This window comes from Natronorubrum amylolyticum, assembly GCF_052040145.1.
In the GTDB taxonomy this organism is placed as follows: Archaea; Halobacteriota; Halobacteria; order Halobacteriales; family Natrialbaceae; genus Natronorubrum.
In genome coordinates this window covers 333876-447261 of record NZ_JBPPFW010000004.1, presented here as the reverse complement: position 1 = coordinate 447261, position 113386 = coordinate 333876, and the positions used below count along the sequence as shown (strand labels likewise).

Sequence of the window (113386 nt, the reverse complement as noted above, 5' to 3'; positions counted from 1 at the left end):
TAATCGGAGAGGTACGCCCACCAGCCGCTGGCCGAACGGATCGCCTCCGGTCCGTATCTGGCTCCGGGGCGGTTCGAGACCGCGCCGTCGTAGGGGATCCCGAGCGCGGCCGCGTCGACGTCGCCGACGTTCTCGACCTCGCGGGGGTCGCCCTTGAGGAACGTCTTGTGGCCGGCGTACGCGAGTTCGACCGACGAGCCCCGAACGGACTCTCGGAATGCTGTCGCGCGTGATTCGTCAGACATCGGTTCCACCTGCGGCCTCGGCTTCGAGTGCGTCGCCGATGGCCCCGTTGTCGTGACCGACGTTCACGATGGCGGTGCCGGAGAAGCGATCGAGAGACCCGTTACCGTCGAAGTCCTCCAGTGTGCAATCGTCAACCCGCTCGATTGGTGCGTCCAGACGCTTCCGGATCGGCAGCAGGCAGTCGTCGCAGCGCTCCTCTACGGTCCGGTCGTTCGTTGCTGATCGTTCGAATGTCATTCATTTACACACTGGCAACAGTATGCCACCCTACTCTTTTTTCAGCGGGGTTAAAAGGTTATCTCGACCCGCTCGGACCGGTCGGCCCGCAAAACCAAACCTTGGTGATGACCCCCCGCTACTAGGGTAGATAGATGGCGCCGGAACTCGAGCGACGCACGTACGATCTCCTTCGCCTCGTGGATCGGCACGGACCGATCGGCAGCATCCAACTCTTCGAACTGATGCAGCTCCACGGCTACGATATCAAGGATCGAACGATCAGACTGCGACTCTCCGAACTCGACGACCTCGGCCTGACCGAGAAAGTGCCGGGACAGGGGCGTCAGCTGACGACGAAAGGCCGGGCCGAACTCGAGAAGGGTGACGTCAACACCCGTCTCGAACAGCTCCGGGCCCGGATCGCCACGCTCACCAGCCGCGTGAGCTACGATCCGATCGATGACAGCGGCGCACTGGTCGCCTCGACGGCCTACCTCCCCGAAGCGAACGTCGACGAAGCGCTCGAACTGATCGAACGCCTCGGGGACCTCCCGCTCGGCCCGATTCTGGTGTCGCTCGAGGAGAGCAGGGACGACGACGACCCCGGAGACGTTCGACTCACCACCGCCTCGAGTATCACGCTGGACGGCGTCTTGCTCGCTCACGGCGTCGACGCCAACATCTCGAACGCGGATCTCCTCGAGTACGAACCCCGCGAGACGGCGTCGACGAACGACGTCGTCCCCCAACAGGGCGGTCACATTCGACGGCATATTGACGTAATCAACGGCGAGGGGTCCTCGATCGACGTCGTCTCGCTGCTCATCGAAGCCGGGCGCACCGACGCGGCGACGATCCTCGAGGAAGGCGAGGCGGGCCTGCTCGTCGGCGACAGCCGCGAGTTCCCGATCAACCGCTTCGAGGAGGCCAGGGATCTCGCGGTCGCGACGCGGCGGTCCCTCGGTGGCGCCCTCGAGTTCCGACGACCGCGCGAACAGAGCCACCTCCCGAGCGGGACCTCGACGTGGGCCTTCGGCTCGATCACGTACATCGGCCCCGGAGAACTCCTGTTGACCGTCCTCAGCGAGTACGGATTGGCCGAAGACTGGGAGACGCTGTCCGGAACGATCGAACGAAGCGAACTCGAGTCGGTGCAATCGATTCGGTCGGCGCGGCCGGAACCGATGCTGGACGATTAGTCGATATCGTCGTCGTGCGCTACTCGAGGGCTGATCGATACTGAAGTCGCGTGCTACTCTAGATCGTACACGTCCGGCCGACGATCCGCGAGCGCGTCATCGCGGGGGGTCAACGCCTTGGTTCGAGCCCGCTCGAGGTCACAGTCGGCCGTGAGGACGTGTTCGCCCGTCGTCGGTGCCGGTCCGGCGAGCGGGACCCCATCCGGATCGACGATCACGCTCTGTCCTTCGAACGATGTTCCGCGTTCGGTTCCGGCGCGGTCCGCACACGCGACGAACACTCGGTTCTCGTTCGCGTGGGCGACCGCCTGATGGACGCCCATCGTCCACCCCGCGGGCCGTTCGCCCTCGCTCGGGCTCGGAACCCAGTTCGTCGGCACGGCGACGAGGTCGACGCCCGCGCGGGCCTGAGCCACCGTCGTCTCGCTAAACCAGAGGTCGTTACAGATCTGCACCCCGAGCCGACCGAACGGCGTCTCAAACGTGGGGAGTTCGTCCCCGGGTTCGAACCACCGCTTCTCCTCGTTCCAGAGGTGGGCTTTCCGATAACCGCCCTCGACGCCGTCGGGAGAGACGACGAGCGAACTGTTGTAGTACGAGTCGCCGTCGACTTCGGCGAGGCCGCCGACGATCCACGTATCGGTTTCGCTGGCGACTGTAGCCCACGTTTCGGCCGTTTTTCCGTCACGTGGCTCCGCCAGCGTCTCGAGTTCGGCTCGAGATTCGAAGACGTAGCCCGTTGTCGCCAGTTCGGGGAGGACGACGAGATCGGCGTCGGCGTGCTCGCGGACGAGTTCGACCGTTCTCGAGCGGTTTCGGTCGACGGCACCGAACGCGGGGACCGTCTGGGCGGCGACGATCGTGACATCCGTGGCCCCGGTCACTCCCAGATCCCTCCGGAGAGCCGATCGATCGCGACCATCACGACGACGGTGAGCGCAATGAAGACCACGCTCGCGGCCGCGATGGTCGGCGAGTAGCCGTACCGCAGGGAGTTGAAGATCTGGATCGGGATCGTGTCGACGAGGAATAGCGACAGCAGCCAGGCGATGATGTACTCGTTCAACGAGAGGATGAACGCGAACAGCGCGCCGGAGATCACGTTCGCCCGCAGGAGCGGATACGTGATCGTCCGAATCGTCTCGATCGGGGACGCGCCGAGGTTCATCGCGGCCTCCTCGTAGGTCCGATCGAGTTCGTCGAGCCCCTGGGAGATGAGGATGAACGGGAACGGGGCGTAGAAGATCCCGTGGGCGACGACGATGCCCGCTCGAGTCCCCGCGAAGCCGAGTTCGAGGAAGAAGACGAGAAACGCCACGCCGATGATGACCGGCGGAACCAGAATCGGGAGCACACCGAAGGTGCCGAGAATCGCGCTCCACCGGTAACCGTACCGGTCGAGGGCAAACGCGAGCGAACCGCCGATCGTCGTGCTCAAGAGCGCGGCGGCCCCGGCGATGCCGAGACTGTTAATCAGCGCGACGAGCCACGAGGGGTCGGTGAAGAACTCGACGTACCACTGCATCGAGAAGCCGCCCGGCGGGAACGTAAGGAACTGTTCCGGCGTGACCGAGACGGCGATAATGATCCCCAGCGGTGCCGCGATAAACGTCATCGCTGCGATGACGTAGAGCCGACTCGCCGTCCAGATCACTCGCTCGCGGGTCCGGGCGTCGACGGTCGTAATGACGCTGTCGAGCCCCGTTCCCGCGCTGGCGGCCAGCCGGGTCAGCCCGACGGCCGACGCTGCGGCGGCGAGGCTGGAACGGAACCGCGTCGACCCTGCGGACGACTCGTAGGCGGCCGAATCGGGCTTTCCACCGTCGGGTTCGGCCACCTCGTTGCCGCCGAGACTGGCGGCCGTCACGTTGGTGAACCGGACCATCGCCCAGAGGAACGCGAGCACGACCACGATCAGTCCGATGCTCATTGCAGCGGCGAACGGGTAGTTCTGCTCGCCCATGATCTGGGCCTCGATCAACACCGGCAGCGTTCGCTCGGCGGAACTGCCGAGCAGTCGGGGCAAGACGTAGGCGCCGAGCGCGAGGATGAACACCAACGCCATTCCGCTGGTGACGCCGTTTTTCGACAGTGGGAGCGTCACCCGTCGGAACGTCGTTACCGGCCCCGCTCCGAGGTTCTTCGAGGCCTCGATGAGTTCGCCGTCGATGTTGCGAATGCTGCTGTAGAGCGTGAGGATCATGAACGGGAGGAAGACGTACACCATGCCGACGACGAGTCCCCAGTAGCCCGGATAGAACGACTGCGGTTCGGCGAGCAGACCGACTCTGACGCCGATCGAGCTCAGGACGCCTCCGGAGGCCAGAATGACCTGCCAGGCGTAGGCGCGGATCACGTACGTCACCCACAGCGAGGAGATGATCGTGATCAACAGCAGGCTTCGCAGCCACGGTCGGTCCATCCGCGCGAGGTAGTACGCGATGGGATAGCCGAGCAGCAACGAGCCGACGGCCGTGACCAGCGACAGTTCGATCGTCAGCCAGAGCTGTCTGAGATAGAGGTTCGTCTCGATCGGCGGCCAGCCGAGCGTGACACTCACGTCGAGGAATCGCGCGTAGTTCTCGAGGGTAAAGCCCGGCCGGTAGGAGCCGCCGGAGATGTTCACGTAGAAGCTAAAGACGACGAGCATCGCGAGCGGCACCAGAAAGACGGCGACGAGCCAGAACAACGGGTAGCCGAGCGCGTACCACTTGGTGTTCGACTTCAATCCCGCACGTGCCGGTTCGTCGGCGTCGGTCGATGATTCTGTTCCCATCTACGCCTCCACGATTCGGCAGTCGTCGGCCCCGATCCGGACCGATACCCGGTCGCCCGGCGACCGTTCGTCCGTTCCGCTTCGTCGGGCGACGACGAGTTCGCGGCCGTCGTCGGTCTCGAGTTGGTACTCGACGCTGCTCCCGAGGTGTCGCTTGAACCGGACCGTTGCGTTGAACGCGTTCTCGGCGGTTCCGCCATCGGCGTCCAGTGCGTCGATCGCGAGCCGTTCCGGTCGAGCGACGACCGAGACCGTCTCACCCACCTCGACGCTGTTTCCGAGGGCGCGGATCGTCGCGTCCTGACAGTCGACGGTCGCGTAGCCGTCCTCGACGCTCGTCACGGAGCCGTCGAAGAGGTTCGCCGTGCCGAGGAAGTCGGCGACGAACCGCGTCTTGGGGTTGTTGTACACTTCCTCCGGCGGACCGACCTGTTCGAATCGACCGTCGTTCATCACGGCGAGGCGGTCGGACATCGTCAACGCCTCCTCCTGATTGTGGGTGACGAAGACGGTCGTGATGCCGACTTCCTGCTGGATTCGACGTAATTCGACCTGCATCTGCTCGCGGAGCTTCTTGTCGAGGCTCGCGAGCGGTTCGTCCAGCAACAGCGCGTCCGGTCGCGGGGCGAGCGCGCGAGCGAGCGCGATCCGCTGTTGTTGCCCGCCCGAGAGCTGGTCCGGCGTCCGGTCGCCGACGCCGGGGAGTTCGACGAGTTCGAGCATCTCCGCGACTCTCGCGTCGATCTCTTCGTCGGTGTAGTCGCCGCTGACCTCCATTCCGTAGGCGACGTTCTCGTGAATGGTTAGGTGGGGAAACAGCGCGAAGTCCTGGAACACCATTCCCGTGTTGCGCTCGTAGGGCGGCGCGTCGGTGACGTCGGTTCCGTCGATCGAAATCGTTCCGTCAGTCGGCCGCTCGAAGCCGGCGATGGTCCGCAGCGTCGTCGTCTTCCCGCAGCCGGAGGGACCGACGAGCGTGACGAACTCGCCGCTCTCGATGTCGATATCGACTCCCTTGACCGCGAGCACACCACCCGGATATCGCTTCGTGACGCCCGACAGTGAGATTCCGCTCATCGGAGCTTAGCCGATAATGAACTCTTCCCACTGTTGGTTGACCCACTCCTCCTCTTCGAGATAGAGGTCGTAGTAGGGGCTGATCGCCGCCTCGGGACCGGGTCCGGCGACCTCCTCGTAGGTTTCGTCGTCGAGGTCGGAGTGTTCCCGGTCGATCACCGGCGCGGTAAAGAGGTCCTCCGCGAGCCGGTCTTGTACCTCCGGGCGGCTCGCGTAGTCGATGAACTGCTGGGCCTCCTCGACCATTCCTGATGGCTCGAGGACGACCCACGAGCCGGAGTCGATCACGGAGCCCTCCTCGACGAAGTTCGACCGGACGGGCGCGCCGTCTTCCTGCATGACCTTCGTGATGTCGCTGTAGAGCATGCCCGCCGGCACCTCCGCATCCCGGAGTCGCTGCTGGAACTCGGCCTCGTTTTCGTACCAGAAGTTCGCCTGGTCGGTGACGCCCTCGAGCTCTTCGAAGACCTCCTCGACGCCGTCTCGGTCCTCGAGGATCTCCTGGCCGCCGAACTGGACTTCCGCGGTGATGTCGAGCAAGAAGGAGTTGGAGGCGAGTCCGAGCAGCCCCATCTGGTCTTCGTACTCGTCGTCCCAGAGCGCTTCCCAGCTGTCGATGGGGTCCTCGAACACCTCGGTATTCTGCACGAGGTTGATGTACCACGAGAGCGCGCCGATACTGGCGATACCCCCTTCGCGCTCCTCGACGAGGTCGTCGCTGATGTACTGGAGATTCTCGAACGCGTCCTCGTCGTCCCAGATGTGCCAGAGGTCGGAGTTCAGTCCGCGGAGGACGCCGACCGTCGACATGATCGCGACGTCGACCGGCGCTTCGCCCGCGCCCACGGCGCTATCGTACTGCGAGAGCGCCTCCTCGGCCGTCGGCTGCTCCTGGGATTCGGCCTCGAAGTCGACTTCCTCGTTGAACGGCTCGAACAGGACGTCGTCCATAACGTCCTGAAAGACGCCGCCGTACACTGCGACGGTCAGCGTCTCGTCGTCGTCGAGAAACCCCGTACACCCTGCGAGCCCACCGATCGCAGCGGCGCTTCCGGTCGCCGCCGTCGTTCGAAGGAACGTCCGTCGTCCGTAGCTGTCTGATGCCGGCATTATGTTGCCACCTTGCTCAGTGAGTTGCTGATAGCTACACATAAAGCTTCCCACGGTAGAATAGGGCATCCACGGTTTCACTCGCGCCGTTCGTGCGTGATGTTTGGTTTCGACGCACTGTGGTTGGACCAAACTGTGAAACGGATTCGATTCGGCGCCGGTCCCGATTACGGCGAGCTCACGGGCGACAGTTCGGACCGCCGTTGGACTCCGGCGAGAGTCTCCCACTCGAGAGCGAGGTCGGCTTCGACGACGGCCGAAATAACGAGCTCTGCGGTTCCGATGCAGGTCAGCGAGGCGAACGACCAGCCCGGCTGACCCCACGGGAACGGTCCCGATTCGCGCGGTCTGCGGAGGTCGACGACGCCGCCGAGTTCGTCGCGGGTTTCGACGGCGAGATCGCGCGCCGTCTCGTACCTCGAGAGCGGTATCTCCCGGTTGTCCGCGACCACCAGTCCGGTCTGCCCCTCGAGCACGCGCCCGACCGTCGTCCGCCGGGCCTCGATCAACAGCGATACCATGTCGAGAGTCGCTCGTTCGCCCCCGATGACGTCGGTGAATCGCCTAATCGAGCCGCCGCGAACGACGCCGTCGGTATCCTCGTCTCCGGCCGACTCGGCGTCGGGCCGGTACTCGACGATCCCGGTCGTCTCGAGATCCGACTCGATGCCGTTGGCCAGCAGGACGCCGTCGATCGTCACGCTCGAGGTCGCGGCGAGTTCGAGCACCGTTCCGTCGTCTCCGTCGACGGGGTCGATCGAGACCGGCGCCGGGCCGAGCGGGGAGCGATCGATCGATCGGAGGAGCTCCTCGACCGTCGATCGCTCGGCTTCGGGGACGGTCACCCGACCGACGACGACGTCGCCGTCGTCGGCCGTCGGATCGTAGGTGACCCGTCCGATCAGCTCCGCCAGCCGTTCGCGGACCTGTTCGATCCGGCCGCGAACACCGCCGCGCTCGAGTTCGTCACGCCCCGCGGCCGTCAGCCGACGCCCCTTTCCGCCGACCTTCTCGGTCAATCCGTCCTCGTCGAGATCCGCGAGGGTAAACCGGACCGATCGCTCGGTGATCGAGTAGCCTCGCTCGCGAAGCAGGTCCGTGAGCCGGACGCTGCCGACCGGCTCGTGGGTCGCGAGCAGCCTGAGCGTGTCGTAGGTTCGTTGGTCCGTCTCGGATGTCATAGTCGACTACTGTTGGACGCCGGATAAATCGCTGGCGAGATCGGCGAACGCCGTCACGTGGGCGTCGACGTCCGCGGCCGTGTGCTGGACGCTCACCGTCCACTGCTGGGACGCGTCGTGGGGATGCGGGAGGACGTTCCTGTTGACCATCCCCAGCCAGTAGGCTTCGTGAAACTCCTCGTCGATAGCCGCCCAGTCCCGGAACGTTCGGATCCGTTCGTCGGTAAAGTAGACCATCCCCTGCGAGCCCGCGGTGACGACGTGGCCCTCGAGCCCGACGTCGTCGATCACGTCGCGGTAGCCGTCCGCGAGTCGCTCGGCCAGGGCGGTCACGTGGTCGTAGGCCTCGGTCGTGAGGATTTCCTCGAGAGTGACGCCGACCGCACGCAGCGCCAGCGGGTTCCCGTTGTACGTCCCGTAGTGGGCCGCCCCGCTGGCCGTCTCGTCCTCGAGGTCGTCGGCGATCAGGGACATGAGTTCGCGACGACCGCCGAACGCGCCCACCGGATAGCCGCCGCCGATCGCCTTGGCGAGCGCGACGAGATCGGGCTGGACGCCGTAGTACTCCGCACCGCCGCCCGGAGCGAGTTTGACGCCGGTTTTGACCTCGTCGAAGATCAACACGACGTCGTACTCGTCCGCGAGTTCTCGGACCCGAAACAGGAAGTTACCTTCCGGTTCCACCAGCCCGAGGTTGAGACAGGCCGGTTCGACGAGAATTCCGGCGACCTCGGAGCCGTGCTCGCGCAGGAGCCGTTCGACGCTCTCGGCGTCGTTGTACTGCGCGAGCAGAATATTCTCCGGGACGGCGTCGGGAACACCCTGCGACTCTCTGACCGGTCGCGGGTCGTCTGCTGGCCCCGCCCGGTCGACCGGCGGCATCTTGCTCACTAACCCCGGATCGTGGGCGCCGTGATAGGCACCTTCCATCTGAACGATCTTCTCACGGCCCGTGTACGCCCGCGCGAGGCGGGTCGCGTGCATCACCGACTCCGTCCCGCTGTTCGTAAACCGGACCCGTTCGATCGCCTCCCAGCGGTCGATCAGCGGTCGGGCTGCGAACTCGAGGAGTTCGCTGGGGCGGGTGTACAGCGTTCCTCGGTCGATCTGTGCTTTCGCCGCCTCCGACAGCCGCGGATGGGCGTGTCCGACGAGTTGGGTTCCGTTGTTGAGTGCGAAATCGAGGTACGATTCGCCGTCGACGTCGTAGAGCGTCGCGCCTTCGGCTCGGTCCGCGTGGATCGGGTAGGGCTCGTACGCCCGGTACGTGCTACAGACGCCAGCCGGCACGATCGACTGAAGATCGTCGGCCAGTCGTTTCGAGTTCGGCGTCCGATCTCGGTAGCGTTCGCGTTCGGCCGCGAGCAGGGCGGTCACCGATTGCGGGCGTGGATTCGTCGAAGTCATCTCGTAATGCGGAAGTCTATTTCCGGTTATCTCGGCTTCGATAGCGGGTCGTATATAGCTGTTGCCCGCTCCGGCTACAGTCGCGCGAACGGGACTGACGGGGTCGCTGGCCCAGGTACAGGTCGGCACACACTTGTAGGGCTAGCTGGTAAGCCGGGATAGATGGTCGAGATCGTGACGATCGCGACGTTCCTGGTCGCTGCACTTGCCAGTCTCTTCATGGCCTGGGCGATCGGTGCTGGCTCGAGCGGGTCGACGCCGTTCGCCCCGGCGGTCGGCGCGAACGCGATCTCGGTGATGCGAGCGGGCTTTCTCGTCGGTATTCTCGGTTTCGCCGGCGCCGTTTTGCAGGGCGCGAACGTCTCCGAGGCGGTCGGTGCCGACCTGATCGGCGGCGTGACGCTGTCGCCGATGGCGGCGACCGTCGCCCTGATTATCGCGGCCGGGCTGGTCGCGATCGGCGTCTTCGCGGGGTATCCGATAGCGACCGCGTTTACGGTGACCGGCGCAGTCGTCGGCGTCGGGCTCGCGATGGGCGGTGATCCCGCGTGGGCGAAGTACACCGAAATCGCTACGCTGTGGATTCTGACGCCCTTCGTCGGCGGTGGCCTCGCCTACGCGATCGCTCGAGTCCTCCGGAGCGAACCGATCGCCGAGGAGTATCTGATAACCGGCCTGTCGGCGCTGGTCGGCGTCATCGTCGCGAACATCGAGTTTGCGATCCTCGGCTCGGACGGTGCCGGCGGCGAATCGATCGCACAGGCCTCGAGCGGCTGGATTCCGGGGCCGGAGCTCGTCGGTATCGTCGCCGCGACGGCCGTGATGGCGGCGCTTTGGGCGGGTGCGATCGCGATCGATCTTCGGAGCGACATCGAACAGGGCGAGCGCCATTTCCTGTTGATCCTCGGCGGACTGGTCGCGTTCTCCGCCGGCGGCAGTCAGGTTGGACTGGCGGTCGGGCCGCTGATTCCGCTGTCGGGTGACGTCGGCCTGCCACTGATCGCCCTGCTCGTCGGCGGCGGCTTCGGACTCCTGCTCGGCTCGTGGACCGGCGCGCCGCGGATGATCAAGGCGATCTCGCAGGACTACTCCTCGCTCGGTCCGCGCCGGTCGATCGCCGCGCTCATCCCGTCGTTCATCATCGCCCAGGTCGCCGTTCTCTACGGCATTCCCGTCTCGTTCAACGAGATCATCGTCAGCGCGATCATCGGGAGCGGCTACGCCGCGGCCGGCGCCGGCGGGGGCGTCAGCGCGCGCAAGATGGGGTACACCGTCCTCGCGTGGATCGGCTCGCTGGCCGGCTCGATTATCATCTCCTACGTCGGCTTCGTCGTGATCGACGCGCTGCTGTTCTGATACTCGCCTATACGGGCTGACCGACATCGAACAGGCTTTACACGACGGGTCGCGAGTGCTGGTATGGACGAGGACGCTGCGGATCCGAACGATACCGAGACGATTCAGTGGCGACGCGACGCCTCGACGTCTCGAACCGTTCGCCTGCTGTGGTCGCTCGGCGTCGGGACGTTCTTCGCTGCGATCACTATCATCGTCTTCTGGCGACTGTACGATCTCGCCGCCCAGGCCGGCGCCGGCGCGATTATCATCGCGATGTTCGCCGCAGTCGTCGTGACGATTCTCGCGTTCGCGGTCACCAGTCACACCGAACGCCGGCTCGAGGCCCTTGCCAGCCGGCTTCCAATTGCGACGCCGTCCGGGACGGCTCTCGAGCGAGCGATGGACGCCGCGCTCGGAACGATCGCGATGATGGGCGTCATGGGCTCGCTGATGGTCGTCGGGCGGTACGTCTCCCGGCGAGAGCTGCTGGAGGTCGGTGCCGGCCCGTTTACCGGGATGGCCGCGCTGTTGCTCCCCCTTGCGCTCATCGCGCTCGTACTCGCGTCGTTTCTGCGGTCGGTCGGTACACTCGACCGCGAGAAGCGAACGATCTACCTCTACGATCCCGATCAGGCGATCGATCTCGAGGTCATTCAGGGCGTCTCGACGCGCCGACTCGGCGACGCGACGATCCTGAAACTCGAGTACGCCGAGCCCGACGGCCAGTACGTCGCGGGGCCGCGCCGGATCGTCGTCCCGCCGGAGGTCGCGACCGAACTGCAGGGACTCGTCGACGGACGGGCGGCATAGTACGGGTCTCGAGCGTGCGGCAGCTACTGACAGTTGAGTGTTGGCGCGCTGGATCGCACCTCGGAACGTGAACGGTGACCGAAGGGAACCGTGAACTGGACGAACCGCGAGACGATTCGCGAGGGATGAGCGAGCGACCGAAGGGAAAGCGAATCGGCTGGGAGGTCGTTGAATCCCTAGCCGCCACGGTAGCAGCGTATTCGTATCCGTAGTTCCATTCGACTTTGAACGGCTCTCTCGCGATTATCGTCGCTCGAGAATCAGCACGTACCGGGTCAACGACCGATGAACGCGGCGTTCGAACGCGGCCTCGAGTTCCCAGCCCGCCGCTCGCGCCTCGCCGGCCCAGGATCGATCCGCGACCACGACGGCCCGCGGGGCGACCCGGCAGGCCTCCGCTAACGCGCCCGAGACGAGGTCCTCGAGTCGGTGCGTCTCGATTTTCGACTGCCGGCCGTAGGGGGCGTCGAACACCACGCCGTCGACGGCGTCGTCGGCCAGCGGCAGACGGGTGCCGTCGCCGCGGCCGACGTGCCACTCGCCTCGCTCGACACCCACAGGAGAGGGGTCGTCAGAATCGAGAAAGTAACCCAGATTCTCCTGTGCACCCGCGACCATCTTCGCCTGGGCGTCCGTCCCGACGACGTCGGCACCCACCAGTCCGGCCTCGACGAGCACGCCGCCGGTGCCACACATCGGGTCCAGCACCGTCGCCCCGGGCCGGGCCCCCGCGACGTTCGCGACGGCGCGGGCGAGCAGCGGGTCCATGCTCCCGGGCTGGAAGAACGGTTTGTCCGTGGGCGCGCGCGAGCCGAAATCGCGCACGCTCTCGGCGGCGAGCCAACCGAGCGCGCAGACCGAGACCGGCTCGTCGAGCGCTCCGTCGCCCGGTTCGGACGCGAACAGGTCGCCAGTCGCGTTGTCAGCCTCGAGCCCGCCGCCGGCCTCGAGTCGCCCCTCCGAAAACGTCGCCCGGAGCACGTGGTCGGGATCGTCGAGATCCACCGCGAAGCCACGATCGACCAGGATTTGGCCGAGTTCACGCTCGATCCGCCCGCTGTCGACGCCGCTCGAGCCGTGGACGTCGGTCGCACGAACTGCAACTGTCCCGTCGCGGTCGATCGACGCGGCCTCGAGCAGCGTGCGGGCGCTCGCCGGGTCGGCGTCGGTCCGGCCGAGCAGTTCGCTCGCACGGTGGGTGTACGCCAACCCGCGGATTCGCTCGGGAGCGACGGCGTTCGCGACGGCGAGTCCGGGGGCGATCCGACGGATGTCGGCGGCCCCGCTGGCTGCCTCGCGGGCCGCAAAGGCGTCGTCCTCGCCGCCGAGCTCGAGTAGATACACGCGTAGTCGTCGCCGCGGGGACGCCATCAGCCTACCGTTTTACCTGACGCTTCAGACGAGATTCGATCGGGCCAGGACCGTTTGTCAGACACTAATCGCCGTGAAATCGAGCGGTATTCGATCGACGCGGCCGCCCTATATACCGGATATATCAGGTGGCGGTACTAACCTTTATAAACCTTAAATACGTCTTTTTAAGCGACTTATGACGGATCCCAAGGACACCATCAACATCGAAAACGTGGTGGCGTCGACCGGTATCGGACAGGAGCTCGACCTGCAGAGCGTGGCCATGGACCTCGAGGGGGCCGACTACGACCCCGAACAGTTCCCCGGCCTCGTCTACCGCACGCAGAACCCCAAGTCCGCCGCCCTGATCTTCCGCTCGGGGAAGATCGTCTGTACCGGCGCGAAATCGACCGACGACGTCCACGAGAGCCTGCGTATCGTCTTCGATAAGCTCCGTGAACTGCAGATTCAGGTCAACGAAGACCCCGAAATCGTCGTCCAGAACATCGTCACCAGCGCCGACCTGGGCCGCAACCTCAACCTGAACGCGATCGCGATCGGTCTCGGCCTCGAGAACATCGAGTACGAACCCGAACAGTTCCCCGGCCTCGTCTACCGTCTCGACGACCCCGAAGTGGTGGCCCTGCTCTTTGGCTCCGGGAAACTCGTCATCACCGGCGGAAAGAAGCCTGTCGACGCCGAACACGCCGTCGACAAGATCGTCTCCCGGCTCGAGGACCTCGGCCTGCTCGAGTAACGCCGCTCGGTTTCGGTCCTCGCGGTGAACGCTAACTCCCAGCGACGCTTGCGTCGAACTGGCTCACGGAAACCGACAGTATCGGTCGGTCGCGGTTCTCGATTCACTCTCGACGACGACCTCTCCCGCTCTACCCTCGCTTTTCTAGAACCGTTCATCAGGACCGATCAGTCTCTTCGGCCGAATTATCGACTGTTTACCACCCATGAACGATCCGGAATGGCGTGAATCGTGTCTCATCGAGTGGAACGACCAACCGCGTTTATTCGATCTTCCGCTGAGTTTCAGCTATCGATGACGATCCATCCAGACCGACTGGCAACCGCGCAGGATAGCCCCGCTCCCGGCAGTGTCGAGCGATTTCAGGGAGCCCTCCCGCGTGCGGCAGTCCGTCGCGTGCTGGGCAACGACCGTCGACGCGAGGTGCTCCGCAGTCTCCTCGCCGAGGACGGCTCTCTCTCGGTGTCCACGCTCGTCGCACGGATCGCGGACGCCGAACACGACGCGACGGCCGTCACGTCGCTCCTCGAACTCCGCCAGCGCGTCCACGTCTCGCTCTGCCGGACCCACCTCCCGCTGCTCGAGGACCATCGCGCCCTCGCGTACGATCAAGTACAGGGGCTCGTCTCCCCCGGAGCGACGCTCCCGGCGTTCGAGCCGTTGCTCGACGAGGAGTCGCTCGAGGGGTCGATCGATCCCCGACTGGAGCGGCGATCGGAGTAGACGGTAGCAAGCCCGGTGATTCGTCGACGAGTCGTCGGTTATTCGATCAACCGTTCGATTTCGGTGACCAAAATATCGCTCGCGCCGGCCTTTTTGACCTCGGTGATCGTCTCGAACACGTCCTGCTCGTCGACGACGACGTGGACGGCCACCTTTCCGTCGCCGTTCTCGTCCGCTCCGGCGATATCCATCACCGTCGGCCCGCCCATCCCGGGAATGACGTCCCGGACGTCGTCCAGTTTCGTCGTCGGGACGTTCATCATCAGGTAGCGCTTGCCCTCGGCCTGCTTGACCGAGGAGAGCGCCGTCCGAACCTCCTCGACTTTCGGCTCGGAGAGGACGTCCTCGCGGCCGAACAGCCGGACCGAACTCGAGAGCACGTCGTCGACCACCGCGAGTCGGTTCATCTTGAGCGTCGTCCCCGTGCTCGTGATGTCGACGATGGCGTCGGCCATCTCGACGTGGGGTGTCAGCTCCGTCGCGCCCGTGACTTCGACGATATCGGGTTCGACGCCGGTGTCTTCGAAAAAGTCACGGGTGATGTTGGGGAACTCCGTCGCGACGGTCTTGCCCGCCAGATCATCGACGGTCTCGATGTCGCCGTCCTCGGGGGCCGCCAGCACGAGCCGGCAGCGGCCGAACTCGAGGTCGAGCAGCTCCGAGACGTCGTCGACGCGGGCCTCGTGGACCTGATCGAGCCCCGTAATGCCGAGGTCCGCCGCGCCGTCGGAGACGTACTCCGGGATGTCCGCCGCGCGGGCGAAAAGGACGGAGACGTCGGGGTCGACCGTGTCGGCGTACAGTTTCCGATCGGCACCGTTCTCGAGATGGAGTCCCGCCCGCTCGAGAAGGTCGATCGTCGGCTCGTGCAGGCGGCCCTTGTTGGGAACGGCGATTCGCATTAGCTCCGTATTGGCGGCCGTGGGGGAATTGTCTTTTCATCCGGGCGAATCACGGTGTCCGTTCCCGGTATGCCACATGGTGTTCACCGTGTGGACTGCTCACGGGCGCTGTGCGACCGTTCACGGTTCATGTTCGTTCCCCGTTCGCTTCGCCGCGGTTCTCGCTCACTTCGTTCGCTCACGGGTCGTCCCTCCCCGTTCGCTTTGCCGCGGTTCTCGCTCACTTCGTTCGCTCACGGTTCCCTTCGGTCACCGTTCGCTTTGCCGCGGTTCTCGCTCACTTCGTTCGCTCACGGTTCCCTTCGGTCACCGTTCGCTTTGCCGCGGTTCTCGCTCACTTCGTTCGCTCCGAACCGCGTACGCTCCGAACCGCGTACGCTCCGAACCGCGTCCGCTCCGAACCGCGTTTCCCTCCTGCGATCGGGTGTGCAATGATGTTCAGTGGCTACGATAGAGGTGGAGCTTTGTTCACTAACATGGAAACTATTACTTACATGTTAGTGTCGTATCTAATATGGATACCACACATCTCTACTACGCGTCGACGATCCTCTGTGGCGTCGTCGTCGGAGCGATGGGGCTCTCGAGTGTCGCCGCGGGAAACACCGGTATCGCAGCCCTACTGATGGCGATCGGCGGCGTCGGAACGGTCTGCAGTGCGGTTTACGTACTGGGGTTTTCGGAGAACCCGTCTGCGTCCGTGCCAGCGGATCGGTGGGTCTGGGCGATGACTCTCGGGGCGGTCCTTGTGCTTATCGGAGGGGTAGGGCAGCTACTCCTGTAGAACAGTTCTTGGGCACCCCCTCACACCGATAGATCCGCCCGCCGAAGCAACTGCGCGTTGACCGCCACGATCACGGTGCTCGCGGACATGAGCACCGCGCCGACGGCCGGCGAGAGCAGGATCCCGATCGGTGCGAGAATCCCGGCCGCCAGCGGCAGGGCGAACACGTTGTAGCCGGCCGCCCAGACGATGTTCTCCTGCATCTTTCGGTAGCTCTTCGCGCTCAGGCGGACGAGGCTGGCGACGTCACGCGGGTCGTTCTCGACGAGCACCACGTCGGCGGACTCGACGGCCACGTCGGTCCCCGAGCCGATGGCGATTCCCACGTCGGCTCGAGTGAGCGCGGGCGCGTCGTTGACCCCGTCGCCGACCATCGCGACGAGGTGGCCCCGATCCTGTAGCTCGAGGATCTTCTCGTCCTTATCCTCGGGTAACACCTCGGCGAAGACGGTGTCGATGCCGAGTTCGTCGGCCACGCTGTGGGCCACGTCCGCGTCGTCGCCGGTCAGCATCGCCACCTCGATGCCCATCTCGTGGAGCGCGTCGATCGCCTCGAAACTCTCCTCGCGGATCACGTCCGCGAGCGCGACCGCGCCGACGATTTCCTCGTCGTGTAACACGTAGACGACGCCCTCGCCCCGAGTGCCGGCCTCGTCCGCGAAGCGCTCGAGATCGGCGGACGGTTCGACCTCGAGGTATCGGAGCAGGTTGGGACCGCCGACGGAGACGGTGTGGCCGTCTCGGCCGCCGGAATCGGCTCTCTCCTCGGAACGACCTGCATTCCCGGGTGTAACGGCCGGCATCGCATCGCGTTCGATCGTCGCGCGAACGCCCCGTCCCTCGAGCGCCTCGAACCCGCGGACGTCGGGCACCGAGAGACCGCGATCCGACGCTTCGTCGCGGATGGCTTGAGCGATCATGTGCTCCGAATCGCCCTCGGCGGCGGCCGCGAACGTCAGCACGTCGTCCTCGTTCCGGCCGCCCACGGTGGCGATTTCGACGATGCCCTGCTCGCCCGCCGTGAGCGTCCCGGTCTTGTCGAAGACGACGGTATCGAGGTTTCGCGCTTGCTCCATGGCGATCCGGTCGCGGACGAGCATCCCGTGGCGGGCGGCCATCGAGGTGTTAATCGCGACCACGAGCGGGACGGCCAGTCCGAGTGCGTGCGGACAGGCGATGACGAGCACCGTCACGACGCGCTCGACGACCGGAAGCCCGAAGCCGACGGCGGCGGTCCAGGCGACGGCGGTGATCGCCGCGACGCCGAGCGCCGCATAGAAGAGCCAGCCCGCGGCCCGGTCGGCGAGAACCTGGGTCCGAGACCGGCTCTCCTGGGCCTCTTCCACCAGCCGCATGATTCCCGACAGCGTCGTCTCCTCCCCCGTCGCGTCGACGCGAACGCGCAGGCTGCCGTCGCGGTTTGTCGTGCCGCCGATGACCTCGTCGCCGGGTTCTTTCTTCACCGGCTTCGACTCGCCGGTGATCATCGCTTCGGTGACGTTGGACTCGCCCTCCTCGACGACGCCGTCTGCCGGCACGTTCGAGCCGGGCCGGACGAGCACGAGGTCGTCCTGCTCGAGGTCGTCGATCGGAACCGCTTCGGTCTCGCCATCCGCCCCGATCCGTTCGGCCGTATCCGGCAGCAGCTCGGCGAGTTCGTCGAGCGCGCCCGAGGCGCGCCTGACGCTTCGCATCTCGATCCAGTGGCCCAGCAGGAAGATGACGATCAGCGTGACGAGTTCCCAGAAGAACGGCTCCCCGATGTCGAAGGCGGCCGCCGCGACGCTGTAGACGAAGGCGACGGTGATCGCGAGCGAGATCAGGAGCATCATCCCGGGCTCGCGGTTGCGCGCCTCGACCGCGCCCATCCGGAGGAACGGGATGCCGCCGTAGGCGAAGACCGCGACCCCGAGAACGGGGCCGACGAACTCGCTGCCGGGGAACGTCACCGCAGTGAAACCGAACCAGTCCTGCAGCATCGGGCTGTAGTACAGTACCGGCAGGGAGAGCACGAGAGAGACGAAAAATCGCTTTCGGAACATGTCCTCGTGGTCCGAGTGGTCGACGTGCGCACCGTGATCGTGACCGTCGTGTCCGTCTTCACCGTGCTCGTGACGGTCGGGTCTGTCTTCACCGTGCTCGTGACGATCGGGTCTGTCATCACCGCGTTCGTCGCGTTTGCCTTCTCCGTCGGGTTCGTCGTACTTGGCGCGTCGCTCCCCCGGCTTCTCGTCGGCACCTAGCGCGTCGCGGTAGCAATCACAGATCCGGCAGCACGAGCAGTAGCTGTCCGTCGGCTTCTCGCCTCGAGCGGACGGATTCGTCGCTTCGTGGCTCGAGTCGCCGTGGTCGTGGCTCGAATCGGCCATCAGCGCCGCTCACCTCGCTCGAGTCGTTCGCGTCGCTCTTCGAACTCTTCGCTCGAGAGGTCGCCGCGAGCGTAGGCGGTTCGGAGTTCCTCGAGCGCCGGGTCGGTTCGTCGACCCGTCGACCCACGGAGCGCTCTGTACAGCACGTAGCCGATCGCGAGAACCAGGCCGAGGTGGACCGCCCAGGCCACCAGCCACGGCCACGCCGATCCCATCGTCCCGTTCCAGGTCCCCGCGTGACCGAACCCGAGTCCCATCATCGGCATCGCGAGAACCATCACGAGCAGCGGGAGGAGTACCGCGACGAGAAGCACCGCGGCTCCGACGAGCAGGATCGTCCGTCCGAGGGAATCGTCTGCGGACATCGCGTGCTAGTTATCGACGCATCGACATAGTTCTTGAATGCGCTTCTTACGGCTGTAGAATAACCGCAATACGTAGACGACCGCCCGGCTACGTTCGATGCAAGAGCCGTGATCCGAACGAGGGCGGCTCCGTATCGCTCGGATTCGATCGTTCGTCCGGTGGCTCGCCCGAATTTAGTTTCGAAACTCGAGGCGGGAGATATTCCCACTTTCCAAGGCACAATCCGCTTGAACGTCTATCCCGTACAGCTATACATGAACACCAGACGAGCGCACCTCGAGATCACCGGCATGTCCTGTTCGACGTGCTCGGGGACCGTCGAGGACGCGGTTTCGGACCTCGAGGGCGTCGAGTCGGCGAGTGCGAACTACGCGACCGACGAGGGGACGGTCGCCTACGATTCCGAGGTCGTCTCGCTAGCCGACGTCTACGACGCGATCGATGACGCGGGCTACGAGGCCGCCTCGGAGACGGAGACGATCACGGTGATGGGGATGTCGTGTTCGACCTGTTCCGGAACCGTCGAGGACGCGGTCACGGATCTTCCGGGCGTGATCCGAGCGGACGTGAACTTCGCTTCGGACGAGGCCCGCGTCGAGTACAACCCGAACGACGTCTCGCTGGGCGAGATTCACGCGGCCGTCGAGGAGGCCGGCTACGAACCCGTCCGCGACGATAGCGACGGCACCGAGGGGGCACAGGGCTCGAGCCAGCGCGAGCGCGCCGTCGAAAAGGAGCTGCGGCGACAGCGTCGACTGGTGATCGGCGGGGGGATCCTCACGCTTCCGTTCGTGCCGGTCATGCTTGCGATGCTCGGGCTCGTCGAGTTGCCCCACCTGGGCGAGATCGGACTCGGCGTCGCGACCGTCTCCGTCATGGGGCTTCTCGAGTTCGCCCTCGCAACCGCGCTGATGGCCACGCTCGGGATGGAGTTCCTCCGCGGCGCCTGGCGTGCGTTCTCGCACAACCGGCGGGCCAATATGGACACGCTGGTCGCGATGGGCACGTCCGCGGGCTACGTGTACAGTACGGTCGCCCTCTTCGGACTCATCACGAGTGAGGGGCTCTACTTCGAGGCCGTCGCGTTCATCCTCTGGTTCATCACGCTGGGCAACTGGCTCGAGGTCCGATCGAAGGCCCGGGCCGGCAACGCGCTGCGCGAACTCCTGCGGATGGAGGCGGAGGAGGCGACGATTATCGAAGACGGCGAAGAGAACCAGGTCCCGCTCGAGAACGTCGTCGTCGGCGACGTGATGAAGGTCCGACCGGGCGAGCGGATCCCGACCGACGGCGTGGTCGTCGACGGCCAGAGTGCGGTCGACGAGTCGATGCTCACCGGCGAGTCCGTCCCGGTCGAGAAGAGCGAGGGCGACGAGGTCGTCGGCTCGACGATCAACGAGAACGGCGTCCTCCTCGTGGAGGCCACCAAGGTCGGCTCCGAGACGGCGATCCAGCAGATCGTCGACCGGGTGAAGGAGGCCCAGTCGCGCCAGCCCGAGATCCAGCGGCTGGTCGACAAAGTAAGCGCCTACTTCGTCCCCGCGGTGATCGTCAACGCCGTCCTCTGGGCGACGCTCTGGTTCCTCTTCCCCGACGCGCTGTACGGCGTTTCGTCGGCGCTCGGGAGCTGGATTCCGATCCTCGAGCCCGTCGGCGGCGGTCCCGTCGTCGGCGGCGTGCCGATCTTCGAGTTCTCCGTCGTCGTCCTCGCCTCGGCCCTGCTGATCGCCTGTCCATGCGCGCTCGGGCTGGCGACGCCGGCCGCGACGATGGTCGGCTCCACCCTCTCCGCGACGAACGGCGTGCTGTTCAAGGGCGGCGACGTGCTTGAACAGGTCCGCGGTATCGATACCATCGTCTTCGACAAGACCGGGACGCTGACCCACGGCGAGATGGTGCTGACGGACGTCGAACTCGTGGGCGAGCGAGCCGCCACCGACGGCGGCGATACTGCGACAGACGGTGGGCTCCTGACCGACCGCGAGGAGGACCTCGAGTCGCTCGTCCTCGGTGCTGCAGCCACCGCCGAGTCCGGCTCCGAACACCCGATCGCCCGCGCGATCGTCGAGGGTTGTGAGGAACGAGGAATCGACGTCGGCGAGGTCAGCGAGTTCGAGAACGTTCCCGGCCACGGCATCCGCGCCGAGACCGACCGCGGTTCCGTGTTGATCGGCCGTCGGAAGCTCCTCGAGGACGCGGGAATCGACACCGAACCCGCCGAAGAGGCGCTGACGCGGCTCGAGCGCGAGGGGAAGACGGCGATGCCGGTCGCCGTGGACGGCCAGTTGCTGGGCGTGCTCGCCGTCGCGGACGAGGTCCGCGAGAGCGCCACAGAGACCGTCGCAGCGCTTCACAAGCGCGGGACCGAGGTCGTGATGCTCACCGGCGACAACGAGCGGACGGCCCGCGCGGTGGCTGAACAGGTCGGCATCGACCCCGACAATGTGCGCGCGGAAGTGTTGCCGGAGGACAAGGCGGACCACATCGAGGACCTGCAGTCGGAGGGGGCTCGAGTCATGATGGTCGGCGACGGCGTCAACGACGCGCCCGCGCTCACGACCGCACAGGTCGGCGTCGCCATCGGTTCGGGCACCGACGTCGCCATCGAGTCGGCTGACGTGACCCTGATGCGGGACGATCCGGCGGACGTGCTGAAGGCCGTCAGAATTTCGGAGGCGACCATCTCGAAGGTACGCCAGAACCTGTTCTGGGCCTTCGCCTACAACACGACGCTGATCCCCATCGCCTCGCTGGGGCTGCTGAATCCGGCGCTGGCCGGACTGGCGATGGCCGCCTCGAGCGTGAGCGTGATGGCGAACAGCCTCTCGTTCGCGAAGTACGATCCCCACGAGGACTACCGACTGGCGGTGTTGAAGCCGCTCGAGTGGCTCCGGCGGTAGCTACCCTCCCGGCTTCCGGCAACGTACGGACACGCTTAAGTAAGGGATGAGGCCTTATTTGAGATCCTAGAGGTGCGATATACAATGGATGAGGGGTTTGGGAACGTTCTGAGTGAATTAGCTGATCACCGTGGACAACATCTTGTTTGGCAGCGTGACAGTCTTCAGCGCGCTCTCCAGATATTCTTTCGACACACGGATTCTTTCGTTGTATTTCTCGACGAGATTCGCCAACAGCTCCCGGCTGGGGAAGGAGAATCACTACGCGAAGAATATAACGACGAGTTCCTCGTCAAATCGCACGACTATTTCTCGGCCGCCTATGGATTATTTTCCAAAGCGCAGAGTTTTCAGTCGAGGTGGTACTGCGACTGTGATAACGAGAGATGTAAGCCTGGGAGATATGAATCGTTTGAGCCGTACCTCGATACGCTCCGTGAAAGCGGCCTCGCAGAGCGAGGGAATTATATTAACTCGATTCGCGTCATGACTCAGAAAATCCAGACACCCTGTTTGCTTACACAGACGAAATACAACTTCTTCGGTCTCGAGCCAGAGACAGGTGTCGTGATTCACAGACAAGAACTTCTAGACTGGGTCGAGCATGATAATCGCAAACCTGCCGTGGAGTATCTTCAAGAGAGAGAGATGGCCAGTACCTAGATCTCCGAAAGGAAGTAAGGCAGTATAACGAGTGTGTTGAAGAGTTTTATGGGTGGCTCTTTGCTGATGTTGAAGAAAAGTATGCTCACTTACTTCGAGATCGCCGCCAGATCATCAGTGAGTACGCCTAGATCCGATCCAAATCCTAAAACATCATCATTTCGACTGATACGAGTGACCATCAATTATTTATCTACCGTTCCCGTTGTGATTCGTATGAACCCGGATAACGCCCGTGTCCTCCAGTCGCTGGAACAGGGCACTGAGGGGTTCAACTCTGTACTTGACCGCCTTGATGGTGTCTCTCAAGAGAACGATTTCGTTCGATACAATCGCGACGAAATTCGGTCAATGATAGGGGAAGATCCTCAGTATCGCGAGCGACTTTCTGCTAGCGATTAGCTGTTTCTAGCTCTTTCGTCTGCTATCTCCTCCGAATCGTTATTTCGTCGGTTAGCATCTCTGAGCGGTCTTGGTCGTCCATGCTGAGATGCGAGTTGTACGCAGCGCGACGCTGTGATCACCGTTTGTAACTGATCGGGGTTTAGTAGTCGGTTCGAACCTGTAGTGGTTCAGAGACGAACATACCGTTTTCAAGTGTCTCAGCCCATTTGTCCCGGGAACAGCGCGTCCGCGACAAGAAACGTCACGTAGGCTTCGACGAACGCGGCGAGGACGAGGATCAGCCACGCGAAGACGACCAGCGCGGCGGTCCGGAGGAGATAGCCCCTGGTGAACAGCGCGTCTCGAGTGCCGGCGATTCGTTGGCCGACCCGATGGACGAATCGAAAGCCCACGCCGGCGGCGATGAACAGCGCCGGCAGTTCGAAGATGCCGTGGGGGACGAGCAGTGCGAGAATGACGCCGAATCCGGTTTCCGACCCGGCAAAGACGGCGATATTCCCGACGAGCACGCCGTTGAAGACCATGATGAAGAGCGTCAGGACTCCGAGCGTGAGCGCACCGAAGATGGCCGCCAGAAACGGCGGCGTGTTGTTCGCGATGAAAAACGAGGCCGTGAGCTCGAGCCCGGCTTCCTCGCCGAGTTCGCCGTCCGTTCCGCCGGGAAGTTCGTCCTCGCCGAACTCCTCCATGACCATCTCGAGGAAGAAGTCGATCAGGTTCACGCCGGCGAAGTAGAGCAGCGCGCCGAGGAGGGCGCCGACGGCGAACAGTCCGGTCGAGAACCAGACGTACAGCCGGTGTTCGGCCCAGGCGTCGTCGAGGTGGCCGAAAACGGCGGGCGATGCCGTCCGACCGACGAGCGCGATGGCACCGAACCCCGCACCGAGGACGACGGCCCCGGCGGCGGCCGTCGGCGCGTCGTAGGCGACGAAAATCGCCGCGGCGCTCGCGAGGGAGACCAGCGCGAGCGCGACCGTGAGCGCGGTCCAGTTGCGGACCGTCTCGGGATCCGGGGGCTCCGAGGGGTCCGAACCTCGTTCTCGAGGGGGGTCCGCGCCCGGTGTCGGACTCGAGGACGATCGGTCGTCGCCGGATTTGGCGGTCGGCCGCTCCTCGACTCGAGACTCCTCCCGGTTGCGCTCCCAGTCGCGGTTCACGCCGTACCCCTCGCGGCCCTCGGCGTCCGTCTCGGTCCGACCGTCGCGGTCGTCCCCGCTTCCGTTCATAGTCGACGTGTCGACAAACGAGGGGATAAACCCGCCGACTGTCCGGGGCGGGCTCGGCTCTACCCCGCCGCGGCGGTCTCGAGGCGAACGCACGACCCGTTTCGGGTGCGACTCACTCGAGCAGCCGCCGTACCTGCGTCCGGAGCTGTCGTCGGCCGCGGGGCTCGCGAGCGATTCGCAGGTAGTTCGCCCCCGACTGGGCGACCCACAGCAGTTTGTAGATCGGCGCGCGCCGATCGAACCCGGTCTCGAGCGGTGCGCCGTTCGCGTACGCCCGTCGAAACAGCCCTCGGAGCCGCCCCCGTTCGGCCCGCGGGAGCCGACCCGCATAGACGTCGACGAACCGGGCTTCCGCTCGAGCGAGGGCGTACTCGGCGTGCGTGACGTGGGCGTTCCCCCAGTCGAGGACGGCCGTCACGGCACCCTCGTCGTCGACGAGGAGGTTGCTCGGCTGGTAGTCGCCGTGGGTCAACACCGGGCGGAAGTCCTTGTCGCCGGCCAAGGGGACCGGCAATTCCGCCAGCAGCCACCCTGGGTCGACTGCGTGCCAGCCATCGGGCTCTCGAAGGGAGAGCGACCCGTCGTCCGTGTCGCGTGCCAGTCCGGCGACGCGGTCGAACGCGAGCGCCGACGTCCCGTGGAGCCGTCCCAGCAGTTCGCCGGCATCGGCGACGAGCCGTCGGCGAACGGTCGGCTCGAGGTCGACGTACGAGGGTCCGGGATTCGTCCCCTCCCGAAACTCGTAGATCGCCCAGCGCTCGAGGTGACCGTTCGAGTCGTCCGCAAGCGAGCCGGTTGCGAGCACGCGAGGAATTGGCAGATCGGTCGCCTCGGCGACGCGCTCGAGGACGAGCGGTTCGGTCACGTCACCCGTCCAGACGCTCGCCCCGCCGCGTTTGCAGACGACTCGAGAGGGCCGGTCCTCCCCACCACCGTCACCCGTCTCGAGCCGGCAGACGACGGTCTCTGCAACTGACCCCGCCTGCGGCCGATACCGCGACCGGACCTCGGCCTCGAGCGCGTCGGAAACGAGTCGATCGACCGTCTCCCCCTCCATATTCGAGGAATACACCGGACCTCGACGTAGTCGTTTGGCCGAACTCCGCCACCTGCGTCGGCGTAGGGACCGCATATACAATCGGATCCGTCTCGAGACTACCGAGTGGATGGCGCTGCCGGAACTGGTGTCTCTCGCGAACCGGACGCTCCGTACCGCTCGCAGCGTCGGCTACCGGGGGTACTACCGCCTCGCCGCCGCGAACTACGACCGCGAACTCCTCGCGCGGCGAAATCGGACGCCGGCGGGGACGTTTCGCTGTTACGAACCGCTCAACCGCCACGGGAGCGACGCGATGCTCGCGGAACTGGCTGCTTGCTGTGGCCCCTCGGACGTCGTCTACGATATCGGTGCGAACGTCGGGATCTACGCGCTCGCGCTGACGAGCGGCGCACTCGGCCGCCGGGTCGTCGCGTTCGAGCCGTCGCCGGCCACTGTTGAGCGACTGCGACGGAACGTTCGCGCGAACGGCCTCGAGGGCCGGATCGACGTCCTGGCCTGCGGCGTCGGTGACGACTCCGGCGAGCGTCCGTTCTACGTCTCGACGTCTCCCGAGCTGTCGGCGTTCGACCGCGCGAGCACGATCCGCTGGGCGGCTACCGTCGCTGACGTTCGGTCGGTTCCGATCCGTCGGCTGGACGATATCGTGCTCGAGGACGATCTCCCACCGCCAGATCACCTGAAACTCGATGTCGAGGGCGCGGCCCCCGCCGTCCTCCGGGGTGCTCGAGCGACGCTCGAGCGTCACCGACCGACCGTTTTCGTCGAGATTCACGACGAGGGGCTCGCGGGTGACGTTCCCGGCGACACGAGGGCGGCACTCGAAGGTCTCGACTACGAAATTTACGAGCGCGAGAACCACTGGCGGTGTGAACCGTGCTGACTCCGCCGGGATCGTCTGCCGGCGACTTGTTGCGCGCGTGAATCGCTGTGGACGTGCTATCGGCGGACGGCCGACTCCCTTTCGACAGTATAAGGCCCTCGCGGGAGAAACCCAGAGCCATGACGACACTGGCGATCACCGGCGGGCAGGTGCTGTTGCCCGACATCACGGTCACGCGCGCGGACGTACTGGTCGATCAGGACGGCGGCGAGATTCTCGAGATCGGCGACGACCTCGCGGGCGAGGCCGACGAAACGCTCGACGCCACCGACTCGCTGGTCACGCCCGGCTTCGTCAACGGCCACTGCCACGTCGCGATGACGCTCATGCGCGGCTACGCCGACGACAAGTCACTCGACGCCTGGCTCCAGGAGGATATCTGGCCGACCGAAGCCGAACTGACGCCCGACGACGTCTACCACGGCACGCGACTCGGCGCGCTCGAGATGATCAAATCCGGGACGACCGCCTTTGCGGACATGTACTTCATGGTCCCGAACATCGCTGACGCGGTCGAGGAGGCCGGCCTCCGCGCCCGACTGGGTCACGGGATCGTCACCGTCGCATCCGACGACGAGGAGGCCCGCGAGGACGCCCGGGAGGGACTCGAGGTGGCCGCGGAACTCGACGGCCGCGCGGACGGCCGGATCTCCACGGCCTTTATGCCCCACTCGCTGACGACGATCGGGAGCGAGTATCTCGAGGAGTTCGTCCCGCAGGCGCGCGACCTCGGCGTGCCGATTCACTACCACGCCAACGAGACGACGAACGAGGTGACGCCGATCGTCGAGGAACACGGGGTTCGACCGATGGCCTACGCCGCAGAGCGCGGGATGGTCCAGGAAGGCGACTTTATCGCCCACGGCGTCCACCTCGACGAGAGCGAGATCGGTCTGCTCGCGGAGGCCGGAACGAGCGTGATTCACTGCCCGGCCTCGAACATGAAACTGGCCAGCGGGATGGCTCCCGTTCAGCGCATGCTCGACGCCGGCGTGACGGTGGGTATCGGCACCGACGGCGCAGCTTCGAACAACGATCTCTCGATGCTTGACGAGGCCCGCGACGCCGCCATGATCGGCAAACTCGAGACCGGCGACGCGAGCGCGGTGCCCGCCGAATCGGTGGTCGAGATGATGACCCAGGGCAGCGCGGACGCCATCGGTCTGGATACCGGCCGTCTCGAGGCAGGTGCAGCCGCCGATCTGGCCGTGATCGACCTCGAGTCCGCCCACCTGACCCCGCGTCACGACCTCGTGAGCCACCTCGCGTACGCGGCGGCGGCGTCCGACGTCCGCCACACGATCTGTGACGGGCAGGTGCTCATGCGCGACCGCGACGTGTCGACCCTCGACGAGGAGGCGGTTCGAACGCAGGCGAGCGAGGCCGCCGAAGCGCTGGTCGATCGCGCCGAAAACTGACCGTTGTCTCGACCGGCGTGAACGGAAACTAAACCTTCACAACACATTATAAACGCTCGAAACGATTCTACAACCGTTTTGCCGAACCGGAACCGTCGAGAACTGCCGACGGGGTTTATTCACGACGTACTGAATGTCTCGAGCGGATGAGCAGAGGAAAACTATTCGCGGTGGTGCTGGCCACCGTTATGGTGCTGTCAGTGTTCGCCCTGCCGGGCGTCGCAGCCGCGAGCGCGACCGCAGAGGAACCGACCGCCTCGATTACGGACGAAGATGTCGAGAAGTCCCAGGAAACTGAGGGCGATTCTACTGAAGAATCGGACGACGAGGAGCCCGAGGAATCCGACGAGGAGGAATCTGAGGACGAGTCCGACGACGCTGACGACTCTACCGACGAGGAGTCCGACGATGCGGAGGCTGACGGCAACGCCTCGATCGGCGTCACGCAGGACGGTGCCGACGTGACCGCGACGCTCACTGCAGACGGTGACGGCGTTGCGAACACCAGCGTCACGGTCTCGACCGTCGACGAGGATGCCTCCTACGCGGATACGGGGACGCACACGACCGACGAGAACGGAACGTTCGCCCTCGAGGCTCCGACGGGTAACGAGAGCGTCGACATCTCGCTCGAGGCGACCGTCGACGACGAGTCAGTCGAGACGGAGACGACCCTCGAGCCGGTCGAGGAGGGGCCGGAGAACTTCGGGCAACTCCTCAACGACTTCAAGACTAACAACGTGACCGACGACGAGCCGCGGGGACTCCAGATCGCTTCCTTCGTGGTCGAGAACAACCCCGGTAACGCACCGGATCACGCGGGCCCGCCGAGCCACGCCGGCCCGCCGAGTGAGGACGACGAGGACCGACAGGGACCACCAGCCCACGCCGGTGGTCCGTCGGATGATACCGGCGATGACGAGTCCGACGGTGACAACGGCCAGGGCGGCGGGCCGCCCGAGCATGCTGGCGGCTCGTCTGATTGATAACTGTTGAGGAGTTTGACGACTTCTGGCTCTTCAGGTGGCTGACGGGCCAAAAACGGATGTCAGAGGACGGCTTTCCGATCGGGTTGTCAGAGGCACGATCCCGTCACTGACGTTCGAATTATTACTTATATGGATGAGGTATAAATACGGCTGCATAATAAGTAGTAACATGTCGATAATACAACGCTCAAGTCGCCATATCCTACCGATGATGGCTGTAAGATCTGTACCAAATGTACTCACAACGAGGTCATTAGTTGGCTAATGAATGTCTCCATGAGGGTTCGTTCTTTTTCGAGTCCGTTGATCCGAGACCTCGCACTCGGACTGTTTCTCCTGGGAGGAACTCACCTGTTTGTCGTTGATGTCCGATCGTTCGTATCAATCGGCGTGGTGCCGTCGATCGTGGGAGGTGTCGTCGCTGGAGCGGTCGGTTCAGCCGCGCTCGCCCATATCGAACGTTCGAAGGCTGCAACGGTAGTTGTCGTTCTCGTTGCGGGTCTTGGATTTGTGATCAGCTGGAGTACCGCGGCCGTAGTTGTTGGATCGGATTCTGCGTCCGCTCGGATTCCAGCGTTCGCGCTTGCACTGCTCTGTGGGCATATCGGCATCCGACTCGCCGATAGCCTCGATCGACCGTAACTGGGATGAGCCTTCCGTGACTTCGGTAGCGTTTTCCCCGCCGTTCCCTTCGATTGAGGTATGACCGACACTGCGTATCCGCCGATCAGCGAGCAACTGGCGGATCTCGAGGCCGCACAGGAGGAAGGCCGCCGAAAGATGGACTGGGCGACCCAGCACATGCCCATCCTCGAGCACGTTCGCAAGGAGTTCGTCGCCAACCAGCCCTTCGAGGGCGAGCGAATCGCGATGGCGATGCACGTCGAGGCGAAGACGGCGATCCTCGTCGAGACGCTCGCGGAGGGCGGCGCGGAAGTCGCCGTCACGGGCTGCAACCCGCTGTCGACCCACGACGACGTTTCCGCTGCGCTCGACACGCACGAGAACATCACGAGCTACGCCAAACGCGGCGTCGACGACGAGGAGTACTACGCGGCCATCGAGGCCGTCATCGCCCACGAACCGACCGTCACCGTCGACGACGGGATGGACCTCGTCGCCGCGATCCACGAGGACTACCCCGAACTGATCGACGGCATCGTCGGCGGGGCCGAGGAGACCACGACGGGTGTCCACCGCCTGCGCGCGATGGACGCGGACGGGGCCCTCGAGTATCCCGTCTTCGCGGTCAACGACACCCCGATGAAACGCCTCTTCGACAACGTCCACGGCACCGGCGAGTCTTCCCTCGCGTCGATCGCCATGACCACGAACCTCTCGTGGGCCGGCAAGAACGTCGTCGTCGCCGGCTTCGGCTACTGCGGCAAGGGCGTCGCCCGGAAGGCGTCGGGCCAGAACGCGAACGTGATCGTCACCGAAGTCGAGCCGCGCCGTGCGCTCGAGGCCCACATGGAGGGCTACGACGTCATGCCGATGGCCGACGCGGCAGAGGTCGGTGACGTTTTCCTGACGACGACGGGCAACCGAGACGTCATCGTCGAGGAGCATTTCGAGTCGATGCAGGACGGCGTCCTGCTCGCCAACGCGGGTCACTTCGACATCGAGATCGACCTCGAGGCGCTCGACGATCTCGCGGTCGACCGCTACGAGGCCCGCGACGGCGTCGAAGCGTACGAACTCGCGGACGGCCGCCGACTCAACGTCATCGCCGAGGGGCGACTCGTCAACCTCGCGGCGCCCATCTCGCTGGGCCACCCCGTCGAAGTGATGGATCAGTCGTTCGGTATTCAGGCCGTCTGTGTGCGTGAACTGCTCGAGAACAGCGACGAGTACGAGGCCGGCGTCCACGACGTTCCCGACGAACTCGACAAGGAGATCGCCGAGATCAAACTCGCGGCCGAAGGCGTCGACTTCGACTCGCTGACGGACACCCAGCGCGACTACATGGGGTCGTGGGACCACGGAACATAGGGATTTCACCCGGAGCACCTCAGACGTAGCGGTTACGAACGTCTCGACCCTGCTGGTGCTATCTTTAAACAGCGAGAGAATCCCGCCGTTCACGGCGGGCGTGAATCGCGTCACTCGACTACGCAACCTACAGTCTACAGCAGCCCGAATACCGAACGGAAGTTATTAGTGACAAAATAACGAACAAAAAATCGTACGAACTGAAATCGATATGGAGCGAGGTAGCGGCCTCCATGAACGGGTGAAAGACTACGCCCGCGACAATGGCATCCAACATCCTCGTGCCTACGCTGAACTAATCGAGAAAGGATTAGACGCCAGTGACGACGGTAACTAAGACGCTTCAAGCGACGTTAGCCCCACCGACAGCCCACAAGCAGTCGAAACTCGACGACCTACTCAAAACGTACCGTGACGGTCTGCAAGAGGCGTTCGACGCCGGGGCAAGTACCATGTCGGCGGTCAGCGGCATCGTGACGCCCTACGACCTTCCGTATCAGGCGAAAGCTGCTCTGTGCAACTACGTTCCGAAACTCCGCAAGACGTACGACGCGAAGGAGTTGGACGACGAACACCCGATACGGCTCACGAATCAAGCTGCGAAGTTCGACTACTCCGACGAGCGTGACTACGAGTTCACATGGTGGGTTCCCCGTCCCGGTCGGGGGACGAACTTCTGGATACCGCTCCGCATTAACCCCGAACAGGAAGACCTCTGGCACGACCTCGTAGCCGAGGACGCAAAGGCGGGCGAAATACGGCTTCAGAAGCACCGGAAGAACTGGGTACTGCACGTCACCGTTGAGTACCCAGTCGAAGAACCAACGAAGGATGGTGACGCCACACACATCGGCTTAGACATCGGAGAAACCGCCCTCATCACGGGCTGTGCCCTCAAGGACGGTTCTCCGACTGACCCGTTCGTGTGTGACGGAAGCAGAGCGAAGCATCTCCGCAAAGAGATGCACACAACCCTGAAACGCCTCCAAGAGCGTGATGCGTCCGAGTGGCGGATTGACGACCGCTTCTCGCGCTACCAGAACGCGCTCACCGATATCGTGGAGAAAGCGTCTCGACAAGCCGTCGAGTACGCCAAACAGTACGAGAATCCGGTGTTGGTGATGGAGGATTTGACGTACATCCGAGAACGACTCGACTACGGGAAGTATATGAACCGTCGGCTTCACTCGTGGGCGTTCGCCCGACTCCAAGGTCGCATCGAGGACAAGGCGACGGAGGCAGGCATCCCGGTCGAGTACGTGAACGCAGCGTACACCTCGCAGACGTGTCACTCGTGCCACCGTATCGGTCGGCGGGACTCCCAAGCTGAGTTCCGGTGTCCCCACGACGACTGCCACGTTTCGACGTTTCAGGCCGACATCAACGCTTCCGCGAATATCGCACGACGGGTTGACCCGTGGGGAGAGAGCGTCTCGCTTGACAAGGCGGAACGCGATGACTCGCCTCGGGATGGGAGCGGTTGTGACACCGCCACGACTCCGACCGAGACGGCTCCGCCGTCTCGTGGTCACGAGAGACGATCCCGGTCTCTCGAACGACAACGTGAGAAGAGCGCACCAGCGCAGATGACGCTCACGGCGTTTCGAGAGTCAAAACCCTCTGCCAGCGTTCACGAGACCATGTCTCGTGAGCCAACCAGAACCTCTGGTTCTGGTGACGAGGACTAACTGGTATTCTCCATGCGTGGGAAGCTTCGCCGTTTACGGCGAGGAGGATGTCACTTTGCTGCGGTGGCGCGCACCGGCGACGCGTTCTCACGATGTTCGAGCGCGTCGTCGATAATGCGCGAGAGATGAGCGAGTGAGTTTACGAACGAGCGTTTGCGCGGGACCTCCGGTCCCGCGAACTGGTCGCGCGGTAAAACCGCGCGACACGAAGTGAGCGCCTCAAGGGTGTGAACGGGGAACGAAGTGAACCGTGAGCGACGTGGAAATAGTTGCCGCCAGCATGAACAGACCGCTTGTCCGTACCAGCGTCGCTACGAGACTAACCCCGGGATCTCCCCATACTAACTTCACAACTCGAGCACCGCGTCCGGTTACGCCGCTTCGTCCGTTCCACCGTCGCTGGCCGGCGTGTCCACGCCGAACACGAGGCTTCCGTCGTCGAGTCCCCCGAGCCGAACCCGGACGTCGAACGGCTCGCCCGAGCCCCGCCGTCCGGTACAGCTCCCGGTCCAGCGCCAGCCGTCCGCGACTGTCGGGATCGCGGTGGTTTCGAGGCGTTCGACACAGTCGTCGGTGAACAGTGCTTGCCAGGCGGTCCCGCAGAGCGCGTCGCGATCGGCGCCGAACTGCATCGCGAACGATCGGTTGGCGAACTCGAGATCGCCGTCGGGTGCGGCGATGGCGACCGCGTCCTGGGCGAGTTCGACGCTCGCGAGCGATCGGCGGGAGAGGGCGGCGAGCCGGCGGTGCTCGACGAGCGTCTCGACGCGGTGGCGCAGTCGGTCGGGAAGCGTCGTCGTGTCGGGGTGGGCGACGCAGTCGGCCCATCGGTTGCTATGGATCGCGTCGAGAGCGACCGACGAGTCGTGGGTGTCGTCCACGAGGAAGACGATCGGCAGCGCGGGCGTTCGGTCAGTCACCCGATCGAGCAGGTCGAGACCGTCGCCGTCCGCCAGGGTGTACTCGCTGACGAGACAGTCGACGTCCTCGAGCCGCGCCATCGCGTCCGTGATCGACTCGGCCGTCCGGATCGTGAACCCGTCTCCGGTGGTCGCCTCGAGGTGGTCTCCGTACCGGTGATCGTTCGCGACGACGAGCGCGGTGATCGAGTTGGAAACCGGCGAACAGTCGCCGTCGTTCGTCGCGATCGACGGAATCATCGTCAGTTGGCCTCCGCTCGAGTCGGTCGCTCGAGCCGCGTGCTGTCGACCATCGGTAGCGGGCACGTCACTCGAGTCGGCAGTAGCCACCGCTTACGCACGAACATGGACCGTTCCGTCGATCAGGATGGTCCCGTCGCTTCGGACTTCGACGGCGTGATCGCCGTACGAGAACTGGACCCGGCCGTTGACCGTTGCGTTTCCCGAAAATAGCTGGTCGAGCGCTTCGGGATCGACGACGTGGTAGAGGGGCTCGAGTTCGGTCGGATCAGTCTCGGTCGCGTCGGCGAGGGCGTCGATAACGGTGAGGCTGATCGAATCGTTGTGGTAGTCGAGCGTCGCTTCGGGCATTATGTTCGTCCGAACGCGAACGACGGCTATTCTCCTGTCCATTATACACGTAATCTCGTCGCGATCGAGACACTACGTGTATAGAAGCCCGGTCGAAACTGCACGACTCCGTCCGGGTACTCGTCTCCAACCCGTTGCGCTCTGCGCTGCCTGCCCCCTCGCTCCTCGCTCACTACATTTTATGTATCTTTGAAGATATTAAATACGCCAGGTCTGAGAGGGAACGAAACCACGAACGTCATTTGCGGGCGTTGCATACCCGCTGTATGGCTATCCCTTCGTCTTGCAGGGGATCGTTCGCGTGTCCCACCGGTCGAGAGACACGAGTGCTCGCTCTCGGCCTCCTCTCGCTTGCGTTCGCCGCGTTGATCGGACTACTAATTGTTGCGTCGAATTCCGTAGGATCGGCCGCATCGATCGCCCCGAGTTCGATAGCGGAACCGACGCCGGGCGTTCCGGTCGTCCTGCCGCTGCTGTTCGGACTCGCCGCGTCCGGTGATCCGGACCGGGATACCGCCCTCGAGCGACTCGCGACCGACCTCGAGTCGTTCGTCGCCGAGTTCACGGCCGACAGTTCGCTACCGGCGCCGGGCCGGGACGGAGCCGGCCGGAACGGGAGGCCAGGAGACGGAACGAATCGGGACGGAGCCGCTGTGGACGCGACGGAACGGGACGAGACGGACTCAGGTACACCAGCTCCGAACGAACAAGCTGCGGACGCATCGGCACGGGTCGGCGCGGGGGAGATCCGAGCGGCGAAGCCGACGTTCGACCTCGAGCGCGACGACGAACTGGGTCGACTGTCGGCGGCCATCGAAACGCTCGCGACGACGGCTCGAGAACGGGACCGACAGTTCGAGGCGGTCTTCGACGATCCGAAAACGCTCGTCGCCCTGCTCGACCCGGACGGGACGGTGCGACGGATCAACGAGACGGCCCTCGAGTATCTCGACAGTGGTCGGGAGGAAGCGATCGGCGAGCCGTTCCCAGCGATGCCTTGGTGGGCTGACACGCCGACGGCGGACGTACAAGCGTGGATCGACCGCGCCGAATCCGGGGTGTACGTCGAGTACGAAGCGCAGCTGAACGACCCGGACGGGAATCGACGGTGGGTGAGCGGCACGTTTCGGCCGGTGACGAACGAGGCAGGGGAAGTCGTTTCGATCGTCGTCTCCGGTCGGGATGACACCGCGCGGAAGGAACGCGAACAACGGCTGGAAGCGACGAACGCGCGACTCGAGACGCTGTTCGAGAGCGCCCCCGACATGATCGACGTTCTCGACGCCGACGGGCGGATCGTCGACGCGAACCGACGGCTCCGTACCGAACTGGGGTACGAGGAGGACGAACTGCTCGGGACGGGAATCTGGACGTACGATCAATTGGTCGACGAAGCGGACGTCAAATCGGTGCTCGAAAGGGTATCAGTCGGTGACCGACGGACGTTCGAGGGGCGCTATCTGCGCCGTGACGGCTCGGAATTTCCCGTCGAGATACAGCTGCTACACCTCGATCTCCCGGACGCGAATCGGTTCGTGGCTATCAGTCGCGACATCACCGAGCAGAAGGCCCGCGAACGGGAGTTACAACGGTACACGGCGTACACCGACGAGTTGCTCGACGCCGTCGACGATATCTTCTACGTCATCGACGAGGACGGCGACGTCCAGCGGTGGAACGAGACGCTCTCGTCGGTGACCGGTTTCTCGAAGGCGGAGATCGAATCGATGAACGCCGCCGAGTTCTTTTCGCCCGCGAATCAGCAACTGGTCACCGAGGCGATCGAGGAGGCGCTCGAGACGGGCTCTGCGCGCGTGGAGGTGTCGCTGCTCACCGCCGACGGCGAGTCGATTCCCTACGAATTCGTCGGCTCCAAACTCGAGGATCTCGACGGGAACGCCGTCGTCACGGGGATCGGTCGCGACATCTCCGAACGCAAAGAGCGCGAACGCCAGCTCTCGACGTTGATGAGCAACGTTCCCGGAATGGTCTACCGGTGTCGAAACGAACCGGACTGGCCGTTCGACTTCGTTAGCGAGGGCTGTTTCGAACTCACGGGTTACGACCCCGAAACGCTAGAGAACGGTGACGTGAGCTGGGCCTCGGATATCATCCTCGAGCGACACGACGAGCTGTGGGAGACGGTCCAGCAGGCCGTCGCGAACCGGGAGCCGTTTCAGGTAACCTTCCCGATCGAGACGGCCGACGGCGACCGCCGCTGGGTCCGCGAACGCGGACGAGGCGTCTTCGACGAGAACGGCGAACTCGAGTCGCTGGAGGGTGTCATCACCGATGTCACGCAGCAGATCGAGAACGAACGTCGACTCGAGCGAACCACGCGGCTCCTCGAGCAGTCCCAGCGGCTGGCTAACATCGGGGCCTGGGAGCTCGACGTGACCGAGGAGCCGTACGATCTCGAGTGGACCGATCAGGTGTCCCGGATTCACGGGCTTCCGCCCAGCGAAGCGGTCGACGTCGAGCGAGCGCTCGAGTTTTACCACCCAGCGGATCGGCCGACCGTCAGGGCGGCGCTCGAGCGCGCCGTCGAGGACGGCGACCCGTACGACCTCCAGGTCCGGCTCCGGTCGGATGACGGCGATCACCGATGGGTACGCACGATCGGCGATCCCGTCGAAGCGGACGGCGCCGTCGTCAAAGTTCGGGGAGCGTTTCAGGAGATTACCGACCGCAAACGACGCGAACGCGAACTCGAGCGCTACGAGACGATCATTCAGGCGGTCGGTGACCCGGTCTATACGCTCGACGAATCGGGCGAGTTCCAGTTTGTAAACGACGCGATGGAGTCGCTTACGGGCTACGAGCCCGAGCAGATGCTCGACTGGGACGTTACGGACGTCATGACGAGCGTGGATCTCGAGGCGGCGAGGGAGTTGGTTCGCGACCTGCTCCGCGAGGGCGAACCGTACGGAACCTTCGAAATGGACCTTGGGACCGCTGACGGCGACGTGATCGAGGCGGAGAACCACGTCGCGCTGTTACCGATGGACGACGGCGAGTTCGCCGGCACCGCGGGCGTCGTCCGCGATATCACCGAGCGCAAGGAGCGCGAACGCGAACTCGAGCGCACGACCGATCTGTTAGAGCGCGTCCAGCGAATCGCGAAGGTCGGCGGCTGGGAACTGGACGTCGACGCCGAGCCGCCGGAAGCGACCTGGACCGAAGAGTGCTACCGCTTGCTCGGCCTGCCCCACGACGTCACGCCGACGCTCGAGACGACCCTCGAGTGCTACCACCCGGAGGATCGTCCGTCCGTTCGCACCCGTCTCAGAAACGCGATGGACGCCGAGCGGGGCTACGATTTCGAAGCCCGACTCCAACCCGACGGGGACGAGAGCAGGTGGGTCCGGGCGACCGGCGAGCCGATCTTCGACGCGGCGGGCGACCTCAGGGCGTACCGCGGCTCGGTCAAAGATATCTCCGAGCAGAAGGGACGCGAACTCGCGCTCGAGTCGCTCCACGAGACCGCACGCGACCTGCTCAACGCCGAGACGGAGACGGCGGTCGCGGAGCTGGTCGTCGAGACGGCCGCGGACATCCTCGAATCTGGGAGCGCGGGAGTCTACCTGTTGAATTCGGGAACGAACCGGTTCGAGCCGACCGCGCTCACGGACGGTTTCACCGATCGGACCGGCGGTGCGCCGCCGATCGCGGTCGGCGACGGCGACTCCGTGCTCTGGAACACGTACCTGGCCGGCTCGCAGACGGTCGTCGACGACGCCGTCACCGGCGACCGTTCGCCGCTGTTCGGCGGCGACGTGCCGGGCGGCTTGCTGGTCCCGATCGGCGACCACGGGGTGTTCGTCCTGGTCGCTCCGCCCGCCACCATCGACGACGAGACGCGACGACTGGTCGAGACCCTCGTTGCGACGACCGAAGCTGCGTTCGACCGCCTCGAGAGCGAGGCGAGCCTCCGGGAGCGCGACGCGGAGCTCGAAGCCCAGAATCGCCGGCTCCGCCGGCAGATCCAGATCACCGAGATCATCAGGGGTATCGACCGCTCGCTCATCGGTACTAACAGCCGCGAGGAGATCGAGCGAACCGTCCCCGAACGGCTCGTCGAGGGCGACACCGTCGCGTTCGCCTGGATCGGCGACGTCGACGCCGCCGGAACGACACTCGAGCCGCGGACCTGGGCCGGCGACGAGCCGGAGTATCTGGACGCCGTCTCGTTCGATCTCGAAGCCGGTGTGGACGAGCCGTCAGTTCGGACCGTCCGATCGGGGACGCCCTCGGTCGTCGAGAACGTCGTCGAGGGACTCAAAGACGAGCCGTGGCGGAGCAGCGCGCTCGATGCGGGCTTCCAGTCGGTGCTCTCCGTACCGCTGTCGTTCGAGGAGTACAGCTACGGCGTGCTCACGGTGTACGCCGACGAGCCGGATGCGTTCACCGACCTCGAGCGGACGGTGTTCGCGGAGCTCGGCGAGGGGATCGCGAACGCGACGAACGCGACGAAGACTCAGGAAGCGCTCCACGCGGAGACGCTCGTCGAACTCACGCTCGCACTCGAGGGCAGCGACGACGTGCTGTCCCAAATCGCGAGGAAGACCGGTGCGACCGTCGAGTACGAGGGACTCGGCGTCGACTCCGGCTCGGAAACGGTGCTGTTCTTCGAGACGGCCGGCGTCGCGCCGGCCGACGTCCGTACTGTCCTCGACGAGCTCGTCTCCGTAACGGACGCTCGACTCGTCACCGAGTCGGACGAGCAGTGTCTGTTCGAGGCGGCCGTCACGGGCGACGTCGTCGCCTCTCGACTGGTTCGTCACGGCGCCAGCCCGCGGTCGATCACCGCCGACGGCGACCGGACGACGATCACCGTCGATGTTCCCACGACCACCGACGTCAGGGAGTTCGTCGAGATGGTCGCCGAGCGGTACGCCGGCGTCGAACTTCAGTCGCGTCGCCACGTCAGGCGAGCGTCCAACACGAGACAGCTGACGTCGTTGTTCGACGACCTGACCGATCGCCAGCTCGAGGTGCTCCGGACGGCGTACCTGGCCGGCTTCTTCGAGTGGCCCCGCGAGAGCACCGGCGAGGAGATCGCCGAGATGCTCGAAGTGACCCAGCCGACGATCAACCGGCACCTCCGGATCGGTCAGCAGCGACTGTTGGCTCAGCTGTTCGAGAACGGGGCGCTCTCGTTTGCCGATGGGACGTAAGCCGGCCGTTCGGTCGGTCGTTCTCGGTGCTGTTTCGAGAAAGGAACACCCAAGGAGGGCGACGCCGTAGCCCTCCGCATGGAAACGCCCTCGCATTCGGAACAGCGTGACGGTGCGCCGCTCCGATCGACGTTCGTCGCGATCGGATTGACGGTCTTCGGCCTCCTCATGGCGGAGTTCGCAACGCTTCCCGCCTTCCTGGTCGATCCCTCCCTGCTCGATGCCGTCATGGGCGGCTCGCTGGGCGACGCCTCGATGGGCGGGCGGACGCTCCTCTTGATGTTGAACTTCGTCGGGATGGCGCTGGCCGGCGTGATCTACCTGCTCGCCACCGATCGCGGACTGTCGTGGATCGATCTCCGCGTCCCGACCCGAAACGACTGGAAGTACCTGATCGGCGGCAGCGTCGGCATCATCGTGTTCCTCTACGCCGTGAGTATCCTCTTTATGCTGCTCGACGTGCCCGCCGCGGAGAGTCAGGTGATGGATATCGTCGGCGAGAACCAGACGATGATCCTGATCATGATCTTCATCGTCTTCTTCTTCAACGCCCCAGCCGAGGAGTTCCTCTTCCGGAACGTCATCCAAAAACGGCTCTACGAGGGCTTTTCGCGGACGAACGCGATTTTGGTCACGAGTCTGATCTTCGCGGCCGTTCACCTGCCGATGTACCTCCTCGCCGAGACGTTCGTCGCGACGCTCGCGTCGCTCACGATCATGTTCGGCGGCTCGGTGATCTTCGGCTACCTCTACGCGAAAACCGACAACCTCCTCGTGCCGACCATCGCCCACGCCGTGCTCAACGCCTTCCAGTTCACCATGCTCTATCTCGCGATCGAGTTCGGACTGGACGACGCCGAGACCGCGCCCTCGATCATCCTCGAGGCGATCGCACTGATCCCGCTGTAGACGGCCGATCAGTGTCGCCGCGTTCTCCCTCCCTTTATTAGGGCAGGCGGGTGAGAGCGTGTATGTCTCAGGCGAAGGGTGACAGACGCGAACGGGAACTCGTCAACGCGCTCGACGAGGCCGGGTTCGCGGTCATGCGTGCACCCGCGAGCGGTTCCGCGACGGAACGCGAACTGCCGGACGTCCTCGCGGGCGACGGCGAGCAGTTCTACGCGATCGAAGCGAAGTCGAGTTCGGGCGACCCTATCTATCTCACCGGCGAAGAGGTGGAGGCGTTGATCTACTTCTCCCGAAACTTCGGCGCGAAACCGCGCATCGGTGTTCGATTCGACCGCGAGGACTGGTACTTCTTCCACCCCGGCGACCTCTACGTGACCGACGGCGGCAACTACCGCGTCAAGAAGGAGACGGCCATCGCCGACGGCACCGACTTCGCCGAGTTCGTCGGCGAGAGCGAGAAGGTGACGCTCGCGGAGGTCGGCGACGACGCCGACGACGGGCCGGACGAAGACGTCCTCCGCGTGCTCAACGCCGTCGAACAGGGCGTGATGGACGTCGAAGAGGCCGCCGAGATGCTCGAGTGAGGAACAGCCCGAACTGTCTCGACGCGGTCAACTGATCGCTCCGACGCGACCGACTGATCGCTCCGACGCGACCGACTGTGGTGGGGCGAACCTATTTGCCCGTGTGCAACGTTCACACACTCGTCTCGACGACGTGCGTACGTCGCCGACCGGGAACCACCTCGAGACGCGGCGGAGAGGTGTTCGAGACGTGAGGCGTGTACCATGACACTCCCACCAGCCGAGCCGATGTTGGCGTTCGCAGCGGGGGCCTCGGTTCTCTACCTGGCGTTCTGGTGGGTGTGGTGGAACGTGCTCGTCGACAACGGGGTCGAACTACAGTACTCGGAGGACGGCTCCGAACTCGACTGACGGCCCTCGATTGCCTGAAGGGACGCTCAATCGTCCGCCGCCATCGGCTCCGAGAGCGTCTCGGGGTCGACCGACGCGTTTCTGACGATCGGTTCGAACGCCTCGAGCGCGAACCGATCGCCGCTCGAAATCCCCCTCGCGTCGGGAGTCTCGAGTTCGTTCGCGACGAACCGCTGAGCCACGAGCGCCATCCTGCCGTTTCCGTCGTCGAGTTTCGTTTGGGCCTCCTCGAGGAGGAGTGCGCCGGTGAAGACGTCGAAGACGTAGTGGGCGAGGCGTTTGGCCGAAAGCTGTGCGTACTCGCCGTCCGCGCCGGCCAACGTCGCGAGCGCGCCCGCGAGGTCGTGGTACTCCGCTTCGACCGTCTCGGCGGCGTCCGCGAGCGCCGGATGCGAGACGGTCTCGAGTCGGTCCTCGATCGCCTCGAACAGCGGTTCGTGGGCGTCCTCGCGCTCGAGCGCCCGCAGCACGTCCAGCGAGAGGATGTTCTCGGTGCCCTCCCAGATCGGCAGCACCTGTGCGTCCCGGAGCAGCCGGTTGGTGACGAAGTCGTTCACGTAGCCGTTGCCGCCGTGGATCTCCATCCCGTAGGAGGCGGTGTCGACCGCCATTCGCGCCGTTCGCGCCTTGGCGATCGGCACCAGGAGTCGCATCAGGCGGTAGGTGTCCTCGGCGTCGGTGGCGCTCTCCGTCGAATCCGCGCCGCGTTCGGCCCGCTCGCGCTCGGACAACAGCCGCGCCGCCTCGAAGGTGTACGCCATCGCGGCCTCGTGGTCGACGGCCATGTCGACCAGATCCGCGCGCATCAGCGGATACTGGTCGATCGTCTCGCCGAAGGCCTCGCGGTTCGCGGCATAGATCTTGCTCTCGAGCAGCACGCGACCGATGATCCCGCAGGAAGCGGCGGCGTTCGAGAGTCGCTCGAGGTTGAGCATCTCGGTCATCTGTTTGAAGCCGTTCTCTTCTTCGCCGACGAGGTGGGCTTTCGCGCCGGTGAACTCGACCTCGCCCGTCGGGACGGCGATCGTGCCGAGTTTGTCCTTCAGCCGCCGGTAGAGCTGGTCGTTCACCCCGTCGGGCGATAGCCGGCCGTCCTCGAGTCGGTCGCCCTTCGTGTAGGGGCCGTCACCGGCCTCGTCCGGGTCGGCGTGAGGGACCAGAAACATCGAGAGTCCCTGCGTGCCCTCGGGGGCGTCCTCGGTTCGGGCGAGCGCGAGGGTTCCCTCGGCGTCGATGTTCGAGCAGAACCACTTCTCGCCGTAGAGGCGCCAGCACTCCGCCTCGTTATCGTACTCGGCGCGCGTCTCGTTCGCCCCGACGTCGCTGCCGCCCTGTTTCTCGGTGAGGAACATCGCGCCCTCGATCAGGTCCTCGTAGGTCCGGCTGGTCAGGGCCTCGTAGTAGGCCTCGAGGTCGCCGTCGTCGAACTTCTCGAGGACGAGCGCCGCGCCGGCGGTCATCGCCACCGGACAGTCGAAGCCGGGGTCGGCGTAACACAGCAGGTACTGCATCGCGAGGTTGTGCGACAGCGGCATCGGCTCCTCGCGGTCGGGCGGGGCTTCGAACGAGTCGGCGACGATCCCCATCTCGTAGGCTAACCGTTCGTTCTCGAGCTGTTCGGTGGGGTAGCGAACGCGGTTCTGGACCTCGCCGTGTTTGTCGTAGGGCTCGAGTTCCGGGCCGTGATCGTCGATATAATCGGCGTTGTCCGCGATCGTGTGGCCGACGATCTCGCCGAACTCGGAGAGCCGGGACTCGGCCCACTCGAACTCCGCGTCGGTGTAGATCCGGCGCAGTTCGCGCTCGAGGGCGTGATCGAGCTTCCAGTAGTTGACGTGACGTCCCTCCGCGAACTGGCCGTAGTCGATCCCGTCGCTCATAGCCTGGTAGTTGTTGGCGCGTCTCAATAAAACGGCGGTGAGTCAACGGGTAATTCGTTTTCGATGGTTTAGGGACTCGAGTGGCGCGTGTCGCCGACCGAAAGTTACTCGGGGCGGGCCGGAAGCGAAAACCGAATTTTCGGACGAACCGCTACGCCGCTTTCTCGAGTCGCGTCCGCGGGAAGACGTAGACCTTCAGCGAGCCCGGGATGACGCCGTTCGTGGCGACGGTCGCGTGGGGGTAGACGGCCCCGACGACGGGGGCGTCGGGCTCGTAGTTCTCGTTCGTCGCGTACTCTGCGACGGAACAGTCGGCCGCGCCGATCTGAACCGCGTCGGCCCGCAGATCGGAGACGTCGACGACGGTGAGTCGATCGCCCGTCTCGCGGTCGCGGACCGCGCTGCCCGGCCAGATCGCGTGTTCGTCGCAGTAGGCGGGCGCGTCCGCCGCGTCCTCGTCGACGAAGACGGCGGTTCCGCAGTCGTGGCAGGCGACCGCGACCTCGCCCGGCGGGGGCGTTCGGCCGTCGGTGATCTCGATGGCGACCCGGCGGATGTGCTTGCAGCGGGCCTCCCGGAAGATGTGGTCCGGACAGGTGCAGCGACCGCCCTCGAGGTCGACGAGGTAGGTGTGATCGCTGGCGGATTCGACCTCGTAGAGGCCGTCGCCAAGCGAGAGGACGGACATCGCTTCGGTGCGAGCGCGGCGCGCCCGCGCCTCGAGGCGGTTGCTCGGCGGTACTGGCAGTGGTGTTTTCGGTGACGCTGTTGTGTTCATAGGTGCGTCGGAGCGATGCGATCAGGACGTGCTGATCGGCTTTGTTGTAGTCGGCTGGCTATTCGACGTTTCTAGGCGTTCGATCGATATAACACGTCTGCCGGCAGTTGCAGGCAGCTGCTTTATAATGGGTACGACTGGCAACCCCTTCAGTTCGAGTGGAGATATTCCAGTGTTGTCGAGGACGATCGTCGGCCGAGTTGGTCCCGGTCGTCGCGGCGCGCCCTTCGAAGCGCTTTTGCCCGGCCCGCCGAAATCGATCCAGTAATGCTCGAGCGTGAGCGAATCATCGAAATCGTCGTCGCCGTCGCCGCCGTTCTCCTGATGCTCGGCGTCATGATCGGTATCGGCTCCGAATACGGTGGCAACGGACAAGCCATGTCGACCGACGGCGGGGAGATGCTCGTCATCGCGATCGTCGGCTTCATCCTCCTGTTGACCGCCGTCGGCATCGCCCTCGCGTTCGTCCTGAACGATCCCGAGGACGGACTCGAGGCGGACGACGACACGGACGCCCAGAGCGCGGCCTGAGTTCGGCCGTCCACGCTGGCCGGTGAGCCGAACTGGCGAATCTGCGACATCTTTTTCACGCCCCGTAGATGACAGTAGATATGGACAATATCGACGCCAGTTCGGAGTCGCGAGCGGAATCGGGGCGTCGTCTTCGACGGCTCGCCGCCGTCGCCGTCTTCGTGCTCCTCGGCACCTCGCTGCTCGTACGGACGACCTCCGTCGTCGATCCGGTGCTGGCCGGCGGTGCACTGGCTGTTCTGGCCGTGCTCGGCGTCGTTCTGTTGCTGTCGTCGTCCGGGTCAACGTCGGAAACGGGCGGCGATGACGAGGGCGGGACGACCGACGGCGAGTCCGACGTCTGGGACGCGATCCCGTCGTGGCAGTACGAGGGCCGACACGTCGAATCGGGCGGTCTCGCTCGTGGCGAACAGGAACAGGCGTTACAGGACATTCAGCGACAGGCCGACGAACTGTCCGAGGAGCCCGAAAAATAGTCGCGCGCTCGGTAGCGCCGGTCCGTCCCGATCAATCGCCGCTCGCTTCCTGACCCTCGTCGCCCTCCTCCCGCCAGTCCTCGACCTCGTCGTCGTCGGCGTCGTCGATCCGCTCCTCGTAGTAGGCCATCGGATGCGGAATGCGCTCGCAGAGGTCGTCCTTGTTCACGCAGTCGCCGTAGGACTGCATCGTCGCACAGGAGGGCGCGGAGTACTCCGTCGGCGAGGAGTCGCCGCGGATGTGATCGGTCTGGTAGCGAGTCATCTCCTCGCCGAACGACGAGTTGACGCGGTAGAGATCGACAATCTCGTCGGTCGTCATCCCGATGTTCGCCAGGAAGGCGGTGATCGCAAACCGTGAGTGGTGTGGGAGGTGTTCGCCCTTCTGAATCTGATCGAGCAGGGCCTTCATACACGGCGGGAACAGGTCCGGAACGACGGTGTCGATCTCCCGCGTGAGTTCGAGGTCGGCAAGCACCTCCCGAATCTTGGCTTCCTCGTCCTCGAGCGCCGTCGCGATGACGTCGGGAACGTCGAACGGAAGCCCCTCCTCGATCCGGCTTCGGATAGCCTCCTGGAGCAAGACGAGGAGTTCGGCCTCCGAGACCGGCACTTCGCCGTCGGCCAGCGCGCGGTTGACGAGTCGCCACTCGTCGTCCCAGCAGTCTTCGGCCAGCGGCAGGTAGGTTCCGACGTCGATCCGGTAGCCGTCGGGGGTCTCCCGAACGTCGCCGTGGAGGTCGAACTCCGAGAGGAGCGTCTCGAGGTCGAGCCCCGTCGACTCGACGCTTTTGAGTTCGGTCGTCTCCTCGAGGTCGGCCGTAAAGCGGTCGTAGGCCGTCGCGGCTTCGGCGCGGGCGTACTTGCGTACGAGGATGTTTTCCTCGACCATCGAGACGAGCACGCGCGCCACGGGATAGGAGAGCAACTCGACGCGGGCCTCCCGCCGCGGTTCGCCGGTTTCGCCGTCCTCGAGGGCCGCCACGACGCGCTCTCGAGCGCGGTCGACGACCGCCTCGTCCTGCTCGACGACGGTGGCCAGATCGACGGCCTCCGTCGCCACCGCGTCGCGGGCGGCCTCGAGGAACGGGTACCGGGCGTGCAGTCGCTGCATCGGTAATGGGATGTTACTGCGCGGGGTTAAACCCGCTGATTGTTCGTCGGATCGCGGAGGGTGGTAACCGTTGATTGGATCGCTCGATCGTCGGCCACTCCCGGTGCTGACGGCGCAAACGAGGGTCGATTTCAAGGGGATCCGATACGTCACTCCGAGTATGCCACGGGCGCTACGCGACGGTGTGTCGATCTACTACGAGCGCGAGGAGAGCGAGGACGGCGGGACGCCCGTCGTCTTCGTGCAGGGACTGGGCTACGGCCGGTGGATGTGGCGGTGGCAGCGCGAGGCCGTCCGCGACAGCTACGACATGGTCGCGCCGGACAACCGCGGGACGGGACAGTCCGACACCGGGCTCCCCCCGATCCTCCCGCGACTGCCCCGCAAACTCCGCGCGCCGCTCATCTTCAAACTGGCCGGCTACTCCATCGGCGGGCTCGCAGCCGACCTCGAGGCCGTCCTCGAGGACGCGGGCATCCGGGAGGCCCACATCGTCGGCGCGAGCATGGGCGGGATGATCGCCCAGCGCTACGCGATCGAGTACACTCGCGCGAAGACGCTCACGCTCTGTTGTACGAGCCACGGCGGTCCGGACGCGGTCCCGGTACCGGAGGAGACCCAGGAGTTCATCTTCGACGTGCCCAAGGGGGCCACCGAGCGCGAAAAATTGCGGCATCGAATGCGTCCCGCGTTCAACGAACGGTTCACGAATCGGAACCCGCACCTGATGGACCGGATCCTCGAGTGGCGACTCGAGCAGGACGCCGCGGACCCGGCCCGCGAGGCCCAGGCCACCGCCGTCCTGAACTTCGACGTCAGTGACCGTCTCGACAGCATTCGGGTGCCGACGCTGGTTCTCCACGGCACTGACGATCAGGTCGTCCCCGCGGCGAACGGGACGCTGCTCGAGGAGGCGATTCCGAACGCCCGACTCGAGCGGTTCGAGGGCGGTTCGCACCTGTTTTTCATCGAGGATGCGGCGGACGTGAACGAAGAACTGCTGGCGTTTCTCGACGAACACGAGTGACAGCGCACTCGGCGGGAGTTCTGTTCGGCTACTCGAGGGTCGGCTACCCGTGACCCATCGGCTCGAGGTCGGTGACTCGAGTTACGGCTCGGCCGCGACGGGACCCCGTCGAATTCGAATCTCGCCGTTGCTCTGTACGCCGATGTCGAACCCCTCGTAGGTGAACCACAGCTGGTGGACGCCAGCGTCGTCGCTTCGGCGGGCGTGCCGGACGAGCGAGTCGAGCGAGTCGGGTTCGACGGCCTCGTAGAGCGGGCTGAGCTCTACTGTCGCGTCGCCGGTGAGCGCGGCGACGGCCGTCACGACGGCTTCGCTCGCCCGCTCGCCGGCGTCGGGATCGAACGTCGCGACGTATCGGAGTTCGGTTGCCTCTGAGGCGTCCGTCGGATCGTCTGCGGAGGGCATACGACGTCTACTCCGGAGAGACTGGTAGGTCGTATCCTTACTATGTAGTATCATTAAATAACGGCGTGTACACGTCAGTTCGATACGATAGTTACCACTGGAGTATTTTCCACACCGTTTGCGGTTCTCGCTCACTCCGTTCGCTCACGGGTCGCTCGTGCTCCCATCCCGCGTTCGGGCGTTCATCGACGTCCAGGACTCCTATCAGAGTCTGGGAGCGCGGTGACTACTCGGCCGAAAACGACGTTGCGCGTCGAGCCACCTGTTCGTCGATTCCGAACAGGCGGGCGAGCAGGTTCCGGTGCCCGCGACGGAGCCGTCCCGCGAGCGACTGTCGGGTGATTCCCAGCTCGGTCGCGAGATCGTCGAGCGTCGCCCGTCTGGGATCGTCGAAGTAGCCCCGTTCGAACGCCAACTCGAGCGCCTCGAGCTGGGCCAGCGTCAGCTCGGTGTTCGTCTCGCGGGACTCGAGCGGCTGGAGTCGGCGAACGGAGAGCCGAACGTCGTTCGTCCGACACCGGGTCTGGAACCGTTTGATCGCGTCGTGGTCGTCCGCTCGGAGTCTGAACCGCCACTGGTTCCGTTTGCCGACCGCCGAAAGGAGCGTGACGTTCGAGTCGACGATCGCGCTGACGATGCCGTTGGCCGTCGGATCCCACTCCGCTCGAAAGAGGACGGTGCCGTCGTCGAGCTCGTCGACCAACGTGAACGTCTCCGCGGGCGGCGACGCCTCGAGTGCGGCCGTGACGTCGTGTCGGTCCGCGCCGCCGATCCAGAGATAGGGAAACACCGCCCCGTTCGTCGGAACGATCCGCTCGAGTTCGACGGTCGCCTCCGGAACCGCCGAGAACAGCGAGCCGAGCGGAAACTCGTCGGCGGCGACGGCGAACTCGACGAGGAGTGCCATTGACCCACGCTGACGGGACGGTGCTCAATAAATCCAGTGATACGAGTAACGAATAGAAACACTCCCGCAGTAAGAACGGTTTTACTTCGGGGCGGCGCGATCAGTCGCTCTGAATGCGCGGTGCGAGCATGTACGTGACCTGTCCCTGCCCCTCCGCAAAGCCGAAGTAGATCTTAACGGGGAACTCCTCGCCGAGGTGGAGCGTGACCTCGGTGTCGGACGGAATCGCCTTGTTCATGTCCTTGAGATAGTCGAGCGAGAACAGCGAGTGGGCCGGCCCGACCTGCAGATCGATCAGGTCCTCCTGGGTGAGTTCGAGGTGGACGTCGTCGGTGTCGCCCTCCGCGTCGACGTAGAAGTACTCGTCCGCCTCCTTGACGCCGAGTGCGATGTGATCGCTCACCATGTCGGCCGCTTTGACCGACCGGTTGACGTCTTTCCCTTCGAGGATGACCTCTGCGGGAAGGTCGAGATCCGGAATGTCCGGCTCCTGTCGGATGGAGTCGGGATCGATGAGCGCGAGGGTGTACTCGAGTCCGTCGATCTGGATGTGGAGTTTGCGCGTCTCTTCGTCGAGTTCGAGCTGGACGAGCTGGCCGGATTCGGCCATGCCCGCGATATCCTCGAGTCGCGAGAGGTCGACACCGATTAGCCCGCCGTCGGCTTCGTAGGATTCGAACGCCGCCGCATCGAGCGAGAGGTCGACCATCCCGACGTTAGCGGGGTCGACGGCTCGAATTTCGAGACCGTCTTCCTCGAGGTGGATCTTACACTCGTCGACCAGCACGCTCACCGAATCGAGCGCGCTGGTGAGCGTTGCCGCGCTCACGATGGCCTTGAACATATAGCTCGGGGTACGGACGGTTGCCATAAAAAGCCACCCTTTACGCGCGAGCGCGACACGGGCGAAGCGACGGCTACGGTCGACTCGAAACCTTGGGTTTGTCGTCGAAACGATTTGTTGGGGTGGATGTTGTACCACTGTTACGGTCTCCTCGGCTCGGGTGTGTCGATCGTTATCGTGAAGTAAGGTAACACAAACGAAATACCGGGAAGCCGCCCGTTCGGTAATGAGTTTCCCTTCTGCGGTCGTCCTCGCGGCAGGCGAGGGGACCCGTCTCAGGCCGCTGACTCGGAATCGACCCAAGCCGATGCTTCCGGCGGGAACCAGACCTATCCTCGAGCACGTCTTCGATCAGTTGATCGAGGCCGGGATCGACTCGATCACCGTCGTCGTCGGCTACCGCGGCGACCGAATTCGGTCCTACTTCGGCTCGAGCTATCGGGAGGCTGACCTCACGTACGTTCGGCAGGATCGACAGCTCGGAACCGGCCACGCCCTCCGTGCCGCGTCGTCGGTCGTCGACGGAACGAGCCTCGTCGTCAACGGCGATCAGCTCGTGGAGAGCCGACTCATCGACGACGTTATTGCCACACACGACGCCGACGCCGCCGCGACGATCGGCCTCGTCAGGCGACAGGATATCGGCGAGTACGGCGGCGTGATCCTCGATGACGACGGCACCGTCTCGGAGCTGGTCGAAAAGCCACGGGACGATCGTCCGTACAGACTCAACGCCGGCGTCTACGCGGTCGAACCGTCGATCTTCGACGCGATTCGCCGAACGGAGCCGACCGACGGCGAGTCCTCGCTGGTCGACGCGGTCACGACGCTGATCGAGAGCGGCGAGACGGTTCGCGGGACCGTTTCGGACAGCTACTGGCTCGACGCGACGTACCCGTGGGATCTGCTGGATCTCTCCGACACGCTGTTCGATACCGGCGTGATCGGCGACGAGGTCGCCCCCTCCGCGACCGTCCACGGCTCGGCGACGATCCGATCGCCGGTGGTGATCGACCGCGACTGCGAGGTCGGTCCCGGGGCGGTCGTCGGACCGCACACCTGCCTCGGCGAGAACGCGACCGTCGGCTCGAACGCAGTCGTCGAGCGGAGCGTGATCGACGCCGACAGCCGTCTCGGTGCCAACGCGACGGTCGTCGACTGCGTGACCGGCATCGGTGTCAACGTCGGCCACGGGTCCGTTGTTCCGGGCGGACCTGGGGACGTTCGCGTCGGCGACCGGTTCTTCGAGAACGAGCCGATTGGGGCCCTGCTCGCCGATCGGGTCACCGACCGCGGCGGCGTGACGTACGCGCCGGGGACGATCGTCGGGGCCACCGCGACGATCGCCGCTGGCGCGACGATCCGCGGCAAGATCGAAGACGACACCGAGGTGCGTTCCTGATGTGCGGCATCATCGGCTACGCCGGCGGCGAGTCGGACGACACCGTCCTCGAGCGACTCCTCAACGGGCTGTCGAACCTCGAGTACCGCGGCTACGACTCGGCCGGAATCGCGGTGGCGAACGCGCCGCTGGCGGTCGAAAAGCGTGAGGGAGAACTGGTGGAACTCGAGCGTGCACTCGCCGCCGACGGCGCAGCGTTCAACGGGAGCAGGGGTTCGGACGACTGGATCGGGAGCGATGCCGCCGACAGCTTCGACGGCCCGACGGGGATCGGCCACACGCGCTGGAGTACGCACGGCCCGCCGTCGGACGTCAACGCCCACCCGCACACGAGTCCGAACGGTTCGGTCGCCGTCGTCCACAACGGGATCATCGAGAACTACCGCGAACTCCGCGAGGAGCTGTCGGCGGACGGCTACGAGTTCCGGAGCGACACCGATACCGAGGTCGTTCCCCACCTCATCGACCGGGAGCGCTCTGGAGGCGCGGACCGCTTTGCGGCGTTTCGTGCGGCGATCGACCGACTCGAGGGAAGCTACGCGATCGCGGCGGTGTTTCCCGGGCACGAAACGATCTACGTCGCTCGACACGAGTCGCCGCTCGTCCTCGGTCTCGGCGAAAACGGAAACTTCCTCGCGAGCGACGTCCCCGCGTTCATCGAGTACACGAACCAGGTCGTTTACCTCGACGACGGGGAGTTCGCCGCGGTCTCGCCCTCGTCGGTGACCGTCTCCGACGAGTCCGGCGCCGTCGTCGAGAAATCGGTCGAGACGATCGATTGGGATCCGGAAGACGCTGGCAAGAGCGGCTACGACCACTACATGCGAAAGGAGATCACCGAACAGCCCCGGGCCATTCGGGACTGCCTGCGCGGTCGCATCGAAGAGCTGGGTGGCACCGTCTCGCTCCCCGAACTCGAGGGACTCGAGGAGCCCTCTGCGGTTCAGTTCGTCGCCTGCGGAACGTCCTATCACGCGGGACTGTTCGGCGAGCGCCTGCTCCAGCGCCAGGGGATCCCCGCCCAGACGTTCGTCGCGAGCGAGTACGACGCCGACCAACTGCCCGTCGACGAGGAGACGCTCGTCGTCGGCGTCACCCAGAGCGGTGAGACGGCCGACACGATGCGCGCGCTTCGCGGCGCGAACCGCGCCGGTGCCACGACGCTCGCGCTGACCAACGTCGTCGCCAGCTCCGCCGCGCGGGAGTGCGATCACGTGCTCTACATCCGCGCCGGCCCGGAGATCAGCGTCGCCGCGACGAAGTCGTTCGCCTCCCAGCAGGTCACCCTCTCGCTGCTCGCGACCGCGCTGGCCGACACCGCCGACCCCTCCTCTTCCGCGTCGCGCGAACACCTTCGCGAACTTCGTCGGCTCCCGGACCACATCCAGTCGGTACTGGACGATTCCAACGCCCGATCCGTCGTCGAGGCGTTCCTCGAGGCCGACGCCTACTTCTTCATCGGCCGGGGGTACAGCGCGCCGGTCGCGCTCGAGGGGGCGTTGAAGCTCAAGGAGATCACGTACCGACACGCGGAGGGGTTCCCGGCCGGCGAGTTGAAACACGGGCCGCTGGCGCTGGTCACGGAGGCGACGCCGGTGTTCGCGATCGTCTCGGGTCGGGAGAAGACGTCGGCGACGATCGGGAACGTGACGGAGGTACAGGCTCGCGGGGCGCCGGTCGTCGCGGTGACCGATTCGCCGGCGACGGTCGGCAGCCACGTCGACTACGTCCTCGAGGTTCCCGAGACGCATCCGGCGGTGATGCCGATCGTCGCGAACGTTCAGCTCCAACTGGTCGCCTACTGGTTGGCCGACGCGCTCGATCGACCGATCGACAAACCGCGAAACCTGGCAAAGAGCGTCACCGTCCTCTGATCGTACCGGTCGTGATCCGCGGCGATACCGATCGGACGGAGCGCTGTTCGTCAGTTCCGGCCCAATCGGAGGGCGGTCACGTTGTACCGGTACATCGGTACAGCAGACCGTCTCAGCCGGACTCGACGCCGGTGATCTCGAACCGGGCACCGCCCGTCGATCCCTCGACGATCGAGACGTCCCAGCCGTGGGCGTCGACGATGTCCCTGACGATTCGCAGACCGAGACCGGTCCCCTCGCCGGTCGTATACCCCGACTCGAAGATCACGTCCCGGTCCGCCGCCGGAACGCCGGGACCGTCGTCCTCGACGAAGAACCCGTCCTCGAGCGTCCCGACGGTCACGGTTACCGTCGGTTTCTCACCGTCGTGTCCCTCGGTCGTTCCGTGAACGTGCGAGTTCCCGAAGAGGTTCTCGAGCAACTGGACGAGACGGGATTCGTCGGCGAAGAGTGTCGTCCGCCCGTCGACCTCGATCTCGAGGGTCGACTCGACGTGCGGACTCGTATTCCAGGCGGCGTCGGCGGCCGCGGCCAGCGAGACGGGTGCAGTTTCGGTTGCGACGGTCCCTGCCCGGGCCAGCGACAGCATGTCGTCGATCAACGTCTCCATTCGCTCGTGGGCCGCCTCGACCTCGTCGAGATACGGGACGTCGTCGTCGATCTGTTCCCGTGCTAGTTTGAGGTACCCGCTCGCGGCGGTGAGCGGTCCGCGGAGGTCGTGAGAGACGGTGCTCGCGAACTCCTCGAGTCGTTCTCGTTGTCGATTGAGCCGTTCTTCGGCGAGCTTTCGACGGGTTATGTCCGTCTGGAAACCGACGAAGTGCAGGTCCGACTCCCCGTCGCCGCCGATCGGGGCGATCGTCACCCCGTTCCAGAACATCGTCCCGTCGCGCCGGTAGTTCCGGATATCGACGGAAACCGGTTCCCTGGCGTCGATCGCCGCCCGCATTTCGTCGACGGGCTCCTGCCGTGTCCGCTCTCCCTGCAGAAACCGACAGTTGTGGCCGATAATGTCTGACTGCGTGTATCCGGTCAACTCGGTGAACGTTCGGTTCGCGTAGATGATCGGATTGTCCGTCGCCGAGGGATCGGTGATCGTGATTCCGACTGGCGCTTCTTCCATCGCCGCGGTCTTGCACTCGAGCTCCTGGTGGTTCCGATACGCCGAGACGGCGTTCGTGATCTGGTTCGCGAGGAGTTCGTACTGGTTCGTTCCGGCCCCCTTTCTGAGATAGTTCGTTACGCCCGCCGAAATCGCCTCGCTCGCGACCGCCTCGGAGCCGGAGCCGGTAAACAGAATCACCGGGAGGTTTTCGTCGAATTCGCGGACGGCCTCGAGCAGTTCGATGCCGTTCATCGTCGGCATCTCGTAGTCCGTCACGATACAGTCGTACCGCTGATCGTGAATCCGCTCGAGGGCGGTTTCGGGCTCCTCCTCGGTGTCGACGACGAGTGAATCGGTCGTCTTCTCGAGAATCACGGCCGTAAGCCCGAGTAAGGCGGCGTCGTCGTCCACGCAGAGGACGCGGATCGGGTGGCCGGTCGGTACTACCATACAATTCGTACGACGCCGGGACTCTTGAACGTACGGCGCAAGAGCCGACTCGAACGAATTGAGTGCCGCCAACCCACGACGACCGATCGAGCGTACAGTCGTCTCTGAGACGGAGAATACGCGTGACCGTCCCCGAATTCGGGGCGTTGATTTATACGACCGGACAGCGTTGATACGGACATCTGTGACTTCCGAACCGACCGACGCCGAGGCGGCGTTTCAGTACGAACTCCGTCGCAGACTGGCTGTGGTTCACGCGACCGCTGAAACCATGCTCGAAGACCACGACGGCTCGCTGACGGCCGACCAGCGCGAGTCAGTCGAGACGATCCTCGCCGCGTCGAACGAACTCTCGTCGCTCATCGCTCACGACCCAGAGACGGTCGATCCGGCGCTGGAGTCCGACGCGGACGGGGACGTGGCCGCACCCACGCCGAGCGTCGACGATCCCGACCGAGCGGCGTCGATCGATCTCGTTCTCGAGTCGGGCCCGTTCGCCGACGTCCTCGTCGACCAACTCGAGCAGTCAGGATACGAGCCGACGGTCGTCTCGAGCGTCGACGACGTTCGACCGTCGGCCGACGGGGCCGACGCTGCCCGACACGTCGCCCTCGACTGGCACGCCTTCCCGGAGCCGTCGATCGAGAGCCTTGCGGCCCTGTTCGATCGACTCGAGGCGGAGACGTCGATCGCGTTGCTCTCGGTCATCGACGACGAGTCGCTTCCGGCGCCGGCTCTCGGCGTTTCGGGGTTGCTCTCGCCGCGGGCGTCGACGGAGACGGTCGCCGACGTCCTCGCGTCGATCCACTTCGATCCGGCCGACGAGCCTCGAGTAGTTGTCGCGACGGTGGACGACGACGCGGCCGAGGGCCGTTCGATGGCGGAGACGCTCGAGGCGGTCGGCTGTGCGGTCGACACCGTGTCGGTCGCAGAACTCCGGTCGCACGCGGATCGGGATGAGATCGATTGCGTCTTCCTCTCTGCAGACGGCGTCGACACGGTCGACGACGCGACGCTCCGTTCGTTGCGGACGCCGGAGACGTCGCTTCCGGTCCCCGTCGTCGTCGTCGGTCCCACGCCGAAGGCCGACGACTGGCTGCCGGTCTGTGGCTCCCAACGCTTCGTTCGTCGGCCGATCACGGCTCTCGAACTGGCCGGCGAGCTCCTTCTCGCGATCGATCCGGAGGCCGAATCATGAGCGGACGCGTACTCGTCGTCGAGGACGACGAACAGATCTCGGAAATTCTCTCCTACCGGCTCGAAATCGCGGACTACGAGGTCACCGTGATCGACGACGGCGACGACTGCTGGGCGTATCTCGAGGAGACCGACGAGCTGCCGGACGCAATGTTGCTCGACGTCATGCTCCCCGGCATCGACGGCTTCGGCGTGCTCCGCCGACTCCAGCGAACGGACCGGTACGACGGGATGCCGGTGATCCTGATCACCGGCCGGGGGCTCGAGGACGACGTCATCCAGGGGTTCGACCTCGGGGCCGACGACTACATCGTGAAACCGTTCAGTCCCTCTGAAGTGGTCGCCAGACTCAACCGACTTCTCTGATGGTGTCGACACTGCTCGTCGCGGCCGTCGTCGTCTTCGCCATCTGTCTCCTCGTCGCCGCGGTCACCCTCTTCCTCTCGGTGATCCGCTTCTGGCTCGACCAGCGTCGCGAGGCGATTCGGCGGGAGCTGATGCCGGAACTGTTCGTCCGTCTCGAACAACCCGATCCCGACTGGGCTGGCTGGTACGAGAGTCACTCCCGACTCGAGCGCTTCGTTATCCGGGACGTGGTCTCTCAGTACCTCCGCCGGCTTCGCGGCTACGAACGCCAACAACTGCTGTCGCTCGCGACCACGGTGGGCATCGACGACCGGGCGGATCGCTCGCTCGATTCGTGGCGACTCACGCGGCGACTCCGCGGGCTCATCTGGTTGAGCCTGCTCGAGCGACCGGTGTCGACCGATCGGCTGCGTGCGACCTGTCTCGACCACTCCACGACGCGTGCGGCCGCTGCACGGCTGCTCCTCGTTTGCGAGGGCGAGACCGCCGCGGACGACGGGACGTCGCTGCTCTGCTTTCGTAACGACGAGCGGCTGTCAGTGTTCGGTCTCGATACACTGTACCGACTCAATCGGGTCGACGCCTCGGCGCTGACGTCGAAGCTCATCATCGACGGCGAGTGGTGGGACGAGGAACTGCTGTTGCAGTCGCTGCTCGTGCTCGCACACTGCCGCCTCGAGCGCCGATCCGATCTCTTCGAGTGGCTCGGAGAACTGCTCGAACACGACTCACCGCAGGTTCGGGCCGCCGCGCTCGCCGCGTTCGAACGACAGGGCTGGAGTCCGGAGATTCGCGCCCGCGTCGACGTCGAAGGGGCGCTCTCGGACCCCGATCCGGGGGTTCGGACGGCGTGTTACGACCTGCTCGGGCGGTGGGGTGATCGCTCCTCGATCGAGTGGCTCCAGTACGCCGTCGTGACGGATCCGAACGAGCGCTGTCGGCTGACCGCGGCGCGGACGCTCACCAAAGCCGGTGCGGCGCTGCCGTCGGCGATCGACATCAACCCCGAAACCGAATCGGCCGAGGACGCGGCCGCGGCGATCGAGTGGGCGCGAGCCGAGTACAATCCACCACGGAGGGCCGCCGTCGGATGGTCGTAGCCGACCTGTTGTGGCTGGTCAGCCTCTTTTTCGTGGGCTACTTCGCCCTCGTTAACGGCAGCTATCTCTTCATCCATCTCGTCTCGTTCGTCGTCCTCCGGTGGAACATCCGTAACTGGCTGTTCAAGCCCACGTACGATCCGTACAGTTCCCCGTTCCTGCCGGGCATCGCCATCGTCGTCCCGGCGTACAACGAGGAGGCGGTCATCGTCGAATCCGTTCGCTCGCTGCTCAACATCGAGTACCCTAACGTCGAGGTGATCGTTGTCAACGACGGTTCGAAAGACGGCACGCTCGAGGCGGTCACGAACGATTTCGATCTCGACCGCGTCGATGCTTCGGTCCCGTTTGATCTCCCCTGCGAGACGGTTCGCGACGTCTATCAGTCGACCGATCGCAACCTCTTCGTGATCGACAAAGAAAACGGGGGGAAAGCAGACGCGCTCAACGCCGGCATCTTCTTCACCGACCAGCCGCTGTTTTGCGCGATCGACGCCGACAGCATGGTCGAACGAACCGCGCTGCTCGAGGTCGCCGAACCGTTCCTCCAACACCCGACGAAAACGCTTGCGACGGGCGGAGCGGTCCGCGTCGTCAACGGCTGCGAGACCTCTCGAGGCGTCATCACCGGCGTCGGACTCTCGAAGAATCGGCTGGCGAACATTCAGGTTGTCGAGTACCTCCGGGCGTTCCTCTCCGGTCGCATCGGACTCTCCGGCCTCGGGGGCCTGCTGATCATCTCCGGGGCGTTCGGGCTCTTCCGAACGAGCGCCGTCCGTGAGGTCGGCGGCTACTCGACGGAGACGATCACCGAGGATATGGAGCTTATCGTTCGACTCCACCGCCACTACGCCGACACCGACTACCGGATCGAGTTCGTCCCCTATCCCGTCGTCTGGACCGAAGTGCCGACGACGCGGCAGGTGTTAGGCGCCCAGCGGATGCGCTGGTTTCAGGGGCTGCTCGAGACGCTGTGGCTCCATCGATCGATGATCGGACGCCGAAAGTACGGCATGATCGGGCTGTTCGCGCTGCCGTTCTTTTTGCTCGTCGAAGCGATCGGGCCGCTTATCGAGGGCCTCGGGTACGTTATCGTCCCGCTCGCGTTCATCCTCGGCGTGTTGAACGCGCCCTTTTTCGTCCTCTTTCTGGCGATCGCCATCGGGATCGGGACGCTGCTCTCCTGGCTGAGCGTGCTGAACGAGGTGATCAGTTTTCGACGGTATCGAAACCCCAGAGACATCGCCGCGTTGCTCGGCTACGCCTTGCTCGAGCACTTCCCATTCCGACAGTGGAAATCACTGATCGCGTGGATCGCGTTCGTCCGGTACCTGCGCGGCAACGCCGAGTGGGGCGAGATGGTTCGAATCGGATTCGACTGATCGCTCGCTGGGCTTATACGGTCTGCTGTACCGATGTACCGGTGCAACCGCAGGAGGATGGGGTTGCACCGGAAATGACTGACAGTAGTCCGTATCACGTCGGGGCTCGAAGGAGTACTCGAATGGTGGTTCCCGACTCGCCGTTCTCACCCTCCTCGATCTCCAGACGACCGTCGTAGCGGTCGATGAACGTCCGCACGAGGTAGAGTCCGACGTCGGTGCCGTTTCCGGTGTGGCCGCGGTCTGCGCCCCGTTCGCGATCGGCCGGCGGGAGTTCGGCCTCGGTGTCGGACACCGCCAGTTCGACGGCCCGGTCCGCGTCGCGGTCACGCCGAACGGAGACCCTCACCTCGCCGTTCGATCCGTTCTCGGTGGGAAGCGCACTCGTCAGCAGGTTCCGGACGACGATATTGAGGAACCGGTCGGCTCGAACCGGGCTCTCACCGTCCGGCCGGTCGAGCGTCACCTCGCAATCGTTCCGGCGCTCGAGCCGCTCGATCTCCTCCTCGAGGACGAAGCTGAGATCCACCGCGGTCAGCGCCGGCTGTGACTCCTCGAGGGCCTGTACCGTCGCACCGACGGACTCGGTGAGTTCGACGATCCGTTCGCCAGCCTCGACGATTCGCGAGACGGTTCGTTCCTCCTCGGGTCCGGACGGCTCGAGCTCCGCCGCCCACCCGAGAACGACGGTCGCGTCGTCTCTGATCTCCTGGCGGACCAGCCAGTGTAACACCGCGAGCTCCCGGCGCTGGCGCTCGAGTTCGCCGGTTCGACTGCGCCGTTCGATGGCGTACGCGACGGTCTGGGACAGCAACCGCGGCGTGACGTGCTCTTTCATCAGGTAGTCCTGTGCTCCGCGTTCGACCGCCTCCCGGCCGATCGTGGCGTCGTTCATGCCGGTCAGCACGACGACCGGCGTCTCCGTGACGACCTCGAGAACCGCGTTCAGCGTCTCGAGTCCGCTCGAATCCGGCAGGTTCAGATCGAGCAACACGAGGGCGAACGGTTCTGACGCCTCCTCGAGCGCCGTCCGGCCGCCTTCGAGCGTTTCGGCGGTTTCGATGGTAACGGCCGGCTCGTCCGAGCCGTCGATCGGGCTCTCGCCCCAGTAGTCGGTGTGCTGGCGGAGCATCGTTCGGTACAGCCGTGCCTGCAGATCGTCGTCCTCGACGAGCAACACCCGCCGACCGTCGTCCGCTCTCGTCGTCATAGCATCCCCACCACGTGGAGTCTCAAAACAGCTTGGCCCCGTTTCGGCGGCAGAGACCGCCGGTCCTTTTCCGAGCGTCGGCTGCTGGGCGAAAGCGAACACTACTGCACGTTTCGCTCAGCAGTTCAGACCTAGAACGCCACTAATTCGGGTCGTCGTCCGTCGCTGACTCCGATCCCGACCCGGCCTCGGACCCGTCCTCGTCCTCGCGCTCGAGGAGCCGTCGCCACGGCTCACGAGCCGCCGCCGTCGCCGCTCGTTCGGTCTCGAGTTCGTCCAGTTCGGACTTGGCCCGTCGGTACGGCCCGGTCGATTTGACGGCCGAGCCGAGGTGCGTCTCGAGGAACGCGAGTCGATGGGTGCGCGCCTCGATGTCGCGGGCGATCGGCGCGACGGTGGTGAGCTGGTTCAGTTCCTCGATGACGTCGATCAGTTCGTCCTTCGCGATCGGCTTTCGCAGCAGCCGATCGGCCGGCACCGTGACGTCGTCCGGCGACACCTGTTTCGATGTCAGAATGCCGATCGGCGTTTCCTGTCCGGCGTTCACGACGGCCGTGACGATTTCCTCGCCGGAGAGGCCCGGCATCGCCCGATCGAGGATTGCGACGTCGACCGACTCGTCGAGCAGGGCCAGCGCCTCGCGGCCGTCGGCGGCTGTCACGACGTCGTAGTCGGCTGCAAGCCACACCGAGTAGAGCTCGAGCAGTCGCCGTTCGTCGTCGGCCAGCAACACCGTCGGTGCCCCGGTTCCAACGACGTAGGTCGCGTCCCAATCGGCCATCGACTCGAGGATCGTGTACAGCTCTCGGCCGGCCGCGGTCAGCTCGTACTCGACGCGACGGGGCTGTTCCTGCACGACGTCCCGCGAGATGACGTCGTGTTCTCGCAGCTCCTCGAGGTTGTCCGAGAGCACCTTGTTCGAGATACCCTCGAGTTCGCGTTTGCACTCTCCGAACCCCAGTCGGCCCTCGGTGGCGAGCGCGACGATCAACCGTGGTTTCCACTTGGTGCCGAGGATCGAGCCCGCGATCGTCTGCGCCGGATTCGGTGTCTGTGTCATATTTCCCTGCTCCCTCGCTCGTGCTGTCGTGTCCATACTAGCGCCGCGAGGATAAACGGGACGCCCCGACGGGTCTCGAGGTGGCGGTAACCTCGAGGTAACGCGCTCCGGCTACCTTCAGATCCCTGTCAGTACTGATGGTCACCGCTCCTCCAGTAGGTAATGACCGACGTACACCAGACCCCCTGTCCGCACTGCGGCTCACGGTCGTTCGTCGACGATCGGATCGTCGAACACGACTGTGGGCACGTCGCCTCGCTCGAGGCGTTTTCCGACGGCTGCGAGAAGTGCGGTCGGTCGGCGGCCGACGAGGAGCTATCGCCGCTCCAGACGATCGATCGCTGTCTCGACTGTGGCCACCGGTCGTCCTCATCTTCGCCCTCGTCCGACGCGGAATCCACCGGCCCGTTACCGATAGTCACGTTCCCGACACTTCCGTCGTCCGAGGACCACCTGAACTGGGTGCCAGCGCGGTTAGTCCCCGAGTCTCAGCGAGCGCGACAGCTCTTCAGCACCGTTCTCGTGGTGATGGTGCTCGTCGCCGGTATCGCCGGCGCGGTGTCGGTGACGCCGATGCTCGAAGACGAGCCTGCCGAACCGGCGTCAGTCGACCGCTCCTGGGAGGAGTACGATTCGATCGTCGTCTTCAGAAACGACGACATCCAGCCGTGGTACAACCAGGACGAACTGCGCGCGGTCAATCAGGTGTTTCTCGACGAGGAGGTGCCGGTCACGCTCGGGATCATCCCCGACACGGCCGGTGAGGCGACGCTTACCGACGATCCGGAGCTCTGCTCATACCTCCGATCGCTCGAGGCGGACGCCCCCGGTCAGTTCGAAATGGCCCTCCACGGCTACACCCACGAGCAGGAGACCGACTTCTACGGTGGAAGCGAGTTCGGCGACCTCCCCCGCGAGGAGCAACGCGAGCGACTGGCCGACGGCGAGGCGCTGCTGGCCGACTGCATCGAGTCGCCGTCTTCGACGTTCATCCCGCCGATGAACACGTACGACGAGACGACGACCGAGGTGCTCGCCGAGTCGAACTACACGACCGTCTCCGGCGGCCAGTGGTTTACCGACCAGTACTACGGCGATCCCAACTCGACGGTTTTCGAGGCGGGCGGTCTCACCCACGTCCCAGAAACGCAAGCGTTCGAGGACTGGAACGCGTACGGTGAGTCGGGCGACGACGAGGACGATGTTCCCTTCCACGATCTCGAGACGATGACCGACTCGTTCGACGAAGCCCACGCGAACGGCGATGTCCACGTCGTCATGCTCCACTACCAGTACTTCACGACCGAGGAGCGACTCCAGCAACTCGAATCGCTGATCCAGCACATGAACGGCGAGGACGACGTCGCCTTCATGACGATCGAACAGCTCTCGGTCGGCCTCGAGACCGGCGCGGTCGAAGAGACTGACGACGGCTGGCGCGTCCTCGAGCCGATCGCCGAGGTGAGCCGATGAGCGTCGGGCAGTCGGTCTCGGCGACGGTTGCGGTCGCGGTCGCGTTCTGGCGGACGATCGGGCGGGGCGTTCGGGCCGTCAAGTGGCGGTCGGTCGCCCTGTTCCTCTCGGCGCTGGTACCGTTCGGGCTGCTCGTCGACGTCATGCCCGTCGGGACGCTCTACGCAATCGGACTCCTCGCCGGTCTGTTGGCCGTCTACCTGAGCTGGTCGTACTACGTCGTCGAGCGCGCACCACAGTACGGCGGCCTGTTTGGCGCGCGGGCGCTGGCGGTCGGCCTGGTTGGCTACGTCGCCGTCATCGTCTCCCTTGGCTGGCTCGTCCCGTCGCCGATCGCGCTGGTTCACCTGGGGGCCGTCGTGTTGATCTTCGTCTACTACTGGTTCATCGCGTTCATCGCGTTCTTCCACGATCAGATCGGCCGCTCGAAGTACGAGCCCGAACCGCCGTACCCGAGCGTCACCGTCCTGATCCCCGCGTACAACGAGGAAGGCTACGTCGGGCGGACGATTCAGTCGCTGCTCGATGCCGACTACCCGACCGACTCGCTCGAGATCGTCGCGATCGACGACGGGAGCACCGACGGTACGTTCGCGGAGGCGAGCGCGTACGCCGCGGCGTACGAGCGGGTCTCGGCCGTCACCAAGGCGAACGGCGGCAAGTACTCCGCGCTGAACTACGGCCTGCTGTTCGCCAGCAGCGACGTGATCGTCACCGTTGACGCGGACAGCATCGTCGACCACGACGCGCTAAAGCACATCGTCGCGCCGTTCGCCGCCGACGAGGAGATCGGCGCCGTCGCGAGCAACGTCACGATCTGGAACCGCAACTCGCTGGTCACGCGTTGTCAGCAACTCGAGTATACGATCGGTGTCAACATCTACCGACGAGCGCTGGACTACTTCGGGATCGTGATGGTCGTGCCCGGCTGTCTGGGCGCCTACCGTCGGGAGGTTCTGGAGGAGGTCTTCGCCTACGATCCGGACACCCTCACCGAGGACTTCGACGTCACGATGAAGGTGCTCCGGTCGGGCTACCGCGTCTCGGTCAGCGACGCCCGCGTCTACACGGAGGCGCCGGCGACCTGGCGCGACCTCTACAGCCAGCGGCTCCGCTGGTACCGGGGGAACTACATGACAATCATCAAACACTGGTCGGTCGTCACCGATCCGTCCTACGGCTACCTGAACCGGATCGCGCTCCCGTTCCGACTGGTCGAGATGTTCTTCCTCCCGTTCGCGAGCTTCGTGGTTCTCGCGTACATCGGCTGGCTCGTGGCGTTGGGCCACATCTTCACCGTCCTCGCGGTGCTCGTTTTCTTTACGAGCATCGTCTTCCTGATCGCCGCCTTGGGGATCCAGATCGAGGGCGAGGACTGGCGACTGCTGGTCTACGCGCCGCTGCTCGTGATCGGATACAAGCAGTTCCACGACGCGCTCAACATCAGGTGTCTGTTCGACGTCCTCACGGATCGCGACCTCGCCTGGACCCGGGCCACACGAATCGAACAGCAGCCGGCCTCGACCCCCGAGTCGGAGCCGTCGGCCGACTGATCGGCCGCGGCGGCCGTCGACACCGGACGGCGCTTCTCGAGATCACTACCACCGCCGATACCCGTTGGACGATTCAGTACTCGTTCCGCAGTCGAATCTCGCCGTCGGCGATCGTTCCGACCGCGGCGTTTCGGAGGGGGTACCGACTCGCCGTATCCGAGCCTCAGCCGAGTCTGGTCTCGAGTTCGCCGCCGAGCTCTCGACTCGGATCGACGGACGCCGTCCCCTCGTCGTCGTCCACGTCCACGACGACGCCGATGTCGTTCCCGTTCCTGTCGGTCACGCGCTCGCCCGCCTCGTCCGTCGTGACGTTCAGTCCGACGCCAGCGGTTCGACCGCCAACTCCGACTCGGCGGCGTCGACGTATCGCTGGAGGATGTCCGCGATCCGGCGGCTGGCCTTTCCGTCGCCGTAGGGTTCGGGCGTCTCCTCGGGCGTTCGATCGCCCCGCAGCGCCTCGCGGATGGCGTCCGCATCCGCGCCGACGAGTTCGTTCCAGCCGGCGTCGACGGTCTCCGTCCACTCCGTCTCCTCCCGCATGGTCACGCAGGGCGTCTCGAGGAAGAACGCCTCTTTCTGGACGCCGCCGGAGTCCGTCGCGATGCGCTCGGCGGTGTCGAGCAGGCGAACGAAGTCGAGGTAGCCCAGCGGTTCGACGATCTCGAGTTCGGCCTCCGCTCGCTCCCGAAGCCCGTACTCCTCGAGTCGGTCGATCGTTCGGGGATGGGCCGGGAAGACGACCGGCAACGGCGCGTCCGACAGGGCATCGAGGATCGACTCGAGGTTCGCTCGGGTGTCCGTATTGTGCTGGCGGTGGACCGTCGAGAGGATGAACTCGCCCGCCTCGAGCCCGAGGTCGTCGAGGACGGTCGACTGGTCGGCGACTCGCTTCCGGACCTCGAGAATGCTGTCGTACATCACGTCGCCGGTCCAGTAGACGCCCTCGGTGATCCCCTCGCTCGCGAGCGCGTCGACGGCTCGTTCGCTCGGCGCGAAACAGAGATCGGAGGCGTGGTCCGTCAACACCCGGTTGATCTCCTCGGGCATCTCCCGGTTGTGACTGCGCAGCCCTGCTTCGACGTGAGCGACGACGACGTCGCACTTCGAGCCGACGATGGCCCCCGCGAGCGTCGAGTTCGTATCGCCGTAGAGCAGGATGACGTCCGGATCGGTCTCCTCGACGACGGGCTCGATCTCGGCGATCATCTTCGCGGTCTGGCGACCGTGGGTGTCCGACTTCACGCCGAGGTTGAAGTCCGGCTCCGGGATGCCGAGTTCGTCGAAGAAGACGTCCGACATCTCCTCGTCGTAGTGCTGGCCGGTGTGGACTAACACCTCCTCGCCGACGGCTCGGAGCTCGCGCGAGACGACCGCGGCCTTGATGAACTGGGGTCGTGCGCCGACGATCGAACAGACCCGCATCAGCTCACCCCCGTGACCGTTTTGGCGGTCTGTTTCGGCTGCGTATCGCCGTAGGAGGTCGCGATGTTACAGATTAACTCCGTCAAGTTGTCCATATCCGCGACGTACTCGTCGCGCCGCCGTTCCCAGACGTCCGTCGTCGAGTCGTCCGCGAGCAGTTCCTGTGATTGCTCGAGGACCGCGTCGAACGACTCGAGGTTTCGGATCAGGCCCGCCTCCTCGAGTTCGATGAAGTTCCCCATGTCCTTCTCCCCGACGAACGAGTTCGAGCGGATCGCGGGCGTTCCGAGCAACGCGGCCTCGGTGACCATCGTCTGGGTGTCCGCGACCAGCAAGTCGGCCGCCGCGAGTGCGTCGTGCATCTTCGCGGGGTGGAGATCGAACGGCCGCGCCGGGAGGTCGTCGAAGTCGAGGTCGCCGCCCTCGTCGGAGACGAAGATGGTGGCGTGCTCGGAGAGCTCCGAGAGGAGTCGACGGCGCTGCTCGAGCGAGAACCCTTTCTTTCCGACGTCGTGGTGGCCGTTGAACGCGTTGAGCCGGACGATGGCGTAGGGCTCGTCCGCCCCGACGCCGAGATCGTCCCGGATTGAGGGATCCGGTTCGAAGACGTCCGGGTGGAGATAGGCCGACTCCGCGACGCCCGAGAACTTGTAGTGTTTGCTCCCGAGATCCTTCCGGAAGGCACTCGGCGTCAGGATCGCCCGAACGAACGGCCGGGCGACGACGTGATCGAACGACGTCTCGGAGTCCAGGACGGCGATCGCCGGCGTCCGGGACAGCATCCCGGCGGCCGCCGCGTACGGCCCCTTACCGAAGATGACGTCCGGGTCGAACTTCCGGACGCGGCGGGCGATGTTGTACAGATGTGTCGGAATTTCCCAGGCGAGCGACTGGAGCGACTCGCTTCGTTTGCCGTAGGTTTCGTATGGAAGATCGTGATACGAGAGGAGCGTTTCGGTAAATTCGTCGCTTCTAGCGAAGACGAGGACGTCGTGACCGCGGTCCTCGAGCCGTTGGACTGCGTGTTTGTACTGATGGACGTGAGCCGGTGTGTTATTGAAGATCAAACATTTCATTGATACTCACCGCTAGTGGCACTCGTATACCTTCTTCCGTGACACCTTGTTATGGCTGTTGTAAGGCATGAATGTATCCAAGGTGAGAGTTATCTATTTGGCAGAAATACACCGAAATAGCGGTGGATAACTTTCGATCCTGTTTACGCCTATTTCTGCTCAAATGGGTCTCAGACTGTGTTTTTAGTGCATATTGTCTTCGCTGTTGCTTCGGAACCACCTGGCGAAATTCAGCTGAAATGCTGATTTATTTCGAGGTATTGGATTTAAAACTGACAATAAACTATGTCGGGCCAGGTTACTTTATTGTCAGTTTCAATATCGCAGTTGGAACGTTGAAATCCGTAAACGGATCCCTGTATTGTACCACTAAACGGAACAACGACGGAGATAGTGGATGGTTGCTCGCTGTCGACGAACAGTACAGCCCGTTACAGCAGCGGTCGGCAGCGGCTGGTTACGTCGAAAACGGTCGGCAACCGATTCGGTCTCCGTGTGAATAAATCACACGGCTACCGCCCTCGGCGTCCGCTTGGCTCTACTGTAGTCTGCCATGTGCGATAGAAAGCTGACCCAATTCGGGCGGGGAACGTCCACGCTCGAGACATCCTCGGTATGTGGGCGTGACTCGCTGTTGGCGACGCGAACCGACTCGATAGCTCGGCGTTCGGCGACCGGGGCGGATTGCTCAACGCTGGAGATGCTATCCGATGTGCCTTTCCGGGTCGACCCCATCTTCACTCGTATGAACGCGAATTCGCCAGCGGCGAACAGCCAGAGCGGATCGGGAACGGTGGTGAGCGAGAGATGACACGAAAGGACGACTACTACAATCGAGCGAAACAGCAGGGATATCGCAGTCGAGCCGCGTACAAGCTCAAACAGCTCGACGACCTCGAGAACGTCATCGAGGGCCGAGATACGGTCGTCGACCTCGGCGCCGCCCCCGGCGGATGGCTGCAGGTCGCCGCCGAAAAGGTCGGTCCGCAGGGGACCGTCATCGGCGTCGACCTCCAGCGAATCAAGGAGCTCGAGGATCCGGCGCTGGTCGATCAGGTCGAAACCCTCCGGGGAGACATGACCGAGGAGAAAACCCGTGAGCGAGTCGTCGAGGCCGCGGGCGGCAAAGTTGACGCCGTCGTCTCCGACATGGCACCCAACATGTCAGGCGAGTACTCGCTCGACCAGGCTCGGTCGCTTTACCTCGCGCGACAGGCGTTCGAGACCGCCCTCGAACTGCTCGACACCGGCGGCAACTTCGTCGTCAAGGTCTTCGAGGGGCCGGACGTCGACGAATTCCGAGCGGACGTCGAGGAGGAGTTCCAGTACGTTCGCGTCACGTCGCCGAAAGCCAGCCGCGAGGAGTCCTCCGAGATCTTCTTCATCGCGAAGGGACGGCTCACCGCCCCGGTCTCGACGGGCGACGAACTCGAGGTCGAGATCATCGACGTCGGCAGCGAGGGCGACGGTATCGCGAGCGTCGAGGGCTACCGGCTGTTCGTCCCGTCGACCGAGAAGGGCGACGTCGTCACCGTTCGCGTCGAGGACGTCAAACCGAACTTCGGGTTCGCGGAGCCGCTCGAGGACGAGTGAGACGGTCTGCTGTATCGGTTTGCCGCAGAACTGCAGAGACGGGCCGCGGTCGCTCCGGAACTGACGTACAGTAGTCCGGACGAGCGCCGAGCGGTCGGATCGGAGCCCCGACCTGCGTGTTACTCCTGTTCTCGTCGCTCCGCGCGTTCGTACGTGAGTTCGAACTGCGAAAGCGACTCGTCCGCCGTCGCGACGTAGAGCGCCTCGAGATGGGCGAACAGGTCGTCTGGAAGATCGCTGCGGCCGTCCTCGTCCTCTTCGCGACTGATCGCGAGTTCGTCGTAGCAGTGGCCGATCGCCTCGTGGAGCGCGCGCTGTGTGGTCGTCGTGAGCGGAAACTCGACGGTCTGGCTGTCGGAGTCGTCCACTCGTTCGATTGCCGGTGAGGTCATGGCTCTACAGTCGTGTACCACCATGTAATAGCTTCCGCCAATGGTAATTTCTAGTCGCGTTCGTCGTCCTCGAGTCGATCGTGCCGTTCGTCGATCTCGTCCAAGATATCGAGCGTCTTCCGGATCGAGGCGCGGATCGCGTCGCTGCGGTTGACGAACTTGCCGTCGTCGCCGACGTGGCCGTCGAGATCGTCGAGGAGTTCCTGTGGAACTTCGACGCTGATCTTTGGCATACGCGTTATCGTTGGGAACAGGGGTTCTTAACAGTCCGTGGCTGGGAGCCGCTCGCAGGAACTGTCGACGCGATCCGTTCAAATCGAATTTCCGCCCGGTCTCGAGTCTGAATCGCTTCGCAGCCCTCGACTGTGGCCGTCGTCACTCCACCGTGCCGGCATCCGGCTCCGGTTCGGGGGCGCTCTTGCCGCCGCCACCGCCGAACAGCCGGCCGCCGCCGGTGAGCACGTAGAGGACGGCCAGTCCCAGCATGTAGGTCAGGGCGATCGGAATCGCGACCAGCAACATCGTGAGAATCCCCTTCGGGCTGAGGAAGGCGGCGGCCGTGAAGATCCCGACGACGATCGGCCGCCAGCGATCGAGCATCGTCCGGTAGCTGACGATGCCGCCGATGTGGAACAGCGCCATCGTGACGATGATGTTGAACAGGAAGCCGACGCCGAGGGTGGTGTAGATCACCAGCCAGGAGAAGCTGTTGATCCGGTAGGTGACGACCATCCCGTTCTGAACGGCGTCCGTGATGAGATACGAGATAACCATCGGGGCGATCCAGTAGAAGCCGAGGAACAGCCCGACGCCGAAGCCGGCGAACAGCGCGCCGCCCCAGACGAGGAACACCCGCGGGTCGCCGCGAACGAGGCCGCGCTCCTTCGCTGCCGGCCACCCCCAGTACATGATCATCGGGGCGATCGCGATGAAAGCCAGTATCGTACTCACCTTCACCATGAAGATCAGCACCTCGACGGGGTGTAAGGCGATGACTAACCCGAGTTCGCCGATCAGTTCCGGCGTGATCTCGTCCGTCGCGACCGCATCGTCGGTAACCTCGTCTAAGACCTCCGGCGGGACGCGGTCGACGAACTGGGCGAGGATGATCCCGAATCCGCCCTGGTACAGCGCGAGGAACGTGCCACCGAGGACGGCCATGAAGACGCCCACGATGTAGATCGTCTTCGAGGTCAGGCTGTCCACGATGAACGCGAGGTCGTAGGCGTAGCCGCCGATGTCGTCCTCGGTCGTCTCCTCCTCCGTAAAGGGATCGAGCATTCCGGCGGCCGTACTCGAGAACACGCTCCCTTCGTCCTCGCCACCGGATGCGGCCGCACTGCCGCCCGTTGCGCCGGCCGCGCCGCCCGCGCTGTCTCCCTCGCTGGCGTCCGCTTGCCGTTGTTCTTCGAGCCCGTCGTACCGATCGAGGATGGCCTGCGCTTTCTCGCGGTTGTCGTCGTACATCGCCTGTCGGGAGTACTCGAGGGCCGTCTCCTCGTCCATCGCGAGGAAGACCTGCGTCGGGACCTCCTCGATGTCTTCGGCCGCGAGCGTCTCGAAGTCGATGTCCTCGTGATCCTCGGCGCCCCTGATGTCTCCCTCTCGGGGGTAGACCGGGCCCTGTAGTACCTTGATCGTGTAGCCAACGAGGACGAGAAAGCCGATCGACACGGCACCGATCCCGCCGACGGCAGCGTCACCGAGCAGTCCGTACTCGGCAGCCATGGACTCGAGGCCGAAGGTTCCCTCGGGCCGGAATCCGGACGGGAGCAGCGGGTAGACGGACTCCTCGAGGTAGTCGAACCCGCCCTGATTGACGAACGCCGCCGTCGCGACGGCGACGAGCACCAGTCCGCCGCCGAACTGCATGACTCGCCGTTTCATGAAGCCGGTGCCGGTGTCGAGTTCGGCCGCACCGCGTCGGCGGATGTTGGCGACGACCTTCGCGAGCCCGAGGCTGAACACGTAGAGGGCGACGAGCGGAATCGCCCACATGATCAGCGTGAACGGATCCGGCGGGGAGAACATCGCGCCGAAGACGGTGATGGCGACGATCGCGTGGCGCCACTTGTCTCGGAACGTCTCGTAGGAGACGATCTCGGTGTAGGAAAGGACGCTCATCAGCAGCGGCAGTTGGGCGGCCAGCCCGAACGAGAGCGTCAACAGGGCGATGAACTCGGTGAACTCGGTGATCCCCCAGCTCGGATTGACGCCGGCGTCGTGGGCGACGGTTCCGAGGAAGTCGAACGCGTAGGGGAAGAAGATCGCGTAAGCGTAGAAGAGACCGATACAGAACAGGGTGATCGACGTCAACGCGAACCCGGCCACGTAGCTCTTCGAGACCGGAACGACCGATTCGATGCCGCGTTTGCGGAGCGCGTCACGCGAGAAGTAGAGGAGTGCCGGAATCGCGACGATAATCCCGACGAGCAGGCCGATCTTCGCCTGTAAGAGGATGACCTCGAACGGGGTTCGCGTGATGATATCCGTCGCCTCTGCGACGCTCGGATCCATCTCCGCTTTCGCCGTCGCCTCGAGGAAGCCCCAGATCCAGATGCGAAGCGCGTAGAAGGAGCCGACGAAGCCGATGGTGAAGACGATGAACACCTTCTGCAGATGCGTCTGCGCGCCAGACAACACTGCGCCGATCGTCTCACGGCCAGTGTTGATAGCTTTGGCCGTATCCTCTCCGACGGCAGAACTCATTTACTGCCTGTGGCTAACTGATATCCGGTTATCAACCTTTCGAGTGCTGAGACAGTAGCTGCCGGTTTCGAGACCTTGTCCCTCTCGTGCAGTGTTCGTAAGAAAAAGGCCTATAACCGGTGGCCGTCTGATATTCCGATAGATGTCGGACGAGTCGGTGGACGACAGGGATGGCGGGGATCCCGTCGACGAAGCCGCGGAGCCACGGGAGGCGGACGACGAGCGCTCGCCTTCCGACGACGACCACAACGAGGAGTCCGATCTGCCGGTCGAAACCGACGGCGAGGGCGTCGTCGATCGCCCCGACAGTATCGACGAACCCTCATACCCCGATCCGGACGACGACGTCGGCGGCATCTCGACGCCGCCGGACGACGAGGAGATGCCGCTGGCCGACCACATCGAGGAGATGGTGCTCCGGTTCGCGGTCGTCTTGCTCGTCGGCGCGGCCGGGACCTCGATCGGGCTGTTGTTCGCGTCGGACGCGATCAGCTACGTCTGGACGGACATTTTCCCGTACGCGGCCGAAGAGGTGCCGCCGCCGCACGTCTACCATCCACTCGAGCTGTGGCTGACCCGGATCAAGTTCTCGGCGCTGCTCGGGATCATGGTGGCGCTCCCGGTGTTCGTCTACCAGTGTTACCTGTTCATGCGACCGGGGCTGTACCCCCACGAGCGCAAGTACTACCTCGCGGCGGTGCCGATGAGCGTCGTCCTCGCGGGGCTCGGGATGCTGTTTTCTTACGTGCTCGTGTTGCCGGTGCTCTTCCAGTACTTCACGTTCTACGCCGAGGGCAGTGCGGATATCGCGTACGCGCTCGGCGAGACGTTCGATCTGGTCATCACGCTGACCGGCTTCCTCGCGATCGTCTTCCAGATTCCGCTGTTCATCATGCTCGCGATCATGATGGGCGTGACGACCCGCCGCTGGCTGGCCCAGAAACGGCTGTACTTCTGGGCGGCCTTCTTCGGGCTTTCGGTCATGTTCACCATGGACCCGACCATGATGGCCCCCATCCTCGTCGCGCTCACCATGATCATGCTGTTCGAAGGGACGCTGTTCGTCCTGAAGTGGGTCGGACGGGAGTAAGGGTCTGCTTCCTCGGCGCGTCGCGTTCGACGCTCGGTTGTGCGCCGTCCGGTCGTTTCGCTCGACTCGAGCGAACGGCTTCTGACGCCAGCTATCAGACCTGCAGCGAACCGGCTCGTGATACGTGGACACCCGTTCGGTCGACCCGTGTCGTCCGATACTTTCACGTCCTTATATTCCTCCTATCTATCCGTAGATTGCTGGAATTACCGCTTTATCACTCCAGAAAGCACAGTTTGTAAACGCTCACCGTTTAGTAGTTGCATACGTTCTCTATTTCTGTGAACGAGTGCATGATGTTGAGTCAAATTCTTGCTGCAGGGTGTGTTTGTAAATCGCACACCGCACGGTTCGCGGTCGGGAGGTGTCGTCCGTGACGGAGCTCGTCCCGACGACGTGCATGCGCTGTGCGGTCGGCTGCGGACACGTTCAGCGAGCCGTCGAACAGGGGTACGGCCTCGACGTCGTCCGCGGCGACGCCGCCCATCCGACCAACAACGGGCTTGCCTGCCAGCGCGGTATCAGCGAGACCGTCGACCCCGGCGGCGAATGGCTGACTCGGCCGCTCGTTCGACGGGGCGGCGAACTGGTTCCGACGACCTGGGAGACCGCCCTCGAGCGCGCCGCGGAGGGGCTCGATACGGCACTCGAGGACGGCCCGGATAGCGTCGCCGTACTCGGCAGCGGCCAGCAGACCAACGAAGCGGCCTACGCCCTGGGCAAACTCGCCCGCGGCGGGTTCGGTACGCGGTACTACGACGCGAACACGACGCTCTGTATGGCGTCGGCCGTGACGGCCTACTACGACGCCTTCGGGAGCGACGCACCGCCGCCGACGTACGACGACATTCCGGACGCCGAGACCCACCTTGTCTGGGGAGCGAACCCCGCGGCCGCCCATCCGGTCATGTTCCGGTGGATCAACCAATCGTCCGACGCGGACGACTCCGAACTGATCCTGGTCGACCCCGTCGCAAGCGAGACCAGCGAGGTCGCCGACCACCACGTCCCCGTCGAACCCGGCGGTGACCTCGACCTCGCCCGTGCGGTCCTCGCCCGCGTCGTCGAAACCGACCGCGTCGACGAGGCGTTCGTCGCCGAGGCCACCGAGGGGTTCGACGACCTGCGCGATCAGCTTCCCGACGCCGAGACGGCCGCCGAGGCCGCCGGCGTCTCCCTCGCGGACGTCGACCGGATCGCCGACGCGCTCGAGGACCCCACCCTCGTCTACTGGGGGATGGGAATCAACCAGAGCGTCAACGGGACGGCGGCCTCGGGCGCGCTGATCGACCTCTGTCTGGCGACGGGGAATCTCCGCCCCGGCTCCGGTCCGTTCTCGTTGACCGGGCAGGCGAACTCGATGGGCACCCGCGTCTGCTCGTCGAAGGGGAGCTGGCCCGGCCAGCGGCCCTTTACCGACCCCGACCACCGCAAGGAGGTCGCGGACACCTGGAACGTCCCCGTCTCGCGACTCCCGGACGATACCGGCCCCGGTCCGGTCAGCATCGTCGACGCGATCGGCGACGACGTCTCGGCCGTGTACGCGGTCGCGACGAATCCCGTCGCCGGCATGCCCGATACGACGCAGGTCCGCGACCAGCTCGAGGACGCCTTCCTCGTCGTTCAGGACGCGTTCCGGAGCGAAACGGTCGAACTCGCCGACGTCGTTCTCCCGGCGGCGACGTGGGGGGAATCCGAGGGGACGACGACCAACATGGAACGGACCGTCTCGCGCGTGCGCGCCGCCACGGACACGCCATCGGGAATCAAGACCGACCTCGAGTTGATCGGCCAGCTCGCCGATCGACTCGTCCCCGACCTGTTCGAGGAACCGCTCGAGCCGAAATCGACGTTCGAGGAGTTAGCGGCGCTGACCGCCGGGACGCCCGCTGATCTCTCGGGAATCGGCTACGAACGTCTCGAGGCCGAGGTCGCGGTTCGGTGGCCCGCTCCCGAACCTGACGTCTCGGCCGGCTATCGCTACTACGAGGGGCCGCTGGCCGATGACAGCGAGGGGACCGACGATGCTGATACCGGTGCTGGCGAGGCCGTCGAATCGTGGTCGTTCCCGACGCCCTCCGGCCGCGCGCAGTTCTCGACGGGTGAGGCTCGGCCGCTTCCGGAGCCCACCGACGAGCAGTTCCCGCTGACGCTGACGACGGGGCGGCGTCCGGACGCGTACAATACGGGCGTCCGCACCCGCGAAGACGAACCGCCGACGGCGCGCGTCAGCCCCGCGACCGCCGCGGCGCTGGCGGACGAACTCGTCGATCGAGAGCCGGCCGCGGATGCGGACGGCGCCGACGAGACGGCCGAGTACACGCAGGTCGTCTCCCGCCGAGCCTCGGTCACGGCTCGCGTCGAGGCCGACGAGTCGATCCCCGACGGCGTCGTCTGGCTCCCGATCCACCACCCCGCGGTCAACGACCTCACCCTGCCGGACGTCGATCCGCGCTCGAAAGAACCCAACTTCAAACAGTGTGCGGTGCGACTCGAGACACCCCACGAGCGCGAAGCCAGAGCCGTCGCCGAAATCAGCGCGTGACGGACGTGCTGAGCGCGTCGTCTCTTCTCGTCTCCCGTCTCCTTTCTATCGAGTAGCGTCTCCGATAGCCGGCCATCGCCTCTCGGTTGTGAGTAATTCTCACTGTTTGGAATCACCTACTTGATCCGCGTTTGCGTTGGATCTACATCCTAATATTGACCATATTTGTTTGCATATGATCTATCTACTGTCGAAAACTCCGAATAATGGCCGTTTGTAAACGGATACTGTTATAGGTGTTACTCTCATGAACCGAAAACGTGAATTTGGACATGTTTGGAGAGCACGTCCCCGACTTCGGTGTGGATTGTTCAACTGAGGTGGTCGACGGTGGTCCGTAAGCAGACAGCGTCCCGCGCAGGGTGGGACCACGGCGACGATCGGACACACGACACCGAGAGGGAGTTCTGGACGAGTGTCGGCGGATGAGCGAGCGCGATACCGTCGCGGGTGCCGACGGCTCCGGCATCCGCGGCAGCCCCCGACGCGCGGTCTCGATCCTGACGTTCGGCTACTTCGTCGGCTTCGCCGGCGTCGTCGTTTACGGCCCCGTCGCGGCCGAGTTCGAGGAGGTGCTGGGGCTCTCAGGGCTCCTCCTCGGACTGCTCGTCGCCGCACCGCAGCTGACCGGGTCGTTGCTCCGCATTCCGTTCGGCGCGTGGGTCGACGACGTCGGCGCGAAGAAACCGTTCGCTATCCTGCTCGGTCTCTCCGTCGTCGGCATGGGCGGACTCCTGACGATTCTGGTGCTGGCCTACCCCGACGGGCTGACGATGACCCACTATCCGCTGATCTTCGTTTTCGGCTCGTTATCCGGCTGCGGGATCGCGGCGTTCTCGGTGGGGATCGCCGACACGTCATACTGGTACCGCTCGAGACACCGGGGAACGATGCTCGCGATCTTCGCCGGACTCGGTACCACGTCGCCGGGACTGTTCACCATCGTCGCCCCGTTCGCCCTCCTCTATCTCGGCCTGACGGGAACGTACGCCGCGTGGTTCCTCTTCCTGCTCGTCGGGACGGTGATCTTCGTGATCTACGCCGTCGACTCGCCGTACTTCCAGTTTCGAAAACGTGGCTTCGATGAGGAGGCGGCGAAAGCGCGAGCCAAGGAAAACGGCCAGGAGCTGTTCCCGGGCGGTGACGCGATGGAATCGATCCGCGAGGCGGCGACTATCCGCCGCTCGTGGCTGCTCACGGCGATGTTCTTCGTCTCCTTCGGCGGCTACCTCGCGCTCACCGTCTGGTACCCCTCCTACTGGAGCAACCTCCACGGACTCGACGTCCAGACGGCCGGCATCGTCACCGCACTGGCGTTTACGCTCTCGTCACCGCTCTTTCGTGCGTCCGGCGGCGCGATCAGCGACCGGTTCGGCGGCGAAGAGACGACGATCGCCAGTTTCGCCGTCGTGGTGATCGCGACCCTCGCGCTCGTGGTCACTCGCGATCTGTACCTCGCGATCGCCGCGACGGTGTTCCTCGGTGCCGGAATGGGAATCGCCAGCGCCGCTATCTACCAGCTGCTCCCGAAGTACGTCCCCGAAGCGGTCGGCGGCGCCTCCGGACTCATCGGCGGGATCGGCGGCTTCGGCGGCTTCGTCGTCCCACCGATCCTCGGTCTCTTCGTCGACGTTCGGGGCGTGAGCGGCTACGCGACCGGGTTCGTCGTCTACCTCGTGCTCGGAGTCGTCTCGCTCGCCATCGCCGGGCTGCTCTACCAGTCACGGTCGTCGACCGTCCGCTCGCGTTCGCCGACCCCGGCCGACGACTGAGAGACGACGGGCGCTATTTCGGTCAGCCGCTTCGATCTCTGTACCGTCGAACCGCTGTGCGTTTCGCCACCACTCGCTCTCGATTACGGACGCTGGAAGCTCCCATTTTCGCGCTCCAGTCACACTGACACCCGTCGAATTACCGAACTGTAGACCGTTCGACCGCTGTTCACATACATCCTAGTACAGGATATATTCCATTGTACATTCGTCGTCTGATCCTAAAACACCGACTTAATTAGATGTTTGTAAACGATTAGGGTTATGTGCGTTAGGTACGTGATGCATAAACGTGACTTGCGACATGTTTGGAGAGAAAAGTGGAGAATCCGTGCCGGTTCGTTCGTTCGGAGATGAGGTGAGTGTCTGATGGTCCACAAGAAAGAAGAACAGAAGGCCGACTGTTACGGCGACGAGGTGCGTGAGCACATCCTCGAGTTCGCCGAAAACGGCGGCTACGAGGCGATTCCGGAAGACGAGCGCGAGACGTGGTTCACCCGGTTCAAGTTCTGGGGGCTGTTCCACCAGCGCAGCGGCCAGGAATCGTACTTTATGATGCGTCTTACCAACGCCAGCGGCATTCTCGAGCCGGGCCAACTACGCGTCATCGGCGAGGTGGCCCGCGACTACGCAAACGGGCCCGTCGCGAACCCCGAGTTCGGCAACGGCTGGATCGATCTGACGACCCGTCAGTCCGTCCAGCTCCACTGGCTCAAACTCGAGGACGTCCCCGAGATCTGGGACAAGCTCGAATCGAAAGGCGTCCACTCGCGCTCGTCGGGCGGCGACACGATGCGGAACATTTCGGGATCGGCGCTTCACGGGAAGGTCGAGGAGTACGTCGAGTCCGGACCCCTGCTCGAGCGCTTCGAGGAGGAGCTTCGCGGCGACGACGCGCTCGCGAACATGCCCCGGAAGTTCAACATCAGCGTGACCGGCTCGAAATCCGGCTGCGCGCAGGACTCGCTCAACGACATCGGGTTCGAGCCTGCCCGCAAGGAGATCGACGGCGAGGAAGTCAGGGGTTTCAACGTGCGTATCGGGGGCGGCCTCGGCGGACGCCAGCCTCGCGCCGCGACGCCGCTCGACGTCTTCGTCCGTCCCGAGAACGCCTACGAGGTCGGCCGCGCATTCGTCGAACTCTACCACGACGAGGGCGGTCGCACGAACCGCTCGAAGAACCGCGGTCGGTTCTTCGCTGAGGACTGGGGGATGGAGAAGATCCGCGAGACGATGCAGGCGGAGTACGTCGACTTCGAGATGCACCGCGCGGGCGAGGACTTCCGCGACGAGTACACGTACAACGCCGGTCGTCCCACCCGCGAGGGCAAACACGACCACGTCGGCGTCTACGACCAGAAACAGGACGGACTCAACTACGTCGGGTTAAGCGTGCCCGTTGGTCGTCTTCCCGCCGAAGACGCGATCGGACTCGCCGACCTGGCCGACGAGTACGGTTCGGGCGAGCTCCGCCTCACCCGCCGTCAGAATCCCGTTATCGTCGACGTCCACGACGACGACCTCGAGGATCTGCTGGCGGAGCCGCTGCTGGAGGAGTATCCGCCCGAGCCGAGCGCGTTCGAACGCGGGGCGATGGCCTGTACCGGGACGGAGTTCTGTTCGATCGCGCTCACCGAGACCAAGGGCCGAATGGCCCGGATGCTGCGCTGGTTCAACACGAACGTCGAACTACCCGATGACGTCGGCAAGATCAAGATGCACTACTCCGGCTGTACCGCCGACTGCGGGCAAGCGATGACCGCGGACATCGGTCTGCAGGGCATGCGCGCCCGGAAGGACGGCGAGATGGTCGAAGCGTTCGACATCGGCGTCGGTGGCGGCGTCGGCGAGAACCCGTCGTTCGTCGAGTGGATCCAACAGCGCGTCCCCGCTGACGAGGCCCCCGGCGCGATCCGCAACCTGCTCGAGGCGTTCGCGGCCCACCGCGAGGACGGACAGACGTTCCGTCAGTGGGTCGAGGCGGTCGGCACGGAGCAGCTCGTCGAGTTCTGTGAACCCGAGGAGACCGACTTCGAGGCCCCGTACATGAACGACGCGAAGCAGTCGTGGTACCCCTTCGCGGAGAGCGAGTCCGCGGCCGCCGCGATGGGTGAGGGGTCCGCCGCGCCGTCCGACGACTAGCTGCCCCCTTCTTCGACCGACTCACGTTATCGCTGTCGCTCTGGTGCAGCGATTCTTCCGCTGTTGCTCGCTGATTCAGTACGTCGGTACGGCGGTCGCTATGTAGTTCGGTTAGCGTCTCCGCTGAAAATTGGGTGTTCTCGTCTCCGGTTCGCAACTGCCAACGTCGGCTCGGCTTACCGCGAGAGTTTGCTGACGAGTCGCTCGAGGGCGGTCGTGAACCCGAGCGTCGGGGTTCCGGGCATGTAGACCGGGACGTCGGACTGTTCTGCTGGCTCGGCGACCGTCGGCTCGGCTGGGTCTCTCGTGCTCATACACCTTCTTGACGCCGGAGCTATTTACATTTTCGCAAATTTACTTTCCGAACCAGCAACCATCAATCGTTAACGAGTAATATTCGCACGGTATTCGGTATATTGGTACACCGACACGCGGTCGCTTCTCACCGATAGCGACGGTGACTGATCGCTCTCGCCGCGAGACGGCTCATCCCCCGATCGAGGCGGGTAGAAACGAAGCGCGACCGAACCGCGCTCGTTCGTTACCGGTGCTCGCGCGTCCGCTGGTAGGCGTACTCGAGGGCGTCCTCGAGCGAGCCCGGGCCGTCGTAGCTCGCCGAAAAGAGGTCCATAAATTGGGCTGCGATCCGATCGCAGCGGTTGAAGGTGAGTACGGTTCGGACACGGATCGTCTCGGAGAGATCGAGACCGGGGTAGGTCGTCGCGGTCAGGGCGTAGCCAGGGTGGTCCTCGCCGTCGAGCGAGGCCGGCGCGACCTTCAGCCGCAGGTCACCGGATTCGTGGCGATAGGTCCGATACTGCATTTCCCGGTCGGTGTCGGCCGGGGTGTACGTCCGACACTCTTCCGTGTTCCACTCGAGCGGCACGTCTGCGTCCATCATCCAATGGTACCCATTCTAGTGCTACGTCCGTATCGAAATGCGCAATATTCCCGGACGTTAGTGGAAAAACTCCACTACTGATAGGTTCTTCACGGAGAAGACGGTTATATTCTGGAGGAGTGTTGGACGAAGCCGCGCCATTCCGTACGATGTCGAAATCCCGACCGAGATCGGTGACGGAATCGGGGCCGAACGCTCTCGAGTGCGGACAGATATGCGGGTGAGAAATCGGTGGCTCGAGGGCCGGTCAATCGTCCGTTTGTGACTCCGCGGCGAAGACGTCGTCGACGAGCGGCTCGTCCGTCGCGGATTCGCCCTCGCTGTCGGCGGTGTCGGTCGCCGGACTCACGCTCCCGGTTCGGTAGCCGTGGAGATCCAGCGTCACGTGGTCGAACCCGAGCCCCTCGAGTTCGTCGCGGACCGTTTCGACGAACTCCACCTGGAGCGCCCGCTCGAGTTCGTCGGGAGCGACCTCGATACGCGCGAGGCCGTCGTGGTCACGGACGCGGAACTGGTCGAAGCCCCACTGGCGGAGCAGCGCTTCGGCGCGCTCGACGCGAGTGAGTCGCTCCTCGGTGACCTCGAGCCCCGTGGGAATACGCGAGGAGAGACAGGCCATCGAAGGTTTGTCCGCGACCGACAGCCCGTACCGCTCGGCGATCGCGCGCACCTCCCCTTTCGAGATGTCGTGTGCCAGCAGCGGCGAGTGGACCTCGAGTTCGTCGACCGCTTGGAGTCCGGGCCGGTGGCCCGCGCCGGGATCGTCCGCATTGGTGCCGTCGCAGACGGTCTCGATGTCGAACTCGCGGGCCGTCTCGAGCATCTCGCCCAGGCGCATCGTCCGGCAGTGATAGCAGCGATCGTCGTCGTTCTCGACGAACGCGTCGCTCTCGAGTTCGGAGAAGGCGACGATCTCGTGACGGATGCCGATCTCCTCGGCGACCCGTCTGGCGTCCTCGAGTTCGGCCTCGGGCAGCGTCTCGCTGCGGGCGGTACAGGCGACCGCGCTCTCGCCGAGGGCGTCGTGGGCGAGTGCGGCCACCACGCTCGAGTCGACTCCGCCGGAGAAGGCGACGAGTACCCCGTCCCGATCCGCGAGGTCCTCGCGGGCGGCCTCGAGTTTCGCCTCGACCGTTGTCATGGCCCGTGGTTCGCACTGGACGGGCAAAAGCACGTTGTCGTCGCGGCGTCGAAACGGCAACGTCTCTCAGACGTCCTGCTCGTGAACCCGATCGAGAAGTCCGGACTCCGGGACGTCGACGACGCCGGCGTCGTCGAGCACCGCCTGAAACTCGGCCGACTCGAAGTACGCGAGCGCCTCCTCGAGTCGGTCATCCTCGATCTCCTGGATGACGATCAGCGTCGTTGGATCGGCCTGTTTTCGGAAGACTTGCGTCCCGAGGGATCCGTGGGCCGCGCGGGTCTCGGCGTTGGCTTCGTGGTGCGTTTCCCACGTCTCGTAGTCCTCGATCACGTGTTCGGCGTAGAGGTAGACCATTGCGATTCCGTATCGATACCGCGTACAATAACACTCCCGTCGATCGGTCTCGCGCTCAGCACTCGACGGGCCGTCCGGACTCGCCGCTCTCGAGGAGTGCGTCGATCACTCGCATGTTCGCGACCGCTCCCTCACCGTCGGTTCGGGGCGCTCGTCCTTCCTCGACGCTCGAGACGAACGCCTCGACCTCTAGTCGGTACTGATCGACCGGCTCGAACGTCTCGACGCCGTGGCGCCCGTCGATTCGGTACTCCAGCTCCAGGGGCTCGCCGTTCGGCGGATTGAAGGCGTTTTCGACCTCGATCCAGCCGTTCGCGGCCTCGACGCGGTAGCGCTGGACCGCCTGCGTGTCGAAGCCGGAAGCGACGCGCGCGGACGCCCCGTCGTCGTACTCCAGAATTCCGGCCAGTTCCGTGTCGACGCCGGCTCCGCGCGAGTCGTGCGTGTGGGCGTACGCTCGTTCGGGTTCACCGAGGAACTGGCGGACGACCGAAACGGGGTAACAGCCGACGTCCATCAGGCTCCCGCCGACGAGCGGTTCTGACAGTCGGATATCGTCCGGGCGGCCGAACAGCGGGAACTTGAACGCGGCCGTCACGGAGCGGACGTCCTCGAGCTCGTCGCGCGCCAGTTCGATCGCCCGCTCGGTCCGCGGATGGTACCGGTACATGAACCCCTCCATCAGCGTCACGTCGCGGTCGGCGCAGTGGTCGACGACCTCGCGCGCCTCGTCGGCGTCGACCGCCAGCGGCTTCTCACAGAGGACGTCGATGCGGGCGTCGGCCGCCCGCTTCGTCCACTCGGCGTGCAGGGCGTTGGGCAGCGGAACGTACACCGCGTCGACGTCCGCGCCCTCGAGCAGGGCCGCGTACCCCTCGTAGCAGTCGTCGATCGCGTACTCGTCCGCGAGCGCCCGCGCCGACTCGAGGTCCCGAGAGGCGATGGCGGTCACGTCGTGGTCGGTGGCTTCGACGGCCGGAAGAAACGCCTTCCGTGCGATACCCGCCGTACTGAGGACGCCGAAATTCATACGTCGTGTTGCTCGACCCGGCACTAATACTCTGTCGGACGTCCCGATTCACGCGGTATTCTCGCTGCGGAACGTCGTTCGCACTGCGTCGTCGGCTGCAGGCGGTGCCAGTCTCGACGTCCTCACGATGATCCGGACCAATCGACGGCCGTTCGCATCGCTTCGCGGGCGTCCGCGGGGACCTCGTCGGCGGCCATTCGTTCGTCGAGTCGCCAGCGGCGCTCGAGGACGACCGCCCCGTCGGTCTCGCGGTAGCCGTCGAACCGATCCCAGGGACGAAAGGAGGTGGCCACGGTGCCCGACTCGATGTATCGCAGGCCGTGCTCGCAGGCCTCGTACGTTCGGTGTCGACGGACGCTGATCTGCAGGATGACGATCCCCGCGACGGCGCCACTCAGGAAAAACGAGGGGAGACCGTACAGCATCGCGGCGAACGCGCCGACGCCCCCGAGCGCGAGTGCGACCGTCCCGACGTGCATCCACCGTCGCCGCTGCGGGTCCCGATTCGCGGTCCAGCGTGCGCGGACGTCCCCCGCGGCTCGATCCGCGTAGACCCTGTTTCCGAGGATCCAGAGCGCGAGCCCGACCGCCATCAGTCCGATCAGCGGGAACAGCACGGACAGCGAGACGTCGACGGTGCCGACGGTCTCGTCGACGAGTATCAGTCCGATTCCCGGAACCATCGCGGCGAACACCGGCACCGCGAGCAGTCGACGACGCCCGAACGCGACCCACAGCTCTGGACGGCCGCCGAGTGCGAGCGCGACGGCTACCGCGAGGAGCCAGAAGCCGACGGAGAGCCCGGTTCCGCCGACACCCGCGATCGTTCCGGCGAGGTATCCGAGGAGACCGACGTAGACGCCGGCCGCCATCGATGGCCCGTCAACGTATGACCGGCCGCTGAGTGAGGGCATTATTGCGATATCTGAACAGTTCGAACGGTAAACACGTTTTGGTCGGATCGTCTCGAGCGACCCGTACACTGCACGCCGGACTGTTAAGTCACCGTTCGTGGTAGAAGGCGGCCCGAGAACACTATGTCGCTATCCAATCGATTACGACGGTTGCGGTCGACGAGCGAGTCCAAGGAGGGCCCCAGAGCGATGGCCGAGCAGTCGCGAGCGGAGCACGCCGCCTACGCGGCGATTCGCGGCCTGCAGGCGGGGTTCGTTGCGACGATCATTATGACGGCCTTTCGGCTGCCGATCCTGCGGTCGCTGCCGCCGTCGGCGAACTTCTACTCGCAGTACGTCTCCGGCGGCGATCCGGAGGACCACCCGGTCGCCGGACTGCTCTTGCACTTCGTCTACGGCATTCAGGCGGGGGCCCTTTTCGGGGGACTGTTCGCGTTGCAGGACGCCGAACGCTCGATCGAACCCGAACAGCGCGGCCTCGTCTGGGGCTCGATCTACGGGATGGCCCTCTCCGCGTTCGGCTCGCAGATCATGCTGAAGGAAGTACTGGACATTCGGCTCGACGCCGACGAACTCGCGCTGTTCCACGCTGGCCACCTCGTCTACGGACTGTCACTCGGCGCGTGGGTCGGCTCCCGCACTGAGGGCGTCGAGGATCCGGAGGAGGAGTACGAGTACGACGACGGTAACTGAGTTCACAACTCTCCGCTGCGATTCGTGGCGTTTCTAGCATCTTCCTGCCCCGTCTTACCAACGATTAGCAGTCGTATTACGATGGACCGATTCGGGTCATAACAACCTGTAAACCCCGCAGGCGATGGGGTTTGGATATGGAGATCGGAGTCGTTCTCGGCGTCATCGCGATCGGGTTCATTCACGGGGTGTTGCCGGACCACGGGTGGCCGATCGCGGCGACGTACGCGCTCAACAAACAGCGTCGCTGGCTCTACGGCTTCCTCGCGGCGCTGATCCTCGGGGTCGGTCACCTCGTCAGTAGCGTCGTCCTCGTGCTGGCCTATTTCTGGTTCAGTTCCTTTGCCGACTTCGCGGACGGCCCGTGGCTCGGCGTCGTCGCCGGGGCCCTGTTGATCCTGCTCGGCATTCACGAGTACCGCCACGGCGGGCACGGATTGGACGATCACGATCACAGCCACGATGGGCACGAGCACTCACACGACGGACACGATCACAGCCACGACGGGCACAGCCACCACACCGACGGCGGCAGCGAAGCGAACTCGGGTCACGGGCACGCACACGATGTCGACCACGATCACGGCGGTCACGCACACGACGGCCATGACCACCACGATCACGGCGACGACCGGAGCCTCCTCGAGCGCATCCGAAGCGCCCTCCCGGGCGGCGGCGGTCACCAGCACCTCACGGAGGAACACGCCGAGCGCGGACTGTTCGCGCTCGGGACGACAGCGCTCGTGCTCGGCTTCGCCCACGAGGAGCCGATTCAGATTCTGGCGATCTGTAGCGGCGCCGGAACGGGGCTCTGCCTCGAGTTGATGCTGATCTACTCGCTGGCGGTCATCGTCGCGATCATTATGCCGACGCTGCTGTTGATCGCGGGATACGAACACCACCGCAAGCGGATCGAGCGGTACACGCCCTACCTGCCGACGATTACGGCCGTCGTGCTGATCGGGATGGGGATGGCGTTTATCTTCGGGTTCATCTGACGTTTCTCTCCCGCTCGAAGTGATTGCTACTCAGTCGTTGGTAACTCGACTACGGTTCGAATCGAGGACCAGTCACCGTTCCCAGTTCGTACACGCTATATGCATACGTACCTTTTTCCGCCTCGGGATTCCTCACTTCGTTCGGAACCTCTCGGCGCAAAAATCTACGCTAAAAAGGCCGCTCGCTCCCGTTGGTCGCTCGCGGGTGCAGCGCTTGTACTCCGACCGCAGCTAACGTCTCGGCCTGTACTGATCACAACGTTCACAACCATCCACACAGCAAAATCCTACTCCTGTCTCGTCACACCTCGAGCGACTGTACGAGGCGGTTGACGTCCTCCTCGAGCAGACTCGCGTACTCTAATCGCAGGTCGCGAGCGTCACTCTTGGGGACGAACTGCCGGCCGTCGATCCGCGTCGAGATAGGGTGGTAGTCGTCGACGGAAAAGCCCATGCGATCGAGATATCTCGTGACCTCGGTCGAGTCGAGCCCGTCGTGCATGGCGGCTTCGGCGAGATCGCAGGCGGTGTCGAACTCGGGAAGGCTGATGCCGTCGTTCGTGACGTGACCCGTGTTTCTGGGGTCGCTGTCGCGTTCGATCTCGACGGTCGTGTGGTGGAGTTGTTCCATCACGGACCGGAGTTCGTCGGTCAGTCGAAGGAGCTGACTCGGCAGCGCGGCGTCCGGCGAGCGCCACTCGACCGTCGGCATCGCCTCCCGCAGGCGAACCGGCGTCCAGACCACGTCGTCCGGCGAGAAGTGTTCCTCGACGGCGCGTTCGTCGATCCCTTCCTCGAGGGCGGCCTGCTTGAACTCGTCGTAGCGACGCTCGAGGCGGCGGTGCCACTCGCCGACGGTCTCGACGTAGTGCCAGAGCTGGCCGTGTTTGGGGAACTCCTCGTAGCTCTTCTTCCGGTAGCAGTAGGCGCGGGCGCTGCTGGCGATCCGTTCGCCCTGGAAGTACGGCGAGGAGTTGACCAGCGCGAGCGCGGCGTCCAGCGCGATGAGCGCGTTGAGCTGGTCGGTGACGTTTCGCTTCTCGACGTGGATGTGCGTGCCGGCGCAGTACTTCGCGTAGTCGAAGTTCTCGCCGACGACTTCCTTCTGGATCCGGCCGCGTTCGTCGGGGCGTCGCTCGATCTCGTCGCTGTTGATCGGCGTCCCCAGCGGAACGAGCCGTTTGTCGACTCGTCGTGCTCTCGAGAGGACGTCGTCGAGTTCCTCGACGAACGTCCGCTGGAGTTCGTCGACCGTCTCACAGGGGGGCGTTTTCAGCTCGAACAGCGGCTCGACGAACTCCCGTTCGGTCTGGTCGGAGGTTTCCGCCAGTGCGCCTGGAGACGTGAGTTCGCCGTCGGTGTCGGTCACCCAGTACTCGACTTCGATGCTCGTATTCATACTCGAGATGGAAACTGGTCGGCAATCACGGTGTCTCAGCGGCTGCTCTCGTCGCGGATTAGTTGCACCATTCTGGCGTCGTGGCCGGCGTCGCTACCGTCGGGTTTCGAGATAGTTGCACGCGTTTCGTTGAAGTGACGGTGCCTGCAGCCGCCTGCCGTTTCTCCCAGCCGGGACGTCGAGCTATCGACTCGGTCCGCGAGCCGTCTCGACTGTCAGCTACTGCCCGCCGTCGCTACGTCTCGTCGGTGGCGATCGGTTCCAGTGCCGAACGTTCGGTTTCGAGCGCTTCGAGCGCGCCGAGGGTGGCTCGCTCCTCCGCGAGAGTCGCCTCGAGCGGCTCGACGACGTCCTCGTCGTAGGCGAGGCGTCCGGCGAGGGTGAGCAGCGACTCGTAGGCCCTGATCTCGAGTCGCTCCGACACGAGGGCGATCTCGAGGACGGTCGGAACGGACTCCGGTGACTCCTCGTGCTGTCGCCACGATTCCGCCACTCCGTCGGCGGTTCGCGTTCGACTCGCGTGTGGCTGTCGGCCAAGCGCCTCGAAGAGACCCTCGAGCCGGACGACGTGGTCTTCGGTCTGCTCGCGGTGGGTCGCGAGCCGGTCCGTGAGGTCGTCGTCCGACGTGTTCGACACCATTTCGGCCAGCAGTTCGACCTGCGTCCGTTCGACGTAGTACGCGCGCTGGAGCTGATAGCCGAACAGATCCTCGAGCGTTTCGATGTTCATGGGTTGGTATCTCTGATCACGGTTGTTCTCACCGGGAGCGGCCGAGCGATTCTCGCGAGGCCGCGTCCACTGGATGTGCGTCGAGCAGCGTTTCCACGGCTTCGCCGTCGAGCAGCGACTCGATCTCGGTCCGCACCTGTCGTTCGTCGTCGTAGCTGTCCTGCAGTGTCTCGACGACCTCGGCGACGTCATCTGTCGCTTCGCCGTCGGTGGTTTCGTCGCCAGTTCGAGACGTCTCCGACGCGTCGCTGGCCTCGAGTTCGGTCGCCAGCGCCATCGTCGTCTCGTAGGCCGTACACTCGATCGCCTCGAGTTGCAGGACCGTCTGAATGTAGTACAGCGGCCGAATCGCGTCGTTCAGCACGACGTTGTTGAACGCCTCCTTGTCGGCGATCAGGCCGTCGAGTTCGGGGACGCGGCGGGTATCGGGAGCGACGCCGAGCGCGTCGAAGGCCCGTTCGATCCGCTCGAGGTGGTGTTTGCTCTCCTCGCGGTGGTCGTCGATCACGTACTGGAGCTGCTCGCGACACTCCAGCGCGCGCAGGTCGTCGAGCGAGTCGATCGAGACGTCGGTCGAGAGGGTTCGGAGCGCGGACTGTAACGTTCGCTCGATGTAGTACAGCCGCTCTAACTGAGCCGTGAGTGCGTCACGCGGGGTCGTCGTTGCGGTGCTCATGATGCGTGGTGTGTCGACAAACGTCTTTTAGAACGACTGTTGCATCCGGGTCTGCTCGTCGGTGTCGTGGGGGCTGTCCCCGCGGTCGCTGTAGCGCGGCCGACCGACGGCGTCGCGTCGGACGCCGTTCAGAATCGCCAACTCGAGTTCGTTCCGGCTCTCGTAGGTCTCGTGGCCGGAGGTCTCGAGGATCGCCTCCAGCGTATCCGACTGGTGGGGGTACCTAATCTCGACGTCGGCGAACTCCGCCAGCACCTCGTCCGTCGTCAGCGGGAACGTCGTGTCGTCGAACAGTCGGCTGACGGCCCCGACCTCGATCGATCTGCCCTCGTCGCCGGTGTCGTCGATGTGGCTCATCGGAGTGCCCCTATCAGGATCTGTGGTAAAATTCCACAGCCTGCAATCGACTGCGCGCGCTCGATCCGAGCGAACCCGACCGCCGGAACGGCTAACAAACGTGGGCACGTGTAGAACGACTATGCATTGGGCCGCGAACGGCAACTTCGTCGACCGCGACCGGATCCCGCAGTACGTGGTCGGCTTCGGCGCGCTGTTGACGCTCGCGCTACTCGGCGAAGTCGCGTTCCTTTTTGCGATCGGCTCGCCGATCGTCTTCGACGGCGGGTTTCTGGTCGGCGTCGTCACCACGATCCCGTTTCTCGCCGGGATCGTGTTCGGCGGCTACTGGCTCCGATCGTCGGATCTCTCGCCGGATCGGTATCTGCGGGTCGTCGGCTGGGGTCTCACGGGGACCGTCGTCTTCCTCGCGATCAATCTCGCACTGATCGTCGCGATACCGTACGACTCGTGGCTAGTGATCGGTCCGTGGATTCGGTGGGCCGTCGTCCTCGGCGCCAGCGTCGGCTTACTGATCGGCTGTCTCGAAGGCCGCGCCATCGAGCGCGCCCTGGCCGCCGAACGGGCCTCGCTTCAGGCGGCGTACCTCGAGGACCAGCGGGAGTATCTCGACTACCTCAACAGCATCCTCCGACACGAGGTGTTGAACACGTCGACGGTCATCAACGGCTACGCGTCGCTGCTCGAGACCGAGGCCACGGGGCTGACCGGGCAACAGCGAGAGTGGGCGCGGATCGTGATCGACGAGTCCGAGGAGCTGTCGACGGTGATCGACGACGTCCGCGTGCTGATAGCGGCGACCGAAGGTGGGCGTCAACTCGAGCCCGTAAACGTCTCTCGGGTACTGGCGGACGAAATCCGCAAGCTCGACCATCGGTGGGAGTCGGTCGACGTCGAAACCTCGATCCCGGAGCGCGTGTTCGTCCAGGCCGACGACTTGCTCGCGCGTATCTTCGCGAACCTCCTCTCGAACGCCGTCGAACACAACGATGCGGAGACGCCGTCCGTGGCGGTCGCGGTCGACGCAACGCCCGAAACCGTCAGTATCGAAATCGCGGACAACGGTCCCGGCATCCCCGACTCGGAACGGGAGACGCTGTTCGAGCGCGCCGAGAGTCACGGCAGTACGCACGGACTGGGGCTCTATCTGGTCTCCCAGCTAACGACTCGCTACGGCGGGTCAGTCGAGTTGACCGAGACGGGTCACGATGGGAGCGTGTTTACGATCGAGCTTCCGGCCCTGTCGGACGATCAGGCCAGCGTGGCGCTCGAGCGCCAGACGGATCGATCGCTCGTGATGGAGTGAATGAATCGTGTCGGCTCGTTTCTTCCGAGTGTCCGTCGTCGTTTCTCACGACAGCTCCATCTCTCGCCGTCGTCGGGTGAGATAGTAGCCCGCGACGAGGGGCTGCAACGGCGGGATAAACAGGCTGAGAAACGCGATACCGAGGTAGAACCCCGGGTTCGGTCGCCACGAATCCCCGTCGGTGCAGACGTAGGCCGCGTCCTGATGGATCGCGATCGGGAACGCGCCGAACGCGATCGTCCCCGCGAGAGCGATCGCGGCCGCGAGCAGTCCCGGAATCGTCAGGATGATCGCGATCGTCGCCGCGACGATCCCGAACAGCGTCGTCGCGAGCGAGACCGCCACGACGAGCCACCAACCCGACCAGCCTGACCGCGTGCCGAACCGTCTGTGCCGACGCGCGAGATAGACGACGCCCGCGAGCGGTGCCGAAACGAGCGCGAAGGCGGCGTTAAGCCACGGGTTCGGATGCCAGTTCCCGCTGGCCCGGGGCAGCCGTCTGATCCGCCGCGCGTCGAAGAAGATCGCCACGAGGAGCCCGAGCGTCAGAAATGTGTAGCCGAAGCTACTGACCAGAAGCAGTCCGTACTGCAGCCCGGGAACGCCGGGTTCCGTCTCTTGGACTACGCCGATCAGGCCGACCCCGATCACCGGCGGGAACAGGTACAGCAGTCGCTCGATGAACCGCGCCCAGTCGATCTCGTCGACGTGCGTTCTCATCTCGAGAGCGATCCGCTACTGACGGGTGCGTGGCCGATCATCACGCTGGTATGTGACCGACCGTCACGGGGGTGAATCCCGTAATCTCTGTGACGATTCTCCGTCACTGTCCGTCGATTCGCCGTCGACTCGACGGCTCACAGCGCCTGCTTGTACGCCTCGAGGGTCTCCTCGACGTCGGCTTCGGTGTGCCCGTAGCTGACGAACTGGGACTCGAACTGATTCTGGGAGAGGAAGACGTTCTGTGCCTTCATCTTCCCCCAGAAGACCCGCCGCCAGCGCTCGGTTTCGGCGTTTTTGACGTCGGCTGCGTTCTTCGGACAGTAGTCGTAGCGCGGACAGGTGGGGTTCTGCCGACAGCCCGCGCCGCACTGTTCCTCGAGCGAGTCCTTCCCCGGCCCGTCGCGCGTGAAGATCACCTTGAACATACTCGCGGTGCCCGTCACCGTATAGCTCGGGGCCTGATCGGCGAGGATCTCGGTCAATCCGCTGCGGAGCTGTTCGCCGAGGCCGTCGACGTGGTCGTAGACGTCGTTCTCGGCGGCAAACTGGAGCGTCTCGAGGCCGGCGGCCATCGTCACCGGGTGGCCGGAGAAGGTGCCGGCCTGGAAGACGTCGCCCGACGGGGCGAAGTGTTCGATGATCTCGGCGCGGCCGCCGATAGCGCCGACGGGGAAGCCGCCGCCGATGATCTTGCCGAACGTCGTCAGGTCCGGCGTAACGCCGAACTCGCTCTGGGCACAACCTAGGCCGCCGACGCGGAAGCCCGTAATCACTTCGTCGAAGATCAACAGGGAGTCGTGTTCGTCCGTAATCTCGCGGAGGAACTCGTGGTAGCCCTCTTCGGGGTAGACAATGCCGTAGTTGGCCAGAATGGGTTCCGTGAGGACGGCCGCGATATCGTCGCCGTGCTCGTCGAAGACGTCTCGCATCGCCTCCTCGTCGTTGAACGGCACCGGGAGGGTGTGTTCGGAGAACGACTGCGGGATGCCCGCCGAAGAGGGCCGGGGGTTCTCGGCGTCGCCCTCGACCAGCGTCGACTCCTGGGCGCCGTGGTAGCCGCCCTGCATGACGACGATCTTGTTCCGGCCGGTGTAGCCGCGAGCGAGTCGCACGGCCGACGTCGTCGCTTCGGTTCCCGAATTCACGAATCGGATCTTCTCGACGCTCGGGACGTGGCGGACGACGAACTCCGCGAGGTCGACCTCGACTTCCGTTGGCGTCCCGTACATCGGCCCCTCGCTTGCTTTCTGCTGGATCCCCGCCTGAACGGACTCGGGCAGATCGTGGCCCAACAGGAGCGGTCCGAGACCCATCACCCAGTCGACGTACCGGTTGCCGTCGGCGTCGATGACGTGGCCGCCGTCGCCCTTCCGGACGAAGAACGGATAGGGTTCGATCGCCGCTCGAACCGCCGAGTTCACCCCGCCGGGCATGACCGACAGGGCCCGGTCGTACAGGTCGCGTGAGTTGTCGTCGTTCATATTCGAGCCTTGGCCACGGGACGGGAAAGTAGTACCGAGGTTCGGTCGCCGGCCGATCGTCCGTGCCACCGACCGGAGTCGGTCACTCCTCGCAGCCGCCCGGTTCGAGTCGATCACTACGATTAAGACCGCCGTTCTCTGAGTTGTCGGATACTGTTTCATGCGTCATCGAACAGCGATTACGTTTCTGCTCGTCGGTGCGATCTGGGGAACGTCCTTCCCCGCCGTTCGCGCCGGGGTCGAGGTCATCCCACCCGTCCTGTTCGCCGCCCTTCGATTCGACGCGACGGCGCTGTTGATCCTCGGCTACGCCGCCGCTCGAGGCTATCGTATTCGCCCTCGCGGCGGAGAGTGGGCTGGAATTCTGGCCGGCGGGACGCTATTGATCGCGCTCCACCACGCGCTGTTGTTCGCCGGTCAGCAACACGTCACGAGCGCCGTCGCCGCCGTCGTCGTCGCGACGGTCCCGATTCTGACCGCGGGACTCTCGCGGCTGTTGCTTCCGAGCACGGCGCTCGGCGTGGTCGGGACGATCGGTCTCGGACTCGGATTTGTCGGGACGGCGATCGTTGCCAACCCCGATTTGTCGGACCTCTACACGGCGGAATCGATCGGCGTCGCGCTCGTGTTCGCCGCTGCCGTCGCGTTCGCACTCGGCGCGGTGCTCACCCAGCGGACCCGGACCGACCTCCCGGTCGCGTCCCTGCAGGGGTGGATGATGCTCGTCGGTGCGCCGATCCTTCACGCCGTGAGCCTCTCGCTCGGAGAGCCGCAGTCCGTCGAGTGGACGCCCGCCGCCGTGCTGGCGCTCCTCTACCTCGTCCCCGTCGCCGGCGGCGTTGGGTATCTGCTGTACTTCGACCTGCTCGATCGGATTGGGTCGGTCGAACTCAACCTCGTCAGCTACCTGCTTCCGGTCTTCGCCGCGCTCGTCGGCTGGCTCGCGCTGAACGAGGCGCTCGAGCCGACGACGGTCGCCGGCTTTGCCGTCGTCGCGGTCGGATTCGCACTGATCAAGCGCCGCGCGCTGGTGCGACTCGCCGGGCGTCGATCGCGTCGTTCGAGCGGAGAGGGGTGAGCGGCTACGTCGTCGACCAGGCGGATCGACCCAGGAGAACAGGTCGGCCAGCGGCGATCTGAGCGTTCGGTGACGCACGAAAGAGACGTGGTAGCCTCGAGACCTCCTCTCAGACGGCGTCCGGTCCGGTGTTTCCGGTTCGGACCTGGTAGGCGTCGTCGACCGGGAGGACGAAAATCTTCCCGTCGCCGGGTTCGCCGGTGTTCGCAGCCTCGCCGATCGCTTCGACGACCGCTTCGGCGGGGATGTCGGCGACGACGCACTCGATTTTGACCTTCTGGTGGAGATCGACCGTGTACTCCTCGCCGCGCCACTGTCCTTTCTTCGCGGGCTGGGAGCCGCGTCCGGAGACGTTCGTGACCGTCAGCGACGGGGCCCCGACTTCGGCGAGCGCCTCCTTGGCCGCACCGAGCCGGTCGGGGCGAATGATCGCGGTGATCATCTTGAGTTCGCCGTCGTTGGGTTCGCTCACCTCGAGACACCTCCGTTCGCCGTTACGCTGTCGCCCGCTGCAGGGTCGCTGTCCATGCAACGCCGTTGCTTGGATCGAGCTGTCTGTAGAGTCACATCTAGAGCGGATGGTCCATCCCCACGTAAGGGTTAGCGTCGACGGTCGGCTGCGACCGCCAATGACCCGCCGCAAACGGCCGACGCGTACCGGTTGCCGTGTCCGCGAGACGCCGGTATCGGACCGTTTGGAACCGTCGAAGCTTGCGGCTCGTTGGAACCCTAAACGTCCGATAGCAAGGGAAACGCTGTCGCACACAGCACGTCTCGCTAGTTACTACAGCGGTTCCAGAACTCGGAAGAAGTCGACCGCAAAGAGAACGCACGGCAGATCCAGTGTGAGATGACACGATCGAATCCACAGCGGAACACACTGGTGTCGGTCGCCGAACTCTGTCGGCGATCAGTAACGCTCAGTTCGGAGCGAGCGTCGAGTGCCAGCGCATCGGTTGTCGTGGGTCGCACGAGCACGAGTGTGCCCGCGGAAACGCGTGCTGGCTCGCGTCTCTGACGACCGCGTACTCCTCTTCAGACGGCGTCCGGTCCGGTGTTTCCGGTTCGGACCTGGTAAGCGTCGTCGACGGGCATCACGAAGATTTTGCCGTCGCCCGGCTCGCCGGTGTTGGCGGATTCGCCGATGGCCTCGACGACCTCTTCGGCGGGGATGTCGGCGACGACGCACTCGATCTTGACCTTCTGGTGGAGATCGACCGTGTACTCCTCGCCGCGCCACTGGCCCTTCTTTGCGGGCTGAGAGCCGCGGCCGGAGACGTTCGTGACCGTCAGCGACGGCGCGCCGGTTTCCGCGAGCGCCTTCTTGACCGCACCGAGGCGGTCGGGGCGGATGATCGCGGTGATCATCTTGAGCTCGCCGTCGTTTGGCTCGCCACCGTCCGTACGGATGATCTTATCTTCGCCGCCGTCAGAGCGGAGCTCTGACGAGGATCGCGATTCTCCGAATCGCTCACCACCGTCGGTTGCGACGTCAGGCCCACCGAACTCGGGGTAGGTGTCGACGCCGTGCTCGGCGAGGTCGAGTCCGTCGCGTTCGTGGTCGGGCGTGACGCGTGCCTGACCGATCGCCTTGAACGCGCCCCAGACGGCTGCGGTCGCCACGACCGTCCAGATCGTGATGACCGCGACGCCGATGATCTGGGGAGCGAATGCGCTCGCTTCGATCGAGAGGATGCCGCCGGCGACGACGCCGCCACCGATGGCGGAGCCCTCGAGCGACCAGAGCGGGTAGATGATCAGGCCGAGCATCCCCGCGGTCCCGTGGACCGGGAAGACCGCACAGACGTCGTCGATCTTGAGCTTCTCGTCGACGAACTTGAAGACGATCGGGAGCTGTGCGCCGGCGAGGAAGCCGATCGCGATCGCACCCATCGGGGTAATGAGGTCCGTCGGACCGGTGACGCCGACGAGACCGGCGAGCATGCCGTTCGCGACGTACAGGGTGTCGACTTTTCCGTTCATGAGCAAGGAGACGGACGACGCACCGAGCGCGCCGAGGCCCATCCCGAGTGCGGTGACCATCGCGATGCTCCCGACGTAGTCGAAGTCAGCAAGCTCGAACGTCTCGGGGTTGATGACCGTCGCGGCCGTTCCGACGTTGAAGCCGAACCAGCCGAAACAGAGGATCAGGGTCCCCAGTACGGCGAACGTCATCGAGTGACCGGGGATGATGTTGACGCTGCCGTCGTCGTTGTACTTGTCCATGCGAGCGCCGAGGATCCAGGCGGCGGTCAGCCCGGCGACACCGCCGACGCCGTGGACGACCATGCCGCCCGCGAAGTCGGCGAAGCCGAGGTCGGCGAGAATCGGTGTACCTTCAGGGGCGTACCAGACCATCGCTGCGACCACGGGATAGATGACCGCAGCGAGCAGGAATGTGTACGTAACGTACGCGCGGAGTTTCGCGCGGCCTGCGACTGCACCGGAGACGATCGTCGCGGCGGTCATCGCGAACACCGCGCTGAACAGCCACATCACCCAGTCAAACGATTCCTGTCCGAACATCGTCCACTCGCTGGATTCGCCGCCACCGAGTGCTGCACCGACGTTGTTCGAGAGCCCCATCCCGATGATGAAGAAGACGAAGATGCCGACCGCCCAGGTCAGCATGTTCTTCGTCAGCTGGTTCGCGACGTTCTTCGAGCGGACCTGGCCCGCCTCGAGCATCGCGAACCCGGCGTGCATGAAGAAGATCAGGAACGTCACCGTCAGCGCCCACATCAGGTTCATCCCCGTCGCGATCGACTCGAGATCGGCCGTCTCCTGAAGCGGCACTGCCTCGATCATGCTTGGACCTCCATCGATTCCGCCTTACTACCTGACTTTTGTAGACGTATGTCCACGTGCGAGCTGTTCTGCCTCATGGTTGTCTTCTGAATCACGTCTGGTGCGGATGGACTAGCTGCATATAAGGGTTAGCGTTGATATTCGGCTACTTATCCGGGTGTAATAGGGACAAGCAAACAGATCTAAAGGTGGTTTAATGTGTATAAGGCAATACGATTTGGCGGTTTTTCCGAGCCGTGGTTATATATTCGATCTTTGTACACTGTGAAAAACTCGAGGTCGCTGTCAGTTCCGCAGTCTCGACGTACTATCGGTCCCAACGGGGGGAATACCACTCACGCGCGGCAGATGTTGCCACGCACGTGGCTGGATTTCGACGGGTTGGACATTCGTCAGAATGGTGGCCGAAACGAGCGGTGATCGCCTCGACGACTGGCGTCTCTCGATCCGCGTTTCCGACACCTCATCCCGTTAACGGGTCCGATCCGGACTCTCGAGACGTGTACGGGGCTCCGAGAGACCGAGAGCCGACCGACAGTCGTTACCGATTCTTCGACAGCCCTTCGGCGACGTCTTCCGCGAAGTACGTCAGAATCAGATCCGCTCCCGCACGTTTGATCGACAGCAGCGACTCGAGCGCGACTTCCTCGAGATCCAGCCAGCCCTTCTCGGCGGCGGCGTGGAGCATGGCGTACTCGCCGGAGACGTTGTAGGCGGCGACGGGATGGTCGAACTCCCGGCGGATGTCCGAGACGATGTCCAGATACGGCAGCGCGGGTTTGACCATCAGAACGTCCGCGCCCTGCTCGACATCGAGGCGAACCTCGCGCATGGCCTCGCGCGCGTTCGCGGGATCCATCTGATAGTGCCGGCGGTTGCCGAAGGAGGGTGCGCCGTCGGCGGCGTCCCGGAACGGGCCGTAGAACGCGCTCTCGTACTTCGCGGCGTAGCTCATGATCGGCACGTGCTTGTACCCCTCGCGGTCCAGTCCCTCGCGGATGGCGGCGACCATGCCGTCCATCATCCCGCTCGGCGCGATCATGTCCGCCCCCGCCGCCGCGTGGGAGACGGCGATCCGGTCGAGCGACTCGAGCGTCGCGTCGTTATCGACCGTCAGCGTGGCGCCGTGGTCGTGTGCGCAGCGCTCGCCGTGGCCCTCGCTGCGGAGTTCCTCCTCGAGCGGGCCGCAGTGGCCGTGGTCCGTGTACTCGCAGAGACAGACGTCGGTGATGACGTACGCGTCGGTTTCGGCGGTGATCCGCCGCGTCGCCTCCTGAATCACGCCGTCGTCGGCCCAGGCGCGGGTTCCCTCGGCGTCTTTCGACTCCGGAATCCCGAAGAGCATGACGGCTTCGACGCCGGTCTCGAGCACCTCCTCGACGCGGGCGACGCTCTCCTCGACCGGGACGCGATCGTGACCGGGCATCGACTCGATGGGGAGTCGGCTGTCGGTCGTCGCGTCGACGAAGATCGGGGCGATGAGGTCGGAGGGATCGAGGCTCGTCTCGCTGACGAGCCCGCGAACCCGGTCCTGGCGAAGCCGCCGAGGACGGCGTGTGAGATCCATACGCCAGTATTCGTCGGCGGCTGCAAAAGCGATGCGCTCGACGGCGGAGACGGATCGTCGGGTCGATGGTGACCTGTCGAAACGCGGTGTGAACGCCTACGGACCGGCCAAATCACACGACTGAATCGACGTCTTCGAACGCGTCCCGAACTCGTTCGGTCGCGTTCGGTGTCTCGTCGCCGGCCGCCGACACCGCCAGTGCGGTTCTGACTCTGGCCTTCCAGGCGGGGAGGTCGCCGCCCCTGATCGCGCCCGCCTCGAGCAGCGTCTTCGCGCCGCCGGGGCCGCCGTACAGTCCGGCCGTCGTCCCGGCATAACAGCGCGAGGTGAGCACGACGGGCACGCCGCGGTCGATCGCCCGCTCGAGCGCCGCGCCGAGTTCGCCGGTCGCGTTTCCGAGTCCGGTTCCCGCGACGACGATCGCATCGACGCCCGCGTCCGACTCGAGTGCACACTCGATCTGTCCGCCGCCGACGCCCATCGCGTTCGTGACGAGTTCGACGCGAACCTCGGGATCGACGCGCGCGCCCGGCATGGGTGCCGAGTAGCGACCCGGTTCCCGCAGGAACCGAACCCCGTTCGGCGTGCGTTCCGCGATCGGGCCCGCGCTGGGCGAGTCGAAGGTCTCGAGTTTGCTCGTGTGGCCCTTGACGACCCACCGAGCGGCGTGGACGCTGTCGTTGAACGCGAGATAGCTTCCGCCCGCTTCCCGGACCCGGTCGTGTGCCGCGGCTCGAACGGCCGTCAGCAGATTCGTCGGTCCGTCCGTGCCCAACTGGTCGAACGGTCGCTGTGCGCCCGTAAAGACGACCGGGATTTCGGCGTCGACGACCACGTCGGTGTAGTAGGCGGACTCGGCCATCGTATCGGTACCGTGGGTGACGACGACGCCGACGGCGCCCTCGCTCGCGGCGCGTTCGACCGCATCGACGATCTCCCCCGCGTTCTCGAAGGTCATCTGGAATCCCGAAACCTGACAGACGTCGTCGACGTCGATCTCGGCGTGGTCGGCGATCTCCGGGACGGCATCGACCAGGTCGTCGCCGGATACCGAGGGCGTCTTTCCGGCGTCGTCCTCGCTCGAGGTGCTCGCGATCGTTCCGCCGGTGCTGACGATTCTGACGTGTGGCTGCATACCCGTTCGTGAACGCGAGAGCGGAAGTGTCTGTCCGGTTCGGCCGACCGATCGACGTGACCGTCGCGCGTGACGGGGCGATAGGGGCTCCGAACTCTCGAGGCGGCCGCTACCGGACGCGGTACCTCAGCGACCGTGATCGGTGACGAGCAGCCGATCGGACTCCTCGCCGACCCCTTCGACTGGGGAGTGGCCTTCGGCGTTCTCGCCGGGTTGCTCGTGCCGGTGTTCGTCGCACTCGTCGCGAACCAGGCGCGCTCGGCTACTGACTCGCAGTTGGCCCCCGAGGACGGGTTCGCTCTGGACTGTTGTTACGGTCGGAGTACGTCCCCGCCCACTTTGCACGAACTCACACTCCGCTTATACGATCCGGTGGCGTAACTCGGGCGATGACAGCACAGCCACGGCGGAAGGGTGCGGCGCGTTGTGAGAGTTGTGGCAGGGCGTTGGCGGTCTGGCTCGTCTCGGACGAGGTACGACCGATCGGGAGCGCCGACGGCTGTCCCTGCGGTAGCTCCTCGTTCACCGTTTTCGACTGATCTCTCGACGGACACGGCGGGAGAAAGCCGCGCCTTTTCGTGAGTCCTCGTCCTCTTTCGACCGTGTCCGACGCCGAGGAAGCGGTCAAGACGCTCACTGAACTCGGATTGACGCAGTACGAGGCCCGCTGTTTCGTGGCGCTCACCCGTCTTTCGACTGGGACCGCAAAGGAGATCAGTCAGGTCGCGGACGTTCCTCGCTCGCGCGTATACGACACGATCGAACGGCTCGAGAAGAAGGGACTCGTCGACGTCCAGCAGACCGAGCCCCGCGAGTACAAGGCCGTCTCGGTCGAGACGGCGTGTCGCCGAATTCGCGAGGACTACGACTCCCGGATCAACGCCGCCGAGAACGCCCTCGGCCAACTCGAGGAGCCGGCGTCTCGGGACGACGAGGGGATGTGGGCAATCTCGCAGAAAGAACACGTCAGCGAGCGGGTCGTCACGTTCCTCGAGGACGCCGAGGAGACCGTCCACTATCTCCTCTCGGCGACCGAAGTGGCCGATCAGTCGATTCTCGACGGCCTGCAAGCCGCCGTCGATCGCGGCGTGTCCGTCTACGTCGAACTCCCGACCGACGACGATTACGAGGCGTTTTCCGAGCGGGTTTCGGGTGCGAACGTCGTCGTGGCCGAGGATTTGCAGTCGACGAATGAGGTGTACGCCGAGTGGCCCGGACAGCTTCTCATGGTCGATCAGCAGGCCGTCGTCGCCAGCGGGGTCACGGAGAGCGATCTTCCCGACGTGGTCAACGAAATGGCCATCTGGACGTACGGCCGCGACCACGGGTTGGCCGTCTGGATGCGCGAACTACTCGACGGCCGATTCGCGGGACGCGACGAGGATCGAGCGCTAGACGACTGAGAGGGCGCGTTCGACGAGTAGGCGATCGAACGTTCGTCGAAATCCGTCCGTTGGAGCGTGTCTCGTGACACTGAATGCCCGACATCGATGCGGTCCGCCCTTCTCGTCGTCCCACAGGTGTATACTTTTAAGTGCGAGCCGCTCGTTTCAGTCTGCTAGCAATGGCCATAGATCCACAGTTTACCGAGAATCGCGACAAAGTCGACGAACACAACGGGCACGCCGTCTGGGGTCCCGTCGACGAACCGGAGGAACTCGGCATCCACGGCACCCACGTTGCGGTCGATTTCGACCTCTGTATCGCCGACGGCGCCTGTCTCGAGGACTGTCCCGTCGACGTCTTCGAGTGGGTCGACACCCCGGGTCACCCCGAGAGCGAGGAGAAGGCGGATCCTGCGAAGGAGGCCCAGTGTATCGATTGTATGCTCTGCGTGGACGTCTGTCCGGTCGACGCGATCGACGTGGACGCCGGTCGAACGGCCTGAGTCGACCGCGTCGTCCGGTTCGGCGGCGGATACTGTGACTCGACTGTACGCGGAGCGTGCGTTACTCGGCTCGATCGACGTCGACTTTCTCCTTCAACGTCTCCAGCCCGTCGGCTTCGGCGAGTTCCTGGAGGCGCTCGCGGAAGTGGTCCTCGCAGAGACCGACCTTGAGGCCTTCGGATTCGGCGGCGAAGGCGGCCTCGCGGTCACAGTAGTGGCAGTTCATACTCGCGCTTTGGCACCACGATGCATTGAACCCTCCGCTATCGGCCAAGATTGTGTCGCAGTTACGACAACTCTAACCGCTCGTACTCGCGTCGCGAGAGGCCGTCGATCCCGAGCTCGCGGTCGTGTGCATCGGTTCCGCCGGTCACCAGCAGCTCGTTGCGCTCGATCGCCTGCTCGACGAGACGGCGATCGATGTCGGCGTGTCCGTAGGGGTAGTGTAACTCGACGGCCTCGAGGTCGGGATCGGCCGTCAGCGCGAGCGCGGCGTCGGGATCGCGATACCGCAGCGGATGGGCCAGCGAGACGAGGCGACACGACGCGGTGAGCGCCGCCAACCCCTGCTCGAAGGTGGGCACGTCACGCGGCACGAAACAGGGGTCGCCGTAGCCGATGAGCCGATCGAACGCGTCTTCGTAGCTGTATTCGACGTCGGGATGGTCGTCGATCGCCCGCGCGACGTGCGGTCGGCCGAACCCGTCGTCGACGGTGACGCCGAGATCGACGCCGAGTCGCGTCTCGACGCAGTCGACGATCGCCTGCCCGCGCTCGACCCGGTTTGCCTGGATTCGGTCGACCACTCCCTCGAGATCGCCGGTCGACTCGACGCCGTACCCCAGCAGGTCGACGCGCTCGCCGTGGGGCGTCTCGACGCGGAGTTCGATTCCGCTGACGAGCGTCACGCCCTCGCGTTCGACCACCGGCTCGTCGAACGGCTGCACCCGATCGTGGTCCGTCACCGCGACGACCGCGACGCCCGCTCGGTCGGCGGCGGCTGGTACCTCCTCGAGGTCGAGGCTCCCGTCCGAGCGCGTCGTATGGACGTGCAAATCGGCGTACGGCATATCACTCGAGTCGACGGCCGGTGCTCGTAAAGTCGTTTCTTCCGACCATCTTCGAGAGACGGTAACACACGATCTATAATGAACATCTAGGACCTCTAGGTCTACAGTGGGGCTAGAGAACGTATATGGACAATGTTTATAATTATCGTTCACAGTAGTTAGCGTGTAATGCTGCTCAATGGCACCGGCGACGTCATCGACGACCACGAGTATCCCGCCACGACCGAGGAGATGATCGAACAGTATGGCGATCGAACCCTCGAACTTCCAAACGGGTCCGAGACGGTCGCGGATGTACTCGCCCGCCTCGAGTCCGAAACCTTCGAGTCCCCGGAGGAGGCCCGATTCGCCGTCTACGGCGCCGTGAGCGACAAGGCGATCGGCCGCGTCGGCTACAGCGACCGCGACCCGACCCCGGTCGGGAGCCCGTACGCGCCCGACGCCGTTTCGTTCTAACCGTTCGACCGACGATTTTCGCGCCGCCTTCTCGCCCACCTCACTCGTACAGTCCCATCTCTCCGTCTCAGTCGTCAAAGAACGGAACGGGTCGTGTTCTCGCACACGACCCGACGTGTTTCGTGCGCGACCTCGATCGGTTCGTGCGAGCTGACGGGTTCTGCCGCTCGTACCGATTTTAGAGCACGAGTTGTTTGTTCGCGTCGTCGATCTCCTCCCAGGAGACCACCTCCACCTCGAGGATTCGCTCGGGCTCGAGCGCCGAGTCGCCGAGGACGGTCAGCGCGGCGCCGACCGGCGGTCGGAGTTCGGGGCCCTCCCCCTCCGCGTCGTCCTCGCCCGGCTCTGCTTCGTCTCCGTTCGGCCCGTTTCCGTGACCGTTGTCGCCGTGGTCGTGCGGGCCGTCTTCGTGATCGTCGCCGTGGTCGGGGGGACCGTTGCCGTCGCTCGGCATCTCTCCGTTATCGTCGCCCGGATCCCGCATTGGCTCGGGCTCGGGAACCGGCTCCGCACCGGGGCCCGTCGCCTCGCCCGCGACGATCCGAATCACGTGGCCGAAGATCTCGTGCGGGCCGCAGTGCATGTCGTACACGCCCGCCTGCTCGAACGTGTAGAGCCAGTAAGCGTTCACCGGCAACACGGGCGAGGAAAACGGCGGGACGTCGTCCGGAACCCGCGGCAGCTGTCCCTGTGCGGGGTGGTACGCCGTCACGGTGTGGTGGGGCGTGACGAGTCTGAACTGGACGGTGTCGCCCGGCTCGACGTACAGCCCCGTCGGCTCGAAGAAGAACTCCGGAATCTCGTGATCCTCGCGGGGTTGGATCATTGCGTCGACGACGTGATCCGGTTCGATCGGCGGATCGACGTCCATCTCGAGCGCCGCGAAGCCGAAAACGGGGTGGATCCCATCGCCGGACTGGTCCGGCGGAACTGCCTCGTGCTCCGGTGTGGAACCGGCAGCGACCGCGCTCGGTCCTAGCGTCAGTGCTGCGCTCGCACCCAGTACCTGCAACAGCCGTCGCCGATCGATCCCCGGCGTAATCGGTGCTATATCTGCGTCTCTGGAGTCGTACTCTCCCTTCATGGGGAGTATTACTTCGACGGGTATGGAGATAAACGTGCTACTCGGTACCACGTGACTATCTGGGGCGGAGATAGCTGTAGTCGTCCCGACCGTCGGTCCCCGTCGAACGGGGCGACCGCGGGCTCCCGCTCAGAACTCGTCGATGACCGGAATACCGACCGTCTCGTAGTCGGTCATCGCCGCGAGTTTGTCGCTGACGTCCTCGAGTCCGATCGTCTCCGAGACGACTTTTTCGGGCTCGAGTTTCCCCGTCGAGACCATCCGAAAGATCTCGTCGTAGCGCGTCGGCGGCATGCCCAGCGAGCCGATGAACTCGATCTCCTGCATCGTCATCGCGTCGGTCGGCAGGTGGACCATCCCCTGTTCGTCCTGGGTCGTGAGTCCGACCTGAATGTGCTGGCCGTGGGCGTCGAGGCTGAGCACGGAGTTCTGGCAGGTCGTCGCGATGCCGAGGGCGTCCATCGAGACGTTCGCGCCGCCGTCCGTGATCGCCTGCACTTCGCCGGGAACGTCCTCGATGTCGGCGGCGTTGACACCCTCGACGGCGCCGAGTTCGCGGGCTTTCTCGAGTTTGTCGTCCGTCAGGTCGACGGCGACGACGTTCGCGCCGAGTGCGTCGGCGATGTGGACCGCCGAGAGGCCGACGCCCCCGCAGCCGTGGACGGCGACCCAGTCGCCCGCACCCACGTCGGCGCGGTGGGCCAGCGCGTGGAACGAGGTCATGAACCGGCAGCCGAGCCCGGCCATGTCGACCGACGAGACGCCGTCCGGCAGCTGGACCAGGTTGTGGTCGGCGACCGGGACGTGGAGCTCTTCCGCGAAGGCTCCCTGTACCTGTTCGACGAAGCCAAGCGGCATCACGTTCTCGCAGATGTTCGAGTGTCCGCGCTGACAGCGTCGACAGCTTCCGTCGCCGAGGTTGAACGGAACGGCGACGTGATCGCCTTCGCTCACGCTCTCGACCTCGTCGCCGACGGCGACGACCCGACCGGCGGGTTCGTGGCCGAGAATCTGTCCGATCGGGGTCTCGAGATCGAGCCACTCCCAATCGCCCTGCCAGCCGTGCCAGTCGCTCCGACAGACGCCGCAGGCTTCGACTTCGACGACTGCACCTTCGGGATCCGGATCCGGTGCGTCGACGTCTTCGATCGAGAGCGGTTCGCCGTGTTCCTCGAGTACTGCGGCTCGCATACTATGATGGTTGATACCGCACACCAAATACGTGTCTCTACACTCACAGATCGATGAGACTCGTACTCGAGAGAATGCGTCGAGAGCGGTACCGTCCCTCGCGTCAGTTCAACAGGTCGACCGCGTCCTCGAGGTCCAGCGGGACCGATCCCTTCTGGTAGCCCTCGACGTGGCCGTTCGGGCGGGCGCGATAGACGACGGCGGGGCGGTGTCGGACGTCGGGTTGCTCGCCGCGGACGGCGTTCCAGGCGTCGTCGCGAAAACTCGAGCAGTCGACGAAGAGGACCGCGCCGCCGCCGTGTTCGGCGAGTTGGCCGTTGGTCTTGGTCTCGGCGGTGTCGCGAACGGCGGCGACGGGGCCCGACGCCGCCCGGTTCGCCGGCGGTTGCGGTCGGGTCACTTCGACGAGGACGTTCGTCTCTTCGTCTTCGGCCCGGAAATCCAGCGAGTGCCCGGTCGTGACCTCGATCTCGGGGACGACGTCGTAGCCGGCGTCGCTGAGGATCTTTGCGGCGATGAACTCGCCCATCGAGGCGCTCATGCGCACGCGGTCGACGTGATCGCTGGTCCCTAACTTGCCGGACATGACGTGTCGGTACTCGTCGAGGACGCCCGTTTTGAAGAAGTCCTCGAAGAACCGCGTCGTCTCGCGCCGTCCGGCGTCGGGGAAGCCGGCGGCGTGCTCGCGGAAGAAGGCTCGCGTCGATTCGCGGCCGTCTTTCGACATGAAGACGGGCAGGAAGTACCACGAGAGATGCGGGTAGTCGGCGAGCCACGGGTCCTCCTCGTAGAGCGTCGCCAGCAGTTCGCGCTGGGTCCACCGGGAGACGTGGTAGGGAACCTCCCGCCAGCCGAACTTGTCGGTTCGCCACAGCGAGGAGGGCGTTTCGGTGTTGCCCATCCAGTAGGCCTCCGCGTCGTTTCGCGCGAAGAGGGCGACGTCGCCGTTTTGCATCTCGAAGCGATGCGTCTCCCAGTCGGCGCCGATCTCGAATCGCGGTGGGACTGCACGCGCTCCGATATTCGATCGAAGCGGCTGCAGAATCTTCTGTCGAACGTTCTGTTCGCTCCACGTCGAGGGCGAATACCGAAAGCGAAGCGGCCGTGCCACACCCTCGTTTCGGTGTGGGAGTGCATACGTGTTACGTGTCTGCGCGGAATTCGAGCCGGGATCCTTCTCTTCGGCGAAGGGGAAAGCGGGAGGTGAGGGACCGTTACATTAATGTATGTCAGCCACCAACATGTGTGTACTTACCATGTCAATGGGTGCCTATGACGAAGATGAGCACGAGCGCCGCGAGCAGCAAGCCTCGAAGGTCGACACCGATTTCGACGACGAGCGGACGATTTACCACGGTAAAGTCGAGTACGATTCGGGCGAGTCGGCCGAGGAACTGCTCGATCAGTTCGAACGGATGAAGTCGGACTGACGCCGCGGCGCTCGTTCTCCCGCTCTCATCGCTGCGAGCGACGGCCATCCCACAGCTATCGCGTAAGCCGATCGCAGGGCGTCGAAAGCTGCAAATCCGGCTCCGCCGCGTCACTCGAGTGCGTCCCAGCCCGGCGTCGCCGGCGCTCCGCGAGCCTCCTCGATGTCGGCTGCGACTGCCGGTGAGGGAACCGTCTCTCCTGCGGTCCGATGTCGCTGTTCCCACTCCCGGATCGCCGGACCGACCCACGATTCGACGCGGGTGTCGTCGGAGCCGTCGGCCGAACCGCGCGTGTCGCCGGAGCCGTCGACTGAATCGTCGTCGGCACCTGCCGCTTCGAGCGCCCGCTCTTTCCCCCAGTCGTAGTGATAGTCCGAAGTCACGAGCGTGCCGGGACTCGAGGCCGCGGCGACGGCGAGACACTCCGCGCGATCCTCGTTCGTTAGCTTGCCGGCGGCTGTCCGGTCGATGATGCCCTCGAGCGCTTCGGGTCGGGGATGAGTGAAGAGCTTCGCGCCGAGGGCCTGCGTGCCGAGCAGCAGTCCGTCGAGTTCCGCGGGCACGTCGTCTTCGAGCAGACGCTGGCCCCCGAACGCGGCTTCGACGCGTTCGCACTCGGTCTCCTGCTCGAGCGCGAGGTTGTGCGCCGGATAGGACCCGCACTCGTCGGGGAATCGGTCGTCGCCGTGGATGCGACACTGCAGCGTCTCGGGGTCGAGGAAGACGCAGGCCGGGAGCCACGCGGGTTCCTCGCGGTCGAAGGGAGCGACCGGTTTCGGCGGTTTTCGCAGGCCGACGAAGAAGACCGGGCGGTCGGCGACGGCGGCGACGCTGCGGCCGTCGATCTCGACTCCCTCGCCCGCGTCTCGAGCGCGCCAGAACCGCGGCGTCAGCGCGGGGGCCATCCCCGCCTCGAGAAACGATCGAATTTCGTCCCGGGTCAGGGCGACGAAGTTCGTGTCGTCGTCGAAGGGGACCCGCGTTTCGGTAGCGTCACCGTTGGCGTCGGTATTGAGTCGGGCACGACGGCGTCGACGGGCCGTCCCGTCCGTCTCGGCGTCGTAAAACGGTCGCCAGTTCAGACAACAGCCGGCACAGCCCTCGCAGTTCACCTCCATGTCCGACGGTAGCACGACGGAACATATATACTGTTCACCGGCACGAAACCGGTCCGGGGGAACGACTTTCACCGTTCGGCACCCAGCGGTGGGTATGGCACGGGACTCCTGTGACGGCTGCGGCCGGACGGTCACGGTCGCCGGCGGCATCGCCAACCTCTGGACGTTCGGCGACGGCGGCGAGGGGACGGCGATGACGCTCGAGTTCGCGGACGGAACGGCGCACCTGCTGTGTTATCCCTGTATCGAGGTGATCCCCGACGAGCCGACCGCCGAGGACGTCGACCGACTCGAGCAGGTCGACGAGGAGACCTCGCGGCTCGGGGCGGCCTAATCGTTCTGTTCCTCGGCTGCTCTCGCGGCCAAAAAATCGTGTGGAGTCTGCGGTCGGACGGCGCTGGTACGTGAGTATGAGCGCGACGCAGTAGCTCGGGAGAGCCGTTCGCCGGCCGACCGCACCTGTCGCGTGAGCTACGACCGCCCTCACTGCGGCACCGATTGCCGCGAGCGGAAGGGGTGGGATTCGAACGCCACGAGGCACGTTGCCGCCGCGGGCCGGATGGCACCGCGGTGCTCTACCGCTAAGCGACCCTTCCGTGCTTACGTTCGACGGCCGAGTTCGTCTTTGTAATCGGGCGACTACCCTCGCTCGCTCGATCCTAATCCGGACGTAGCATCGGTTTCGAACCCGATACTATTCAGTCGCCGTGACCGCATCCGACCCGGTAGACGAGGGCTACTGGTGCGTTAGGATTCCCAAGAATAGGGGGCAACGTCGGCCGTCGACTCGACTATTGAGAACTCCTCACCGACGACGAGCCCGTCGAACTGGAAGGACTCGCCCAGCCGCGATTCGATGGTCTCCTCGCGCCCGCGGTCGTCCGATACCACACACTCGTAGCGTCCCGGCGAACGTAGGCGTGCTCGACGTTCATCGCGTCCTCGAGCAGGAAACGACCGGTCGCGGTGTAGCCATCGGCCTCGAGTGCGGCGTCGATCTCACACCGTACGGGGTTGGGGAACGAGTCGTCGGAAATGAGCAACCGGCCACACATCTCGTAGCTCCCTGTTGCATCACAGGTCGTCTCCGGGGTTCCGTCGGCGGCCTCGGCACGCGGAGCGTCGACATCGTCGCGCGGCTCGTCGGCAACGATGTCGTCGCTGCTACCGAGACAGCCGGTCGACACGACCGTCCCCGAACCGACCGCGGCAAGGAGCGTGCGTCGTTTCACGACCGGATATCAACCAGTCGAGATATGTGTCTTGAGATAACTCAAAGCCCGGTTTCAGCTACCGGGGAACCGCTCCGTGAGTCCGTCGTCCGTTCGAGCGGCGACGACACACGGGTTCGCGACGAAACGGCCGAAAACGACGGTCGTGGAACCCGCCGCTCGAGCGACGACTCGCGCGTTCGGGATCTCATCTCGAGCGACGGTTCGCAGCCTTTAGGACGCGGCCGGTCCGTGAGTCGAACGGTGAATCCCGAGCGGATCTTCGAGGAGTTCCCCGCGCCGAGCTACCGCGGGGCCCAGGAGCAAGCCCTCCGAGACATTCGCGACGCGTTCGCGGCCGGCAACGACGTCGTCTTAGTTCGCGCGCCGACGGGCAGCGGCAAGTCTCTGCTGGCCCGCGCCGTCGCCGGCTGTGCACGCCACGTCGAGAACAGCGACCCCAGCGACGCGACGGGCGCTTACTACACGACGCCGCAGGTCTCGCAGTTAGACGACGTCGCGGCCGACGATCTGCTGTCGGACCTGAACGTCATCCGCGGGAAATCGAACTACAGCTGTATCCTCCCGGACGAGCGCAACACGCCGGTCAATCAGGCCCCCTGCGTCCGCGAGCGGGGCTACGACTGTTCGGTCAAACACCGCTGTCCGTACTTTTCGGATCGAGCGATCGCCTCGAACCGGTCGATCGCGGCGATGACGCTCGCCTACTTTATGCAGACCGCGGGCAGTGAAGTGTTCCGCACGCGCGACGTCGTGGTCATTGACGAGGCCCACGGGCTCGCCCAGTGGGCCGAGATGTACGCGACCATCCAACTGGGCCCGCGAACCGTGCCGTTCTGGGACGACCTCCGCGTCCCCGAGGTCGACTCCCTCGACCGCGCGGTGCGCTACGCGGAGAACCTCGCTCAGATCTGCGGCCGCCGGAAGGACGACCTGCTCTCCCAGGACTCGCTGTCGCCCGCGGAGGTGCGCGAGCGCGACCGCCTCCAGGAACTCATCGGCGAACTCGACTGGTTCGTCTCGGACTACCGCGATCCGGAGAGTCCGACGACGTGGCTGGTCGATCAGTCCGAACCCTCGAGCGCCCGCGTCGAGAGCCGCGACGACGACGACGAGCCCGCGGGCGGCCCCCTCACGATCAAGCCGATGAGTCCCGAGAAGTACCTCAAACACACGGTCTGGGACCGCGGCAACAAGTTTGCGCTGCTGTCGGCGACGATCCTCAACAAGGACGCCTTCTGCCGACAGGTCGGGCTGAACCCCGACAACGTCGCGCTGGTCGACGTCGAGCACACGTTCCCGGTCGAGAACCGGCCGCTGTACGACGTCACGCAGGGGAAGATGACCTACGAGCACCGGTCGGAGACGACGCCGAAGATCGCCCGGACGATCGTTCGGCTCATGCAACACCACCCCGACGAGAAGGGGCTGGTCCACGCCCACTCCTACGACATACAGGAGCGACTCGCCGACATGCTCTCCGACTTCGGCGTCGGCGACCGAGTTCGGACCCACGACCGCGACGGCCGCGACGCCGCACTCGACGGCTGGAAGGCCAGCGACGACCCCGACGTCTTCCTCTCGGTGAAGATGGAGGAAGCGCTCGACCTCAAAGGCGATCTCTGCCGGTGGCAGGTGCTCTGTAAGGCCCCCTTCCTCAACACGGGCGACTCGCGGGTCGCCCACCGACTCGAGGAGGGTCAGTGGGCCTGGTACTACCGCACCGCCTTGCGAACCATCATCCAGGGCTGCGGACGGGTCGTCCGCGCGCCGGACGACTACGGGGCGACGTATCTGGCGGACTCGAGTCTGCTCGACCTGTTCGAACGCGCACGCACGGACATGCCCGACTGGTTCGAAGAACAGGTCGATCGGCTGTCGGAACCCGACTTACCCGAGTTCCAGCCGCGGGCGGCGCTCGCCGACAGTGGTGGTGCTGGCGGGAGTAACACGACACCGAAAACGAACGAGACCGACACATCGACGACGGACGAACGGTCGCGGAACCGCTCGCGTTCCCGACGGTCGGGTCGCGGCTCATCGTCCTCGAGTCCGCTGGCCGACGTCTGGGACACGGACGGCTAGAAATAGGCGTTCATCGCTCGAGAACCGAGTGTCGGTTCGGGTCGTAGCCCTTCCGTCGAGCGCTCTCTCGACTGGCTGGAAGGCGAACGCGATGCACTCAGAACGCGGCGAGTGCGCCCCACGCGATCATGGAGGTGATCATGAGGAACGCGAAGCCGAGCGCGATGAACTGGTTCTTGTCCATACGTAGTTCAATTCTCCCCGCCGTTATGAATGTCACGCCCGGCGTCGGCCGAGGAGCGGTCTGAACCCGGCGAGAGGGGAGAGAGGCGATTCATACGGGTTGCTGTACCGATGCACCGGTGGGACCGCAGGACGGACCGCGGTCCTGCCGGAACTGACTTACAGCAGACAGTATCAGCGACGGTTCTGACGGACGGTTACGCCGACCAGTACAGCGAGCACCGTTCCGATCGTGAGGGCGAGACCGAAGCCTGGCAATCCATCACTATCGTCGGCGTCGTCTGCGCCGTTTTCGTCGTCGGCGCTCTCTCCGTCGTCGGCGTCGGTCTCGTCGTCGCTGTTGTCGTCACTGCTGTCCGTGTTGTCGGCGTCCTCATCCATGCTGTCGGTGTCGTCGTCCGTGCCGTCAGTGTCATCTGCGCCATCTCCATCGTCGGTGTCTGTCTCACCGTCTTCAGCGGTATCGTCGACACCGTTTCCATCACCGTCCGCTGTCTCATCGCTCTCGGTTTCGGTCGTATTCGTGCTACCGTCGGCTCCGTCGCCGACACCACCGCTTCCGCCGCCACCTGGGACCGTCCCGCCCGCTGATGAGTCGTCGGTTTCGCCGATGACTTCGCCGTCGCTGTCCGTGACCAACGAATCGTCGTCGACGAACTCGAGTCCCGAGAGCCCGTCCTCACCGACGGTCATCGTCACCGCCGCGAGCGTCGGTTCGTCGACGCTCTCCGCGCCGACGTTCGACTGGGTCAGGAACACGTGCCCGGTGTCGGAGTCGTCGGAGTGATAACTAACTCCCCCTAACTCTTCGAACTCGACGCTCTCGACACTCGCGTCGGCCGGTGTGTAGCTCAGGTTTGCCTGAAAGCCAGCGGTGTCCGCGGCGGTCGACGATACCGTCACCGTCACGGTGTCGTCGCTCGAGTCGGTCACCTCGACCGCCAGCGTTTCGTCCGCGCCGGTCGTCAGTAGTTCGCCGTGTGAGCCGCTGTCGGCGGTCGTTGCGTGTGCGCCAGCCGCCATCGCCGTCGTCGCGAAGACGACCGCCATGGCGAGGACGAGGAGTCGCTTCAGTGATCTCGTATCTGTCATTATGTTGATCTTGTCTGCAAATCGGTTCCGTTCGATACGCTTCGGGACAAAAATCGCCTCGTGGCGATGGGAGAGTGCCTCGCTGGCTACGCCTCGAGTGCGTCTGCGCCGTGGGAAGCGACGATTGCTTCGAGGATGAGCGTGACGTCACCGGCGTCGACCTGTCCGTTTCCGTTCATGTCGGCGATCGACTCGTGGAACGTATCGGTCGGTTCGTCACCGGCGAGATACTGCTGGGTGAGCGTCACGTCGTAGGCGTTGACTGCCCCGTCGGCGTTAACGTCGCCAGGCCAGGCCGTCGAAATCGTGCCGTCGACCGGCAGGATGTCGAGCTCACCGTGTTCGTCGTTGAGGTAGGTGTTCGCCTCGTCGAACACCAGTGCGGAGTCGCCGTCGCTCTCGTTGACGAATTCGAACTCGACTTCGGCGAGCGTCGGGGCCGATTCGTCGCTGGCTTGTGCCTGTGCGATCGAGAACGTCCCGTTGTCGTTGTCGACGTTCGTCACGGGGTCTGCGAAGTCGACACCCTCGATGTCGGTGACCTGTACGACGTCCGGATCGAACTGCACCTGCGTCTCGTATCCGGCGACGGCATCGGCGGACGTATTGATATCGACGGTCGTCGTCTCGCCGATCGTTCCGATGTGATCACCCTCACCGAACGTCAGCAGGCCGTCCGGCTGTTCGATGATCGTCACGTTGCTGGAGGCGGCGTCGTCGTCGCTTGCAACCGTAACGGGAGCCGTTCCGGCGTCACTGACGTTGGTCTCCCACGTCAGCGTGATCGCCGTCGTTTCACTCTCCTCGAGTTCGACCGTCGTACTGTCGACCTCGTTGCCTTCGAAGTCGGAGAGCGTCACGGTTTGCGTCTCGTTCTCGGCGTCGACGTTGCTCACGGTGGCGTCGACGGTCAACTCGTCGCCTTCGATCACCGGCTCGTTGGTGTCCGTGATGTCGACCTGGAAGCCGGTTCCGAGATCCGTCTGGAGGTATTCGACGGCGTTCGCCAGAATCGTATCGGCGTCGTCGGTGTAGTCGCCGTCACCGACGAACGTGGTGTATCCCAGGTTCGATGCCAGAACTGTGGCACGCTGTTCGTCAACGGCGAACCCGTCGCCGACCGTCGTGTCAGTTCCGGTTATGGCGGTCTCCGCCAACACGTCGAACCCGGTGTCGTCGAACCAGGTGTGGTCGCCGAACGCCGCAGTGTGGAGGTCGACGCTGTCGCCATCGTCGCCGACACCGTCGAAGATGTCGTGCGTCGCCGTCAGTTCGTAGCCGACCGGCGGCGTGACGAAGTCGTCCTGGAACGTGGCGCTCGGCTCACCCGTGAGCTCGGAGTGAACCGGAATCGCGTTACTTTCCTCGCCCCACTGGTCGAGGTAGACGACGCCGGTAGCCGCGTCGTCGGTGGCGTCGATGAACGCCTCGGCGTTCGACTCGTCTATCTGCTGGACGACGATCACGCCGTAGCCGTCCGTCGCCTCCTCGGCGTCGACGACGGTCGGAGCGTACATCGGCGGCAGCGACTCCTCGAGGGTCGCTGCGACGGTGGTACCGTGCGTGTTGCTGTCGTCGACGACGGCGACGGGAACGTACTCCTCGAACACCGTCGTCGGACCGGTGGCGACGACTGCCTCGTCGTCGAGTCCCGTGACGGTGTGCTCGAGCGAGAACTCGCCGTCGGTGTCCGCGGTCGTTTCGACGGTGATCGTCAGTTCGTCGGTGACGGGACCGTCGAGATCGACCGCCTCGCCGAACTCGACTTCCTCGCCCTCGACGGACAGGGTCGCGTCGTCGGTTTCGTACTCGCCGTCGAGATCGACGGTTACCGTCTCGGCGTTCGCGACATCGAGGGTCACGTCGACTACGTCACCACCTTCGACGCCGTCGGGCTGTCCGTTGATCAGTTCGACGTCGAGCGCGTCGGCGAGTTCGAACTCCTGGACGGTGACTTCTTCCGCTTCGACCGTCACGTCGGTACTCGTGCTCTCGTAGCCGAATGCGTCGGCGGTCACGGTGTACTCGCCTTCGGCGGCGATCAGGCTGTACTGGCCGTCCGCGTCGGTCGTGGTGCTCCCGGCGTCGTCGAGATCGACGGTTGCGCCCTCGATCGGAACGCCGTCGTCGTCGGTGACGGTGCCGTTGACGCCGCTGTCGAGTGCGACCAGGTCGGTCGCGGCAGCGACGTCGATGATCCCGTGTCCGTACTCGGTGTTCGGACTCTCGTTGGGAGCGTGATCCGGTTGCCAGGCGGTTTCTTCCATCGCATCGTACAGCAGTTCGCGATCGGCGTCACCGCCGGAGGCGGCGACCATCAGCGCGAAGGCACCGGCTTTGTGTGGCGCGGACATCGAGGTTCCGGAGTAGGTTCCGTCGTAGCCACCGCCGGGAACCGCGCTCAGCACGTCGACACCGGGTGCCGCTGCGTCCGGTACGACGTACTCGTCGGGCCAGTAGTCCGGTGCGTCCGGATACGCGCTGTCCGTCTCGATGATCTCGCCGCTGGAGAACGACGCGACCTGTGCGTCTTCGTCGACGGCACCGCTCGCGACGTTAGGATAGACGTTACCGGGCGCTCCGCTGACTCCCTGGCCGCTGTTTCCGATCGAGGCGATCAGCACGACGCCGGCATCTCGAGCGTTTTCGGAGGGCTCGATCATCGCGTCGTCGGTGCCGCCCACGCTGAGACTCATCGTGACGACGTCGGCGTCGGTGTCGGCGACGGCCCACTCCATCCCGGCGAGGACCTGAGCGAACGTTCCGCTGCCGTCGTCGTCGAGAACCTTTCCGTGGTAGAGTTCGGCCCCGGGAGCGACACCGTAGGCGGGAACGTCACCGTCGGGATCGTCCGGTCCGACGACGGTTCCGCTCACGTGCGTTCCGTGGCCGTCTCCGTCGTTGGGTTCGCTGTCGACCGGCTCGCCGTTCCCGTCGAACTCGTTCCAGTTTCCGTCGTCGATCTCGAGGTCGGGATGGTCGGTGTCGACGCCCGTATCGAGGACTGCGACACCCGCACCCTCGCCCTGGGTCCCGTGTTGGTCCCAGACCTCGGTCGCGTTGATCATGTCGAGCCCGTACGTGACGCTTTCGTTCGTCGGCTCCGCCGACGGTTCATCCGTCGACTCGGCGTCCGTACCGGCGTCGCTATCGCCACGCTCACCCGTCGTTTCGACGTCGAAGTTCGCGTGGATCGACTCGGCACCGGTGTACCGAAGCACCTCCTCGGGCGACACCTGCGTGGTATCGACCTCGAGAAGGACCGCGTTCGCGATCCAGAACCGGTTGACGTAATCGACACCGTCCGTCTCTTCGGCCCACCGGACTGTGTCGGTCTGCGTTGTCTGTGCGTGTTGTTGCAACTCGCCGACGGCGTCCGCCGTACTCGCCGAGGCGGCGACGTCGGCGCTCTCGAACCGAACCACCATCTCCGTGGTTCCATCTGCCTCGTGCAGCGCCTCATCGATTCGGTCGCCTGTGAGTTCGACATCGTCGAGTTGGTCGTCGGCTGCCGATGCCCCGTCGAGCGTCCCGGCTCCCGCCATTGCCGGGAGTGAGGTAACCATTAACAGCGCAAATACAACAACTATGCTCCGTTGAAGCGTCGATTTCGATCGTTGTCTGCTCATGTATTGGTCGGTGATTCTGCCGTTCTCTGTGGCAGACCACGATCTTAATCCGAAGCTAAAATTAATAAGTAAAAACTACTGTTGTCTGTTGCAGAATGGTTGCACAAGATTAATTACAGTATTATAATAGAATTTAGATTAGGGGATCGGCGGAGATACTTGTGACCGAACCGGCCTCGAGTACGGCTGGTCGATCGCGGCGATCGCTCTCGAGGCAGATCACATCCCCTCAAAATCCCGTTCAGAACCGAGCTAAACGTCGACTGCCGCTATTCGACTCGAACGTCGAGGACGACGTGTTCGACCCCCGCACTGTGGCTCTTCACGCGCCGTCGGTCGAGTACGTCGAGCGTTCGTCCGGCGTCGGCGACCGCCGTCTCGAGTCGCTC

The 113386-nt window shown here is 64.7% G+C and carries 103 protein-coding genes, 1 tRNA gene and 1 pseudogene (2 of these 105 only partly in view); 46 read left to right on the top strand and 59 right to left on the bottom strand.

Going from position 1 to position 113386, the window contains the following annotated elements:
- Both ACSFDB_RS17770 and ACSFDB_RS17765 read right to left on the bottom strand, forming a co-directional pair.
- Window positions 1-245: the 5' end (the start) of an agmatinase family protein gene (locus tag ACSFDB_RS17770; RefSeq protein WP_440772241.1), read on the bottom strand. Its footprint begins 760 nt before the window's first position; only the first 245 of its 1005 coding nucleotides appear in the window; its start codon is at window positions 243-245; its stop codon lies beyond the left edge, outside the window.
- Window positions 238-483 (bottom strand): aminotransferase class III, encoded by a 246-nt coding sequence (locus ACSFDB_RS17765; protein WP_440772240.1) that lies wholly within the window; start codon window positions 481-483, stop codon window positions 238-240. Before ACSFDB_RS17765 ends, ACSFDB_RS17770 begins: the two co-directional genes overlap by 8 nt.
- Window positions 484-617: 134 nt before the next feature.
- Here ACSFDB_RS17765 and ACSFDB_RS17760 point away from each other — a divergent pair, with 134 nt between their 5' ends.
- Complete coding sequence (locus tag ACSFDB_RS17760) at window positions 618-1664, top strand: NrpR regulatory domain-containing protein (RefSeq protein WP_440772239.1); 1047 nt, start codon at window positions 618-620, stop codon at window positions 1662-1664.
- A gap of 53 nt (window positions 1665-1717) precedes the next feature.
- Here the strand turns inward: ACSFDB_RS17760 and ACSFDB_RS17755 are convergent, their stop codons facing one another.
- From ACSFDB_RS17755 to ACSFDB_RS17730, 6 genes are all read right to left on the bottom strand, one after another.
- Entirely contained in the window at window positions 1718-2548 is an 831-nt protein-coding gene (locus ACSFDB_RS17755) for a nitrilase family protein (RefSeq protein WP_440772238.1), read from the bottom strand.
- Complete coding sequence (locus ACSFDB_RS17750) at window positions 2545-4440, bottom strand: ABC transporter permease subunit (protein ID WP_440772237.1); 1896 nt, start codon at window positions 4438-4440, stop codon at window positions 2545-2547. Before ACSFDB_RS17750 ends, ACSFDB_RS17755 begins: the two co-directional genes overlap by 4 nt.
- Window positions 4441-5517 (bottom strand): ABC transporter ATP-binding protein, encoded by a 1077-nt coding sequence (locus ACSFDB_RS17745; RefSeq protein WP_440772236.1) that lies wholly within the window; start codon window positions 5515-5517, stop codon window positions 4441-4443.
- 6 nt (window positions 5518-5523) lie between these two features.
- The gene (locus ACSFDB_RS17740) at window positions 5524-6627 is read right to left on the bottom strand and encodes an extracellular solute-binding protein (RefSeq protein WP_440772235.1); all 1104 of its coding nucleotides are present in this window, start codon (window positions 6625-6627) and stop codon (window positions 5524-5526) included.
- 167 nt (window positions 6628-6794) lie between these two features.
- Window positions 6795-7808 carry an NrpR regulatory domain-containing protein gene (locus ACSFDB_RS17735; RefSeq protein WP_440772234.1) on the bottom strand — a complete coding sequence of 338 codons (1014 nt, stop codon included), beginning with the start codon at window positions 7806-7808 and terminating at the stop codon, window positions 6795-6797.
- 6 nt (window positions 7809-7814) lie between these two features.
- On the bottom strand, window positions 7815-9215 hold the full coding sequence (locus tag ACSFDB_RS17730) for an aspartate aminotransferase family protein (RefSeq protein WP_440772233.1): 1401 nt from the start codon (window positions 9213-9215) through the stop codon (window positions 7815-7817).
- A 162-nt stretch (window positions 9216-9377) separates the two neighbouring features.
- Between ACSFDB_RS17730 and ACSFDB_RS17725 the strand changes: the two genes are divergently transcribed.
- A complete protein-coding gene (locus ACSFDB_RS17725) occupies window positions 9378-10571 on the top strand; it encodes an inorganic phosphate transporter (protein ID WP_440772232.1) in 1194 nt (397 codons plus the stop codon).
- 63 nt (window positions 10572-10634) lie between these two features.
- Window positions 10635-11363 carry a hypothetical protein gene (locus ACSFDB_RS17720; protein ID WP_440772231.1) on the top strand — a complete coding sequence of 243 codons (729 nt, stop codon included), beginning with the start codon at window positions 10635-10637 and terminating at the stop codon, window positions 11361-11363.
- A 243-nt stretch (window positions 11364-11606) separates the two neighbouring features.
- Here ACSFDB_RS17720 and ACSFDB_RS17715 read toward each other — a convergent pair whose 3' ends face one another.
- Window positions 11607-12707 carry a TIGR01177 family methyltransferase gene (locus ACSFDB_RS17715; RefSeq protein ID WP_440772230.1) on the bottom strand — a complete coding sequence of 367 codons (1101 nt, stop codon included), beginning with the start codon at window positions 12705-12707 and terminating at the stop codon, window positions 11607-11609.
- A gap of 205 nt (window positions 12708-12912) precedes the next feature.
- On the opposite strand from ACSFDB_RS17715, the gene ACSFDB_RS17710 reads away from it, so the two are divergent.
- Entirely contained in the window at window positions 12913-13473 is a 561-nt protein-coding gene (locus tag ACSFDB_RS17710) for a TATA-box-binding protein (RefSeq protein ID WP_006092636.1), read from the top strand.
- Window positions 13474-13767: 294 nt separating this feature from the next.
- Window positions 13768-14196, top strand: coding sequence for a DUF7344 domain-containing protein (locus ACSFDB_RS17705; protein ID WP_440772229.1), 429 nt, complete (start codon window positions 13768-13770; stop codon window positions 14194-14196).
- A gap of 38 nt (window positions 14197-14234) precedes the next feature.
- On the opposite strand, the gene hisG is transcribed toward ACSFDB_RS17705, so the two are convergent.
- A complete protein-coding gene (gene hisG, locus ACSFDB_RS17700) occupies window positions 14235-15098 on the bottom strand; it encodes an ATP phosphoribosyltransferase (protein WP_440772228.1) in 864 nt (287 codons plus the stop codon).
- Window positions 15099-15612: 514 nt separating this feature from the next.
- Between hisG and ACSFDB_RS17695 the strand changes: the two genes are divergently transcribed.
- Window positions 15613-15882, top strand: coding sequence for a hypothetical protein (locus ACSFDB_RS17695; RefSeq protein ID WP_440772227.1), 270 nt, complete (start codon window positions 15613-15615; stop codon window positions 15880-15882).
- A 20-nt stretch (window positions 15883-15902) separates the two neighbouring features.
- Here the strand turns inward: ACSFDB_RS17695 and ACSFDB_RS17690 are convergent, their stop codons facing one another.
- Window positions 15903-18251, bottom strand: coding sequence for a heavy metal translocating P-type ATPase (locus ACSFDB_RS17690; RefSeq protein WP_440772226.1), 2349 nt, complete (start codon window positions 18249-18251; stop codon window positions 15903-15905).
- Window positions 18251-18616, bottom strand: coding sequence for an SHOCT domain-containing protein (locus ACSFDB_RS17685; RefSeq protein ID WP_440772225.1), 366 nt, complete (start codon window positions 18614-18616; stop codon window positions 18251-18253). Before ACSFDB_RS17685 ends, ACSFDB_RS17690 begins: the two co-directional genes overlap by 1 nt.
- Window positions 18617-18871: 255 nt before the next feature.
- Here ACSFDB_RS17685 and ACSFDB_RS17680 point away from each other — a divergent pair, with 255 nt between their 5' ends.
- Window positions 18872-21517: a heavy metal translocating P-type ATPase gene (locus ACSFDB_RS17680; protein WP_440772224.1), complete on the top strand. Its 2646-nt coding sequence runs from the start codon at window positions 18872-18874 to the stop codon at window positions 21515-21517.
- 84 nt (window positions 21518-21601) lie between these two features.
- On the top strand, window positions 21602-22180 hold the full coding sequence (locus tag ACSFDB_RS17675) for a hypothetical protein (RefSeq protein ID WP_440772223.1): 579 nt from the start codon (window positions 21602-21604) through the stop codon (window positions 22178-22180).
- Window positions 22181-22782: 602 nt separating this feature from the next.
- Here the strand turns inward: ACSFDB_RS17675 and ACSFDB_RS17670 are convergent.
- A complete protein-coding gene (locus ACSFDB_RS17670; RefSeq protein ID WP_440772222.1) occupies window positions 22783-23811 on the bottom strand; it encodes a stage II sporulation protein M in 1029 nt (342 codons plus the stop codon).
- A 112-nt stretch (window positions 23812-23923) separates the two neighbouring features.
- The gene (locus ACSFDB_RS17665; protein ID WP_440772221.1) at window positions 23924-24868 is read right to left on the bottom strand and encodes a phosphotransferase family protein; all 945 of its coding nucleotides are present in this window, start codon (window positions 24866-24868) and stop codon (window positions 23924-23926) included.
- Window positions 24869-24977: 109 nt separating this feature from the next.
- Here ACSFDB_RS17665 and ACSFDB_RS17660 point away from each other — a divergent pair, with 109 nt between their 5' ends.
- The 6 genes from ACSFDB_RS17660 (at window position 24978) to ACSFDB_RS17635 (ending at window position 31838) form a co-directional block, all read left to right on the top strand.
- Complete coding sequence (locus ACSFDB_RS17660) at window positions 24978-25751, top strand: FkbM family methyltransferase (RefSeq protein ID WP_440772220.1); 774 nt, start codon at window positions 24978-24980, stop codon at window positions 25749-25751.
- Between the two features lie 119 nt (window positions 25752-25870).
- A complete protein-coding gene (locus ACSFDB_RS17655; protein ID WP_440772219.1) occupies window positions 25871-27169 on the top strand; it encodes an amidohydrolase in 1299 nt (432 codons plus the stop codon).
- A 146-nt stretch (window positions 27170-27315) separates the two neighbouring features.
- Window positions 27316-28155: a hypothetical protein gene (locus ACSFDB_RS17650; protein ID WP_440772218.1), complete on the top strand. Its 840-nt coding sequence runs from the start codon at window positions 27316-27318 to the stop codon at window positions 28153-28155.
- A 267-nt stretch (window positions 28156-28422) separates the two neighbouring features.
- Entirely contained in the window at window positions 28423-28800 is a 378-nt protein-coding gene (locus ACSFDB_RS17645; protein WP_440772217.1) for a hypothetical protein, read from the top strand.
- A gap of 60 nt (window positions 28801-28860) precedes the next feature.
- A complete protein-coding gene (locus ACSFDB_RS17640) occupies window positions 28861-30150 on the top strand; it encodes an adenosylhomocysteinase (RefSeq protein WP_440772216.1) in 1290 nt (429 codons plus the stop codon).
- 320 nt (window positions 30151-30470) lie between these two features.
- A complete protein-coding gene (locus ACSFDB_RS17635; protein ID WP_440772215.1) occupies window positions 30471-31838 on the top strand; it encodes an RNA-guided endonuclease TnpB family protein in 1368 nt (455 codons plus the stop codon).
- A 371-nt stretch (window positions 31839-32209) separates the two neighbouring features.
- Here ACSFDB_RS17635 and ACSFDB_RS17630 read toward each other — a convergent pair whose 3' ends face one another.
- Both ACSFDB_RS17630 and ddfA read right to left on the bottom strand, forming a co-directional pair.
- The gene (locus ACSFDB_RS17630) at window positions 32210-32998 is read right to left on the bottom strand and encodes a PAS domain-containing protein (RefSeq protein ID WP_440772214.1); all 789 of its coding nucleotides are present in this window, start codon (window positions 32996-32998) and stop codon (window positions 32210-32212) included.
- A 93-nt stretch (window positions 32999-33091) separates the two neighbouring features.
- Window positions 33092-33349: a DdfA family disk-determining factor gene (ddfA, locus tag ACSFDB_RS17625; RefSeq protein ID WP_440772213.1), complete on the bottom strand. Its 258-nt coding sequence runs from the start codon at window positions 33347-33349 to the stop codon at window positions 33092-33094.
- Between the two features lie 326 nt (window positions 33350-33675).
- Here ddfA and ACSFDB_RS17620 point away from each other — a divergent pair, with 326 nt between their 5' ends.
- The 4 genes from ACSFDB_RS17620 (at window position 33676) to ACSFDB_RS17605 (ending at window position 40370) form a co-directional block, all read left to right on the top strand.
- Entirely contained in the window at window positions 33676-38526 is a 4851-nt protein-coding gene (locus tag ACSFDB_RS17620; protein ID WP_440772212.1) for a PAS domain S-box protein, read from the top strand.
- Between the two features lie 78 nt (window positions 38527-38604).
- The gene (locus tag ACSFDB_RS17615) at window positions 38605-39435 is read left to right on the top strand and encodes a CPBP family intramembrane glutamic endopeptidase (RefSeq protein ID WP_440772211.1); all 831 of its coding nucleotides are present in this window, start codon (window positions 38605-38607) and stop codon (window positions 39433-39435) included.
- Between the two features lie 62 nt (window positions 39436-39497).
- Window positions 39498-40019: a Holliday junction resolvase Hjc gene (hjc, locus tag ACSFDB_RS17610; RefSeq protein WP_440772210.1), complete on the top strand. Its 522-nt coding sequence runs from the start codon at window positions 39498-39500 to the stop codon at window positions 40017-40019.
- Between the two features lie 204 nt (window positions 40020-40223).
- Window positions 40224-40370 (top strand): hypothetical protein, encoded by a 147-nt coding sequence (locus ACSFDB_RS17605; RefSeq protein ID WP_175529312.1) that lies wholly within the window; start codon window positions 40224-40226, stop codon window positions 40368-40370.
- Window positions 40371-40396: 26 nt separating this feature from the next.
- On the opposite strand, the gene ACSFDB_RS17600 is transcribed toward ACSFDB_RS17605, so the two are convergent.
- Both ACSFDB_RS17600 and ACSFDB_RS17595 read right to left on the bottom strand, forming a co-directional pair.
- Window positions 40397-42250 (bottom strand): acyl-CoA dehydrogenase family protein, encoded by a 1854-nt coding sequence (locus tag ACSFDB_RS17600; RefSeq protein ID WP_440772209.1) that lies wholly within the window; start codon window positions 42248-42250, stop codon window positions 40397-40399.
- A 151-nt stretch (window positions 42251-42401) separates the two neighbouring features.
- Window positions 42402-43028 (bottom strand): SWIM zinc finger family protein, encoded by a 627-nt coding sequence (locus tag ACSFDB_RS17595; RefSeq protein ID WP_440772208.1) that lies wholly within the window; start codon window positions 43026-43028, stop codon window positions 42402-42404.
- Window positions 43029-43295: 267 nt separating this feature from the next.
- On the opposite strand from ACSFDB_RS17595, the gene ACSFDB_RS17590 reads away from it, so the two are divergent.
- Together ACSFDB_RS17590 and ACSFDB_RS17585 are read left to right on the top strand one after the other, a co-directional pair.
- Window positions 43296-43559, top strand: a complete 264-nt coding sequence (locus tag ACSFDB_RS17590) for a DUF7472 family protein (protein WP_440772207.1) — start codon at window positions 43296-43298, stop codon at window positions 43557-43559.
- An 80-nt stretch (window positions 43560-43639) separates the two neighbouring features.
- Entirely contained in the window at window positions 43640-44035 is a 396-nt protein-coding gene (locus ACSFDB_RS17585; RefSeq protein WP_440772206.1) for a hypothetical protein, read from the top strand.
- Window positions 44036-44066: 31 nt separating this feature from the next.
- Here ACSFDB_RS17585 and priL read toward each other — a convergent pair whose 3' ends face one another.
- The gene (priL, locus tag ACSFDB_RS17580; RefSeq protein ID WP_440772205.1) at window positions 44067-45149 is read right to left on the bottom strand and encodes a DNA primase regulatory subunit PriL; all 1083 of its coding nucleotides are present in this window, start codon (window positions 45147-45149) and stop codon (window positions 44067-44069) included.
- A 160-nt stretch (window positions 45150-45309) separates the two neighbouring features.
- On the opposite strand from priL, the gene ACSFDB_RS17575 reads away from it, so the two are divergent.
- On the top strand, window positions 45310-46176 hold the full coding sequence (locus tag ACSFDB_RS17575) for an alpha/beta fold hydrolase (protein ID WP_440772204.1): 867 nt from the start codon (window positions 45310-45312) through the stop codon (window positions 46174-46176).
- A gap of 81 nt (window positions 46177-46257) precedes the next feature.
- Here ACSFDB_RS17575 and ACSFDB_RS17570 read toward each other — a convergent pair whose 3' ends face one another.
- From ACSFDB_RS17570 to ACSFDB_RS17560, 3 genes are all read right to left on the bottom strand, one after another.
- Window positions 46258-46581, bottom strand: coding sequence for a HalOD1 output domain-containing protein (locus ACSFDB_RS17570; protein WP_440772203.1), 324 nt, complete (start codon window positions 46579-46581; stop codon window positions 46258-46260).
- Between the two features lie 226 nt (window positions 46582-46807).
- The gene (locus ACSFDB_RS17565; RefSeq protein ID WP_440772202.1) at window positions 46808-47488 is read right to left on the bottom strand and encodes a helix-turn-helix domain-containing protein; all 681 of its coding nucleotides are present in this window, start codon (window positions 47486-47488) and stop codon (window positions 46808-46810) included.
- Between the two features lie 100 nt (window positions 47489-47588).
- Entirely contained in the window at window positions 47589-48332 is a 744-nt protein-coding gene (locus ACSFDB_RS17560) for a DNA polymerase sliding clamp (protein ID WP_090307936.1), read from the bottom strand.
- Between the two features lie 226 nt (window positions 48333-48558).
- Here ACSFDB_RS17560 and ACSFDB_RS17555 point away from each other — a divergent pair, with 226 nt between their 5' ends.
- Together ACSFDB_RS17555 and glmS are read left to right on the top strand one after the other, a co-directional pair.
- Window positions 48559-49734, top strand: a complete 1176-nt coding sequence (locus tag ACSFDB_RS17555; protein ID WP_440772201.1) for a sugar phosphate nucleotidyltransferase — start codon at window positions 48559-48561, stop codon at window positions 49732-49734.
- A complete protein-coding gene (gene glmS, locus ACSFDB_RS17550) occupies window positions 49734-51608 on the top strand; it encodes a glutamine--fructose-6-phosphate transaminase (isomerizing) (protein ID WP_440772200.1) in 1875 nt (624 codons plus the stop codon). The genes ACSFDB_RS17555 and glmS overlap by 1 nt, the downstream gene beginning before the upstream one ends.
- Before the next feature lie 112 nt (window positions 51609-51720).
- Here the strand turns inward: glmS and ACSFDB_RS17545 are convergent, their stop codons facing one another.
- On the bottom strand, window positions 51721-53163 hold the full coding sequence (locus ACSFDB_RS17545) for a response regulator (protein ID WP_440772199.1): 1443 nt from the start codon (window positions 53161-53163) through the stop codon (window positions 51721-51723).
- Between the two features lie 184 nt (window positions 53164-53347).
- On the opposite strand from ACSFDB_RS17545, the gene ACSFDB_RS17540 reads away from it, so the two are divergent.
- From ACSFDB_RS17540 to ACSFDB_RS17525, 4 genes are read left to right on the top strand one after another with little or no spacing between them, the layout of a single operon-like run.
- Complete coding sequence (locus ACSFDB_RS17540; protein ID WP_440772198.1) at window positions 53348-54361, top strand: hypothetical protein; 1014 nt, start codon at window positions 53348-53350, stop codon at window positions 54359-54361.
- Window positions 54358-54726 carry a response regulator transcription factor gene (locus ACSFDB_RS17535; RefSeq protein WP_440772197.1) on the top strand — a complete coding sequence of 123 codons (369 nt, stop codon included), beginning with the start codon at window positions 54358-54360 and terminating at the stop codon, window positions 54724-54726. The genes ACSFDB_RS17540 and ACSFDB_RS17535 overlap by 4 nt, the downstream gene beginning before the upstream one ends.
- A complete protein-coding gene (locus ACSFDB_RS17530) occupies window positions 54726-55826 on the top strand; it encodes a HEAT repeat domain-containing protein (RefSeq protein WP_440772196.1) in 1101 nt (366 codons plus the stop codon). Before ACSFDB_RS17535 ends, ACSFDB_RS17530 begins: the two co-directional genes overlap by 1 nt.
- The gene (locus ACSFDB_RS17525) at window positions 55817-57208 is read left to right on the top strand and encodes a glycosyltransferase family 2 protein (protein ID WP_440772195.1); all 1392 of its coding nucleotides are present in this window, start codon (window positions 55817-55819) and stop codon (window positions 57206-57208) included. Before ACSFDB_RS17530 ends, ACSFDB_RS17525 begins: the two co-directional genes overlap by 10 nt.
- A 94-nt stretch (window positions 57209-57302) precedes the next feature.
- On the opposite strand, the gene ACSFDB_RS17520 is transcribed toward ACSFDB_RS17525, so the two are convergent.
- The gene (locus tag ACSFDB_RS17520; RefSeq protein ID WP_440772194.1) at window positions 57303-58418 is read right to left on the bottom strand and encodes an ATP-binding response regulator; all 1116 of its coding nucleotides are present in this window, start codon (window positions 58416-58418) and stop codon (window positions 57303-57305) included.
- 142 nt (window positions 58419-58560) lie between these two features.
- On the bottom strand, window positions 58561-59478 hold the full coding sequence (locus ACSFDB_RS17515; RefSeq protein WP_440772193.1) for a winged helix-turn-helix transcriptional regulator: 918 nt from the start codon (window positions 59476-59478) through the stop codon (window positions 58561-58563).
- Between the two features lie 162 nt (window positions 59479-59640).
- Between ACSFDB_RS17515 and ACSFDB_RS17510 the strand changes: the two genes are divergently transcribed.
- Window positions 59641-60951, top strand: a complete 1311-nt coding sequence (locus ACSFDB_RS17510) for a DUF2334 domain-containing protein (protein WP_440772192.1) — start codon at window positions 59641-59643, stop codon at window positions 60949-60951.
- A complete protein-coding gene (locus tag ACSFDB_RS17505; protein WP_440772191.1) occupies window positions 60948-62504 on the top strand; it encodes a glycosyltransferase family 2 protein in 1557 nt (518 codons plus the stop codon). Before ACSFDB_RS17510 ends, ACSFDB_RS17505 begins: the two co-directional genes overlap by 4 nt.
- 163 nt (window positions 62505-62667) lie before the next feature.
- On the opposite strand, the gene ACSFDB_RS21060 is transcribed toward ACSFDB_RS17505, so the two are convergent.
- The 3 genes from ACSFDB_RS21060 to ACSFDB_RS17495 are packed head-to-tail and all read right to left on the bottom strand — an operon-like array spanning window position 62668 to window position 65002.
- Window positions 62668-62820, bottom strand: a complete 153-nt coding sequence (locus tag ACSFDB_RS21060) for a DUF8593 domain-containing protein (protein WP_502260893.1) — start codon at window positions 62818-62820, stop codon at window positions 62668-62670.
- On the bottom strand, window positions 62817-63926 hold the full coding sequence (gene wecB / locus ACSFDB_RS17500; protein ID WP_440772190.1) for a non-hydrolyzing UDP-N-acetylglucosamine 2-epimerase: 1110 nt from the start codon (window positions 63924-63926) through the stop codon (window positions 62817-62819). Before wecB ends, ACSFDB_RS21060 begins: the two co-directional genes overlap by 4 nt.
- Window positions 63926-65002 carry a DUF354 domain-containing protein gene (locus ACSFDB_RS17495; protein ID WP_440772189.1) on the bottom strand — a complete coding sequence of 359 codons (1077 nt, stop codon included), beginning with the start codon at window positions 65000-65002 and terminating at the stop codon, window positions 63926-63928. The genes wecB and ACSFDB_RS17495 overlap by 1 nt, the downstream gene beginning before the upstream one ends.
- 807 nt (window positions 65003-65809) lie before the next feature.
- Here ACSFDB_RS17495 and ACSFDB_RS17490 point away from each other — a divergent pair.
- Entirely contained in the window at window positions 65810-66595 is a 786-nt protein-coding gene (locus ACSFDB_RS17490; RefSeq protein WP_440772188.1) for a 23S rRNA (uridine(2552)-2'-O)-methyltransferase, read from the top strand.
- Window positions 66596-66714: 119 nt separating this feature from the next.
- Here ACSFDB_RS17490 and ACSFDB_RS17485 read toward each other — a convergent pair whose 3' ends face one another.
- From ACSFDB_RS17485 to ACSFDB_RS17475, 3 genes are all read right to left on the bottom strand, one after another.
- Window positions 66715-66987: a hypothetical protein gene (locus ACSFDB_RS17485; RefSeq protein ID WP_440772187.1), complete on the bottom strand. Its 273-nt coding sequence runs from the start codon at window positions 66985-66987 to the stop codon at window positions 66715-66717.
- Between the two features lie 50 nt (window positions 66988-67037).
- Window positions 67038-67220, bottom strand: a complete 183-nt coding sequence (locus tag ACSFDB_RS17480; protein ID WP_440766656.1) for a ribbon-helix-helix domain-containing protein — start codon at window positions 67218-67220, stop codon at window positions 67038-67040.
- Between the two features lie 142 nt (window positions 67221-67362).
- On the bottom strand, window positions 67363-69696 hold the full coding sequence (locus ACSFDB_RS17475; RefSeq protein WP_440772186.1) for a twin-arginine translocase subunit TatC: 2334 nt from the start codon (window positions 69694-69696) through the stop codon (window positions 67363-67365).
- Between the two features lie 142 nt (window positions 69697-69838).
- Between ACSFDB_RS17475 and tatC the strand changes: the two genes are divergently transcribed.
- The 4 genes from tatC (at window position 69839) to ACSFDB_RS17455 (ending at window position 77245) form a co-directional block, all read left to right on the top strand.
- Window positions 69839-70786, top strand: a complete 948-nt coding sequence (tatC, locus tag ACSFDB_RS17470; RefSeq protein ID WP_440772185.1) for a twin-arginine translocase subunit TatC — start codon at window positions 69839-69841, stop codon at window positions 70784-70786.
- 373 nt (window positions 70787-71159) lie between these two features.
- Window positions 71160-73331 (top strand): assimilatory nitrate reductase NasA, encoded by a 2172-nt coding sequence (gene nasA / locus ACSFDB_RS17465; RefSeq protein ID WP_440772184.1) that lies wholly within the window; start codon window positions 71160-71162, stop codon window positions 73329-73331.
- Between the two features lie 425 nt (window positions 73332-73756).
- Entirely contained in the window at window positions 73757-75103 is a 1347-nt protein-coding gene (locus tag ACSFDB_RS17460; RefSeq protein WP_440772183.1) for an MFS transporter, read from the top strand.
- Window positions 75104-75472: 369 nt separating this feature from the next.
- Window positions 75473-77245 (top strand): nitrite/sulfite reductase, encoded by a 1773-nt coding sequence (locus ACSFDB_RS17455; RefSeq protein WP_440772182.1) that lies wholly within the window; start codon window positions 75473-75475, stop codon window positions 77243-77245.
- Window positions 77246-77421: 176 nt separating this feature from the next.
- Here the strand turns inward: ACSFDB_RS17455 and ACSFDB_RS17450 are convergent, their stop codons facing one another.
- The 6 genes from ACSFDB_RS17450 to ACSFDB_RS17425 form a co-directional block, all read right to left on the bottom strand.
- On the bottom strand, window positions 77422-77559 hold the full coding sequence (locus tag ACSFDB_RS17450; protein WP_440772181.1) for a hypothetical protein: 138 nt from the start codon (window positions 77557-77559) through the stop codon (window positions 77422-77424).
- A gap of 227 nt (window positions 77560-77786) precedes the next feature.
- Window positions 77787-78143 (bottom strand): hypothetical protein, encoded by a 357-nt coding sequence (locus ACSFDB_RS17445; RefSeq protein ID WP_440772257.1) that lies wholly within the window; start codon window positions 78141-78143, stop codon window positions 77787-77789.
- Between the two features lie 250 nt (window positions 78144-78393).
- On the bottom strand, window positions 78394-79287 hold the full coding sequence (larE, locus tag ACSFDB_RS17440; protein WP_440772180.1) for an ATP-dependent sacrificial sulfur transferase LarE: 894 nt from the start codon (window positions 79285-79287) through the stop codon (window positions 78394-78396).
- A 66-nt stretch (window positions 79288-79353) separates the two neighbouring features.
- On the bottom strand, window positions 79354-79644 hold the full coding sequence (locus ACSFDB_RS17435; protein WP_440772179.1) for a cyclase: 291 nt from the start codon (window positions 79642-79644) through the stop codon (window positions 79354-79356).
- A 55-nt stretch (window positions 79645-79699) separates the two neighbouring features.
- Window positions 79700-80674, bottom strand: a complete 975-nt coding sequence (locus ACSFDB_RS17430; protein ID WP_440772178.1) for a Gfo/Idh/MocA family protein — start codon at window positions 80672-80674, stop codon at window positions 79700-79702.
- A 122-nt stretch (window positions 80675-80796) separates the two neighbouring features.
- Window positions 80797-81588, bottom strand: coding sequence for a hypothetical protein (locus ACSFDB_RS17425; protein WP_440772177.1), 792 nt, complete (start codon window positions 81586-81588; stop codon window positions 80797-80799).
- Between the two features lie 123 nt (window positions 81589-81711).
- On the opposite strand from ACSFDB_RS17425, the gene ACSFDB_RS17420 reads away from it, so the two are divergent.
- Both ACSFDB_RS17420 and ACSFDB_RS17415 read left to right on the top strand, forming a co-directional pair.
- Window positions 81712-82281 (top strand): DUF6789 family protein, encoded by a 570-nt coding sequence (locus ACSFDB_RS17420; protein WP_440772176.1) that lies wholly within the window; start codon window positions 81712-81714, stop codon window positions 82279-82281.
- 137 nt (window positions 82282-82418) lie between these two features.
- The gene (locus ACSFDB_RS17415) at window positions 82419-83279 is read left to right on the top strand and encodes an ABC transporter permease (protein WP_440772175.1); all 861 of its coding nucleotides are present in this window, start codon (window positions 82419-82421) and stop codon (window positions 83277-83279) included.
- Window positions 83280-83580: 301 nt separating this feature from the next.
- Here the strand turns inward: ACSFDB_RS17415 and ACSFDB_RS17410 are convergent, their stop codons facing one another.
- From ACSFDB_RS17410 to ACSFDB_RS17395, 4 genes are all read right to left on the bottom strand, one after another.
- Window positions 83581-84678 (bottom strand): glutamate-cysteine ligase family protein, encoded by a 1098-nt coding sequence (locus ACSFDB_RS17410; RefSeq protein WP_440772174.1) that lies wholly within the window; start codon window positions 84676-84678, stop codon window positions 83581-83583.
- 235 nt (window positions 84679-84913) lie between these two features.
- Complete coding sequence (locus ACSFDB_RS17405) at window positions 84914-85408, bottom strand: YciE/YciF ferroxidase family protein (protein ID WP_440772173.1); 495 nt, start codon at window positions 85406-85408, stop codon at window positions 84914-84916.
- 28 nt (window positions 85409-85436) lie between these two features.
- Window positions 85437-86084 (bottom strand): YciE/YciF ferroxidase family protein, encoded by a 648-nt coding sequence (locus tag ACSFDB_RS17400; protein WP_440772172.1) that lies wholly within the window; start codon window positions 86082-86084, stop codon window positions 85437-85439.
- A 27-nt stretch (window positions 86085-86111) separates the two neighbouring features.
- Window positions 86112-86441, bottom strand: a complete 330-nt coding sequence (locus tag ACSFDB_RS17395; RefSeq protein ID WP_440772171.1) for a DUF5789 family protein — start codon at window positions 86439-86441, stop codon at window positions 86112-86114.
- A gap of 121 nt (window positions 86442-86562) precedes the next feature.
- Here ACSFDB_RS17395 and ACSFDB_RS17390 point away from each other — a divergent pair, with 121 nt between their 5' ends.
- Window positions 86563-87747 carry an ATP-binding protein gene (locus tag ACSFDB_RS17390; RefSeq protein WP_440772170.1) on the top strand — a complete coding sequence of 395 codons (1185 nt, stop codon included), beginning with the start codon at window positions 86563-86565 and terminating at the stop codon, window positions 87745-87747.
- A gap of 45 nt (window positions 87748-87792) precedes the next feature.
- Here the strand turns inward: ACSFDB_RS17390 and ACSFDB_RS17385 are convergent, their stop codons facing one another.
- Both ACSFDB_RS17385 and hemL read right to left on the bottom strand, forming a co-directional pair.
- Window positions 87793-88467 carry a hypothetical protein gene (locus ACSFDB_RS17385; protein WP_440772169.1) on the bottom strand — a complete coding sequence of 225 codons (675 nt, stop codon included), beginning with the start codon at window positions 88465-88467 and terminating at the stop codon, window positions 87793-87795.
- 137 nt (window positions 88468-88604) lie between these two features.
- On the bottom strand, window positions 88605-89951 hold the full coding sequence (hemL, locus tag ACSFDB_RS17380) for a glutamate-1-semialdehyde 2,1-aminomutase (RefSeq protein ID WP_440772168.1): 1347 nt from the start codon (window positions 89949-89951) through the stop codon (window positions 88605-88607).
- A 160-nt stretch (window positions 89952-90111) separates the two neighbouring features.
- Between hemL and ACSFDB_RS17375 the strand changes: the two genes are divergently transcribed.
- Window positions 90112-91029 carry a DMT family transporter gene (locus ACSFDB_RS17375; RefSeq protein ID WP_440772167.1) on the top strand — a complete coding sequence of 306 codons (918 nt, stop codon included), beginning with the start codon at window positions 90112-90114 and terminating at the stop codon, window positions 91027-91029.
- Window positions 91030-91138: 109 nt separating this feature from the next.
- Here the strand turns inward: ACSFDB_RS17375 and glnK1 are convergent.
- The 4 genes and pseudogenes from glnK1 to ACSFDB_RS17355 all read right to left on the bottom strand — a co-directional run.
- Window positions 91139-91495 (bottom strand): annotated as a pseudogene (glnK1, locus tag ACSFDB_RS17370) (nitrogen regulatory protein GlnK1); the annotation flags it as partial.
- A 569-nt stretch (window positions 91496-92064) separates the two neighbouring features.
- Window positions 92065-93837 (bottom strand): ammonium transporter, encoded by a 1773-nt coding sequence (locus ACSFDB_RS17365; protein ID WP_440772166.1) that lies wholly within the window; start codon window positions 93835-93837, stop codon window positions 92065-92067.
- A gap of 541 nt (window positions 93838-94378) precedes the next feature.
- Window positions 94379-95404 carry a porphobilinogen synthase gene (hemB, locus tag ACSFDB_RS17360; protein WP_440772165.1) on the bottom strand — a complete coding sequence of 342 codons (1026 nt, stop codon included), beginning with the start codon at window positions 95402-95404 and terminating at the stop codon, window positions 94379-94381.
- 112 nt (window positions 95405-95516) lie between these two features.
- Window positions 95517-96539, bottom strand: coding sequence for an asparaginase (locus tag ACSFDB_RS17355; protein ID WP_440772164.1), 1023 nt, complete (start codon window positions 96537-96539; stop codon window positions 95517-95519).
- Between the two features lie 135 nt (window positions 96540-96674).
- Between ACSFDB_RS17355 and ACSFDB_RS17350 the strand changes: the two genes are divergently transcribed.
- From ACSFDB_RS17350 to ACSFDB_RS17335, 4 genes are all read left to right on the top strand, one after another.
- Complete coding sequence (locus tag ACSFDB_RS17350) at window positions 96675-96920, top strand: hypothetical protein (RefSeq protein WP_440772163.1); 246 nt, start codon at window positions 96675-96677, stop codon at window positions 96918-96920.
- 8 nt (window positions 96921-96928) lie between these two features.
- Window positions 96929-97078 (top strand): hypothetical protein, encoded by a 150-nt coding sequence (locus tag ACSFDB_RS17345; protein WP_440772162.1) that lies wholly within the window; start codon window positions 96929-96931, stop codon window positions 97076-97078.
- A 63-nt stretch (window positions 97079-97141) separates the two neighbouring features.
- Complete coding sequence (locus ACSFDB_RS17340; protein ID WP_440772161.1) at window positions 97142-97942, top strand: TrmB family transcriptional regulator; 801 nt, start codon at window positions 97142-97144, stop codon at window positions 97940-97942.
- Window positions 97943-98103: 161 nt separating this feature from the next.
- A complete protein-coding gene (locus tag ACSFDB_RS17335; RefSeq protein ID WP_006092579.1) occupies window positions 98104-98427 on the top strand; it encodes a 4Fe-4S dicluster domain-containing protein in 324 nt (107 codons plus the stop codon).
- Window positions 98428-98488: 61 nt separating this feature from the next.
- Here ACSFDB_RS17335 and ACSFDB_RS17330 read toward each other — a convergent pair whose 3' ends face one another.
- A complete protein-coding gene (locus tag ACSFDB_RS17330) occupies window positions 98489-98653 on the bottom strand; it encodes a DUF6757 family protein (protein ID WP_006092578.1) in 165 nt (54 codons plus the stop codon).
- A gap of 61 nt (window positions 98654-98714) precedes the next feature.
- The gene (locus tag ACSFDB_RS17325) at window positions 98715-99497 is read right to left on the bottom strand and encodes a PHP domain-containing protein (RefSeq protein ID WP_440772160.1); all 783 of its coding nucleotides are present in this window, start codon (window positions 99495-99497) and stop codon (window positions 98715-98717) included.
- Between the two features lie 168 nt (window positions 99498-99665).
- Between ACSFDB_RS17325 and ACSFDB_RS17320 the strand changes: the two genes are divergently transcribed.
- Window positions 99666-99953: a DUF5789 family protein gene (locus ACSFDB_RS17320; protein ID WP_440772159.1), complete on the top strand. Its 288-nt coding sequence runs from the start codon at window positions 99666-99668 to the stop codon at window positions 99951-99953.
- 178 nt (window positions 99954-100131) lie between these two features.
- Here the strand turns inward: ACSFDB_RS17320 and ACSFDB_RS17315 are convergent, their stop codons facing one another.
- The 3 genes from ACSFDB_RS17315 to ACSFDB_RS17305 all read right to left on the bottom strand — a co-directional run bounded on the left by ACSFDB_RS17315 (window position 100132) and on the right by ACSFDB_RS17305 (window position 103339).
- Window positions 100132-101037, bottom strand: a complete 906-nt coding sequence (locus ACSFDB_RS17315; RefSeq protein ID WP_440772158.1) for a cupredoxin domain-containing protein — start codon at window positions 101035-101037, stop codon at window positions 100132-100134.
- A 129-nt stretch (window positions 101038-101166) separates the two neighbouring features.
- Complete coding sequence (locus ACSFDB_RS17310) at window positions 101167-102228, bottom strand: zinc-dependent alcohol dehydrogenase family protein (protein ID WP_440772157.1); 1062 nt, start codon at window positions 102226-102228, stop codon at window positions 101167-101169.
- 103 nt (window positions 102229-102331) lie between these two features.
- Window positions 102332-103339, bottom strand: coding sequence for a DUF5784 family protein (locus tag ACSFDB_RS17305; RefSeq protein WP_440772156.1), 1008 nt, complete (start codon window positions 103337-103339; stop codon window positions 102332-102334).
- 145 nt (window positions 103340-103484) lie between these two features.
- Between ACSFDB_RS17305 and ACSFDB_RS17300 the strand changes: the two genes are divergently transcribed.
- Window positions 103485-103658 carry a DUF5786 family protein gene (locus ACSFDB_RS17300; RefSeq protein ID WP_006092572.1) on the top strand — a complete coding sequence of 58 codons (174 nt, stop codon included), beginning with the start codon at window positions 103485-103487 and terminating at the stop codon, window positions 103656-103658.
- Window positions 103659-103768: 110 nt separating this feature from the next.
- Here the strand turns inward: ACSFDB_RS17300 and ACSFDB_RS17295 are convergent, their stop codons facing one another.
- Complete coding sequence (locus ACSFDB_RS17295) at window positions 103769-104776, bottom strand: YkgJ family cysteine cluster protein (protein WP_440772155.1); 1008 nt, start codon at window positions 104774-104776, stop codon at window positions 103769-103771.
- Between the two features lie 94 nt (window positions 104777-104870).
- On the opposite strand from ACSFDB_RS17295, the gene ACSFDB_RS17290 reads away from it, so the two are divergent.
- Complete coding sequence (locus ACSFDB_RS17290; RefSeq protein ID WP_440772154.1) at window positions 104871-105110, top strand: DUF7561 family protein; 240 nt, start codon at window positions 104871-104873, stop codon at window positions 105108-105110.
- Between the two features lie 174 nt (window positions 105111-105284).
- On the opposite strand, the gene ACSFDB_RS17285 is transcribed toward ACSFDB_RS17290, so the two are convergent.
- Together ACSFDB_RS17285 and ACSFDB_RS17280 are read right to left on the bottom strand one after the other, a co-directional pair.
- A tRNA-Gly gene (locus ACSFDB_RS17285) sits at window positions 105285-105372 on the bottom strand.
- 195 nt (window positions 105373-105567) lie between these two features.
- On the bottom strand, window positions 105568-106008 hold the full coding sequence (locus tag ACSFDB_RS17280; protein ID WP_440772153.1) for a hypothetical protein: 441 nt from the start codon (window positions 106006-106008) through the stop codon (window positions 105568-105570).
- Between the two features lie 243 nt (window positions 106009-106251).
- Between ACSFDB_RS17280 and ACSFDB_RS17275 the strand changes: the two genes are divergently transcribed.
- On the top strand, window positions 106252-108093 hold the full coding sequence (locus ACSFDB_RS17275; protein ID WP_440772256.1) for a helicase C-terminal domain-containing protein: 1842 nt from the start codon (window positions 106252-106254) through the stop codon (window positions 108091-108093).
- A gap of 97 nt (window positions 108094-108190) precedes the next feature.
- Here the strand turns inward: ACSFDB_RS17275 and ACSFDB_RS17270 are convergent, their stop codons facing one another.
- The 4 genes from ACSFDB_RS17270 to ACSFDB_RS17255 all read right to left on the bottom strand — a co-directional run.
- Window positions 108191-108313 carry a hypothetical protein gene (locus ACSFDB_RS17270; RefSeq protein WP_281245270.1) on the bottom strand — a complete coding sequence of 41 codons (123 nt, stop codon included), beginning with the start codon at window positions 108311-108313 and terminating at the stop codon, window positions 108191-108193.
- Between the two features lie 137 nt (window positions 108314-108450).
- Window positions 108451-109368 carry a hypothetical protein gene (locus tag ACSFDB_RS17265; protein ID WP_440772152.1) on the bottom strand — a complete coding sequence of 306 codons (918 nt, stop codon included), beginning with the start codon at window positions 109366-109368 and terminating at the stop codon, window positions 108451-108453.
- 86 nt (window positions 109369-109454) lie between these two features.
- Window positions 109455-112934, bottom strand: a complete 3480-nt coding sequence (locus ACSFDB_RS17260) for a S8 family serine peptidase (RefSeq protein ID WP_440772151.1) — start codon at window positions 112932-112934, stop codon at window positions 109455-109457.
- Window positions 112935-113266: 332 nt separating this feature from the next.
- Window positions 113267-113386: the 3' portion of a class I SAM-dependent methyltransferase gene (locus tag ACSFDB_RS17255; protein WP_440772150.1), read on the bottom strand. It continues 1101 nt past the right edge of the window; only the last 120 of its 1221 coding nucleotides appear in the window; its start codon lies beyond the right edge, outside the window; the stop codon is at window positions 113267-113269.

What these genes read in the sequence shown, in the direction of transcription:
- ACSFDB_RS17450 (WP_440772181.1), bottom strand. Translation starts at nt 77,559, where the DNA reads ATGAGCACGAGAGACCCAGCCGAGCCGACGGTCGCCGAGCCAGCAGAA.
- ACSFDB_RS17480 (WP_440766656.1), bottom strand. Translation starts at nt 67,220, where the DNA reads ATGCCAAAGATCAGCGTCGAAGTTCCACAGGAACTCCTCGACGATCTC.
- ACSFDB_RS17495 (WP_440772189.1), bottom strand. Translation starts at nt 65,002, where the DNA reads ATGAAATGTTTGATCTTCAATAACACACCGGCTCACGTCCATCAGTAC.
- ACSFDB_RS17365 (WP_440772166.1), bottom strand. Translation starts at nt 93,837, where the DNA reads ATGATCGAGGCAGTGCCGCTTCAGGAGACGGCCGATCTCGAGTCGATC.
- ACSFDB_RS17375 (WP_440772167.1), top strand. Translation starts at nt 90,112, where the DNA reads ATGCGTCATCGAACAGCGATTACGTTTCTGCTCGTCGGTGCGATCTGG.
- ACSFDB_RS17725 (WP_440772232.1), top strand. Translation starts at nt 9,378, where the DNA reads ATGGTCGAGATCGTGACGATCGCGACGTTCCTGGTCGCTGCACTTGCC.
- ACSFDB_RS17630 (WP_440772214.1), bottom strand. Translation starts at nt 32,998, where the DNA reads ATGATTCCGTCGATCGCGACGAACGACGGCGACTGTTCGCCGGTTTCC.
- ACSFDB_RS17735 (WP_440772234.1), bottom strand. Translation starts at nt 7,808, where the DNA reads ATGACATCCGAGACGGACCAACGAACCTACGACACGCTCAGGCTGCTC.
- ACSFDB_RS17335 (WP_006092579.1), top strand. Translation starts at nt 98,104, where the DNA reads ATGGCCATAGATCCACAGTTTACCGAGAATCGCGACAAAGTCGACGAA.
- ACSFDB_RS17590 (WP_440772207.1), top strand. Translation starts at nt 43,296, where the DNA reads ATGCTCGAGCGTGAGCGAATCATCGAAATCGTCGTCGCCGTCGCCGCC.
- ACSFDB_RS17310 (WP_440772157.1), bottom strand. Translation starts at nt 102,228, where the DNA reads ATGCGAGCCGCAGTACTCGAGGAACACGGCGAACCGCTCTCGATCGAA.
- ACSFDB_RS17390 (WP_440772170.1), top strand. Translation starts at nt 86,563, where the DNA reads ATGCATTGGGCCGCGAACGGCAACTTCGTCGACCGCGACCGGATCCCG.
- ACSFDB_RS17575 (WP_440772204.1), top strand. Translation starts at nt 45,310, where the DNA reads ATGCCACGGGCGCTACGCGACGGTGTGTCGATCTACTACGAGCGCGAG.
- ACSFDB_RS17605 (WP_175529312.1), top strand. Translation starts at nt 40,224, where the DNA reads ATGACACTCCCACCAGCCGAGCCGATGTTGGCGTTCGCAGCGGGGGCC.
- ACSFDB_RS17330 (WP_006092578.1), bottom strand. Translation starts at nt 98,653, where the DNA reads ATGAACTGCCACTACTGTGACCGCGAGGCCGCCTTCGCCGCCGAATCC.
- ACSFDB_RS17385 (WP_440772169.1), bottom strand. Translation starts at nt 88,467, where the DNA reads ATGAGAACGCACGTCGACGAGATCGACTGGGCGCGGTTCATCGAGCGA.
- ACSFDB_RS17520 (WP_440772194.1), bottom strand. Translation starts at nt 58,418, where the DNA reads ATGACGACGAGAGCGGACGACGGTCGGCGGGTGTTGCTCGTCGAGGAC.
- tatC (WP_440772185.1), top strand. Translation starts at nt 69,839, where the DNA reads ATGTCGGACGAGTCGGTGGACGACAGGGATGGCGGGGATCCCGTCGAC.
- ACSFDB_RS17655 (WP_440772219.1), top strand. Translation starts at nt 25,871, where the DNA reads ATGACGACACTGGCGATCACCGGCGGGCAGGTGCTGTTGCCCGACATC.
- ACSFDB_RS17320 (WP_440772159.1), top strand. Translation starts at nt 99,666, where the DNA reads ATGCTGCTCAATGGCACCGGCGACGTCATCGACGACCACGAGTATCCC.
- ACSFDB_RS17695 (WP_440772227.1), top strand. Translation starts at nt 15,613, where the DNA reads ATGGATACCACACATCTCTACTACGCGTCGACGATCCTCTGTGGCGTC.
- ACSFDB_RS17475 (WP_440772186.1), bottom strand. Translation starts at nt 69,696, where the DNA reads ATGAGTTCTGCCGTCGGAGAGGATACGGCCAAAGCTATCAACACTGGC.
- ACSFDB_RS17750 (WP_440772237.1), bottom strand. Translation starts at nt 4,440, where the DNA reads ATGGGAACAGAATCATCGACCGACGCCGACGAACCGGCACGTGCGGGA.
- ACSFDB_RS17650 (WP_440772218.1), top strand. Translation starts at nt 27,316, where the DNA reads ATGAGCAGAGGAAAACTATTCGCGGTGGTGCTGGCCACCGTTATGGTG.
- ACSFDB_RS17435 (WP_440772179.1), bottom strand. Translation starts at nt 79,644, where the DNA reads ATGGTCTACCTCTACGCCGAACACGTGATCGAGGACTACGAGACGTGG.
- ACSFDB_RS17265 (WP_440772152.1), bottom strand. Translation starts at nt 109,368, where the DNA reads ATGACAGATACGAGATCACTGAAGCGACTCCTCGTCCTCGCCATGGCG.
- ACSFDB_RS17290 (WP_440772154.1), top strand. Translation starts at nt 104,871, where the DNA reads ATGGCACGGGACTCCTGTGACGGCTGCGGCCGGACGGTCACGGTCGCC.
- priL (WP_440772205.1), bottom strand. Translation starts at nt 45,149, where the DNA reads ATGCAGCGACTGCACGCCCGGTACCCGTTCCTCGAGGCCGCCCGCGAC.
- ACSFDB_RS17530 (WP_440772196.1), top strand. Translation starts at nt 54,726, where the DNA reads ATGGTGTCGACACTGCTCGTCGCGGCCGTCGTCGTCTTCGCCATCTGT.
- ACSFDB_RS17525 (WP_440772195.1), top strand. Translation starts at nt 55,817, where the DNA reads ATGGTCGTAGCCGACCTGTTGTGGCTGGTCAGCCTCTTTTTCGTGGGC.
- ACSFDB_RS17685 (WP_440772225.1), bottom strand. Translation starts at nt 18,616, where the DNA reads ATGTCCGCAGACGATTCCCTCGGACGGACGATCCTGCTCGTCGGAGCC.
- ACSFDB_RS17490 (WP_440772188.1), top strand. Translation starts at nt 65,810, where the DNA reads ATGACACGAAAGGACGACTACTACAATCGAGCGAAACAGCAGGGATAT.
- ACSFDB_RS17535 (WP_440772197.1), top strand. Translation starts at nt 54,358, where the DNA reads ATGAGCGGACGCGTACTCGTCGTCGAGGACGACGAACAGATCTCGGAA.
- ACSFDB_RS17430 (WP_440772178.1), bottom strand. Translation starts at nt 80,674, where the DNA reads ATGAATTTCGGCGTCCTCAGTACGGCGGGTATCGCACGGAAGGCGTTT.
- ddfA (WP_440772213.1), bottom strand. Translation starts at nt 33,349, where the DNA reads ATGCCCGAAGCGACGCTCGACTACCACAACGATTCGATCAGCCTCACC.
- ACSFDB_RS17485 (WP_440772187.1), bottom strand. Translation starts at nt 66,987, where the DNA reads ATGACCTCACCGGCAATCGAACGAGTGGACGACTCCGACAGCCAGACC.
- ACSFDB_RS17565 (WP_440772202.1), bottom strand. Translation starts at nt 47,488, where the DNA reads ATGGCACTCCTCGTCGAGTTCGCCGTCGCCGCCGACGAGTTTCCGCTC.
- ACSFDB_RS17660 (WP_440772220.1), top strand. Translation starts at nt 24,978, where the DNA reads ATGGCGCTGCCGGAACTGGTGTCTCTCGCGAACCGGACGCTCCGTACC.
- ACSFDB_RS17395 (WP_440772171.1), bottom strand. Translation starts at nt 86,441, where the DNA reads ATGAGCCACATCGACGACACCGGCGACGAGGGCAGATCGATCGAGGTC.
- ACSFDB_RS17515 (WP_440772193.1), bottom strand. Translation starts at nt 59,478, where the DNA reads ATGACACAGACACCGAATCCGGCGCAGACGATCGCGGGCTCGATCCTC.
- ACSFDB_RS17740 (WP_440772235.1), bottom strand. Translation starts at nt 6,627, where the DNA reads ATGCCGGCATCAGACAGCTACGGACGACGGACGTTCCTTCGAACGACG.
- ACSFDB_RS17315 (WP_440772158.1), bottom strand. Translation starts at nt 101,037, where the DNA reads ATGAAGGGAGAGTACGACTCCAGAGACGCAGATATAGCACCGATTACG.
- ACSFDB_RS17765 (WP_440772240.1), bottom strand. Translation starts at nt 483, where the DNA reads ATGACATTCGAACGATCAGCAACGAACGACCGGACCGTAGAGGAGCGC.
- ACSFDB_RS17570 (WP_440772203.1), bottom strand. Translation starts at nt 46,581, where the DNA reads ATGCCCTCCGCAGACGATCCGACGGACGCCTCAGAGGCAACCGAACTC.
- ACSFDB_RS17690 (WP_440772226.1), bottom strand. Translation starts at nt 18,251, where the DNA reads ATGGCCGATTCGAGCCACGACCACGGCGACTCGAGCCACGAAGCGACG.
- ACSFDB_RS17680 (WP_440772224.1), top strand. Translation starts at nt 18,872, where the DNA reads ATGAACACCAGACGAGCGCACCTCGAGATCACCGGCATGTCCTGTTCG.
- ACSFDB_RS17345 (WP_440772162.1), top strand. Translation starts at nt 96,929, where the DNA reads ATGACAGCACAGCCACGGCGGAAGGGTGCGGCGCGTTGTGAGAGTTGT.
- ACSFDB_RS17425 (WP_440772177.1), bottom strand. Translation starts at nt 81,588, where the DNA reads ATGCCCTCACTCAGCGGCCGGTCATACGTTGACGGGCCATCGATGGCG.
- ACSFDB_RS17260 (WP_440772151.1), bottom strand. Translation starts at nt 112,934, where the DNA reads ATGGTTACCTCACTCCCGGCAATGGCGGGAGCCGGGACGCTCGACGGG.
- wecB (WP_440772190.1), bottom strand. Translation starts at nt 63,926, where the DNA reads ATGCGGGTCTGTTCGATCGTCGGCGCACGACCCCAGTTCATCAAGGCC.
- ACSFDB_RS17460 (WP_440772183.1), top strand. Translation starts at nt 73,757, where the DNA reads ATGAGCGAGCGCGATACCGTCGCGGGTGCCGACGGCTCCGGCATCCGC.
- ACSFDB_RS17615 (WP_440772211.1), top strand. Translation starts at nt 38,605, where the DNA reads ATGGAAACGCCCTCGCATTCGGAACAGCGTGACGGTGCGCCGCTCCGA.
- ACSFDB_RS17675 (WP_440772223.1), top strand. Translation starts at nt 21,602, where the DNA reads ATGGATGAGGGGTTTGGGAACGTTCTGAGTGAATTAGCTGATCACCGT.
- ACSFDB_RS17355 (WP_440772164.1), bottom strand. Translation starts at nt 96,539, where the DNA reads ATGCAGCCACACGTCAGAATCGTCAGCACCGGCGGAACGATCGCGAGC.
- hemB (WP_440772165.1), bottom strand. Translation starts at nt 95,404, where the DNA reads ATGGATCTCACACGCCGTCCTCGGCGGCTTCGCCAGGACCGGGTTCGC.
- ACSFDB_RS17600 (WP_440772209.1), bottom strand. Translation starts at nt 42,250, where the DNA reads ATGAGCGACGGGATCGACTACGGCCAGTTCGCGGAGGGACGTCACGTC.
- ACSFDB_RS17665 (WP_440772221.1), bottom strand. Translation starts at nt 24,868, where the DNA reads ATGGAGGGGGAGACGGTCGATCGACTCGTTTCCGACGCGCTCGAGGCC.
- larE (WP_440772180.1), bottom strand. Translation starts at nt 79,287, where the DNA reads ATGACAACGGTCGAGGCGAAACTCGAGGCCGCCCGCGAGGACCTCGCG.
- hemL (WP_440772168.1), bottom strand. Translation starts at nt 89,951, where the DNA reads ATGAACGACGACAACTCACGCGACCTGTACGACCGGGCCCTGTCGGTC.
- hisG (WP_440772228.1), bottom strand. Translation starts at nt 15,098, where the DNA reads ATGCGAATCGCCGTTCCCAACAAGGGCCGCCTGCACGAGCCGACGATC.
- ACSFDB_RS17400 (WP_440772172.1), bottom strand. Translation starts at nt 86,084, where the DNA reads ATGAGCACCGCAACGACGACCCCGCGTGACGCACTCACGGCTCAGTTA.
- ACSFDB_RS17745 (WP_440772236.1), bottom strand. Translation starts at nt 5,517, where the DNA reads ATGAGCGGAATCTCACTGTCGGGCGTCACGAAGCGATATCCGGGTGGT.
- ACSFDB_RS17560 (WP_090307936.1), bottom strand. Translation starts at nt 48,332, where the DNA reads ATGTTCAAGGCCATCGTGAGCGCGGCAACGCTCACCAGCGCGCTCGAT.
- ACSFDB_RS17505 (WP_440772191.1), top strand. Translation starts at nt 60,948, where the DNA reads ATGAGCGTCGGGCAGTCGGTCTCGGCGACGGTTGCGGTCGCGGTCGCG.
- hjc (WP_440772210.1), top strand. Translation starts at nt 39,498, where the DNA reads ATGTCTCAGGCGAAGGGTGACAGACGCGAACGGGAACTCGTCAACGCG.
- ACSFDB_RS17545 (WP_440772199.1), bottom strand. Translation starts at nt 53,163, where the DNA reads ATGGTAGTACCGACCGGCCACCCGATCCGCGTCCTCTGCGTGGACGAC.
- ACSFDB_RS17730 (WP_440772233.1), bottom strand. Translation starts at nt 9,215, where the DNA reads ATGACTTCGACGAATCCACGCCCGCAATCGGTGACCGCCCTGCTCGCG.
- ACSFDB_RS17710 (WP_006092636.1), top strand. Translation starts at nt 12,913, where the DNA reads ATGACGGATCCCAAGGACACCATCAACATCGAAAACGTGGTGGCGTCG.
- ACSFDB_RS17720 (WP_440772231.1), top strand. Translation starts at nt 10,635, where the DNA reads ATGGACGAGGACGCTGCGGATCCGAACGATACCGAGACGATTCAGTGG.
- ACSFDB_RS17325 (WP_440772160.1), bottom strand. Translation starts at nt 99,497, where the DNA reads ATGCCGTACGCCGATTTGCACGTCCATACGACGCGCTCGGACGGGAGC.
- ACSFDB_RS17645 (WP_440772217.1), top strand. Translation starts at nt 28,423, where the DNA reads ATGAATGTCTCCATGAGGGTTCGTTCTTTTTCGAGTCCGTTGATCCGA.
- ACSFDB_RS17455 (WP_440772182.1), top strand. Translation starts at nt 75,473, where the DNA reads ATGGTCCACAAGAAAGAAGAACAGAAGGCCGACTGTTACGGCGACGAG.
- ACSFDB_RS17300 (WP_006092572.1), top strand. Translation starts at nt 103,485, where the DNA reads ATGTCAATGGGTGCCTATGACGAAGATGAGCACGAGCGCCGCGAGCAG.
- ACSFDB_RS17510 (WP_440772192.1), top strand. Translation starts at nt 59,641, where the DNA reads ATGACCGACGTACACCAGACCCCCTGTCCGCACTGCGGCTCACGGTCG.
- ACSFDB_RS17760 (WP_440772239.1), top strand. Translation starts at nt 618, where the DNA reads ATGGCGCCGGAACTCGAGCGACGCACGTACGATCTCCTTCGCCTCGTG.
- ACSFDB_RS17585 (WP_440772206.1), top strand. Translation starts at nt 43,640, where the DNA reads ATGGACAATATCGACGCCAGTTCGGAGTCGCGAGCGGAATCGGGGCGT.
- ACSFDB_RS17415 (WP_440772175.1), top strand. Translation starts at nt 82,419, where the DNA reads ATGGAGATCGGAGTCGTTCTCGGCGTCATCGCGATCGGGTTCATTCAC.
- ACSFDB_RS17405 (WP_440772173.1), bottom strand. Translation starts at nt 85,408, where the DNA reads ATGAACATCGAAACGCTCGAGGATCTGTTCGGCTATCAGCTCCAGCGC.
- glmS (WP_440772200.1), top strand. Translation starts at nt 49,734, where the DNA reads ATGTGCGGCATCATCGGCTACGCCGGCGGCGAGTCGGACGACACCGTC.
- ACSFDB_RS17445 (WP_440772257.1), bottom strand. Translation starts at nt 78,143, where the DNA reads ATGGACGCAGACGTGCCGCTCGAGTGGAACACGGAAGAGTGTCGGACG.
- ACSFDB_RS17640 (WP_440772216.1), top strand. Translation starts at nt 28,861, where the DNA reads ATGACCGACACTGCGTATCCGCCGATCAGCGAGCAACTGGCGGATCTC.
- ACSFDB_RS17295 (WP_440772155.1), bottom strand. Translation starts at nt 104,776, where the DNA reads ATGGAGGTGAACTGCGAGGGCTGTGCCGGCTGTTGTCTGAACTGGCGA.
- ACSFDB_RS17670 (WP_440772222.1), bottom strand. Translation starts at nt 23,811, where the DNA reads ATGAACGGAAGCGGGGACGACCGCGACGGTCGGACCGAGACGGACGCC.
- ACSFDB_RS17705 (WP_440772229.1), top strand. Translation starts at nt 13,768, where the DNA reads ATGACGATCCATCCAGACCGACTGGCAACCGCGCAGGATAGCCCCGCT.
- ACSFDB_RS17420 (WP_440772176.1), top strand. Translation starts at nt 81,712, where the DNA reads ATGTCGCTATCCAATCGATTACGACGGTTGCGGTCGACGAGCGAGTCC.
- ACSFDB_RS17410 (WP_440772174.1), bottom strand. Translation starts at nt 84,678, where the DNA reads ATGAATACGAGCATCGAAGTCGAGTACTGGGTGACCGACACCGACGGC.
- ACSFDB_RS17555 (WP_440772201.1), top strand. Translation starts at nt 48,559, where the DNA reads ATGAGTTTCCCTTCTGCGGTCGTCCTCGCGGCAGGCGAGGGGACCCGT.
- ACSFDB_RS17595 (WP_440772208.1), bottom strand. Translation starts at nt 43,028, where the DNA reads ATGAACACAACAGCGTCACCGAAAACACCACTGCCAGTACCGCCGAGC.